The organism is Dethiosulfatarculus sandiegensis, assembly GCF_000931935.2.
Taxonomy (GTDB): Bacteria; Desulfobacterota; Desulfarculia; order Desulfarculales; family Desulfarculaceae; genus Dethiosulfatarculus; species Dethiosulfatarculus sandiegensis.
Genome location: NZ_AZAC01000001.1, coordinates 1 through 115,343 on the forward strand (window position 1 = coordinate 1; position 115,343 = coordinate 115,343).

103 protein-coding genes are annotated in these 115,343 nt (G+C 52.1%); 59 read left to right on the plus strand and 44 right to left on the minus strand.

Annotation, left to right across the window (positions count from 1 at the left end; all coding sequences use genetic code 11):
* Positions 1 to 16: 16 nt before the first annotated feature.
* Positions 17 to 613 carry a DUF2238 domain-containing protein gene (locus X474_RS00005; RefSeq protein WP_044346026.1) on the minus strand — a complete coding sequence of 199 codons (597 nt, stop codon included), beginning with the start codon at positions 611 to 613 and terminating at the stop codon, positions 17 to 19.
* A 184-nt stretch (positions 614 to 797) separates the two neighbouring features.
* Between X474_RS00005 and X474_RS00010 the strand changes: the two genes are divergently transcribed.
* Entirely contained in the window at positions 798 to 971 is a 174-nt protein-coding gene (locus X474_RS00010) for a hypothetical protein (protein WP_156360551.1), read from the plus strand.
* Between the two features lie 31 nt (positions 972 to 1,002).
* Here the strand turns inward: X474_RS00010 and X474_RS00015 are convergent, their stop codons facing one another.
* From X474_RS00015 to X474_RS00045, 6 genes are all read right to left on the minus strand, one after another.
* Positions 1,003 to 1,614 carry a hypothetical protein gene (locus X474_RS00015; protein WP_044346028.1) on the minus strand — a complete coding sequence of 204 codons (612 nt, stop codon included), beginning with the start codon at positions 1,612 to 1,614 and terminating at the stop codon, positions 1,003 to 1,005.
* A 214-nt stretch (positions 1,615 to 1,828) separates the two neighbouring features.
* Complete coding sequence (locus X474_RS00020; protein ID WP_082464044.1) at positions 1,829 to 3,955, minus strand: TonB-dependent receptor; 2,127 nt, start codon at positions 3,953 to 3,955, stop codon at positions 1,829 to 1,831.
* 261 nt (positions 3,956 to 4,216) lie between these two features.
* Entirely contained in the window at positions 4,217 to 5,224 is a 1,008-nt protein-coding gene (locus X474_RS00025; protein WP_052514651.1) for a helix-turn-helix transcriptional regulator, read from the minus strand.
* 440 nt (positions 5,225 to 5,664) lie between these two features.
* Positions 5,665 to 6,204, minus strand: coding sequence for a bacterioferritin (locus tag X474_RS00035; protein WP_044346031.1), 540 nt, complete (start codon positions 6,202 to 6,204; stop codon positions 5,665 to 5,667).
* A gap of 106 nt (positions 6,205 to 6,310) precedes the next feature.
* Positions 6,311 to 7,852, minus strand: coding sequence for a cryptochrome/photolyase family protein (locus X474_RS00040; RefSeq protein ID WP_044346032.1), 1,542 nt, complete (start codon positions 7,850 to 7,852; stop codon positions 6,311 to 6,313).
* A 197-nt stretch (positions 7,853 to 8,049) separates the two neighbouring features.
* Entirely contained in the window at positions 8,050 to 8,718 is a 669-nt protein-coding gene (locus X474_RS00045; protein ID WP_052514652.1) for a GntR family transcriptional regulator, read from the minus strand.
* Positions 8,719 to 9,197: 479 nt separating this feature from the next.
* Between X474_RS00045 and X474_RS00050 the strand changes: the two genes are divergently transcribed.
* The 21 genes from X474_RS00050 to X474_RS00165 all read left to right on the plus strand — a co-directional run bounded on the left by X474_RS00050 (position 9,198) and on the right by X474_RS00165 (position 38,378).
* Positions 9,198 to 10,385: a M20 family metallopeptidase gene (locus tag X474_RS00050; RefSeq protein ID WP_044346033.1), complete on the plus strand. Its 1,188-nt coding sequence runs from the start codon at positions 9,198 to 9,200 to the stop codon at positions 10,383 to 10,385.
* Positions 10,386 to 10,648: 263 nt separating this feature from the next.
* Positions 10,649 to 12,208, plus strand: a complete 1,560-nt coding sequence (locus X474_RS00055; protein ID WP_044346034.1) for an ABC transporter substrate-binding protein — start codon at positions 10,649 to 10,651, stop codon at positions 12,206 to 12,208.
* Between the two features lie 66 nt (positions 12,209 to 12,274).
* On the plus strand, positions 12,275 to 13,240 hold the full coding sequence (locus tag X474_RS00060; protein WP_044346035.1) for an ABC transporter permease: 966 nt from the start codon (positions 12,275 to 12,277) through the stop codon (positions 13,238 to 13,240).
* A gap of 7 nt (positions 13,241 to 13,247) precedes the next feature.
* Entirely contained in the window at positions 13,248 to 14,126 is an 879-nt protein-coding gene (locus X474_RS00065) for an ABC transporter permease (RefSeq protein ID WP_044346036.1), read from the plus strand.
* On the plus strand, positions 14,123 to 15,097 hold the full coding sequence (locus X474_RS00070; RefSeq protein ID WP_044346037.1) for an ABC transporter ATP-binding protein: 975 nt from the start codon (positions 14,123 to 14,125) through the stop codon (positions 15,095 to 15,097). Before X474_RS00065 ends, X474_RS00070 begins: the two co-directional genes overlap by 4 nt.
* Positions 15,094 to 16,122 (plus strand): ABC transporter ATP-binding protein, encoded by a 1,029-nt coding sequence (locus X474_RS00075; RefSeq protein ID WP_044346038.1) that lies wholly within the window; start codon positions 15,094 to 15,096, stop codon positions 16,120 to 16,122. Before X474_RS00070 ends, X474_RS00075 begins: the two co-directional genes overlap by 4 nt.
* Positions 16,123 to 16,124: 2 nt before the next feature.
* Positions 16,125 to 17,348: a Zn-dependent hydrolase gene (locus tag X474_RS00080; RefSeq protein WP_052514653.1), complete on the plus strand. Its 1,224-nt coding sequence runs from the start codon at positions 16,125 to 16,127 to the stop codon at positions 17,346 to 17,348.
* A gap of 572 nt (positions 17,349 to 17,920) precedes the next feature.
* The gene (locus tag X474_RS00085; RefSeq protein WP_052514654.1) at positions 17,921 to 21,946 is read left to right on the plus strand and encodes a PAS domain S-box protein; all 4,026 of its coding nucleotides are present in this window, start codon (positions 17,921 to 17,923) and stop codon (positions 21,944 to 21,946) included.
* A 143-nt stretch (positions 21,947 to 22,089) separates the two neighbouring features.
* On the plus strand, positions 22,090 to 22,539 hold the full coding sequence (locus X474_RS00090) for a PaaI family thioesterase (protein WP_052514655.1): 450 nt from the start codon (positions 22,090 to 22,092) through the stop codon (positions 22,537 to 22,539).
* Positions 22,540 to 22,721: 182 nt separating this feature from the next.
* Positions 22,722 to 23,519, plus strand: coding sequence for a hypothetical protein (locus tag X474_RS00095; protein WP_044346039.1), 798 nt, complete (start codon positions 22,722 to 22,724; stop codon positions 23,517 to 23,519).
* A gap of 381 nt (positions 23,520 to 23,900) precedes the next feature.
* The gene (locus X474_RS00100) at positions 23,901 to 24,305 is read left to right on the plus strand and encodes a PilZ domain-containing protein (protein ID WP_044346040.1); all 405 of its coding nucleotides are present in this window, start codon (positions 23,901 to 23,903) and stop codon (positions 24,303 to 24,305) included.
* A gap of 634 nt (positions 24,306 to 24,939) precedes the next feature.
* Positions 24,940 to 27,021 (plus strand): TonB-dependent receptor plug domain-containing protein, encoded by a 2,082-nt coding sequence (locus tag X474_RS00105; RefSeq protein WP_044346041.1) that lies wholly within the window; start codon positions 24,940 to 24,942, stop codon positions 27,019 to 27,021.
* 230 nt (positions 27,022 to 27,251) lie between these two features.
* A complete protein-coding gene (locus tag X474_RS00115; RefSeq protein ID WP_044346043.1) occupies positions 27,252 to 28,337 on the plus strand; it encodes an ABC transporter substrate-binding protein in 1,086 nt (361 codons plus the stop codon).
* Positions 28,338 to 28,360: 23 nt separating this feature from the next.
* The gene (locus X474_RS00120) at positions 28,361 to 29,413 is read left to right on the plus strand and encodes a FecCD family ABC transporter permease (protein ID WP_044346044.1); all 1,053 of its coding nucleotides are present in this window, start codon (positions 28,361 to 28,363) and stop codon (positions 29,411 to 29,413) included.
* Positions 29,410 to 30,771 carry an ATP-binding cassette domain-containing protein gene (locus X474_RS00125; protein WP_052514656.1) on the plus strand — a complete coding sequence of 454 codons (1,362 nt, stop codon included), beginning with the start codon at positions 29,410 to 29,412 and terminating at the stop codon, positions 30,769 to 30,771. Before X474_RS00120 ends, X474_RS00125 begins: the two co-directional genes overlap by 4 nt.
* Positions 30,772 to 30,825: 54 nt before the next feature.
* Positions 30,826 to 31,569, plus strand: coding sequence for a hypothetical protein (locus X474_RS00130; protein ID WP_044346045.1), 744 nt, complete (start codon positions 30,826 to 30,828; stop codon positions 31,567 to 31,569).
* Positions 31,569 to 32,396, plus strand: a complete 828-nt coding sequence (locus tag X474_RS00135; protein ID WP_044346046.1) for a hypothetical protein — start codon at positions 31,569 to 31,571, stop codon at positions 32,394 to 32,396. The genes X474_RS00130 and X474_RS00135 overlap by 1 nt, the downstream gene beginning before the upstream one ends.
* 1,448 nt (positions 32,397 to 33,844) lie before the next feature.
* Positions 33,845 to 34,183, plus strand: a complete 339-nt coding sequence (locus X474_RS00150; RefSeq protein WP_082464073.1) for an STAS domain-containing protein — start codon at positions 33,845 to 33,847, stop codon at positions 34,181 to 34,183.
* Between the two features lie 362 nt (positions 34,184 to 34,545).
* Positions 34,546 to 35,757, plus strand: a complete 1,212-nt coding sequence (locus X474_RS00155; RefSeq protein ID WP_044346049.1) for a glycosyltransferase family 4 protein — start codon at positions 34,546 to 34,548, stop codon at positions 35,755 to 35,757.
* A 216-nt stretch (positions 35,758 to 35,973) separates the two neighbouring features.
* Entirely contained in the window at positions 35,974 to 37,428 is a 1,455-nt protein-coding gene (locus tag X474_RS00160) for a nucleotidyltransferase family protein (RefSeq protein ID WP_044346050.1), read from the plus strand.
* Between the two features lie 5 nt (positions 37,429 to 37,433).
* A complete protein-coding gene (locus tag X474_RS00165; RefSeq protein ID WP_052514658.1) occupies positions 37,434 to 38,378 on the plus strand; it encodes a metallophosphoesterase in 945 nt (314 codons plus the stop codon).
* A 25-nt stretch (positions 38,379 to 38,403) separates the two neighbouring features.
* Here the strand turns inward: X474_RS00165 and X474_RS00170 are convergent, their stop codons facing one another.
* Positions 38,404 to 41,022: a glycosyltransferase family 39 protein gene (locus X474_RS00170; RefSeq protein WP_197281896.1), complete on the minus strand. Its 2,619-nt coding sequence runs from the start codon at positions 41,020 to 41,022 to the stop codon at positions 38,404 to 38,406.
* 578 nt (positions 41,023 to 41,600) lie between these two features.
* On the opposite strand from X474_RS00170, the gene X474_RS00175 reads away from it, so the two are divergent.
* On the plus strand, positions 41,601 to 42,416 hold the full coding sequence (locus X474_RS00175; RefSeq protein WP_044346052.1) for a TrmB family transcriptional regulator: 816 nt from the start codon (positions 41,601 to 41,603) through the stop codon (positions 42,414 to 42,416).
* Between the two features lie 112 nt (positions 42,417 to 42,528).
* On the opposite strand, the gene X474_RS00180 is transcribed toward X474_RS00175, so the two are convergent.
* The 7 genes from X474_RS00180 to X474_RS00210 all read right to left on the minus strand — a co-directional run bounded on the left by X474_RS00180 (position 42,529) and on the right by X474_RS00210 (position 49,803).
* Positions 42,529 to 42,900 carry a response regulator gene (locus X474_RS00180; protein WP_044346053.1) on the minus strand — a complete coding sequence of 124 codons (372 nt, stop codon included), beginning with the start codon at positions 42,898 to 42,900 and terminating at the stop codon, positions 42,529 to 42,531.
* A 148-nt stretch (positions 42,901 to 43,048) separates the two neighbouring features.
* Entirely contained in the window at positions 43,049 to 43,501 is a 453-nt protein-coding gene (locus X474_RS00185) for a response regulator (protein WP_044346292.1), read from the minus strand.
* Positions 43,502 to 43,650: 149 nt separating this feature from the next.
* Positions 43,651 to 44,091: a response regulator gene (locus X474_RS00190; RefSeq protein WP_044346054.1), complete on the minus strand. Its 441-nt coding sequence runs from the start codon at positions 44,089 to 44,091 to the stop codon at positions 43,651 to 43,653.
* Positions 44,092 to 44,101: 10 nt separating this feature from the next.
* Positions 44,102 to 45,331, minus strand: coding sequence for a hybrid sensor histidine kinase/response regulator (locus X474_RS00195; RefSeq protein ID WP_082464050.1), 1,230 nt, complete (start codon positions 45,329 to 45,331; stop codon positions 44,102 to 44,104).
* A gap of 9 nt (positions 45,332 to 45,340) precedes the next feature.
* Positions 45,341 to 46,921, minus strand: coding sequence for an SLC13 family permease (locus tag X474_RS00200; RefSeq protein ID WP_044346294.1), 1,581 nt, complete (start codon positions 46,919 to 46,921; stop codon positions 45,341 to 45,343).
* Positions 46,922 to 46,989: 68 nt separating this feature from the next.
* Entirely contained in the window at positions 46,990 to 48,141 is a 1,152-nt protein-coding gene (locus X474_RS00205) for a response regulator (protein WP_044346055.1), read from the minus strand.
* A 12-nt stretch (positions 48,142 to 48,153) separates the two neighbouring features.
* Complete coding sequence (locus X474_RS00210) at positions 48,154 to 49,803, minus strand: sensor histidine kinase (RefSeq protein WP_044346056.1); 1,650 nt, start codon at positions 49,801 to 49,803, stop codon at positions 48,154 to 48,156.
* Between the two features lie 729 nt (positions 49,804 to 50,532).
* Between X474_RS00210 and X474_RS00215 the strand changes: the two genes are divergently transcribed.
* From X474_RS00215 to X474_RS00250, 7 genes are all read left to right on the plus strand, one after another.
* Entirely contained in the window at positions 50,533 to 50,973 is a 441-nt protein-coding gene (locus tag X474_RS00215; protein ID WP_044346057.1) for an RrF2 family transcriptional regulator, read from the plus strand.
* 242 nt (positions 50,974 to 51,215) lie between these two features.
* Positions 51,216 to 51,656, plus strand: a complete 441-nt coding sequence (locus X474_RS00220) for a hypothetical protein (protein WP_044346058.1) — start codon at positions 51,216 to 51,218, stop codon at positions 51,654 to 51,656.
* Positions 51,657 to 51,969: 313 nt separating this feature from the next.
* Positions 51,970 to 52,932, plus strand: coding sequence for a helix-turn-helix domain-containing protein (locus X474_RS00225; RefSeq protein WP_492226170.1), 963 nt, complete (start codon positions 51,970 to 51,972; stop codon positions 52,930 to 52,932).
* A gap of 123 nt (positions 52,933 to 53,055) precedes the next feature.
* Complete coding sequence (locus X474_RS00230; protein ID WP_044346060.1) at positions 53,056 to 55,155, plus strand: TonB-dependent receptor; 2,100 nt, start codon at positions 53,056 to 53,058, stop codon at positions 55,153 to 55,155.
* Between the two features lie 57 nt (positions 55,156 to 55,212).
* The gene (locus X474_RS00235; RefSeq protein WP_052514659.1) at positions 55,213 to 55,860 is read left to right on the plus strand and encodes a class I SAM-dependent methyltransferase; all 648 of its coding nucleotides are present in this window, start codon (positions 55,213 to 55,215) and stop codon (positions 55,858 to 55,860) included.
* Positions 55,857 to 57,098: an MFS transporter gene (locus X474_RS00240; protein ID WP_044346061.1), complete on the plus strand. Its 1,242-nt coding sequence runs from the start codon at positions 55,857 to 55,859 to the stop codon at positions 57,096 to 57,098. Before X474_RS00235 ends, X474_RS00240 begins: the two co-directional genes overlap by 4 nt.
* A gap of 269 nt (positions 57,099 to 57,367) precedes the next feature.
* Positions 57,368 to 58,729: a glycosyltransferase family protein gene (locus X474_RS00250; protein WP_044346063.1), complete on the plus strand. Its 1,362-nt coding sequence runs from the start codon at positions 57,368 to 57,370 to the stop codon at positions 58,727 to 58,729.
* A gap of 54 nt (positions 58,730 to 58,783) precedes the next feature.
* Here the strand turns inward: X474_RS00250 and X474_RS00255 are convergent, their stop codons facing one another.
* From X474_RS00255 to X474_RS00280, 6 genes are all read right to left on the minus strand, one after another.
* Positions 58,784 to 60,367, minus strand: a complete 1,584-nt coding sequence (locus X474_RS00255) for a long-chain-fatty-acid--CoA ligase (protein ID WP_052514660.1) — start codon at positions 60,365 to 60,367, stop codon at positions 58,784 to 58,786.
* Between the two features lie 12 nt (positions 60,368 to 60,379).
* The gene (locus X474_RS00260) at positions 60,380 to 62,359 is read right to left on the minus strand and encodes a TRAP transporter permease (RefSeq protein WP_082464051.1); all 1,980 of its coding nucleotides are present in this window, start codon (positions 62,357 to 62,359) and stop codon (positions 60,380 to 60,382) included.
* Positions 62,328 to 62,900 carry a DUF1850 domain-containing protein gene (locus tag X474_RS00265; RefSeq protein WP_044346065.1) on the minus strand — a complete coding sequence of 191 codons (573 nt, stop codon included), beginning with the start codon at positions 62,898 to 62,900 and terminating at the stop codon, positions 62,328 to 62,330. Before X474_RS00265 ends, X474_RS00260 begins: the two co-directional genes overlap by 32 nt.
* A 3-nt stretch (positions 62,901 to 62,903) precedes the next feature.
* Positions 62,904 to 63,881 carry a TAXI family TRAP transporter solute-binding subunit gene (locus tag X474_RS00270; RefSeq protein WP_044346066.1) on the minus strand — a complete coding sequence of 326 codons (978 nt, stop codon included), beginning with the start codon at positions 63,879 to 63,881 and terminating at the stop codon, positions 62,904 to 62,906.
* A gap of 103 nt (positions 63,882 to 63,984) precedes the next feature.
* On the minus strand, positions 63,985 to 64,419 hold the full coding sequence (locus tag X474_RS00275; RefSeq protein ID WP_156360555.1) for a hypothetical protein: 435 nt from the start codon (positions 64,417 to 64,419) through the stop codon (positions 63,985 to 63,987).
* A 252-nt stretch (positions 64,420 to 64,671) separates the two neighbouring features.
* On the minus strand, positions 64,672 to 65,448 hold the full coding sequence (locus tag X474_RS00280; RefSeq protein ID WP_197281898.1) for a FadR/GntR family transcriptional regulator: 777 nt from the start codon (positions 65,446 to 65,448) through the stop codon (positions 64,672 to 64,674).
* A 307-nt stretch (positions 65,449 to 65,755) separates the two neighbouring features.
* On the opposite strand from X474_RS00280, the gene X474_RS00285 reads away from it, so the two are divergent.
* From X474_RS00285 to X474_RS00310, 6 genes are all read left to right on the plus strand, one after another.
* The gene (locus X474_RS00285; protein ID WP_052514662.1) at positions 65,756 to 66,217 is read left to right on the plus strand and encodes a nucleoside recognition domain-containing protein; all 462 of its coding nucleotides are present in this window, start codon (positions 65,756 to 65,758) and stop codon (positions 66,215 to 66,217) included.
* Complete coding sequence (locus X474_RS00290; protein WP_052514663.1) at positions 66,217 to 66,717, plus strand: hypothetical protein; 501 nt, start codon at positions 66,217 to 66,219, stop codon at positions 66,715 to 66,717. The genes X474_RS00285 and X474_RS00290 overlap by 1 nt, the downstream gene beginning before the upstream one ends.
* A 217-nt stretch (positions 66,718 to 66,934) precedes the next feature.
* Entirely contained in the window at positions 66,935 to 67,195 is a 261-nt protein-coding gene (locus X474_RS00295; RefSeq protein ID WP_044346068.1) for a hypothetical protein, read from the plus strand.
* A gap of 2 nt (positions 67,196 to 67,197) precedes the next feature.
* Complete coding sequence (locus tag X474_RS00300; protein WP_044346069.1) at positions 67,198 to 68,343, plus strand: hypothetical protein; 1,146 nt, start codon at positions 67,198 to 67,200, stop codon at positions 68,341 to 68,343.
* A 17-nt stretch (positions 68,344 to 68,360) separates the two neighbouring features.
* Positions 68,361 to 69,611, plus strand: a complete 1,251-nt coding sequence (locus tag X474_RS00305; protein ID WP_044346070.1) for a M24 family metallopeptidase — start codon at positions 68,361 to 68,363, stop codon at positions 69,609 to 69,611.
* Between the two features lie 37 nt (positions 69,612 to 69,648).
* On the plus strand, positions 69,649 to 69,828 hold the full coding sequence (locus tag X474_RS00310; protein WP_044346071.1) for a hypothetical protein: 180 nt from the start codon (positions 69,649 to 69,651) through the stop codon (positions 69,826 to 69,828).
* 87 nt (positions 69,829 to 69,915) lie between these two features.
* On the opposite strand, the gene X474_RS00315 is transcribed toward X474_RS00310, so the two are convergent.
* From X474_RS00315 to X474_RS00340, 6 genes are all read right to left on the minus strand, one after another.
* Positions 69,916 to 70,908, minus strand: coding sequence for an isocitrate/isopropylmalate dehydrogenase family protein (locus tag X474_RS00315; RefSeq protein WP_044346072.1), 993 nt, complete (start codon positions 70,906 to 70,908; stop codon positions 69,916 to 69,918).
* A 12-nt stretch (positions 70,909 to 70,920) separates the two neighbouring features.
* A complete protein-coding gene (gene leuD, locus X474_RS00320; protein ID WP_044346073.1) occupies positions 70,921 to 71,544 on the minus strand; it encodes a 3-isopropylmalate dehydratase small subunit in 624 nt (207 codons plus the stop codon).
* Positions 71,545 to 71,573: 29 nt separating this feature from the next.
* Positions 71,574 to 72,983 carry a 3-isopropylmalate dehydratase large subunit gene (leuC, locus tag X474_RS00325; protein WP_044346074.1) on the minus strand — a complete coding sequence of 470 codons (1,410 nt, stop codon included), beginning with the start codon at positions 72,981 to 72,983 and terminating at the stop codon, positions 71,574 to 71,576.
* A gap of 2 nt (positions 72,984 to 72,985) precedes the next feature.
* Positions 72,986 to 74,533, minus strand: coding sequence for a 2-isopropylmalate synthase (locus tag X474_RS00330; RefSeq protein WP_044346075.1), 1,548 nt, complete (start codon positions 74,531 to 74,533; stop codon positions 72,986 to 72,988).
* Between the two features lie 467 nt (positions 74,534 to 75,000).
* Positions 75,001 to 75,669: a 50S ribosomal protein L11 methyltransferase gene (locus X474_RS00335; protein ID WP_197281899.1), complete on the minus strand. Its 669-nt coding sequence runs from the start codon at positions 75,667 to 75,669 to the stop codon at positions 75,001 to 75,003.
* A 219-nt stretch (positions 75,670 to 75,888) separates the two neighbouring features.
* Positions 75,889 to 76,101 (minus strand): dodecin family protein, encoded by a 213-nt coding sequence (locus X474_RS00340; protein ID WP_044346076.1) that lies wholly within the window; start codon positions 76,099 to 76,101, stop codon positions 75,889 to 75,891.
* 538 nt (positions 76,102 to 76,639) lie between these two features.
* On the opposite strand from X474_RS00340, the gene X474_RS00345 reads away from it, so the two are divergent.
* The 7 genes from X474_RS00345 (at position 76,640) to X474_RS00375 (ending at position 80,610) form a co-directional block, all read left to right on the plus strand.
* A complete protein-coding gene (locus X474_RS00345; protein ID WP_197281900.1) occupies positions 76,640 to 76,867 on the plus strand; it encodes an AtpZ/AtpI family protein in 228 nt (75 codons plus the stop codon).
* Complete coding sequence (locus X474_RS00350; protein WP_044346077.1) at positions 76,864 to 77,262, plus strand: ATP synthase subunit I; 399 nt, start codon at positions 76,864 to 76,866, stop codon at positions 77,260 to 77,262. Before X474_RS00345 ends, X474_RS00350 begins: the two co-directional genes overlap by 4 nt.
* Positions 77,263 to 77,265: 3 nt before the next feature.
* Positions 77,266 to 77,937, plus strand: a complete 672-nt coding sequence (gene atpB / locus X474_RS00355; protein ID WP_044346078.1) for a F0F1 ATP synthase subunit A — start codon at positions 77,266 to 77,268, stop codon at positions 77,935 to 77,937.
* Positions 77,938 to 77,947: 10 nt separating this feature from the next.
* Positions 77,948 to 79,165, plus strand: a complete 1,218-nt coding sequence (gene atpE, locus X474_RS00360; RefSeq protein ID WP_197281901.1) for an ATP synthase F0 subunit C — start codon at positions 77,948 to 77,950, stop codon at positions 79,163 to 79,165.
* Between the two features lie 75 nt (positions 79,166 to 79,240).
* Entirely contained in the window at positions 79,241 to 79,489 is a 249-nt protein-coding gene (gene atpE / locus X474_RS00365; RefSeq protein ID WP_044346079.1) for an ATP synthase F0 subunit C, read from the plus strand.
* A gap of 105 nt (positions 79,490 to 79,594) precedes the next feature.
* A complete protein-coding gene (locus X474_RS00370) occupies positions 79,595 to 80,023 on the plus strand; it encodes a F0F1 ATP synthase subunit B (protein WP_044346080.1) in 429 nt (142 codons plus the stop codon).
* The gene (locus tag X474_RS00375; RefSeq protein WP_044346081.1) at positions 80,020 to 80,610 is read left to right on the plus strand and encodes a F0F1 ATP synthase subunit B; all 591 of its coding nucleotides are present in this window, start codon (positions 80,020 to 80,022) and stop codon (positions 80,608 to 80,610) included. The genes X474_RS00370 and X474_RS00375 overlap by 4 nt, the downstream gene beginning before the upstream one ends.
* 73 nt (positions 80,611 to 80,683) lie before the next feature.
* On the opposite strand, the gene X474_RS00380 is transcribed toward X474_RS00375, so the two are convergent.
* The 13 genes from X474_RS00380 to X474_RS00440 all read right to left on the minus strand — a co-directional run bounded on the left by X474_RS00380 (position 80,684) and on the right by X474_RS00440 (position 95,289).
* Positions 80,684 to 81,361 (minus strand): FmdE family protein, encoded by a 678-nt coding sequence (locus X474_RS00380; protein WP_156360556.1) that lies wholly within the window; start codon positions 81,359 to 81,361, stop codon positions 80,684 to 80,686.
* Between the two features lie 164 nt (positions 81,362 to 81,525).
* Positions 81,526 to 82,227 (minus strand): MotE family protein, encoded by a 702-nt coding sequence (locus tag X474_RS00385; protein WP_044346082.1) that lies wholly within the window; start codon positions 82,225 to 82,227, stop codon positions 81,526 to 81,528.
* Complete coding sequence (gene fliJ, locus X474_RS00390; RefSeq protein ID WP_044346083.1) at positions 82,227 to 82,670, minus strand: flagellar export protein FliJ; 444 nt, start codon at positions 82,668 to 82,670, stop codon at positions 82,227 to 82,229. Before fliJ ends, X474_RS00385 begins: the two co-directional genes overlap by 1 nt.
* Before the next feature lie 10 nt (positions 82,671 to 82,680).
* Complete coding sequence (locus X474_RS00395; protein ID WP_052514666.1) at positions 82,681 to 84,003, minus strand: FliI/YscN family ATPase; 1,323 nt, start codon at positions 84,001 to 84,003, stop codon at positions 82,681 to 82,683.
* Complete coding sequence (locus tag X474_RS00400) at positions 84,004 to 84,861, minus strand: FliH/SctL family protein (RefSeq protein ID WP_044346084.1); 858 nt, start codon at positions 84,859 to 84,861, stop codon at positions 84,004 to 84,006.
* A complete protein-coding gene (gene fliG, locus X474_RS00405) occupies positions 84,848 to 85,867 on the minus strand; it encodes a flagellar motor switch protein FliG (RefSeq protein WP_044346085.1) in 1,020 nt (339 codons plus the stop codon). Before fliG ends, X474_RS00400 begins: the two co-directional genes overlap by 14 nt.
* 19 nt (positions 85,868 to 85,886) lie before the next feature.
* Entirely contained in the window at positions 85,887 to 87,530 is a 1,644-nt protein-coding gene (fliF, locus tag X474_RS00410) for a flagellar basal-body MS-ring/collar protein FliF (RefSeq protein WP_052514667.1), read from the minus strand.
* Between the two features lie 21 nt (positions 87,531 to 87,551).
* Positions 87,552 to 87,863: a flagellar hook-basal body complex protein FliE gene (fliE, locus tag X474_RS00415; protein ID WP_052514668.1), complete on the minus strand. Its 312-nt coding sequence runs from the start codon at positions 87,861 to 87,863 to the stop codon at positions 87,552 to 87,554.
* 15 nt (positions 87,864 to 87,878) lie between these two features.
* A complete protein-coding gene (gene flgC, locus X474_RS00420; RefSeq protein WP_044346086.1) occupies positions 87,879 to 88,328 on the minus strand; it encodes a flagellar basal body rod protein FlgC in 450 nt (149 codons plus the stop codon).
* Positions 88,329 to 88,330: 2 nt separating this feature from the next.
* Entirely contained in the window at positions 88,331 to 88,732 is a 402-nt protein-coding gene (gene flgB, locus X474_RS00425; protein WP_044346087.1) for a flagellar basal body rod protein FlgB, read from the minus strand.
* A gap of 223 nt (positions 88,733 to 88,955) precedes the next feature.
* Positions 88,956 to 90,326 carry a sigma-54-dependent transcriptional regulator gene (locus X474_RS00430; RefSeq protein ID WP_052514669.1) on the minus strand — a complete coding sequence of 457 codons (1,371 nt, stop codon included), beginning with the start codon at positions 90,324 to 90,326 and terminating at the stop codon, positions 88,956 to 88,958.
* Positions 90,327 to 90,397: 71 nt separating this feature from the next.
* On the minus strand, positions 90,398 to 93,727 hold the full coding sequence (locus X474_RS00435) for a tetratricopeptide repeat protein (RefSeq protein WP_044346088.1): 3,330 nt from the start codon (positions 93,725 to 93,727) through the stop codon (positions 90,398 to 90,400).
* A 140-nt stretch (positions 93,728 to 93,867) separates the two neighbouring features.
* Entirely contained in the window at positions 93,868 to 95,289 is a 1,422-nt protein-coding gene (locus X474_RS00440) for a sigma-54-dependent transcriptional regulator (protein WP_044346089.1), read from the minus strand.
* 433 nt (positions 95,290 to 95,722) lie between these two features.
* Between X474_RS00440 and X474_RS25400 the strand changes: the two genes are divergently transcribed.
* Positions 95,723 to 95,815: a 30S ribosomal protein bS22 gene (locus X474_RS25400; RefSeq protein WP_082464055.1), complete on the plus strand. Its 93-nt coding sequence runs from the start codon at positions 95,723 to 95,725 to the stop codon at positions 95,813 to 95,815.
* Positions 95,816 to 96,143: 328 nt separating this feature from the next.
* Here X474_RS25400 and X474_RS00450 read toward each other — a convergent pair whose 3' ends face one another.
* Positions 96,144 to 96,803, minus strand: coding sequence for a lytic transglycosylase domain-containing protein (locus X474_RS00450; RefSeq protein WP_197281902.1), 660 nt, complete (start codon positions 96,801 to 96,803; stop codon positions 96,144 to 96,146).
* A gap of 230 nt (positions 96,804 to 97,033) precedes the next feature.
* Here X474_RS00450 and X474_RS00455 point away from each other — a divergent pair, with 230 nt between their 5' ends.
* A complete protein-coding gene (locus X474_RS00455; RefSeq protein ID WP_156360557.1) occupies positions 97,034 to 97,870 on the plus strand; it encodes a purine-nucleoside phosphorylase in 837 nt (278 codons plus the stop codon).
* Here X474_RS00455 and X474_RS00460 read toward each other — a convergent pair.
* Complete coding sequence (locus tag X474_RS00460; RefSeq protein ID WP_197281903.1) at positions 97,867 to 98,880, minus strand: HD-GYP domain-containing protein; 1,014 nt, start codon at positions 98,878 to 98,880, stop codon at positions 97,867 to 97,869. The two genes, X474_RS00455 and X474_RS00460, sit on opposite strands and share 4 nt — an antisense overlap.
* 343 nt (positions 98,881 to 99,223) lie before the next feature.
* On the opposite strand from X474_RS00460, the gene X474_RS00465 reads away from it, so the two are divergent.
* The 5 genes from X474_RS00465 to X474_RS00485 all read left to right on the plus strand — a co-directional run bounded on the left by X474_RS00465 (position 99,224) and on the right by X474_RS00485 (position 104,949).
* On the plus strand, positions 99,224 to 100,234 hold the full coding sequence (locus X474_RS00465) for a class I SAM-dependent methyltransferase (RefSeq protein WP_044346314.1): 1,011 nt from the start codon (positions 99,224 to 99,226) through the stop codon (positions 100,232 to 100,234).
* 162 nt (positions 100,235 to 100,396) lie between these two features.
* Positions 100,397 to 103,069, plus strand: a complete 2,673-nt coding sequence (polA, locus tag X474_RS00470) for a DNA polymerase I (RefSeq protein WP_044346092.1) — start codon at positions 100,397 to 100,399, stop codon at positions 103,067 to 103,069.
* Positions 103,070 to 103,107: 38 nt separating this feature from the next.
* Positions 103,108 to 103,887: a formate dehydrogenase accessory sulfurtransferase FdhD gene (fdhD, locus tag X474_RS00475; RefSeq protein ID WP_052514677.1), complete on the plus strand. Its 780-nt coding sequence runs from the start codon at positions 103,108 to 103,110 to the stop codon at positions 103,885 to 103,887.
* 31 nt (positions 103,888 to 103,918) lie between these two features.
* On the plus strand, positions 103,919 to 104,383 hold the full coding sequence (locus tag X474_RS00480; RefSeq protein WP_044346093.1) for a PH domain-containing protein: 465 nt from the start codon (positions 103,919 to 103,921) through the stop codon (positions 104,381 to 104,383).
* A 215-nt stretch (positions 104,384 to 104,598) separates the two neighbouring features.
* A complete protein-coding gene (locus tag X474_RS00485) occupies positions 104,599 to 104,949 on the plus strand; it encodes a hypothetical protein (protein WP_044346094.1) in 351 nt (116 codons plus the stop codon).
* Positions 104,950 to 104,986: 37 nt separating this feature from the next.
* Here the strand turns inward: X474_RS00485 and X474_RS25905 are convergent, their stop codons facing one another.
* A complete protein-coding gene (locus X474_RS25905; protein WP_156360558.1) occupies positions 104,987 to 105,277 on the minus strand; it encodes a hypothetical protein in 291 nt (96 codons plus the stop codon).
* Between the two features lie 822 nt (positions 105,278 to 106,099).
* Here X474_RS25905 and kamA point away from each other — a divergent pair.
* The 9 genes from kamA (at position 106,100) to X474_RS00535 (ending at position 114,237) form a co-directional block, all read left to right on the plus strand.
* Positions 106,100 to 107,416 (plus strand): lysine 2,3-aminomutase, encoded by a 1,317-nt coding sequence (gene kamA, locus X474_RS00495; RefSeq protein WP_044346096.1) that lies wholly within the window; start codon positions 106,100 to 106,102, stop codon positions 107,414 to 107,416.
* Positions 107,406 to 108,245, plus strand: coding sequence for a putative beta-lysine N-acetyltransferase (ablB, locus tag X474_RS00500; RefSeq protein ID WP_044346097.1), 840 nt, complete (start codon positions 107,406 to 107,408; stop codon positions 108,243 to 108,245). The genes kamA and ablB overlap by 11 nt, the downstream gene beginning before the upstream one ends.
* A gap of 222 nt (positions 108,246 to 108,467) precedes the next feature.
* Entirely contained in the window at positions 108,468 to 109,394 is a 927-nt protein-coding gene (locus X474_RS00505) for a DUF2156 domain-containing protein (RefSeq protein WP_044346098.1), read from the plus strand.
* Between the two features lie 26 nt (positions 109,395 to 109,420).
* The gene (locus X474_RS00510; RefSeq protein WP_052514679.1) at positions 109,421 to 110,170 is read left to right on the plus strand and encodes an orotate phosphoribosyltransferase; all 750 of its coding nucleotides are present in this window, start codon (positions 109,421 to 109,423) and stop codon (positions 110,168 to 110,170) included.
* A gap of 4 nt (positions 110,171 to 110,174) precedes the next feature.
* On the plus strand, positions 110,175 to 110,549 hold the full coding sequence (locus X474_RS00515) for a DUF6677 family protein (protein WP_044346099.1): 375 nt from the start codon (positions 110,175 to 110,177) through the stop codon (positions 110,547 to 110,549).
* Positions 110,546 to 110,878 carry a hypothetical protein gene (locus X474_RS00520; RefSeq protein ID WP_044346100.1) on the plus strand — a complete coding sequence of 111 codons (333 nt, stop codon included), beginning with the start codon at positions 110,546 to 110,548 and terminating at the stop codon, positions 110,876 to 110,878. The genes X474_RS00515 and X474_RS00520 overlap by 4 nt, the downstream gene beginning before the upstream one ends.
* Before the next feature lie 119 nt (positions 110,879 to 110,997).
* A complete protein-coding gene (locus X474_RS00525) occupies positions 110,998 to 111,192 on the plus strand; it encodes a hypothetical protein (RefSeq protein WP_052514681.1) in 195 nt (64 codons plus the stop codon).
* Positions 111,193 to 111,281: 89 nt separating this feature from the next.
* Positions 111,282 to 112,268, plus strand: a complete 987-nt coding sequence (locus tag X474_RS00530) for a GDP-mannose 4,6-dehydratase (protein WP_044346101.1) — start codon at positions 111,282 to 111,284, stop codon at positions 112,266 to 112,268.
* Positions 112,269 to 112,470: 202 nt separating this feature from the next.
* Positions 112,471 to 114,237 carry a hypothetical protein gene (locus X474_RS00535; RefSeq protein ID WP_044346102.1) on the plus strand — a complete coding sequence of 589 codons (1,767 nt, stop codon included), beginning with the start codon at positions 112,471 to 112,473 and terminating at the stop codon, positions 114,235 to 114,237.
* Positions 114,238 to 114,342: 105 nt separating this feature from the next.
* On the opposite strand, the gene X474_RS00540 is transcribed toward X474_RS00535, so the two are convergent.
* A complete protein-coding gene (locus tag X474_RS00540) occupies positions 114,343 to 115,281 on the minus strand; it encodes a PilZ domain-containing protein (protein ID WP_044346103.1) in 939 nt (312 codons plus the stop codon).
* Positions 115,282 to 115,343 lie beyond the last annotated feature (62 nt).

Here is a 115,343-nt window from a genome sequence, read left to right on the forward strand (position 1 = left end):
TGTTTGACAACAACATCTAGGCTCTAAGCCTTGCCAGTTGCCGGTCGTGCAGTCGCCAGAGCAGGGCCAGGGCCAATATCGCGCCCAAAAAGGCGAGGCCCATGTCGGACTGGGTGTCCCATACATACCCCTGGGTGCCTAAAAAGTCTTCAGCCCCTTCGCCGGTCATCACCGCAACGCCCCATTCCACCAATTCATAGGCCGCACTAATGGCCAGGCAAATACATGTGCAGATGGGAGCCAGCCAGCGCCGGTCGTTCAGTACATTCAACCGCAAAAGCACTTCCCGGGCAATGATCGCCGGTATGAAGCCCTGGGCCAGATGCCCCACCTTGTCGTAGTTGTTGCGTTGCCAGTCCATGACTTCTTTAAGCCAATCAAACAGGGGCACGCGCGCGTAGGTGTAATGCCCGCCGACCATGAGAATGAGGCAATGCGCCCAGATAAGGCCCAGGAGCAGGGGGGTGGGTTTGTGGCGCTTGTAAAGGGCTATCAGCACAACGGCATAGATCAGGGCAGGAACCACCTCCAAAAACCAGGTGAAATAGTCATAGGGCCGGACCAGGGACCAGACCAATACCGCAAGAAAACTAACCAGATAGAAAACCGGCATCCCTAATCGAGCAGGCAAGGCAATCCTCCGGGAGAGGGGTGAAATTTTAAGTTAATAAAGAGCGGGATTATTCTTAACTCAAGACAACGTAAGATATTTTTTTACTTTTAATAGGAGACGGTGGTCTTCGCATGGTGAAATGGAAATTATCAAGTTTCACTCAACAAACAAAAGGACCAGCACCTTGGACAAGAATAGCACCAAAAAGCTTGGACGTGTCATACATATCGACAAAGATAAAACTCGGGTCCACTTAGACGAAATGGTCAGGGAAACAGTGGAGCAGATCTTAAACGACTTACTGGTTGCCGAGGCAGACCGGTTATGTAACGCTTCCAAATACTCCAGATCGGCCTGACAGCCGCTCAGGTCATTACGAAAGAAAGTTTTTATTCCCCACTTTTGTGGTGTCTTGAATTGATTGATGAAATGAAATTTTTTGTATGATTATCTAATATGGATGAATTTTTGACTACCTTTATTTGTTTTGTCTTTTTGTCTCTTAGCATTTTACAATATACAATACAGTCATTAGATATTTTAAGTAATAATTCAATCACGTTATCGATTTTAAAATGGAATAAACTTATTTCTTTTTTTCTGTCAGAGGTAACAAAAAAGCCATCTAACCTTAGGGGGGGATCGATAAAGCTTGGTATAAATACAAAACTATGGATAATTTGGTTGCAAAATTCCATTAAAGATAGGCTACATCCGCTTGGGTTGGAGAGATTGTAAAGTTCCTCAATCTTGTACCTATTCATGATATCTACAGGTCTTTTAGTTGGTTTGAATTCTGATGCTTTGATTGTATGTGTTTTTATCTCGTCAGAAATTTTATGCGCTTCTTGTAACTTTCTAATGAAGTATGCGGCAAAAAATATTTCTTTTTCAAAATTTACATATGACGGCTCATACCATCTTTTTTGGCCTTTACGCTTTTTTAACGAGACTGCTATCCGGGCTATTTCTTCTTTCCATGGTCCCGATTCCCAAATCATAAATATTTCCCGCTTTGTTTTTTAAGGATGAATCAATATTATATGATTATTAAACATTTAAGATCTGGTCGCAAGTACGGTAATGCATCATAACCTTTAAAATCGACCTCGGCGGTCCGCCTCAGGCCTCCAGGGCTATTTTTTATCCGCTACTCTGAATGGTTTAGAGGACAGCCCGGATACCAGCATCCGGGCTGTTTTACCAGACTGGTTTTTAGAATCTATAGGTTACTGTAAGCCCCACGCTGCGGGGTTCGCCGTCTATGCCGATCACCCCGCCGCCGACCCAGCTGTTGAGCCGATTATAATATTCTTGATCAAACAGGTTTTTACTCCACAGAGTGAAGGTGAACAATTCCGTTTCATAGCCAAGCGCCAGGTTCACCAGTTCATAGGCATCGGCCTTGAGGTCACTTGTGTTTTCCGCATCATTATAGATTTCACCAATGCCGTTAAGGTCTACTCTTCCGAAAAATCCTGTGGAGTGGCGATACATTGCCCCGATGTTAAAGGTGTAGGAGGGGACGTTGGGCAGTTTTTTGCCGCTCAGGTCAACGAGTTGCGTCCGGCCCGTGAGTGGGTTGGCCTGCTTTTTCTTCCATTCATCGACTTCGGCCTGGATCAGTCCGAATCCGGCCGAAAATTCCAGACCTTGAGCCGGTTTGGCGCGTAATTCAAACTCAACGCCCTGGCTGTGCGCCTCTCCTGCGTTTTCAACCACTCTCACAATCGCCGCCGCGCCGGGCACCTGCTGATAGATCTGCCGGTCTGTCATGTTAACCCGGAACAGGGCCAGGTTGGCCGTGAGGCGGTTATCAAACCAGTTGGTTTTTATGCCCATTTCATAGTTCATGGAGTATTCGGGATCATAAACAAAGCTTTGCTTGTTCTGAGCCGTGGCATAGGCAAAGCCACCGGAGAGATAGCCCCGGCTGATCGATGCATAGGGCATGATGTTTTCGGTTGCGTCATAGGATACAGCCACCTTGGGCAATAATTCCGTATTGTCAAAATCCTGGCTGAAATTATTGGAGCGGCCCATCAAGGTATAGGTTTTGTTGCCGCTGCCTTTTGTGTAATCCAGCCGCAAGCCGCCGGTAAGATGAAGCTTTTCAAAAAGGGTGTAGGTCAGCTGACCAAACATGGCGGCACCCTCGTTGGTCCAGTCTGCTTTATGCTCCTGCATGTAAGCGGCAAAATTAACATTAGCGTCTGAATCTTCATTGAATAAAAAAACTCCGCCCAGCCACTTGAGCGGGCCGCCGTCCTCCTTGGAGGCAAGACGAAATTCCTGGTTTAGAGAATCGGTGTTGTAATCCATGTCTGAATAGCCAAAGGGAGAAGGCCCAAGATCAAGGTCTTGATAATATTTCGTATCAAAAGAACGGCGCCCGGTTATGGATGTGAAATTAAAAGAGGGGCCGTCATATTTAACCCGCAGCGCTTGACCCGATCCCTCTCGGTCCCAATAGCCGTCGCTGTCGTTATAATTGATGATGTGGCGCGGTGTTTTCAAAGGACCTTTAATGTAGCGGTACTGGCCGTCGCCATTGTCACCTTTTTCACCATCCAAAATAGCGCTTACATCCCAGTTTTCATTGGGCGTCCACCTGAAGATTCCCCTTAGGTTTTTGTTGTCGTATCTGGCAGCGTCATCTGTGTCGCTAAATGTATTTTCCATGAATCCATTGGATGCGTGCCATTGCCCGGCGATTCTAAAGGCGAGCTTGTCCTGGATAATGGGGGCGTTTAAGTTGACTTGGCCGCGATAAAGGGGAATATCACCATGGCCGGTGTCATAAAAACCGATCTCGCCCAGCAAATTGCCGCTCAATTTGTTGCCGGGCTGCCTGGTTACGATGTTTATGACCCCGGATTCAGAGTTGCGCCCATAAAGAGTGCCCTGGGGGCCGCGCAGGATTTCCACCCGCTTTATGTCATATAAATCCGGGTTGTGCTGGTGTTGCAAAGGCATCGGAATATCGTCAACATACACCCCGCAGGCCGGATAGAGCGACATGTTGAAAGGTGCAATGCCCCTGATGACGATTATGTTTTCAATAGCGTTGTTGGATAGGTAGACATTGGGCGACATCCTGGTTACGTCCCAGAGATCCACCGTGCCGCTGTCTGTCAGGTCTTCTCCGGTTAGGGAAGTTATGCTCATGGGAATTTCTTGGATATTTTCCGTACGCTTCTGGGAGGTTACTGTGAGGTCGGAGATGGCGTAATTGGGTTTTTCGTCGTTTTTCTGCGCCGCTTCCGCAGGAGCATACCCTGTTAATCCCGCCAGAAAGGCCAGCATCATCAGTGCGTGTATTGCATCTTTTAGTCGTTTCATTTTTTCCTGCCGTGGAATTTTGTAGTGGCTAGCCCCTTTGAACGGTGGCGTAGCTTTTACGATTGGTTTTAATGCTATTAACTATTTAAGACACAATTAATTTAGGTTCTAGTTAAACCCAACGCTTTGCAATGCGGACTTTTTTATTTGCTTTGCGGAAGCAAATATAAAGAGGGGGCTTAAGGCATAGGTCCAGGCACCTGCCCTTTTGAAAGTGGTTGGGATCTTGGTCAAGGCAGTTGGTTGTGGTGTTGGGGAATTTTAAGGTTTTGTGCGGATATCCACCGGATTGGCCCCAAAATACCGCTTAAAGGCCTTGGAAAAACCACTGGGCTGGGAATAGCCTACCTCAAATGCGATTTCGGTCACGCTCTTATGGCTGTTCACCAGCAGTTGTCTAGCTCTTTCAAGTCGTTGCATACGAAGATATTCAAAGGCGCTAGTGCCGAAAACCTTGCGGAAGCCTTGGTTGAGTTTGTTTTTGTTGACCCCCACCATCCTGGCCAGTTCCGATAGACCCGGTGGATTTTCATAGTTTTGGTAGAGAATACTTTTCGCCATTATTATTGGCTCGTAGTCTTTGGGAAGCGGCGGAGGTTGTTGGGTTGCTTTGCGTTGTTGATTCATCACAAGTTCAATACTGTGAGCAAGGATCTCCAAGGCTTTGGCTTCCAGAAACAATCTTCTCATTGAGCAGGACTCGGGGCAGGAAAGGATTTGATCAACAGGCCTGCCTACCAAAGATGTGTCGATACCGGTCCTGAATAAATAATCACCGGTTAGCTCATTTACTAAATTGTCAAATATTTCAGGCACATAACCATAAGCCTCTTCCAGGATACTTCCCAGGAGATCTGGTTCGATAAAAAGGCCGATCAGCATGATCTGATGGTGGTTTTGCAGCTTAACCAGGTTTTTTCCGTTGGAAACCTTGGTTATCGTGCATTGACCCTGCCTGGTATAGCAAATATCGTTTCTGCTGTTTTTATCTGATATGGAGTGGGTCAGTGTGCCGATCACCCCGTAGGTGAACACAACAGGAGCATAGTTGTTGTCATATTCAACCAGGAATTCCTTGTGAGGTCTATGATTCCCCCTTACCAGGATGAGGCCGGGCCTAAGCTTAATGGCATGCATATAACCCAGGCCCATATCCGCCGGATATTTGAAATAGAGTTCATATCCTTGACCATGGCTGTTGATTTTGGCCAGATCAGATAACTCACCGTATAGGTTTTTACCGTTATAGATATCTACATGCTTGGCCATGTCAGCCTTGATAATGCTCTATTAAAGAAAATAACAAGTCGAATGATGCTAAGGCCTTTTGGGGCGTACGCTCTTTTTGCTCCGGTTGTGGTCATTCTTTGTTTTACTTATTGGGGTGTTGCGAATCGGTGTTAAGGTGAATTTTTTTAAAATTCTGGGTTTTTAGTTCTATATTTTTTTAGCATTGCTTAATTTTATTTGCAAGGAATTATTTTTGTAAGTATTCACTTGTTGGTATGTAGGAAATAGAGCTGTATTTTAAAGCGTTTAAGGCTATTTTAAATTTGCTGGAGGCTTTGGATAGCCTGCTGAAACAGAGTGGTTTTTTGCGATTTAAGGGATGGGCAGTGAGTCGGGTTTGAAAATTCACATTATCAAGAAAAAGATTTTGACCGGCTAAATCCCCGGCGGCCCGGCCAAAAGGCCGGGCCGCCGTTTTTTTACCCGCCTTTTTCCTGAATGGCAAAGCCCTGGTGTTGTAGTCCGGTGGAGGATGGGGTGCCTGCCACCTGGGAGAGGTAGGCAGATCCAAGGTCTTCAATGTGGCCTTTGATGTTGTCAAAATAATTAAAGTGAAGCTGTTCTTCCTCAATAATGTCTTCAAACAGTTTCATGCTGATGCTGTCGCCACAGTCTCGGCAGGTGGTCAAAAACTGGTTGTAGGCGTCAATGGTATTGTCTTCCAGGTTGGAATCAAAGGTATAAACTTCCTTTACCACTTGGCCTTTTTGAACCTTGCCGTCCGGGCTGGCGGTGGGTTCGCCGCCTAATTCTTTAACGCGTTCGGCAAACTGCTCTGCGTGGCGCATTTCATCAATGGCCACAAGTTTCATCTTGGCGGCCAGTTCCCCATAATCCTTATCATCAAGCTGATAGTGCTGGCTCATGTATTGGCTGATAGCCAAAAGTTCCATGGACCTTGCCTTGTTCAAGACCTCAATGACCTGTTGCCTTCTTTCCGATTTGTTAGCAACGGACATATCTTGCCTCCTGTTTGAGCAAAGGTTTAGGGTATTAATCGCATAATTTGCGTAGATCATATAAACCATATCAATTGTCTGAGCATTAGGTCAAAAAATATTCAGGCTAAAGTTGGTCCAGGTTTTGCCCGTAGGCATCGGCCTGAGCCAAGGTTTTCCGTTTTTCCTTTGCATCCATTTTGGCCCAGGTGCGATAAGCCATGCCTATACGCGGATTGTTGGCCAGGCGGTTTTGGTGGCGTTCAAAAAAATGCCAATAAAGGCTGTTAAAAGGGCAGGCGTTTAAACCGTGCCTTTTTTTCCAATCATAGGTGCAAGATTCGCAATAATCGCTCATGCGTTTGATGTAGCGGGCAGAGGATGCATAAGGCTTGGTGGCGATCAGTCCGCCCTCTGCAAACTGGCTCATGCCCCTGGTGTTCGTAAGCTCCACCCATTGAACAGCGTCAATATAAATTCCCAAGTACCATTCATCCACCCGGGCCGGTTCCACCCCGGCCAGCAAGGCGAAATTGCCCGTAATCATCAGGCGCTGGATATGATGGGCATAAGCGTGCCGTAAAGATTGTGAAACCACCTGCTTAAGGCAGTTCATTTTTGTTTCTCCGGTCCAGTAGAACTGGGGCAGTTTGCCCTGATGGCTTAGATAATTCATCTCAAAAAGCTCGGGCATAAGCTCCCAATAAAGTCCTCTCATATATTCCCGCCAACCCAAAATCTGGCGTACAAAACCCTCGATCTGGGGCAGGCTTATTTGAGCTGGGTGTTCTTGCCAGGCTGAAACGGCAGAGTCGATCAGCTCTTTGGGGGAGATCATCTTGGTGTTAAGGCTGAAGGAGAGGCGGGAGTGGAACAAATGCCAATTGGCCTGGGTCATGGCGTCTTGATAGGACCCAAAAAGCGGCAAAAGGTTTTCCACAAAATAATCCAGCAATTTCAACGATTGAGGCCGGCTGATGGGCCAGATCAGATTTTGAGGGTCAATTTGGCCCAGGGTTTTCAGGCTGGTTTTTTGTATCATTTGGTAGATGTCAGAGACATTGTTTGAGAAAACAAGCGGCTTGGGTATGGGGGCCTTGCCGTCATAGGGGTTTTGGTTTTTCCGGTCATAGTTCCATTTGCCGCCAACCGGTTTACCCTGCTCCATTAAAATATCATGTTTTTTGCGCATGAAACGGTAGAACGATTCCATTAAAAATCGTTTTTTCCCTTTAAAAAAATCCCCCACCTCGTGTCTTTCGGTCAGGAAATGCTTGGAATCAAAGGCTTGAGCGGGTATGCCCAGCTCTGCAATCAATTGCAGCAGTTGACGGTCCAGGCGGTATTCGTCGGGCCATTGGTATTCAAAGCGCTGGAAACCATGCTTTCGGACCAATTCCCGTAGGTTGCCCCCCAGATCCTGGCGATTTTCCGGGTCATCCAAGGGGAGGTAAAGCACTTGATGCCCTTTTGAGCGCAAGCGTTCGGCAAAATGCCGCATGGCTGCAAAAAAGGCGGCGATTTTCTGAATGTGGTGGGTCACATAATCGGTCTCCTGGCGGATTTCCATTAATACGTAGGCCGCATTGGGCTCGGGGCGGGCAAACCACTGATGGTTTGAATTGAGTTGGTCTCCCAGAATCAAACGCAGGGTCTTGGCTTCCGGCATTTTAAAAAACCTTAAACGCGAATTTTGTATGCTGATTTGTTTTCAGGTAGCAAGGTCAGTGTAACTTTTCTGGTAGAAAAAAGCAGTATTACGCAGCTTAAAAGATGGGTTAAGGCGGGTATGGCGGAAGGATAGGGATCTCTGCCTGTAAAGAGATACGGCTAAAGTTTACGGTTTGTTTGTTAAAGGTATATTGCCTACAGCCCCCATCCCTCCATATTAACCAGGCGTTCGATATGTTCCCTGACGATTTTTTCCACCTTGTCCGGGCTGGTGTCCGGGGAGCAGAGTTCTTCTTTGATCTGCCAATGAACCCGGACACTGTTAAGGCAATAGTCCTGGGTGTAGGGGAAAAAGTAGCGCAGCCTGTCCCCCCGGAATCTCAGCTCAGTGATCATGTCTATTAAAAGCTGGTTCTTGCAGGCAGTGATAAATGTGGTGTGAAAAACGGCGTGATGCTCCAAAAAGGCCTTGGTGTCTCCAGCCTGGGCGGCCTGTTCCATGGCCTTGAGGCTGTTTTCCATTTTCAGGCAATGGGTTGGGTTAATGTGTCTATGGGCTTCCCTGGCGGCAAGCCCCTCCAATGAAGCCTGGACCGGGTAGTGTGCGAAAATATCTTTCCTGGTGATTTCCTTAACAAAAGTTCCGCGCCTGGGTTTAATCACCACCAGCCCTTTTTTTTCCAGATCCCGTAAGGCTTCGCGCAGAGGTGTGCGGCTGACCTTGAAGTGCTTTTGCAGTTCAGTTTCCACCAACCGGTCGCCGCCTTTTAGTTTTCGATCCAAAATGGCCTCAACCAAGGTTTGGGAAATTCGTTGGGCAAGACCCGTGTCTTTAAGGTTTATGTCTTTTAATTTGCGATTCATTTTCGGCACATTTTGGCAAAATTTGCCCTTTTGGCCCGTTTTTGGTCATCAAAATCAAACATAGATTTTGCGGTAGGCCTAATTAAGATTTTGTTGACAAGGTATCTCGGTTAATGATATCTGTCGATTGTCGACAATAATTGGAAATACACCTTGTTGTCAATAGATATTAGCAGCTCTTATGACTTTGGGGTGTCAGCGGGCAGTTGCCGAAGGGTCGCCTCCAGATCAGATAGAGGAATTGGGAGCACATTCGGCGGTTACAAGAACCGTTTTCCTGATTTGTCAAAGTAAACCGGCCACAACCTGTTCCTGCGACGATTCTTTTGTGTGATCAGCATATTGCTCGTCGTTTTTAGTGGTATCCAATCGGTGATATTGGATAAAGTCTAGTATTCCACCTGGTTCAGGTTGCATTAATTAACGCTCGCTGTCTTTTATCACGGCGGGCGCCCCAACTAATTCCATGGGGAGTTGACATGGAAGATCCCAATCGAGCCCTGGATGATTTCAAGTCCCGGATTAGGGAGCAGGTGGAGAACCTGGCCCCTGAACTAGAGGACATCTCCCGGAAAATGTATGACAATCCGGAATGTGCTTATGAAGAGCGTGAATCCAGCCGTCTGGCCGCTCAATTTCTGGAGGGTCATGGTTTTGATGTTGAACTGGGCGCCGGAAAAGTGGAGACTGCTTTTTTGGCCAAACCAAAAGGCGCAAAACCTACTGAACCGAAGATCGCCTTTTTGGCTGAATATGACGCCTTGCCCAAGATCGGGCACGGCTGCGGCCACAATCTCATAGCCTGCGCCACATTGGGTGCGGCTGCGGCCTTGCTTGAGGTTCGCCCTGATCTGGCCGGGTCATTTATGGTGGTGGGGACCCCTGCCGAGGAGGGCGGCGGCGGCAAGGCCCTTTTAGCTGAAGCCGGGATCTTTGAAGGAGTCAGCGCTTCCTTTATGTTCCACCCCGGTCAGACCTATCATCTCGGTTCAGGCAGCTTGGGGCGTATAAAGGCCAGAGTGGAGTTCTTCGGTCAGTCATCCCATGCCGCCGCCACTCCGGAAAAGGGCGTCAATGCCTTGGATGCCGTGGTCCTGGCCTACAACAACATAAGCGCCCTTCGCCAGCAGCTTCCTTCGGATGTACGCATCCATGGAATCATTGAAAACGGCGGTGAAGCGCCGAACGTAATACCCGACTATACCAGCTCTCTTTATTATATACGTACGATTAATAAAGAATATCTGGACATTTTGTTCAAAAAATTCCAGGATTGCTGCCAGGGCGCCGCCCTTGCCACCGGTTGCCGGGCAGAGGTTAAGGTGCTGGGACCTTCTTTAGACCCCATGAAAAGAAACCGGGCTTTGGAAGAGGCCTGGAAAAACAACATGAAACCCTTGGGGCTTGAGCCTGATTACAGTGAAATCGGTATCGGCTCCACGGACCTGGGCAATGTGAGCCAACTTATGCCGGTGGTTCAGCCTTACCTGCCTATCTGTGGTGCGGAAACTTCATTTCATACTGTGGAATTCGCCGAGGCCACCCAGAGCGATAAGGGCAAGAAGGCGGTGATGGATGCCGCCAAACTTCTGGCCATGACCGCTCTGGACTATCTGGCCTCCGAAGAATTGCAGGAAAAGGCGGCCCGGGAATTCAATGGAGCCTAGCGCCTGACAGGCAAGGGCTTTATTGGCTGATCAGGGTGTTTGGAAGGGGAAGAAGAGAATCCGGACAGCCTTCCCGCAAAAGGGACAAGGTTAACCGGCAAAGATCGGCTTGATCAACCGCCTTGTTCAGACTCGCTTGCCGAGCGGGTTCTGGCAGCCTCTATAACCAGAAAAGTAATAGCTTTTTGGGGGCGCTCGAAGTGATTTGGGGGACGGTTGGCCAGGTAATGCAAAGCCACCTTATATCAGCTGGAGGAGAGGTTATGAAAAAAAACAGATGGGCCCTTTTCAGCCTGGTCATGGCCCTGGGTCTTTTATTGGCGGGGGCGTCTATGGCCCTGGCCAAGCCCCTGGTGCATGGCGCGGCCTCTGAACCGCGATCTCTTGATCCCTATTTCCATAGCGAGACACCTACCAACTCCATGAACAACAATATTTATGACGGGTTGGTGGCTTTTGACGCCGAGTTGAATGTGGTTCCCGCCTTGGCGGAAAAATGGGAAAACCCGGATAACGTGACCTGGGTTTTTCATCTTCGCAAGGATGTTAAGTTCCACGACGGCACCCCCTTTACCGCCGACGACGTGAAATTCTCCATTGAGCGTTGCAAAACCTGGGCTAAATCCGGTTTTAAATCAACGGTCAACAAGGTGAAAAGCGTTGAAGTGCTCGGGCCTCACAAGGTCAAGATCACCACACCCAAACCTTTCGGAATCCTGCACCGCAAACTGGCCCAGGTGAACATCATGTGCAAGGCCTATGTGGAGAAACACGGGGCCGAGTACCAGTCCGAGCACCCCAACGGCACAGGCGCCTACAAGGTCAAGGAATGGATCAAGGGCGACCATATCACTTTGACGGCCAACCCCGATTATTTCCGCGGCGAGGCCAAGATCAAGGAAGTTGTGGTGCGCCCCCTGACCAACGACGCCACCAGGACAGCGGCCCTGCTCTCGGGCGAGGTTGACCTGATCGACGACCTGCCGGTGAGGGACGTGGCCCGCACCAAAGGCAGCAGCGAGGTTGAATCCATCTCCCGCCCGGGCTTGAGGCTCATTTATCTGCAGATGGACCAGGACCGGGAAAAGAGCCCCAAGGCCAAGGGCCCCGACGGCAAGAACCCCTTGCTTAAGGCCAAAGTCAGAAAAGCCCTTTACCTGGGCATCAACGAAGACGCCATCATCAAGCACGTTATGAACGGTTTTGCCTTCCCGGCCGGTCAGTTCTATCCCAAGGCCGTGTTTGGCTATGACGACTCCATCAAACGGCCCGCTTATAATCCTGAAAAAGCCAAGCAACTTTTAAAGGAAGCCGGCTATCCCAATGGATTTGAGATCGAAATCGCATCTCCCAACGACCGTTACATCAACGATGAAAAGATCGCCCAGGCCGTGGCCTCCAGCCTGGCCAAGCTCGGCATCAAAATCAAGGTCAACGCCCTTCCCAAGAAGACCTTCTTCCCCATGACCGACCGCAAGGAAGCCAGCTTCTTCCTGATCGGCTGGGCCTGCGCAGATGGCGACGCCTCCGCATTTTTGGATGGCATTGCCCATACCTATGACAAGGAACGGGGCTTTGGCCGTTACAACCGTGGCCGCTACTCCAATAAGGAAGTCGATAAGCTGATCGAAGACGCCGGCAGTACGGTGGACCAGAAGGAAAGACTGAAATTCATGAAGGCCGCCCAGAAACTGGCTTTGGAACAGGACCAGGCTTTCATTCCCTTGCATTTCCAGGTCGACCTTTACGGCAAGTCCAAAAAACTTAACTGGAAGCCCAGGGCCGATCACTACATGCGTTACTATGATATGGAAATGAAATAATAAACTTTTTCAGTAAGTTCCCCGGCCGTTAAATACGGCCGGGGAAGTTGCATCCGGGCGGACCCCATGCTGGGATATTTGATTAAACGGGTACTGCAGAGCATTCTGGTTCTTCTTTGTGTGAGCATCGTGGTGTTTGCCATCATGTATCTTTCCGGAGACCCCACGGAGATGCTCCTGCCACCCGAAGCCACCCAGAAGCAGGTGGAGGAGCTTAGGCACCATTTGGGCTTGGATCAGCCGTTTTTCGTGCAATACAAGACCTTTATGGCGAGTGCTCTCCAGGGCGATCTGGGCAAGTCTTTTGTATTCAACAAACCGGCCATCGGCCTTATTGTAGAGAGAATTCCGGCCACCATGGAACTCGCCGTATTTGCCATGGTCCTGGCTGTGATCATAGGCCTGCCGGCAGGTATGTATGCCGCGGTTAAACCGGATTCCTGGCTTGCCAAAGCCATAATGTCGGGATCCCTTTTGGGGATCAGTCTACCGGTCTTCTGGCTGGGCATAATTTTAGTACTTATTTTTTCGGTTATTCTGGGCTGGCTGCCCAGTTCCGGTCGCGGGGAGACCGAGGTCATCTTCGGCATAAGGCTGGGTTTTGTAACTTGGAGCGGCTTCAAGCACCTTTTGCTCCCGGCCCTGACGATCGCCGTTTTCCAGCTTGCCCTTATCGTACGTCTGGTGCGGGCCGGCATGCTGGAGGTCTTGCTGCAGGATTTTGTCAAGTTCTTAAGGGCCAAGGGACTCAGCGCGGGCAAGGTGGTGTATATCCACGCCCTGAAAAACATCCTGATTCCCGTCGTTACTATCATAGGCCTGCAATTGGGTAATATCATTGCCTTTGCGGTGGTCACTGAGAGTATTTTCGCCTGGCCTGGAATGGGCAAACTGGTCATTGAGTCCATCCATGCCCTGGATCGGCCGGTGGTTTTGGCCTACCTGCTTATTGTCTCTCTATTATTTGTGTTTCTCAATTTCCTGGTGGACGTGGTCTATACTTTCCTTGACCCGCGCATCAGACTGAAGTGAGGTACAAGTGATCTCGCCGCAATGGATTGAATTTTGGCAGGAGTTCAGGGAGAGCAAGAGCGCCATGTTCGGGCTTTTTCTGACCGTGCTCTTTATAATTGTCGCTGTTTTTGCGTCGGTTTTGAGCCCTCAGAACCCCTACGACCTGACCCAACTCTTTTTGGAAAACTCAAACCTGGCTCCAACCCTTTTCAGTGAATGGTCTTACAGCCATTTCATGCTGGGATCGGACGGCCAGGGCAGGGACCTTTACAGCGCCATATTGTACGGGCTTCGGGTTTCGCTTTACGTGGGCCTGGCCAGCACCATACTTTCGGCCGCCTTCGGCACCTTGATGGGGCTGGTGGCAGGCTATATGGGTGGCAGGACAGACGCCTTCATAATGCGCATCGCCGACATTCAGCTCTCGTTTCCGGCTATTTTGATTGCCCTGGTAATCATGTCCATATGGGGCCAGGGTTTGTTTAAGATCATCATAGCCATCAGTGTGGTGAACTGGGTCTTTTACGCCCGCACAGCCAGGGGATCGACCCTGGCTGAAAGGGAAAAAGACTATGTGGACGCGGCTCGCTCCAGCGGCATCTCAGACACCGCCATCATGCTGCGCGAAGTGCTTCCCAATATTGTCGCTCCCATTATCGTCATAGGCACCGTCAGGGTGGCCAACTCCATTATCCTGGAATCCACCTTGAGCTTCCTGGGCCTGGGCGTGCCCATAACCGAACCTTCCCTGGGCTCTCTGATCTATGAAGGCTATCAGGTCTTGTTCAGCGGTTTCTGGTGGGCCTCGGTCTTGCCTGGCCTGGCCTTGATGGGAGTGGTCTTGGGCATAAACCTGTTGGGAGACCGCTTGCGCGATGTCTTGAATCCGAGGCTTAAACGATGAATACCAACTCCGAGAAACTGCTTAGGGTAAAAGACCTTCACACCCATTTTTTCACCCGTAAGGGCGTGGTAAAGGCTGTGGACGGGGTGAGCTTCGAGCTTGAGCCGGGGCGCATTCTGGGCCTGGTGGGGGAGTCGGGAGCGGGTAAATCCATAACCGGTTTTTCCATTCTGGGCCTCATCGATCCTCCGGGAAGAGTGGTCTCAGGGGAGATCAGCTTCAAGGGCCGGGACCTGGCCAAACTGCCTGAAGAAGAGCTGGTAAAGATACGGGGCAAGCAGATCAGCATGGTCTTTCAGGACCCCCAGACCTCCCTGGACCCGGTTTTTACCATCGGTTATCAGATAACCGAGGCCTTAAAGGCTCATGGTGAAAAGGATATGGATAAGAACTGGGCAAGGGCCGAGGAGCTTTTGCGCATGGTGGGCATTCCTTCGCCCAAGGAAAGGCTGGAAGATTATCCCCACCAGTTCTCCGGAGGAATGCGGCAAAGGGTGGGCATCGCCATTGCCATGGCCTCTAATCCTTCTTTGATTATCGCCGATGAACCCTCGACCGCCCTGGATGTCACCATCCAGGCCCAGGTGCTGACCTTGATGCGGAAGCTGGTCAAAAGCCAGGGCGCATCCATGATCCTCATCACCCATGACATTGCCCTGGTGGGGCAGTTCTGTGATGAAATCTGCGTTATGTACGCCGGATGCCTGGTGGAAAAAGGGCTTAAGGAAACCGTGATCAGAAACCCGGTCCACCCTTACACCCAAGGCCTTATAGCTTCAATCCCGGGCAGTCAAGAGCGCCGCCGCAGGCTGAAACAGATTCCGGGCATCATGCCCAGCCTGCTGGATCTGCCGTCGGGCTGTCCCTTTCTGCCCCGTTGTGAATTAGGGGATGAAACCTGCCGCATAAGGCCGGAACTTGAGGAAACAGCTCCCGGTCACCTGGCGGCTTGCCACAAGGTGGGCTCATGATGGCTCGAAACAACAACTCAGAAGTACTCTTAAAGGTGGAGAACCTGACCAAACACTTTCCGGTCCAGAAAAACATCTTTGAACAGATGTCCTTTAACAAAGGCCGGTTTGAACTAAAAAGTCAGGTGGTGCATGCGGTCAACGGCGTCACCCTGGAGATAAAAAAGGGCGACACCCTGGCCCTGGTGGGAGAGAGCGGTTGCGGAAAATCCACCCTGGCCAAATGCATCATAGGCCTGCACCAGCCCACCTCGGGCAAAATTTTCTATGGTGATCAGGAGATAGGCAACCTCACCGGAAGAAAACGCAGGCCTTTTCAAAAACGCATTCAAATGATTTTTCAGGACCCGTTTTCCTCGCTGAACCCGCGTAAAAAAGTGGAGGATATTGTGGGCAGGCCCATGCTTTTGCACGGCATCGCCCAAAAGGAGAACCTTAAAAAAGCGGTCTTGGATATCATGGATCGGGTGGGCCTGGACTCCACCTACGCCAGCCGTTATCCGCATCAGTTTTCTGGCGGGCAGCGCCAGCGCATAGGTATTGCCCGGGCCCTGGGCTGTAAGCCGGAACTGGTCATAGGCGATGAGCCCATCAGCGCGCTGGATGTTTCCATCCAGGCCCAGATCCTTAATCTGTTGATGGATCTGCAGGAAAGCATGGACCTGACTTATTTGTTTGTATCCCACGACTTAAGTGTGGTGAAACATATAAGCTCCAGGGTTGCGGTGATGTATTTGGGCTACATTGTGGAATTGGCCGATACGGAAGATATCTTTGCCAAGCCCAACCATCCCTATACCCAGTTATTGTTCTCGGCCATCCCCACCTTGGATACATTGGATTTTGTGGAGGCCGCAGGCCTGGCAGAGGGAGAGGTGCCCACACCGATCAATCTTCCGTCCGGTTGTCCATTTCATCCCCGCTGCGTCCACAAGATGCCTATATGCTCGGAAAAACGTCCCGAACTTCGGGAAATAACCCCGGGCAGGTTTTCCGCCTGTCATTTAAACGGAAAAAAACAATAAGGATGACCATAGAATGCCCTTCACCCCCTTTGATTAATCAGGATCGCCTTTGGCGGGATCTTAAGGATTTGGGTGAAATAGGCCGCAGAGCCGGTGAAGGGCTTTTCAGACCGGGTTTGAGCCGGGCGGATCTGGAAGCCAAGGCCTGGTTTAAAGAGCGCCTTTTGGATGCCGGCCTGGAAGTGATTGAGGACGGGGTACTGAATCAAATCGGCAGGTTGCCTGGTAAAAGAGGCAAACAACCTGTGGTGGTTGGGTCTCATTTGGATACTGTGCCCGGAGGCGGCTCCTATGACGGCGCCCTGGGGGTTCTGGCCGGGCTTGAATGCACGAGAACCCTTAAGGAATCTGGCGCGGATCTGGACCATGATCTGGAAGTGATCAATTTCAGCGATGAAGAAGGAGCGCATGGTATTGGCACAGTGGGTTCCAGGGCCATGCTGGGCCTTTTAAGCAAAACTGAGCTTGATTCTTGCGGCTTTAGTCAAAGCCTGGCCCGGGCGGGCGGCAACCCGGATCAGGCCTTCAGCAGGGTGCGCGGTGCAGAGGATTTCAAGGCTTATCTTGAATTACACATCGAGCAGGGCAAGGTGCTTGAATCCCGAGGGGATCAGATAGGCGTGGTGAGCGCCATTGTGGGGATCAAGCGTTATAAGGTGACAGTCACCGGCGAGCCGGGACATGCCGGGACCACACCCATGGGGCTCAGAAAAGACGCACTGGTCAAGGCTGCTCCCTTGTTCACCCTTTTACCTCAATGGGTAAGTGAACAACACCCCGAGATGGTCGGCACCATCGGCAGTCTCGACCTTTTGCCCGGAGCGCCCAATGTCATACCCGCTGAGTGCTCATTTACAGTTGAGCTGCGCTCCGTCAGGCAGGTTGACCTGGATCAGATTCAAAAACGTCTGCTCAAATATGCCAAGGCAAAAAGCGGCTGGTCTGTGCGGATGATCTACAATACCTCGCCTGCGGATTTATCCTCCGAGCTTATGGATTTTACTGGGCAAGCTTGTGAAGATCTGGAACTTTCCTGTCATCGGATGCCCAGCGGAGCAGGGCATGACGCCCGAAGCTTTGCCGTGGCCGGGGTGAAAACCGGTATGATTTTCGTTCCCTGCACTCAAGGTTTGAGTCATTGCCCGGTTGAAGCCATAACCAAAGACCAGGCCGCCCGGGGATGCCAGGTGCTTTTGCACAATATTCTGTCCCTGATGAGAGCCTGAGTCGGACTGAATTTTGAGGTGTTACATTCTAATATAGCATCAGGGCTCATGTGAGGCAGATAAGCGAATTATGCTCAAGCCTTGTCACCGGCGGCCAAAAGATTTTACACACTGCGGAAAAATTACGCTTCATTGGGGAGATCACGAGGGAATGAAGCCGGATTTATTGTTTCGCATCTACACGCCTTTAATGAAAATCCCTTGAACTCAAGGATACTTTATCGGTATTATCCTACTGATTTTGCGGAGTTATCAGTTCTGCCATCATCACAAACTTGAAGTTATTGCTCTGTTTGAGCCCTTGGATATCAGGTTGGCTTATCCTTTTCCTGCTGATTCATTGCATCCTGTGAAAATAAATCTGGCCCAAGATTTTGAACTAAAACCGTGAAGTCATTTTTAGTGGGTCCGATATATTGCTGGTTTTAGTTGTTGTCTATCCGAAATTAAATTTAAAATATATTAATGCCTGCCTTTGACGGCTCAGGTTTGGTTATTTGCGTGACATGGCTTTCAGCCGGGAGAGTGCGCAGATATGTCAAGGTAACTGTCAGTTCATTAAGGGAAGATCCATGTCTCAAAAACCTGGCCATGAACAAGCGGAAAAAAACGTCCCAAGCACCAAGGCGCCCCCGGCAGGGGAAGAAGGTTCGGACAAGAGGCCCAAACGTCTGAATAAAGTCCTTAAGGTAATCCGCAATTTCAATCAGCTGATTACAAGGCAAAGCGACCCTCAGCGCCTTATCCAAAAGGCCTGCGAGATTCTCACCGACAACTTGGAATATAAAAGCGCCTGGATAGGTTTGATGGATGATAACCGAAAATCTTTGCGCTATTTTGCTTCCGCTGGCTTGGGTTCCGAAAAAAAGGAAATTGAAGATGGTCTTGGGGCGGGCGTTTTCCCCGCATGCCTGGAGACAATTACCCATGACAATAATTTCAAGGTGATAGAGACTCCGATTCCTGAATGTTTCGATTGCCCCTTGGCCCAAAAAGAATCCAGAAAAAGTTTTTTTAAGGGGGCCCTTGTCTGGGAGGGCAAGATCTACGGCTATCTATCCTGCTCGTTGCCCGCCTTTCATGCCAAGGACCAGGAAGAACAAGACCTTTTCAGGGAGTTGGCCGAAGACCTGGCCTTTGCTCTGCAAAAGATAGAAAAGGAAGATGCCCTTAAAAACCATAGCCAAAAAATCGCATCCGCCATACGTCTGGGAAATCTGGCCTGGTGGGAGGTGGATCTGATTACGGGAAAGCTTACCTGTGATGACCGCAAAGCAACCATGCTGGGCTATGATCCCGTTTTGTTTTCAAATAGACGCTATGACAAATTTAAAGATCTTATTCATCTTTCAGACCGGGACTCCGTGGAAAAGGCCGTTGCCTCTGTTCTAACGGGTGAAACGAATAGTTATGAAGTTGATTACCGCATGCGAAAGGTTGACGGCAGCTATATCTGGCTGCAGGACAGCGGTGGGGTGGTCAAGTTTGACAGCCGGGGCAGACCGCTGCAGCTGGCCGGGGTGGTGATGGACATAGATGAACGCAAGCGCATAGAGGAGTCCTCGCGGTTTGCCAATGACATTATCCAGCACAGCCCGGCTGTGGCCTTTTTGTGGGAGGCAACGGAAAATTGGCCGGTTGGGTTTGCCACAGCCAACACCGAGCGTATTTTCGGCTATAGCGCCGATGATTTTATCTCCGGACGGGTCAGATATGAGTCAGTGGTGCACCCTGACGATCTTGCCAGGGTGGAGAGGGAGGTGCTGGAAAGTAGCCTTGATCCCACAAAAAATGTTGTGGCTCACACCCCCTACCGCATTGTCAGGCCGGATGGTGAGGTGCGCTGGCTGGAGGATATGACCTATATCCGCCGGAATAAAAAGGGCGAGATTCTTTCCTATGAAGGCATTATTCTGGATGCAACCCAAAAGATCATTGCTGAAAAAAGTATTATTGAAAACGAATCGCGTTTCAGAAGAATTCTGGACAGTGTGCAAAGCATACCTGTGCAGGGTTATGACGATCAAAGGCGGGTGATTTACTGGAACACCGCCAGTGAAAATGTTTATGGCTACACCAAGGAAGAGGCCTTGGGTGAAAAACTCGAGGACCTTATCATTCCCCCGGAGATGCGAAGCCAGGTTAAAGATGATGTTGACCAGTGGCTGAAAGGCGGACCCCCTATCCCCTCTGCCGAGCTGCTTTTGACAGGCAAGGGGGGAGAATCGGTTAGTGTATTTTCCTCCCATTTGATGCATGTCACCGCTTCCGGGAAAAGAGAGATGTTTTGCGTGGATGTGGATCTCACTCCCTTGCGCAAGGCAGAGACGGCCTTGATTGAAAGTGAATCCAGGTATCGTTCGTTGTCTGAGAATTTTCCCAATGGCGCTTTACTGTTAATTGATGAGGATTTTTGCTACCTGGCCGCCGGCGGCCAGGCCTTGACCCGTTTGGGAATTGTCGGCCGTGACCTGATCGGCCTTACAATTGGCGAGGCCTTTCCCGAACTGTGGCAGACTCTGAAGCCCCATTGCCTGACTGCGTTAAAAGGCCGGGAAAGTTGGTGTGAGATCAAACACAAGGGCAGGATTTACTCAAATCACATCCTGCCTGTGCAGGCCCAGTCTCAGGCCAGGGCATTGGTGGTGCTTCAGGATATAACAAGGCGTAGGCAGGCCGAGGAATCCTTGCACATGCAATCCTTGGTTCTGGAACAGATCCAGGATATGGTCACGGTGACCGATCTTAAGGGCAGGATTCAGTATGTAAACCAAGCAACCTGTAACATTTTTGGCAAGAGCAAAGAGGAGCTCTTGGGTCAACACGTCAGGGTTTACGGCGATGATCCCGCAAACAGCGCGGCCCTGGATGAGATTTTGGCTCAAACCAGAGAAAAGGGGCACTGGAGAGGCCAGGTGGTGAATCATGTTGCCCGTGGCATGCCCTTGTTTTTGGACTGCCGCACCCATACAGTGCGGAGCCCGGATGGAAGGCCCATAGCCTTCTGTGGAATAAGCACCGATATCAGCGAACGCATAGAGTCTGAGGAGTTATTAAAGGAAAGCGAACACCGTTTCCGCTCTTTTGTGGAAAATGCCAATGACATTGTATACGAGCTGAGTCCGCAGGGTGTTTTGACATATGTTTCGCCCAATTGGCTGGAGTTTATGGGTGAAGCCCCTGAAGAGGCCTTGCATAGACCTCTGGCTCTTTATGTTCATCCCGAAGACCAGGAAAAGCTTGATTTGTTTCTGGTAAAAGTGCTTGATCCCGATCAGTGCCAAAAGAGTTTGGAATATCGGGCGTTGCATGCCGACGGTTCCATACACTGGCACACCGCCACAGCTTCCTGCTTGTATGATGAACAGGGAGAACTGGTCAGCTTTGTGGGAATAGCTCGGGACATGACAGACGCCAAGCTTTTGGAGCAGGAAAAACAAGTCCTGGAATCCCAGCTCCGCCAGGCACAGAAAATGGAAGCAGTGGGAACTTTGGCCGGCGGGATTGCTCATGATTTTAATAATATTTTAACTACTATAAGTGGTTATTCCGAATTGGCCCTGGATGACGCGACCCGGGGCAAGGCCACGCCTTTGGAATTGAACCAGATATTAAAGGCGGCGGACAGAGCCAAGGAACTGATCCAGCAGATCATGGTTTTCAGCAGAAAAGCCGCCTTTGAACCAAGACCCGTCAACCTGAATCAGTTGATTAGGGATGCCGTATCCATTATTAAGCGCACCATTCCCAAGATGATTTCGGTGGAAGAAAATCTGGCAAAGGACCTTTATCTTACCAATGGCGATGCCACCCGACTGGAGCAGGTGATTCTGAACCTGGCCAGTAATGCCAAGGATGCCATGCCCCAGGGCGGCAGGTTAATAATAGAAACCGAAAATGTTAACCTGGATAATGAGTTTGTTGCCGGTCATTTGGGGGTGAAGCCGGGGGACTACATCCAGTTGACTGTGTCCGACACTGGAATGGGTATGGATAAAGAGACCCTGGATCATATTTTCGAGCCGTTTTACACCACCAAGGAAGTGGGCAAGGGCACGGGGCTGGGTCTGGCCTCGGTTTATGGAATCGTCAAGAGCCATCAGGGCTATACCTCCTGTTACAGCGAACCGAAAAGAGGCGCCAGTTTTAAGATTTTTCTTCCCGCCTTAAGGGAAACTGATCAGGAGGGGGAGAAGGCCGTAGAATCTCCATTGGTTGAGGTTCAAGGATTTGAAACCGTTTTGGTGGTGGATGATGAAAAGCCCTTGCGCAAGTTGGCTTCGCGCATGCTGACCAGTCTGGGCTACAAGGTGCTCACAGCCTCCAATGGGGAAGGTGCGATCGAGATTTACAAGGAAAAATTAGGAGAAGTGGACCTGGTGATTATGGATTTGGGTATGCCGGGCATGGGAGGTAAAAAGGCCCTGGAAACCATTTTGGCTATTGATCCCAAGGCCAAGGTGGTTATAGGCAGCGGTTATTCTGCCAATGGCCAGGTCAAAGACGCCCTTGGATCCGGGGCTTCCGGTTATATTGCTAAACCTTTCCGTAAAACCGAACTTTTAAAGGCGGTCAGAACCGTTTTGGATAAAAAATGAATCACCGACGGAAATTTTAGGCCACGGTCGGGAATCAGGCTGCATGTCAAGATTCCGGACTGTTTTTCCCTTGGTCTGCTATAGTTATTCCCCCCCTTTTAATACTATAATGCCACTCGAAACAGCTCGATGAAAGAGAGCCGATGCAGATGACCAAGCAGCTTGATCCTCAGAGGAAGGAATATCTAAAACGAGACTTTGGGCAAGGATTTCCGAAAGATATTGGGTTAATCGTTTTGGATGCGGCCTGGGGGAAATTTGAGACCGTTCTTGAGATTCAGCCCAGGCATTCCCAGCAGGACGGATTTGTACACGCAGGCGTATTAGCAACCATGGCAGACCACACCATGGGCTATGCCGCCTATACCGTAGCACCGCTGAACGGTCGTATTCTCACTATTGAGTATAAGATTAATTATCTTCGGCCTGCTAAGGGGAAACAACTTTACTGTCTGGGCCAGGTCGTTAAGCCGGGCAAGTCGGTGATACCCTGTCGAGCCGAGATATTTTCCCGGGATCAGGATAGGGAATCGATGCTTTGCGCCGTGGCCCTGGGAACCATGACTTCGGTTCCCGAAGAGAAATTATCCTGATTATGGCCAAGATCCATCCCTTGCTCGTTTAAAATAATAGTTGGAAGAGAAAAAGCTACCCCTTGATCAGAAAAGCATGGGAGAATTCCCGTTAGTAATAATTTGTTTCTGAGCGGCGTTTTTTATGTCATTCAAATTTTTCAGAAGGTTGCGGCTTAATCGTATAACCCGGAGCGGATGATATGGTTTCGCGAAAGGTTTCCGGAATTTTAGGTTTACTGGGATCGCTTGTTCTGGTGGTCCTGATTATAAGCTTTATGATCTGGTCTGAATTCCCCGACGTTCTGGTGCTGGGAGCGGGTGTATTTTTTGGATTGCTTTTTCTGCTGAGAGTTATCGGCGTATACCGTGGAACACGGGCAAGAAAGCAGAATTATTCCACCTTTGAGAGTAATTCATTGGGTCAGCCAGTGACCGAAAAATATGTCACACCATATCAAGCCGATGCACCGGTGACCAAGGAAGAGAAAATTCTGTGTCACGCCGCCCCCATTCGGCCTGTGGCAAGCGGGGTGAAATCGTTTTCTTCCGGTCCGGGCACTACTACGGTTATGGGCAAAGCCAGGGCAAAGGACTCTGAGAATTGCCTGGTTCTTACCAATCGCAGGTTTTTGTTTTTAATGCTGGGGCCAAAAGAATTGAGACAATACAGCCAAGATTCCAAGATTACCAATTTGCTGGAGTCCCTGCCCGGCGATGCCTCGGCTAAAAGAAATTGGCTCTGGCTAAATGCCGCCAACGAGATTAAAGAAGCCCTGGGACAGATGATTGACCAAAAAGATTTGGAAACCATGCGCACCAGCCTTTTCAGCTATTCCATCCCTTTAAAACACATTCGAGGGATTAAAAGGAACAGCCGCAGTCAGAGCCTTATCCTGGCGGTCGGGCGGCATTCATTGCAGTATAGCTTTCGGCTGGTGGAAGATTTTTTATGTGTTACTGAAACGCTGGATAAAATGGGTTTTATGATTAAAGTATGATTTACTTTTACCTCTGAATGATCAATACACCTGGGGAGGCCCTGCTTGGTGATACCAATAAAAATGGTATCATTATAAACCAAAGTCTCTTACAGTAGACCCTTATGAGCCAGGCTTCCCGGGTGGCCGCCTATCCGCTGCTCATCCTGAATTTTCCCTTTGACCTAAGGCGGGAAAAAGAGGCGGATGCAATCTGTAAGAGATATATAATTTTTTACAGGTAACAGATTTTTTCGCGCCTCAGTTTGTTGTAAAATCATAGCTCCTTTTCAGGCGAAATTATGCGCTTGCCTGAAAAGAGATGAAAAAGCGCTTAACCTTGATTTTAATTGCTTACTTTTAGTATAACCTCGCTAATTGTTTGGTAAAAGAGAGGGCAAAATGCCTTTTGAAAGTATGAGCAAAGAGGAGTTGATAGAAGAAGTAAAACAGCTCAGAAAAAAGCTTCTAGAGGCTCAGAACGGCCCTGACCAGGCTAACTATGTGAATCGCCCGGTGCGCAAGGAACTAAGTACAGATATTGAATTCATATTTGACCTTGACCTGTTGAACGCTAAAGGGCTTAATATCTCGGATACCGGGATAGCTTTTACGGTTGAAAAAGCCCTGCCGGTTGAGATGAGGTTTTTCCACCAGGGCGAACCCCATTACTATGCGGCCGAGCTGGTAAGGATAAAAAGATTGGAAAACGGCACTTATCTTATGGGACTTCAGTTTACCGACAAGGTGGTTTTACCGGATCTACCTCCAGAGCCTGGTGAGGAGAGCCCTAAGAAAATTATCTAACCCCTGATACCAGGTTATTTTATAATTTGGCTTTTTCAATACGTGATTGCGAGATATTTTCCCTACCTATTAAATATATTTTTCCTGAAATATTTTAATGACCCAACTAGGTTGATCGATTGGATGTTGTTTCTTTCCATGAGATTTGGAGAAACGGTTAAATCTTAAGATAACAGGCTGAATACCTTTGTTTGTTACACCTTTGACCAACCGGTTACAAAGGGATTTTCTTGTCTCTCCTGCCTTGCGAGGGGCGGGGATAAAAAAGCGTTGATTAAATTTTTGAAGTTAAAACAAATGGTTATATTTAGCAACCAGGTTTTTTTTATTTTTTATAATTCTTTTCTTAACAAGTGGTTTTAAAAGATGTAATTTGGTAGTGAATTTCAAGCAGTGGTTTTGCTCTAAAACCCCGTCGCATTATTACCTGTCTCTATACCCAAAAAAGAATTATCGCAATGTTTAGAGTTGACAAAAGGGCGATTGACGCGTTATGTCATTTTAAACATATGTAAAAATACACATCAGTGTAGGTGCCGGTGGGGTTCATCTTGTAATTGGCCTGCTTTTTCTGCCATGAAATGGAAATCCCTCCATGACCTGTTAGCGAAACATCTAAAGGAGTAGAACAATCATGCGCTGCTTGACACGTTTGACCTGTTTTTGCCTGGTCATGTCACTTTGCTGCCTGGGCGGACCGTCTCTGGCTGCCGAGAAAAAAGTCGATTTTCAACCTTACGGCCTGGGTGACTTGGTGGTGACCGGGAATAAGCCCGATTCCAGGCAGGTGGCCATAGATACCGTGGTGACTGCCCAGGATATAGAGGCCACCAACAGTAAAACAGTTGCCGAGGCTCTTCAGTATGCTCCCGGCGTGGTGGTGACCACGGGACGCAAGGCAGAGCCTGACATACAGATTCACGGTTTCAGTCAGGATAAGATCCTGGTTTTGATCGACGGTGTGCCTTATCACGAGACCAACTACCGCAAACTCAACTTAAACCAGATCCCCGCCGATATCATTTCCCGTATTGAAGTGGTGAAAAACGCTCCTTCGGTTCTTTATGGCGCCAACGCGGCTGTGGCGGTCATCAATGTGATCACTAAAAAGGCCGCGGCAAATGACGGCAAGCCGGTTTTTGCCTTAAGGGGTGAGTTCAGTGAGAATGACACCTACCGGGCCAGCCTGACCAGCGGCATCAAGGCCGACGCCCTTAACTTCTGGTTCAACTACACCCACCGGGAAACCGACGGCTTCCCCATGAGCGACGATTATGATCCCAGAACCGGAACCATAGTCCCCAAACCGGGCAAGCCTTATAACACGGTTCTTCAAGACGGTGATTACCGTAAAAATTCCCAGCACAGTGTGGACAGCATTTGGCTGAGGGTCGGTGTGGAGCCCAGCGAAGACTCTGAGTATTTTGTGAGCCTGCACCGCATCACCGCCTCCCGCGGTGTCCCCCCGAACGTGGATGAAGAGCGGGTTTTCATGTTCCGCCCGGCCTTTAGCGGCCTGTCCAAGTTTGATCATTACGATGACTGGGGCTTCGATGTCTCCGGACGCCAGGGCTTTGGTGATAAGTTTAATTTAAAGGGAAAACTTTTTTATCATAACCACAAGGATAACTACATCTCCTATGCTGATAAGGATTACAGCCGGGAGTTGTCAGACAGTTCCTACAAGGATTACTTCCTGGGCGGTAACCTGATCGGCGAATTTTTACCCGCAGACGGTCACGCCCTGCGCGCTTCCTTGCATTACAAGGGCGATTCCCACAAGGAAAGGGATGACGCCTATCTGCCCTATGCCGAATCTTTCTCTTACACCGGCTCAACCGGCCTGGAATACCAGTTTGACGGGGTGAGCGGTCTTTTGCTTACCGTGGGCATGAGCTATGACTGGTTTGAGGTTGACAAGGCCGAGATCACCGAAACCAATAAAGATGGTGATTTCTTAGAATTCAGCAATCCCGACCTGCCTTCCAGCAAAAACGAGTTCAATCCCATGGTGGGTTTGAGCTATACCTTCAGCGACACCACCAGGCTCTTTGGTTCTGTGGCCAGAAAGACCCGCTTCCCCACCCTGCAGGAGCTTTTCTCCAGCAAGTCCGGCAACATCGAGCTTGATGCCGAGCAGAGCCTCAACTACACCCTGGGCGTGGGTCGTGACTTCGGCGATATGGTGAGCGTTGAGCTGGCCGGTTTCTATCATGACATCAGTGACTGGATCTCCCGGGACGGACCCTGGGTGGACAGTAAATACCGCAACTATTCTGATGTTCAGGTATATGGCGCCGAGTTTGGCGTGACCATAAGGCCCATGGCCGACCTGACCCTTTCGGCCAACTACACCTATGCCCATGGCAAGGATGAAAGTGAAGGGGCTGTGACCGATAAGGTGCTGTCGCTGCCGGAACACAAACTGGACCTGGGCCTGGGCTATATGATTCCCGTTGTCAAGGTCAAACTGGATCTCACCGGCCTTTATGTGAGCGATCGTTACAGCCAACTGCCTTCTCCGCAGAATCCGGACGAAGAAGAAGTCAAAGACGATTCCTACTTTGTGGGCAACCTGCGTCTGGGCAAGAACTTCTGCGATCATTTTGAGGGTTACTTCTCCGTGAAGAACCTTGCCGATGAAAATTACGAGCCTGAGAAGGGCTATCCTGCGGCCGGCCGCAGCTTCTGGGTGGGCTTTATCGCCAGATTCTGATTTGAATGAGAAAAACGGGCCGGGTCATCCCGGTCCGTTTTTTAGTTGAATGTTTTTTGTAAAGGCGTTCTAAAGTCCCGGGTCGCGATCCCGGCGTTGATATTGAGTTGGCCGTTTTGAGCAGGTCCTTTTTTCAAAACGGCCCGGCTAAGCCTGCTTGACAGGCTCTTTAAAAGAAAACTCTGAAGATTTTTTAAGGCCTCGGGCTTTATTTGATACGGGGGCATTTCATGTCTTTTGCCGGTCAGGTTGGTTTCATTAAAAGAAATTTTATAAGCACAAAAACCGCTTTTCTTTTTGGCAAGGCCCTTTGTCTGGTTTTGGCTCTTGGGCTGGGGTGGGTTTTCCCGGCCCAGGCTGGTGAGCAGATTACCTTTTCAGATATGGCTGGCCGCCAGGTGAAATTGGACCGGCCCGCCAAACGCTTGGTCACCACTTATAAACCGGCGACTTTAACCGTCCTGTCTTTGGGACTGGGCGAGAACCTGGTTGGTGTGGACCTGGGATCCAGAAAAGACCTTTTTCAGTTGGCTGTTTGCCCTGGATTGGCCAAGGTCAAGGGGGTGGGGGATAAGACTCTGGGTCTGAATCTGGAGACTATTGTCGAGGCCAAACCGGATCTGGTGATACTCTATGCCCAAAAAGACGGCATGGCCATGGCAGACCGCCTTGAACAATTGGGTATTCCCAGCATGGTCATATTGCCTGAGGGTTTTAACTCGATCAAAAAGGCCATGAGCCTCGTGGCCCGGGCCGTGGGTAAACCCGAGCTGGCCCATAAGGCCGGCCAGGCCATGGACCGTACGGTCAAGCTGGTGGCTGACAATTTGGGAACCTTGGCGCCCAAGGATCGCAAGGTGGTCTATTATGCGGGGCCACTGGGCTTTTTCAGCACTGCCACCGGCAACATGCTGCAAGACGAAATGATTCGCCTGGGCGGCGGGGATAATGCAAGTGGCCTGCTTAAAGGCCATTTCAAGACCATCAGCCCGGAGCAACTGGTTTCCTGGAATCCTTATCTTATTGTCTGTTGCGCCCGGATCGCGCCCGGCCTTAAACCCAACCTTGTTAGGCCTGAGATGCTTAAGCTCGAGGCTGTGCGAAAGAAAAGGGTTTTTATCGTTCCCTGCAACCTGGCTCCCTGGGATTTTCCTTCACCACTCTCAAGTCTGGGGTCATTGTGGCTGGCCAAAAAGCTGTACCCCGAAAAGATGAAATCGGTTGACCTCATGGCTGAGATAAACCGCTTTCATCTGGATGTCTATGGTAAGACATTTGAGGAGATAGGTGGAGAATTGGCGGACAAGGTTAAGTGAACCTGGGAAGATTCAGGCGATAAATGCCCAAAAGATCAGTTGACTTGGCCTCAGACGGACTGGCCCGGAACTACGGTTGCCTGGTTGCGGGGCTCTCAGCCCTGACGCTTGTTTGTTTTATCGGCTCCCTTTTGGTGGGGCGCATGAATATTTCCGTTGTCGAGCTGCTTGGCATGACCTGGTCCTGGTTTAACGGCGAGCCCATGGAAGCCGAAGGGGTCTCCTGGCTGGTTTTCAGCCAGGTTCGTTTTCCCAGATGCATCTTAGCCATTTTGGTGGGGGGCAGCCTGGCCTTATCCGGCGCGGTTTATCAGGGACTGTTTCGCAACCCCTTGGTGTCTCCAAATATTTTAGGGGTCTCCGCCGGTTGCACCTTGGGGGCGGCCCTGGGTTTGATCCTGCCCGGTCTGGGATTTGGCATGGTAAGGGGCCTGGCCTTTGTCTTGGGCCTGGGAGCGGTCTTTGCGGCCCTGGCCCTGGCCAGGTTGGTTGCGGTTCGGTCGGTGATTGTCCTGGTTTTGGCCGGTTTGGTGATCACCTCTGTTTTAAATGCTCTATTGATGATCATTAAGACCCAGGCTGATCCCTACAGCCAGTTGCCCGCCATTGTGTTTTGGATCATGGGCAGTCTACACAGGTCTTCGTGGCAGGATCTGTACTGGGCCCTGCCTCTTATGGGCGGAGGGTATCTCTTTTTCCATGCCTTTCGTTTTCGTTTGAATGTGCTCTCCTTAGGTGATGATCAGGCCCGCTCCCTGGGCACCAACCCACTGCTCTGGCGCGTGTCTTTTATTTGCGTGAGCTCCTTAATGGTGGCCTTTGCGGTCTCCACCTGCGGTCAGATTGCCTGGCTTGGTTTGGTGGCTCCGCATATGGCCCGCACCTTGGTGGGACCAAACCACGAGCGCATGATTCCGGTAACCGCTCTTTTGGGGGCCTTGTTTCTTTTGTTGGCCGATGGCTTGGCCCGCACTTTGACTGCGGCCGAGTTGCCGGTCAGCATCATCACTTCGCTAACCGGCGGTCCTTTTTTTGCCTATCTGCTCTACAAAAATCGCGGGAGCGGTTGGACATGAGCCTTATCTGCAGATCACTCAGCTTTGCCTATGGCTCGCGCCCGGTTTTTCAGGATGTGAGTTTTGAGGTGCAAAAGGGGGAATTTTGCGCGGTCTTGGGGTGCAACGGTTCCGGAAAAAGCACCCTTTTAAACTGCCTGGCCGGACTATTAACACCCCAAAAGGGGGAAATATTTATTGGCAAAATAAGGCCAGGGCAGGATTCCCTGAGCCAAGTTGCGAAGGTTATTGGCCTGGTGCCCCAAGAGCATAACGATATTTTTCCCTTCAAGGTGCTGGATGTGGTGGTGATGGGGATCGCTCCATACCTGGGGCTGGGGGAAAAGCCGGGAAAACAACATTACGCCCAGGCCAGACAGGCCCTGGCTGATTTGGGCTGTCCGGAGCTGGCTCAGCGCAACTTCAACCAGATATCAGGTGGAGAGCGCAGGCTGACTTTACTGGCCAGGGCATTGGTGCAGAGTTCCAGTTTACTTTTATTGGATGAGCCCACCAATCATTTGGATTTTCACAATACATACCGTGTGCTGGGGAGAATCAGGGGGTTGTGCCTGGGGCGTAAGCTGTCTGTGGTGGCGTCTCTGCACGATCCCAATCTGGCGGCCCGCTTTGCGGACCAGGTGGTGATGATAAAAGATGGACGCGTGCTCGCCTGGGGGGAACCTGAAAAGGTCATGACTCCTGAATATTTAAAAGATCTTTATGATGTGGAGATCACGGCTGTAGCCCCATGTGAAGGACACGCCTATTTTGTGCCCCGCCTGCCGGAAATTCTCAAAGGCGGTTTAAAGGAAGAGGATTCAGTGCAAGGCAAGCTGAAGTATTCTCAAAAAGGCGGGGTGGTCCTGCTCACCGGAGATCGGGGCAGCGGTAAAAGTACGCTTTTGTTGGAGCTTTTGGAATACCTGCGGGAAAAGGATCTCATGGCCGCAGGATTTGTGGCCCGGGGACTTTGGAAAGATGGAGTAAGGTCCGGATTTGACCTGCAACTGGCCGCCTCCGGGGAGATTATTCCCTTGGCAAGGAGGGTTCCGGCCAGCAAACGCACCGGATCAATGCCTTTTAAATTTGATGAGAAGGGGCTTAAGGCCGGTGACCGGGCATTGACTGTGGATGCCTGTTCCAAGGCCAAGGTGATCATGGTGGACGAGGTCGGCCCCTTGGAGATGAGTGATCAGGGCTGGGCTCCGAGACTGGGGCCCCTGTTGAGTTTGGACGGAAAAATACAGATTTGGGTGGTCAGGGATTCTCTTTTGGAGGAAGTCCCCAGTAAATGGGGATTTAAGCCTCGCCTTATTGTCAGCTCTCAGGACCCCCGGGCACTAGACCTTTTGAAACAGGAGATTACAGCCTGTTGACGGCAAGGTTCGAAAGGGCTTTGTGGTCAGGCTGAAATAAGGGAGTTTTTTTAAATGAACCAAGCCTTTCTGGGCTATCTGCATTGGGGGGGGCTGTTTTTTTGCCTTTTGTGCTTTGCCCTGGCCCGTTTTAACCAGCCGCGTGTGGCCCGTATAGTAGGTATAGTCCCTCTCTTGCTGGCTTTATGGGGAGTGGGGCTCATCATTTCCACTGCCGGAAGGGTGCCGATGTATGGCCCTTTGGAGACCTTAAGCCAGGTGCTTGCGGTTGTCCTGACTATGATTTTTTTCTTTCCTCCCAGAGCGGACCAAAGAGGCGCCATTGTCTATTTACCCTGGCTGGGAGCAGCTCTGATTCAGTTGTTGCTGATTTTGGCCCCGGCCAAGCTGAACCATAACTTCTATATGTATGAACATCCCATGGTGATCGGATTTTTCCAATTCCGCATATGGGCCTTGGCCTTTTCCCTCTTGTCTTCTCTTAATTATCTGGCGGGCATAAAGGGATTAAAGGCTTCTCACGGACTTTCAAGGGGAAGAAATTATCTTTTTGTCGCGGCGATTTTGTACCTTATGGGAGAATTTTCCGGTTGCACCTGGTGCCTTTTGTGGCTGGGAGATTATTGGCGCTGGAGTTCGGGCTTCTTTGAATCCGCTTTGATTTTCCTCCTGATGATGCTGATTTTTCACTTTCCCCAATCCTGGATCGCCAATCCAAAAGTAAAGGCACTGGCTGGTGGATTGGTCGGCCCGGTGGTCATGATCCTGGTTATGATTCACCAATGGAGTGCGATCTGATGAGACGCCTGGCATCTTTTGTTGTAACTGCATACACCGTTATCGGCCTTGTTGTCTGGTTGTTTTGGGGTCGTTATTTGGGTGATGTCGAGCCTTACCGGAGCGCCGTAAAGGCAATGAACTCGCGGATAATCGTTGACTGGTTCTTTGGCCCGGCCTGGAATCAGCCCCTTGTAGCTATTTGGTTTGCCGGTCTTTGCTTGCTTTGTTTGGTTCTTTTTATCAACTTGGCCTGCTGCCTTTGGGTGAGAATGCCGTTTAACCGGTTGGGCAAGATGACCGGAAAACGCGCCGCGCTATTGGTGGTCCACCTGCTTTTGGCTTTGGTTATGGCGGCCCATGCCGTATCTCTTGTAGTCGGAGATAAGCACGAGGACCTGAAGGTGGTGCAGGGACAAGTGGTAAAATTGCAGGATGGATATGTCTTAAAAGTGAAGGAAATAGAATTTAAAGACGATTTAAAACTATTACGCCTTGAAAAAAGACAAGCCCGACATGCCATGAACAGTGACAATTTTCATCGTGAGTCAAACCTGGTAAAGGTGTCTTTACTGCGAAATAGTGAGATCATGGAGCAGGGTGACCTTTGCATTCTCTCCCCATTGAGCCTGGGGAAATGGGATCTGGTGGTGACCAAATTTAACTTGAAGCAAAAAAACGGCAGAGAAATTCTCAGTGCAAATATCACCATAACCAGTGGCAGCCAGGCTCTAATTTTCTTTTTCCTCTATGTATTTTTCATATTGAGCCTCATATGGCTGCTAGTTGCCTCGTGGCAAAACGGAGCAAATTCAGGCCTTCATAAAGACGCCATCTCTAGTCTATAGGCTGTTTTTGTGTTTCAAAGTAATCTTTGCGGCCACTTCAGCATGATCTGGCATAAATATTTTTTGGCTTGATCGGGGCAATACTTGACTTGTTGGTCAAATATTGCCCTGAAAGCCCTTCGCCAGTCCCTTTTCACTCCCCTGTGAAGCTCAAAAAAGCGTTTTTTTTAAAAAACCGGTTTTTTCAGTCAAAAAGTGACATGCCAAAGGCTTGCTTACCCAAAAACGGCCCTGGATTCCCGGAAAATTATGACAAGAAGCTTTTTCTGCTGGTTTGCAAGAAGGAACCGGAAAGGCAGACGCAGGGCTTTGTGCTTGTGAATTAATGAATCAAACAAGTTTTTACCTGGTTTTTTGTCGTTCATTGAGGGAAATAAAAAATCCTTCATTTTCCCCTTGCAAAAAACCAAAACAGCTATATTTTCCTGATTAAACAGGTTGAGGGAAATGAAAAAAGCACTAGACCGACCTTTTAAACGGGAAGGAATAGTGCTTAGGTGTATAGGGTAACTGTTTTGGATAACAGTACAAATTTTCCCTCATCTGGTGTCAACGGTATGTCTTTGGCCGCTCAAAAAAAGTGAGCAAACGTTGGCGCCAAAAAACATTTTGCTAATGGGTCTTTGCAATGATAAGCCCCATTGGAGGTTGAAATAAACAAAGTGGATTACGTAGAGGCTTACACTCTGGCTAGAAAAGTCAGGCATGAAGCCACGCTTGCCGGCATGCAAGCTCTGAAGCGTTCCTTGGTTAAAGCTTTTAATGATTTTGCCGCCTTTTTGCACCAAAAGGGGAAACAAAGGGTTCACGCTCACTAAAAACAGCCCTTTGATCCGGATATGATATCCTGAGGCTGGCACAATTAAATTATAGAAAACCCCTTGGGAGTGACTCCCAAGGGGTTTTTAATGCACGGTTTTGGTATATGTTCCGGCGAGTCAGAACCCTCAGACTAAATCCCGCGTGTAGTTCCCCCGTCCTTTTCATATCAGAGATCGGCCTCGATCTGATAAGTACAATATAATTAGTATAATCTAGGTCTTTGGGCCTGATTGCATTTTCCTTTTCTGCAAGCGGTTTTGCTTCTTTATTCGAACATGCGGTGCGCTTTTGGAGTCGCCTCATAGCCGGGAGTGAAAAGAATGAGCAGGCAAGTCCCGATTGCTCTTGGTCTATGCTGATTGAATTAGTAGAATAAGTTGGTGTTGGGGTAAGTAAAAAAGACGATTCATTGCGGCATAAGCCAAGTAAAGACCTTGCTGCCTTGCAGTGAGGGATCAAAAAGATCCGAACCACCTTTTAAGATCCGGATTAAGGCAACTTGCAGGATCTTGCCGACGTTTTAAGTTGCGTGGTTTCCAACCTGGGGCATTTTGTTACACCAATGCCGGTTTTTGTTAACCTTTCATGCCTTTGCCGGGGTCTGGTGCAAAAAAGGAGCTGTGCTTTTGGAGTTTAATGTTTCCCAAATAGATGAAGTTAAGATCCTGGCCATGTTGGCTGATCGTCTGGACGCGGGCAACGCTGAGGAGTTCAAAAGCGTTATAGCTCCGCATTTGGGGCAGGGGGGTAAGGTTGTCCTTGATATCAGTAAATTGGTTTTTGTGGATAGTTCGGGTTTGGGGGCGATTCTTTCATGCCTGCGTAAGTTGACTCAGGCAAGGGGAGACTTGAAACTCTGCGGCATGTCCAAACAGGTGCGGCTTTTGTTTGAACTGGTGCGCATGCATCGTATTGTGGATGTTTATAACACATCCGCCGAAGCCGTGGCCGCTTTCGAGGATTAGTCACGGATTTTGGAGCCGGCTTGTCAGTAGTTGGGCTTTGGCAGCAATCCGGTAGAGGTTAACACTCTCTGCCTTGGGCCGGGCCTCTGCAATAAGCATATTGGCTTATCGTGAAGAGTCGGCTGAACCATTCCGTCCATAGTTCTATGAGCGCCTTTCCGCTTATTCCTCTTTAACCCCGGATGAGCTTTGCAGGGCAGTCTGCCATATTTTGGGATTGGCTGTGCTTTTGGTTGTTTAGGCCTCAAGGAGGTCTGTTTTGCCGGAAAAGCTCGCCGGTCCGGTCTGTGACGAGGTTTTGCCAGGCCCTTAAATAGTGAATGCTCTCTTTCCGCTTAACCCGAGGTCTTCAGGGAGAGACCATGAGGCTTCTTTTTGTCACCAAACAGTATCCGCCAGTGGCCTGGGGAGCCACGGACAGGCTGTGTCGGCATATTTGCCACAGCCTGAGGGCTCGCGGCCATGAGGTGACGATTCTGACCAGTGATCAACTTCCGCAAAAGCACCTGAACGAACCGGATGTGAGCCGAGGCCTTAAAATTTCGGATCAGGCCGGGACGCGGCGGACAGCAGGGAGGGCATTAACCTGGTCCATATTGGCGGATCTGCACCGGGTGGGCAAAAAGAACCGCTGCATAACCAAAGATATTTTAAAGGACAACCCTTGCGATTTGGTCTTTGGGTGGAATTTGAAAGGCATGGGCGCCGGAATTCTGCTGGCCGCCCATGATTTGGGGCTCAGGTTTTGCCTCAATTTGGCTGACTCGGAACCAGGCCTGTTCTTCAGGGTGCAAAGAACCTGTCTCCCATCTAAGCTGGTGCAATATGTGGCTGAGCGTTCCGCTTTCAGTCAGGCATGTTTTCCTGGGGGGGAGTCGATACCGATCATTGCCTCCAGCCAGTCATTAAAGGAATATTTACTTAAAAAGGGGTGTCCCCTGGAAAGATGCCGGGTCATTCAACAGGGACTTCCGATTCGCGAATATCCCTTTGAGCCTTATTTGCGTGAAAAAAAACAAGATCTCAAATTGCTTTACCAGACAGACGATCCTGGCGATCGGGGTGTGTTCATTGCCTTGGATGCCCTGGGCAGGCTTATGCGGGAAGGGGCCGGGAAGTTTTGTCTTTCCCTGGTTTTAGGGAAAAACCGCAGGCAACAGGAGGAGGTAAACCGGTTTATTGAGAGTGAAGGACTGCTGGGCAAGGTGGTTATTGAAAACCTGTCCACCCATTTTTTTCTGCCTCACGTGTTGAAAAAACAGCATGTTTTTATATCTGTATCTGAAAAAGAAGAACCATTTGGCCTTGAACATTTGGAGGCCATGGCCAGCGGATGCGCGGTTGTATCGGATAAAGAAGGTATAAGCGATCTGGTAAAACACAAACAAACCGGACTTTCCTTTAAACCCGGAGACCCGGAAGAACTGCGTGAGAAAATAAAAAAACTAATGAATAATGAGGAGCTAAGGCTGGAAATAATCGAAAAAGCCAGAGCCAGGGTGCTGAAATACCACTCCTTTGCATCTTACCTGGACCAGCTGGAGTCCTACCTGACCGAAATCGCGGGAAAGTAATATTAAAAAAAACGTAAAAGGTATTTTCCGTCCCTGGAAATTCGCCAAGGCTGAAACCTAAACGGCCAATCCTTTAGAATAAATAATAGCAGCTTTCTAAATTGCACCGGGCTTGCCAAGGCTGAAACAGGTTTACCTGAAACCGGAAATCGCCGTTTAAATAGCCTGCCCGGGTCTTGTTAAAGCAAAGGCTAGGGGGGAGGCGGAGCTTAAAGCATGAGGGCCGTGATTCTGGTGACCGGACATGCTCCTTGGTTGGAGACTCAAAACCACCTTTTACCCAGTTTCTTGTTCCCCTTGGGGGACAGGCCATTTTTGCATCATGTGGTTGAGTATCTCAGCCAAAAAGGGATCAAGCGTCTGGATTTCATCCTGAGCAGGATGCCGGAAAAAATAGAAGCAAGCCTGGGAACCGGCTCCCGTTGGGGGCTATGTTTTGACTATCATCTGGTTCGTGATCCTGCCAGACCCTATAGGAGAATCCGGACTATCTTGTCCGATGAAGCCTCCGATTTTTGGCTGATTCACGGCGATCGCCTTCCCCGTTTTAACCTGTCCTCAAACACCAGGGCTTGGATAGTTGACCCAAACGGGAAACCTGCGGGATGGGGTTTTTTGCCTGGAGATTCGGCTCGCAATTTTAACTCTGAAACCAAGGAAGAGGATCTGCTGGGCCTGATTGAACTGCCCTTTGTAAAAAGTGCTCTAACCCTGGAGGCCCGTTCCCCTGCCGGCATCTTGGCGGCCAATACCCTTTTGCTTGAGAAAAAATTTCCCGAACTTTTACTAAAGGCCGGAGAAGTGGAACCGGGGGTCTGGTTGGCTCGCAATGTGGTAATGCATCCCACGGCCAATCTTTTACCGCCGGTTTTGATTGGTTCTGATTGCCGTATCAGCCAGGGCGCGCAGGTGGGGCCTTGTGTGGTTGTGGGGCAGGGCTCCTATTTGGGCAAGCGAAGTGAAGTATCCGATACGGTTGTTTTTCCCGGTTCTTTTGTGGGCGATGAGCTGGAAATAAAGCGAACTTTGGTGGACAGAAACCTGCTTATAAGTGTGAGGCTCGGCGTTGCCTTGGAGATTAATGAAGATTTTTTGCTCAGCTCAATGGCCGGGGGGTGGTTCACAAAAAAGCTGGTAAGGGCTCTGGCCAGGGCCTTTGCCTTGGTATTTTTGGTTTGGTCCTTTCCCTTTGGCGCAGTATTTTTGTTTTATTCAATTAGCAAAGGGTTAAGGCCGGTTTTTAAAAAGAGACAGGTTCTGCGCCAACCCTTGCCCAGGGAAGCGTCATTGTGGACCAATTGTTCCCTGTTAAGCTTGTCCGGCAAGTTTAAATGCCGTCCGGAAGACGGGCTGGCAGACTTTTTTCTTCGGTTTTTACCCGGCTTGCTCAGTGTAATCAAAGGGGACCTGGCCATGGTGGGCCTTCCTCCCAGGCAAGATAAAGAGATAGAACAGCTGCCGGTGGTGAGAAAAAACCTTTGCCACCTGGCCAAGGCTGGCCTGGTTGATGAGTCATCGGTTGTTTTTGGCCCTGATCCTGATCCGGATGAGCTCTATTCTTCAGAGGCTTTCTACGCCGCCCGGGCCGGATTAAGATTGGATATACGCATATTGCTGCGTTACCTGGGCCGTATTTGCGGATTGTTGCGTCCCGGTTTTGATAAGAGGTGACACCCATGATCAGATTGCTTGAACCAGGCCCCGGGTCCAAGGATTTGGCCAAGAAGAGAGAGGCCCTGGAGCTTTCACATTGGGAAAGTTTCCATGATCGGGGAAGGTGGCATCTGGAGCATTCCAAGGCTTTGGGTGGCTTTTTAAATTTGGGGCTTAAAATTCTGGGCCTGAAAAAAAGGGGCATCAGGAATGCCCTGGATCTCAGAGTCAATGAACTTGATCTGGCTTTTACCGGACTTCCGGACTCTTTTGACGGTTTTCGGATGGTGTTTGTAAGCGACCTGCATTTGGATGCCTTGGCCGGCCTGACTGAGCGGCTCAGTGCCGTTTTAAGCGGTATAAAGGCGGATATCTGCCTTTTGGGGGGTGATTTCAGAGCCTTGGTGAGCGGACCCACCCATGGTGTTTATCTGCACATGAACAGGCTTTTAAGCAGCCTGGATTTTCCCCTGGGCGTGGTTGGAATAATGGGTAACCATGATTTTTATGAGGAAGCCCTGGAATTAAGGCGCATGGGAATGACGTTTCTGATCAATCAGGCCCTGGAATTGGAAAAAAACGGGCAAAAAATATACATCGTCGGCCTGGATGACACCCACTATTATGACTGCGCAGACCTGAGAGGGGCGCTGGAAAAGGTTCCTTTTGACGCCTTTAAACTGCTTATGGTGCACAGTCCGGAACTTTTGCATGAGGCCGGTGCCGCCAAGATTGATCTTTATCTCTGCGGCCACACCCATGCCGGTCAGTTGCGCCTGCCTTGGCTCGGCGCCTTGATCTTAAACGCCAAATGCCCGCGAAAATACACCTGGGGCTTGTGGCAAAAAGCCGCCATGTGGGGATACACCAGCTCCGGAGCAGGCGTCACCCTGGTTCCCATCCGTTTTAATTGCCCGCCTGAGGTATTGGTCCTTACTCTTAGAAAGGCCTCAAAAAAAGCTGGGTGACTGTTTTCGAGGCCTTTAGGCGATTTTATTTCTCTGCGGAAAGAGTCCTTGAACCATAGGCGTTCATTCTCAGCCCCGGCGGCAGTCCCAGTTGGGAATTCAACACCCGGTCGAGTTTTAAATAGCGGGCATACCCCGGGGAGGTTAGTTCCAGGCGCAGGGGAAAGGCCTTGGCCGGCAGGGGCAAGAGCCCAGTCCAATACAAAAGCCCGGGCCAATTCGCGTGCAGGTTTTTAAGGCCAAAGCTTTTTCCCTGGGGAGAGGTGCGCACCTCCAGGTCATGGGGAGTGATAAAGCGGTCCTTGATCCCGTTCAACGCCACGCTGGTAAGGGGCAGGGGCTCGCCCAAATCCGCGACCAGTCCCTTGCCTGCGGGCAGTAATTTAAGATCCCGGCGAAGAATTCTTTCCGGCTTTTGCTTGTGTAAGCGTTTGGCTGTTATGAGGCATATGCCGAAATTCACCTTGACATCAGTGCCCCAACCCGCTGAAGCCAAGGCCTCAAGGGCCAAGGCCTTATATCTTTCCGGCAAGGCGAAATAAAGTTTTTCCTGATCTGAAATCAGAAGGTGGGGCCTTAGATGGTCTGCCAGCCAGGCCGGTTTGGGCCGGTTTGGTTCAGGCGGGCGCATGCTGAAGGGCAAAAAGGCCCTTAAGCCGGGCTGGCAATAAACCTTGGCCTCAGGGGGGAGTGCGTCCTGCACCCAGGCTGCCGCCTTTTGCAGGTCAGGCAGGTTGGCTTCAGGTGCCGCCCGGCCAATCAGCAATTCGGGCATAGACCACCAATAACGGCTTTTGCCGGTCTGCACCAGCTTGATATAGCGGGCATCCCGCGGCGCAAATCGTATTTCCTGCCATGGTGTGTGATAAAGGGAAAAAGGCTTGCCCGCAGACCAAAAGGCCGGGAAAAGCGTCTCTGAAACCATGGCCGCAGTTTGCCAGGTTATTTTGTCTGCGCTTGTCAGGATCTCAAGTTTATTAGGCTTTTCCTGGATGGGAGAACTTGAAAGCATTATCTGGCAAACGTCTTTTTCCACCTGCCCCAGATCCAGTAAATAGGTTTGTCCCGGTTTTTGGGGTCCTCTGGTGCGCCAGCCCGTGGCGGCGTTAAGGTCCCAGGCCTGGGAGGCGTCTTTAAGATCAGGGTCGGCCCAGGATTCAAAATCAGAGGTAAATATAAATTCAGTTTGCAATTCCGGAGGCTTGATATCCCTAAAGATCACATAACCCGCTACTTTGTCTTCTTGGAAAGTGGCTCCCATGGCCTTGAAAAGGTTGGCCGCATATTTTGCCTTACCCTTGGGGGTTATGAAACCGGTTTGTTGAGATCTCAATAAGATGTCTTGGTTTTGAGGCCTGCGCTCCTTAAAGGGCAGCACCAGGTTCACCTTGGCCTTGGACTGGAAACTCAGGCGATGGCTGTCCCAGTATTCAGTGCAATAGGCGTTATAAACCTTTTTGGCCAGAAGGTGGTCAATGACCTTTTGGGAATGATCGACCTTGGCCAGCCTTTGCTCCCTTAGGCCGGGGTCAAAAAGCGGTGCGGTGGCCAAGGAGCCATAGAGGTTGGAAAAGGCCAGGATGATCACTATGGCCCAGCCGAACGGCGCGGTTTTTTTGCTTTTTTGTAGGAGCCAATCAAAGATCCAGGCCGCAAAAAGAGGCCAGATAACAAAAAAGGACAAAAAATACCGGTGAGAGTTGATATCTCCACCGCCAATACGGCAGAAGATTAAAACCATGAAGATGAGGCAGAGTAATAAAAGACCACCGTTTTCCTGAGATTTGCCTGTTTTGAGGCTTTGCCAAAGCCCTTTTGCGAAAAAGGGCAGGGTGCCGAGAAAAGTAACGGCGCTAAGACCCAGAACCAGTGGGCTGAAAAAGGGAATAACCCACTGATAGGAGTGATCGTATTTTGACCCAACCAAAACGGGCATGCTTTTGAAGAATAAATATGAGAGGTTGGAGGCAAAACCGGTGTGCCGCCTGTGGGAGAGCAGAAAATGCAAAGTGCCCCAGTCGTTTTGCAGATTATAGAACAAAAGCGGAGCGGAGCCGACTATAAACCCCAGGGCCATTAAAAGCCCGGACCAGGATATGATCAGGCGGAGATTGGCCCGCCACATGTACAGAAAACAGGGAATAATAAAATAGGCGATTAAAAAATTGTTCCAAAAGGCCAACCCGCAGACCAGGCCAAAGACCAGGCAAATCCAGGCATAGGTGGAGCCCTTGTCATGGTCCTTGACTGCCTTGAGGCATAAAAGGATGATCAAGGCGCCAAATGCCAGGAGTTCCGCGTGAAGCCCCCTGGCCACAGTTGAGTACCAGATGGAATAAAAAGGTCCCAGGGCAGCCAGAAAAACCGCTGTCAGGCCAACCCGCCGGTTCTTTATCTCTTTCCCCACAAAATAAAGTAAAGCCAAAAAGATGAGAGAATAAAGGGCCGGGGCCGCATTAAGGGCCTGGGAGGATACGCCAAAGAGCTTAAAAAATACGGCTGCGGTCAGGGCCTCCAGGCTGCCTCCATAGTGCTGGCCCCAATACATCAGGCTGAATTTGCCGTTAAGCGCGTCTATGCCCATCAGGCCAACCACCGCTATGTCGGAATCCATGGGCGGGCTGACCAGGAACGCGCCTCGCACCAAGGCAGCCATAATTAAGAGAATAACTACTGTAGTAGGGAGATTTATCCTGAATTTGGTTTTTGATTCCAATGTATTTTATGCCCTGGTGCAGTTAGTTGGACTTTGCTTTTCCATGTTGCGGCAAAATTATTATTTCTGGAATGTTTCATTCCCGGATATGTATCCTGAACAATATAGCACGCGGACCGATTAATCATCTTAAAGTAACTCGCCCTTATTGGAAAAATAAAAATGTTACAAAAGACAGTCGCAACAGCGTGCTGAAGAAACCGTTTCAGGGCGGGCTGAATGCCTTGAGCCTAACGGCCCGATAGCCGGGGATTTATTGTTTTTTAAGTTCTTTGACTGTTAAGGAGAAAGGGGTAACCTTTAAAGGCCCGGCCCTGCGTGGAGGCACCTGGTTACGTAGACCATTGTTTTTCTTCGGTCCCTATAAAACTATCGTCATTAGGGAAAATTGCCTTGGTCGGTTTAAGGAGCCCTTTAAGACCAGTTCATGGCGGAATGTCTAAATGGTTTTATAAATTTCCGGGAAGCGGCAATAAAATAATCCGCTGCAAGTGAAAGGAACCGGTTTGAACTCGGCAAAGTTTGAAATTGCGGGTCTTTTGGAAAAGGTGCATTTTTCCCCTTTGGAATCCAAGACCTATGCGGCGCTCTTTAATGAAAAGGGATTAACCCTTGGACAGTTGAGTCAGAAGATCGGCCTGAACCCGGCCCTGCTTAAGGAGCCGCTCCAAGACATGCTTCACAAAGGCTTTGTGGTGGCCAAGGGTAAAAATCCGGTTACCTATATGGCAGCCAACTCCGACGAGGTCCTGGCGGGGTTAAAGTCTTCCTTTACTGATAATTGGAAGGAACTTAAGAGCGTAATTAATCAAACTCCCAGAATAGACAGGCGAAGAGAGTCTGCCGGTGTGAGCCTGGAGGGCAGGTCCTGGGTGATGAAAAAAGCCAAGGAGATCGTCAAACAGGCCCGAGGCAACATTTATCTTCTGGCCTGGCCCAAGGAATTGCGCTCCTTAAGGCGCTATCTGGAAAAGGTTTGCCGGGAAAAGGTTTGCCGGGAAAAGGTGGAACTTAAGAGTGTACTGTACGGCAACCCTGATTTTGACTTGGGCGTGAGCATCAAGTGCACCCCGGACGATTGGCTAACCAGAAATGGTGGGCGCAGCTTTTTAGTCACCGTGGACAATAAAGAGGCGGTGGTGGCCAATTTTTCCCCGGAGGGCAAGGGAAACGGCCTTTTTACCGATTACCGGCCCATGGTCAACCTCTATACAGGTTTCATTATCCAGAAATTGCATCAGGTAAGCCTGGAAAACACCTTAAACCAGTTTGGTGTGGCTGTAATGGATTCAGGGCAGGCTGTGGAGGGAATTTTGCCCTAGGACATGGGTGGTGTGAATCCTTCTTTGGTTTGCTCAAGTTTTTTATAGCTTAGGTTGCGAGCGATGAGCACCCTTGCACCCAGACCTTTTGGCCCGAGGCCTTAGGGCGTGGTTATTTTTTTTCTTCATAGGCGTGTTTGATTTTTTGGATCAGGTCATTGATCTTGACCGGCTTGATCATGTAGTCAAAAGCACCCAGGGCCATGCCCTGCGCCCCTGATTCCATGCAACCGTGTCCCGTGAGAACCACAACCTGGGTCTTGGGGTATAGCTTTTTGATCTTTTCCAGGGCCGCCATACCGCCCATGCCGGGCATTTTGATATCCAGGACCACCACATCAAATTCCTGGGATTCCATTATCTCCAAAGCCTTTTCCGCATGGGGGGCCCCGGAGACATCCATGCCGCGCAACTTGAAGCGCTGCACCAGTGAACTCAAGAAGTCTTGTTCATCGTCCACAATCAAAACATTGGGTCGACCCATCTGACACTCCGTAAATGACTATAAGACCCCAAGGGATCTTTGTTTTGGGGAATGCTGCCCGCCTCTTGTGGCGGTGGATAGCGTGGGAGCAACAGGTCAAGGGCGGGGCAAGAGACGAGCAGCAGATTATTCGTTTAAAGGTCTCTTTTCAGTTTTGTTTTTCCTTTAAGAGCTCTCTGGGAGAGCGCACGAATTTACGCACCTGGGCGGACCTTATTTTTTCATCCTGGATCAATTTGCGGTTATAGGCGTCACATGCCTTTTCCCATAGCTCTTCCATGTCACAGGGTTTGGTGAGGTAATCGAAAGCGCCGTTTTTTAGTCCCTCCACCGCGGAATCAATGGTCCCGTGGCCGGTGAGCATTATCACCTCTACATTGGGGTAAAGTGATTTGATTTTTTTCAGTGCGGTGAGCCCGTCCATTCCCGGCATTTTGATATCTAAAACCACCACATCCAGGTTGTTCTGGCCCAATGTTTCCAAGGCGCTTTCTCCGTCATAGGCCGCCAGCACCTTGATGCCTTTGCGTTTAAGCAGGTTTTGGGTGGTATCTACAAAACGCTTTTCATCATCAACTAAAAGAAGCCTCATGTTATCCATGGCTTGGGCCCCCTTTCTCCTTTGGGGCTTGCCAGGCTTTTGCCTGGGGTCCTTGGTGATTTGAAAAAGCGGAGGCCATTGAACTTTGTCGCCGGTCAAGTGTGATCGGCCTAAATCTATTTCGTCCCGGTGGCCTTTTTCCGCTTTTTTTACAGTCCGCCTGTTTTTCTGGTCAGGCTTTTGGCTTCCGCTTTGCGGATTCGCTCTTCCTGCTCCATTTTGCGGTTTCTGGCCGCTTCCAGCTTGCTGAGCAGCTCCTGGTAATCAGCGGGTTTCAGGAGATAGTCAAAAGCTCCGGATTTGAGTCCGGTTACAGCCGTATCAATGGCCCCGTGCCCGGTGAGCAGAATAACCTCAACCACGGGGTTGCGGTTTTTGATTTCCTTTAAGGCGGAAATACCGTCCATTCCCGGCATTTTTATATCCAGGATGACCACATCAATGGGCTCTGTTTTCAGGGCGCTTAAGGCCTGTTCTCCGCTGTAGGCGGCCCAAAGGTTGTGGCCATCGTCTTTAAGGCGCAGAGAAAGCATCTCCACAAAGTCCTTTTCGTCATCCACAACCAGGATATTGATTGGAACCTTGACCATTTCCTAACTCCTAAAATGGGTTTTCCCCTGAATTCAGTTTTTTGATTTTCTTTTGACTGTCCAGAGCCATGCGCCCCAGGTCTTCCGGTTCACTGGCCATGGCGGGGCGTCTGGGAAGGGTCACGGTAAAGGTGCTTCCCTGGCCCAGGCGGCTCTCCACTTCCAGGCGCCCTCCTAATTCCTCCAAAATTCCCTTGGAAACGCTTAGCCCCAGGCCCGATCCCTGTCCCGGAGTTCTGGTGCTGAAAAAAGGTTCGAAAATTTTTTCCAGATTTTCCTTGGGGATTCCCTCTCCCTGGTCCTTTACCGCAAAGAGCATCTCATTGTTCAGGTTGTCCAGGGTCACTATGACCCGGCCTCCTGTACGGGAGGCCTGGATAGCGTTTACCACCAGGTTCAAAAGAACCTGCCGCAGTCGATTAGGGTCGCTCCAAATTCTGGTTTTCGGGCTTTTTTGATCAACAGCCACACTTACCCGGGCCTCTTTGCAGGTCTTGCCCACCAGCTCCCCAACCTCGGCGGCCAGCTCCGCCAGGTCGAACTCCCTTATTTCGGTGGGGCTTCTCCTGGCCAGACTCAAGAGCTGATGGGTTATTCTGCCTGCCCGCTCCACGCTGGTTTCTATTTTACTTAAGGCCAGCTCAAGGGTCTTGCGCCACTCTTCGGGCAGGTCGGAACGCCTTTCCATTCGTTGCTTAACCCAGCCGGTTGATTCGTTGATAATGGCCAGCGGGTTGTTTATTTCATGGGCAACCCCAGCGGCCAGGGTGCCCAGGGCGGCAAGGCGTTCGGCCAGGGCCATCCTTTTTTCCATTTTGGTCCTGAAGGCCGCTTCCTGCGCCTGCTCGTGGATGCGTTCTATCTTTTCAAAGGCCTGGCGTATCTTGCCCAGAAGGTGCTCAAAGGCCACCGGCTTGGCCAGATAATCAAAGGCTCCGGCTTTTATTCCCGCTACTCCATCTTCCGTCGAGGCCTGGCCTGTGAGCAATATCACCTCTTTCTCCGGGTGATCCTTTTTGATTGCCCCCAAGGTGGTCAGTCCGTCCATGCCCGGCATTTTTACGTCCATGACAACTAGTTGGGGGGCATGCTCCGCCAGGGTGGCCAGGGCCTCGGAACCTTCTTCGGCTTCCAGAATCTCAAAGCCCCTTTTTTTCAGCCTTTTGGTCAAGGTCTGCCTGAAGGCGCTGTCGTCGTCAACCAAAAGGATAACGTTCTTATTTCTCTCTTTAGATTGCAAAGATTCTCCTCAAACCAGTCCCAGAATGCTCCACCAGATTCCGGCTCCAGCCAAAAGCAGCACCAAAAGAACCGGGGTGGCGACTAAACCCGCCTTGGTAAGGTCAAATGCCTTAAACTGACGGAATGAATAGGCAATTGCATTGGGAGGGCATCCGATCACTAAAAGCATGGCAAAACTGGTGGCTGTTCCCAGGCCAAGGGCCATTATCCTTGGGTCCACTCCTTCGAGCTGAGCCAGGGGCAGGACAATCGGCAGAATCATGGCCGCCGCGGCCACATTGGCCATTACGTTGGTTACCAGGGCGCCGAATACGCAAACTCCGCTTAAAAGGATTATCCAGCCTCCTCCCTGAACCAGGGGGAAGAACAGGTTGGCAAAGTACCTGGCCGCGCCCGAGGAGTCCATGGCCAGGCCCATGGCAATGCCTCCGCCAAAGATGAAAAGCACGGTGCCCCATTCCAGGTCCCTGTGAATATCTTCCCAGTTAAGTACATTGAACAGAACCAGGCCCGCAACGCATAGCATGCCGGTGATGGAATAATGCAGCCCATGGAACCCTTTGGTGAGCCAGAGTAGAAAGCCGATTCCCACAATGATCAACGTCTTTTTTTCAAGCGGAGTTAAGGGGCCGGGATCCTCGTCATATTCGGGCAACTTGAATTTGGGGTCCGGCCGGAAGACCAGGTAAACCACCAAAACCGCCGCCGGTACGCAGATTATGGAAAGGGGCATGGCATAGATAAGCCAGTCAATGAAATCTATTTCAATGCCGGTGAACTCTTTTAAGAATGCCGCCGCCACCATGGTTCTGCCACCGCCCACCAGTGAACCCATGCCTCCGCAGGAGCAGGCAAACGGTACGGAAAGCATCATGAAACGGGCGGTGTTGGTGCCGGGGTTGATCCCGGCCGCCCTCATCAGGGGCAGCATGGTGGCAATTCCTATGGCAGCTGCGGCGGCGTCATGCATAAAGGCAGAGGCCAGGCCCAGCCCCACCGCCAGGATGAAGGTGAACTTGGTTACACTGTTGCCTGCCCGGCGGGCGATACTCGCGCTGAGCCTTTTGGTTATCCCCGCCTTTTCCAGAGCAATGGCAAATATCAGACAGCACATGATAAAGACCACCACCGGGTGCATGTAAGCCGCCCAGGTGCTTTTCAGGTCTCCCACTCCGGTGGCAACCAGAAGAACGCCGATGCAGATGGCGGTGACCTCCAGGGGAATCGGCTCGAAGATGAAAAGGAAAACCAAAAAAACCACAACCGCCAAAAAAGTTTTGCCCTTGGGGGATAGCCCGTTTACATATTCAACCTTTACATCAGTGAGCCCAAGCTCTTCGGCCTTGTCTGCCAGGGCCTGTGCCGTGCAAGCGGGATCATCGGGCTTCAGCGCGTCGACTAAGTATCCTTTTTTGGTTTTGCCGCCATTGGGTGCCAGGTCAAAAAGGCCTTCCATGGAAGCCAGAACCTTGGCCTGGGGATCTCCTATGATTTCAAATCTGGTGCCCTCTGGCCTGGGCAGCAAAAGAACCGTTAACCCTAGAATAAAGGCGATGGCCAACTGTATGGTAGTGTTTTTCCAACTCATTAATTTTACCTCGATTTTCTCAACTGAGCCCAGGTCTCTCCGCATCAGTTGCATCAGGCCGGTTGCTCTTATTTAGGGTCCAAGCTCTCAGGCTGAGGCGTCCTGGGCAGTACCACCCTGAACAGGCTGCCTTTCCCCAATTCACTCTCCACTTGCAGGTCCCCGCCGAGTTTTTCCACAAGGCTGCGTGAGACGCTTAATCCCAGGCCGGTTCCCAACTCAGGCGGTTTTGTGGTGAAAAATGGTTCGAATATCCTTTCCAGGTCACGGGGCTGGATGCCCGAGCCATTGTCTGTTACTTCCAGGGCCACGTTGGGCCCGGAATCTTTGATCGCTATCTGGACTCGGCCGTTAAAGTCAATCGCCTGTAACGCATTGGTCACCAGGTCCAAAAGAACCTGCCGTAAGGGGAATGGATCCACTTTTGCTAAGGGATTTGCGCTGAAAACCTCTACCCGGGTTTCAGCCTGGGCCTTGTCGGCCGCTTTTCTGGTGAGCTCAAACACCTCTTTGCCCAATTCACCAAGATCCACCTCCTGGATTTGAGAGTCGGTCTTTCTGGCGAAATTCAAAAGTCCCAGAGTAATGCGGTTGGCCCGCTCAAGGCTTTTTTCAATTTTTTCCAGCGCCATTTCAAAGGCCTGACGCAGGGAGTCGTCCAAACCCTGCTCCCTTGCCACCTTGCTTTTCAGCCAACCGTTGGCCTCGGAAATTATGGCGAGCGGGTTATTCAGTTCGTGGGCCACACCAGCCGCCAGGGTGCCTAAAGAGGCCAGGCGGTCGGCCAGTATCATACTTTGCTTGAGTTTGTTGCTGAAGACCGAAGGATCTGTCTCTGATTGGGCTGAAGCGTCTGTAAGGGCGTTTTTTATTTTTTTAACCAGGCGCTCTATATCCACCGGCTTGGTGAGGTAGTCGAAGAAACCCAGTTTCACCCCCTCCAGGGAGGCCTCCAGATCCGCATGACCGGTGAGCATGATCACCTCAAGGGCGGGCTCCAGCTTTTTGATCATCTTGAGGGTTGATATGCCGTCCATGCCCGGCATCTTCACATCCAACACCACCAAGTCCACCTGCCTGTCTTTTAAGATCTCGAGCGCCTTTTCCCCGCTGGTGGCGGTGAGCACGGAAAACCCTCGCAGCATAAGCCTTTTCCCCAAGGTTTTCAGAAAATCCAACTCATCGTCGACCAGTAGAATGTTCCTGCGCTCAAGGGACATGGCCTCTCCTCGCTAATACTCGTTTTTGGGTAAAGTCAGGCGGAAAGAGGTTCCCTGACCGGCTGTGGATTCAAAATTTATGGTGCCGCCGAGCTGCTGCATTAAGGAGTGGCTGATGGAAAGCCCCAGGCCGGTTCCCTCGCCTGGTTGTTTGGTGGTGAAAAAGGGATCGAATATCCTGTCTTGGATTTCAGGCGCGATGCCGCAGCCATTGTCTGCTATCTCCACCTCCACCTTTGTGTCTTCTCCCCGAGTGGTGATGGTTATAACTCCCTTGGGCTCCACCGCGTCCAGGGCATTGGTCATGAGGTTCAGAAAGACTTGCTGTAATTGGGCCCTGTCGCTTCTGATCATGGGCGCGTCAAGATCCAGGCTGTGCCTGATCTCCACTTCCTTGAAAGAAGCTTCTTTTTCTACAAATGAATAAGCCTCTTCCAAGACTTCATTGACATTGACCATGTCCCATTGAGGTTCCATGCGCCTGGCAAATCCCAGGAGCCTGTGGGTAACCTCCCTGGCCCTGTCCACGTGGTCCTGAATTTTGCGGGCGTTTTCCTGGAAGAGTTCCCCATGCTCATTGGAATCAATGAATTGTTGGTCCATGAGGTCTTCCATAAGGCCAGCCATTTCCCCTATTGCGGCCAGGGGGTTGTTGATTTCGTGAGCAACTCCCGCAGCCATGCGCCCCAGGGAGACCAGGCGGGCCGAATGGGCCAGCTGGGCGTCAAGCTTGGCTCGCTCCTGGTCCTGTTTTTCCAGCTGCCGGATCATGAGCCTCACCAGGAAAATCACAATTACCGAAATCAATAAAGTGCCCAGGACCAGCCCCCCCAGCTCCAGGGCTCCGGCCAGGCTAAGGCCGCCCAAGGCCTCGTTGGGATCCTGGTCTATAACCAAAAGCCAGCTCACCTGGGGCAGCCAGACAAAGGCGGTGAAGAGCCTTTTACCGTCTTTGGTGGTTCTGGTGATAACGCTGGTCTTTCTTGGCACCTGCTTGATGTCTATGGGTGCGGTGGAGAGGATTTTCCCCCCAAACCGGGGAGGAGTCTGGTATTTGCCTTCTTTGTTTATGATGTAGGCATCACCCCTGGCGCCGAGTTGTGCGCTGCGCACCAGTTTGGTGAAGACGTCCGAGTCTATGGTGGCCCTCAGAATCCAGGCCTTTGGCCCGTTTAAGTGCTTCACCGCAATAACAAAGTGGGGGGCCTCCCTGAAACCCAGAAAGACATCGCTTACATAGACCCCCCTCAGCATAGTTTCCCTGAACCAGTCCGTATCTTTATATTGCCGGTTCTCCAGATGATAAGGACCCACATAGGTCTGGTGTCTGCCGGTTGCGTCAATTACTCCCAGGTCTAGAAAAGACCAGGCTCTTCTATTTAACAGGCTGAATATATTGCTTAAATTATCTGGTGAGGTGAGCTGGTCCAGGCTGGATGTGCTTACCAGCACCTCCAGCATGGCGGTGCGTTCGGCCAAAAATATGTCAATGGCGTTTGCCCGGTTAACGGCCAGGTTCTGCAACTCCGCTTTTAGTTTTTCTTCCTGTAGATTGGTGAAATATAGATATATTCCGGCTCCAAAGAGATAGAGCGGCACCAAGGCGATGACCAGGGCAGTGGTGGTCATCCTGCGAGCAAGTTGGCGGTATGCTTTGCCCATGCTTTACATCTGCCTGGCGGTTAAAAACAAAACCGCGTGATTCGGGGTTTGCATTGGCGACTAAATGCCTTTTGCAAAGACCTTTAACCGATGTCTCGGGTTTGGGGTTTTCCCCTTGAATGCTATTCCTCGGGTATTTGTGCCTATATTCACTAGCTAACAGCTGGGAATCTATTTTTAAGTTTTACTTAAGTTGTCAACAAAAAACCTTGCTGATACCTGTATCTACTGGTAAACCCGAAATAAATCTGATCACCATAGTAAGTGCGAAGGTAAACGCCCGCACTTTTTCAATGCGTCCCCGGTATTTAAGGCCGGTTTGAATACTCTAGTGGTTCAATTAATAACGCAGTGTATTCTGGAATGACGCTTGAGGGAATAAGAAGGAACCTTCATTTATGGGTTGAAGGACCACCTATTTGATTGGGTATTTTACACTAGGTATTATGAGTAATATTATTCATCATGGTTGGGGTATGACTTCAATTGAAAGAATACTCTCCCCTCTTGACTAGTAATTTATCACCTATAGAATACCTAGTACATGTAGGAACCGGTGACAAAATCTATAACAGCACGGGTTCACTTCATACGGTTTATCGATTTATATTAAAGGCGTCTTTCAGGCGGAGGTCCCGTCTCTCTATCCCCGGCTGACGGTCGAGCATTGAGAGCAATTCTTCTGTTTGAGGACAGGTTATTGTATTAGATGTATTTAGGAGAAATTCCGTGAAAATTTCCACAAGAGGTCGTTACGGTGTAAGGGCCTTGCTAGAGTTGGCCATGCAAGAGTCAAATTGGCCTGTGGCCCTGAAAACCTTAGCTGAAAAGCAAGACATTTCCGTTAAATACTTGGAGCAGCTTCTTATCCCGCTCAAGGGTGCGGATCTGGTCAAGAGTGTCAGAGGCGCCAGAGGCGGATACATGCTGGCCAGGCCTGCTTCCCAGATTGTAATGCATGACATCCTGCGGGCCCTGGAAGGCCCTCTGGCCGTGGTAGAGTGCGTTGATAATCCTAACGACTGCGGTCGGGTTTCACAGTGTGTGGTGCATGAGCTTTGGGAGGAAATGAGCCGACTGGTGCGCGATTATTTAAATGGCATCACCCTGGAAGAGCTGGCCCATAGACAGCAGGGTAGGGAATTTAAGAAAGCAGTTAATTCCCAATAAGTGACCCGTAAGATAAGGTTTTGATATAAAATAAAAAACCTGTATCTCTCTGAAGAAACCCGGCTGAAGGCCGTAATTACCGCATATTTATTTTGCGGATTTTAGGTTTCAGCTATACCTTTGAAGTAATAGGTTTCTGATCGGAAATACGAGGGGGAAGTCCGAGAAGGGCTTCCCCCTTTTTTATAAGCCGGAAGATGTCGGCTTGGATTCAAAGACCCCTGTCAAAAGAGCCATAAGAGATGTTAGCCAAGTTTTTAAAACGTGAGAAAAAGCCCTTGAGTACAGACCAAGTCCTTAAGAAAGCAAAAGAAATACTGCCCATGCTTGACGGTTTGGTAAATCGGTTGTTTCAGGAGTTCAGCAGTGAGCTTTTGAGTATGGACCCCGAGGCCATTGTACCGGCCGTGTGGGGAACAGATAAAGAAGGGCAGATGAACCGGTTTCAAAGCAAGGTTCATCAGCAGGTAAGGCCTGTGGTCAATGATGTGTTGGGGTTATTGCATCTCGAAGAGTTGGATGGGTCGGACCGGTTTGCCGTGGAGTGCCTGATAAGGGAGCTTTTAATTGCCAAATTGGCCTTTATGATGGAAGGCACCAAAAATAGGCTCATGCGGGAGCTGGTTTCCGAAGACCCCATGGAACTGTACAGCCAGCAGATTCAAACTGTGGGAAGCGCCTGATGTTCCTTAACGCCCTGCGTTGCTTTTATCACCCGGAAATAAAAGAACAAGTGGCGAAATCCGGGCTTTCGCGCATACCCCACCAGTAATCACTGCAGATTAATACCCTGACATTATTTTTTTCAATAAATCCCACTTTCCTTTTCGACCTGTTGCACCCCGTGTCAGGGTTTTAACACCGTGGGCGCTAAAGCGGCCTTGGCGCGGGCTGCAACATGCCTTACACACGGAGATTTCGACAATCCCTTCTTGACCGTCGGGAAAGATGGTGTTATTTTGTCTATAAGTTTAGTTTACGTTAATTATTTTAATAGTGGCGTATAAATTGAAAGCCTGTCGCCCCCCAAATGGTCTCACTGCCAACCTTGATCTTGCCGTTGACCAATTTCATTGTCTGCCCTGGGTCAAAGAAATTCATTTTCGGCCCGGGTTTACTCTTTTTCTACAAAAAATGAATCTTGACAATGAACTGTGCCTTTCTGTCAGCCGGGAAAAAAGCTCTTTGCATTTTGGTTTTCTTTTAGAAGGCTCCATGCAAAGCAGCCTCCGCCATTGCCGGGGGGCTTTACGCGAATTGGATTGCCCTGCCGGCATGGCCGGAATTTTGTATCTGCCAAATACTGAGATGAAAGCCTGTTACGCTCCCCTGCCCGTCCGGGGGGTGGCCCTGGATATAGACCCTCCTTTACTCAGGGATATGTTGGCCGAGGATTACCGTTTTATGCCCGTTTTCTTGAAAAGGGTCTTATTGGGATCTTGTGAGCAGCCGGTTTTACAGAATTTGAGTCTTTCCCCCAGTTTGTCCTCTGTTTTGGCCCAGATGCTGGTTCCCCTGGAGCAAAATAACCTGTCCAACCTTTTTTTGGAGGGTAAGTCTTTGGAGTTGCTGGGGCTTTTACTTAACGCCCTGAGGGATGGAGGCCGACCCCGGTTTAGCCGAATAAGCCCGGATAAAGCTGAAAGGGAAAAAATTCATCACGCAAAGGAGATTCTTTTCTCGGATTTGGCCAATCCTCCCGGTTTACTGGAGCTGGCCGGCCGGGTGGGGCTCAGCCACACCACATTAAACCGGGGGTTTAAATCTTTATTTGGCATGACTGCCTTTGCCTGTCTTCGTGAAAGGCGCCTGCAAGAGGCCAGGGAACTTTTAGAACAGGGCGGACTTACCATCGCCCAGGTGGCTCTTTTAAGCGGGTTCAGCGATCAAAGCCATCTGACCCGGGCCTTTAGCGCCTATTTCGGCCTTCCTCCCAAAAAATATATCCATTCCTTATAGATATATATCTTTCACAGAATTCAAAAACGCTTTCATGATCTTCAATACTTTTAGTTTATCCATACATTATAAGTAAGTCAAAATTACTTTCCTGGTTTTCATAAGGACAAGTGAGGAGAGAAAATGGCTTCCTTTTGGAGGAAAACCCTGGGATGCTGCGCGCTTTTCTGCCTTGGGGGCATGGTTTTCATACAACCGGCCACAGCTCAGGATAAAAAAGACACCCAGGATAAAAAAACACATCAATTGAATGAGGTTACAGTATCAGCCGGCAAAACCAAAGAGCTGGGCAGAGATCTTCCCTTCAGCATGATGGTTTTCACCGGCAGTGAATTGGAGGATCGGGGGGTGCGCCAGCTCGACCAACTCACGGATTTGGTTCCCAACGTGAGCTACCAGAAGTTCGACACCCATAAAACGGAGCTGAACTACCGCGGTATTGGGGCCATGACCAGCATGACCGTCAATTGGAACACCATTTTGGACGGTGTGTTGGTGCCCTATGCAGGTATGGAATCCCTTTTTGACATGGAGCAGGTCGAGGTGGTCAGGGGAGGAATGGGGTCCCTGTATGGAAGGAACAACCACGCCGGTCTGGTCAACATGGTGAGCCGTGATCCCGGAGAAGTCCTGAATGGAGAGGTGGGGTTGTCCTACGGCGACTTCAACACCTTTATCGGCAATGCCGCTTTAGGCGGACCCATAAACGAAAAATGGGGTTTCCGTCTGGCCGGACGTTTCAACACCAGTGACGGATGGATCGAAAATACCTACCTGGGCAAGGACGACAGCAACAACAGCAGCCAATACTCAGGCAGGGCAAAGCTGGCTTTCAGGCCCAGCCAGGGAGCCAGGGCGGTTCTTTCTCTTAACGCGGACACCTATGACGATGGCAATGATGGTTTTACCACAGTCATAGACGGGGCCTCCCAAAAGACCGATAATGACCTTCCCGGCCATCATAAGGGAAACATGCTGGCCCCCATTCTCAGAATTGAAAAAGAGGTCGGTGATCTGGCCCTTACCTCCATAACCGGTTATTCAAGCACCGACTATGATCTGCTCCTGGATCAGGACGCCACCAGCCGCGATATCATGTTCTTGCATTATCAGGAAAAATACCAGACTTTTTCCCAGGAGCTGCGCCTGGCCGATGAGCGGGGCCAGGGACGATTCGACTGGATGACCGGAATGTTTTTGATGCATGAGACAGCTGATTTTGAAACCCATATGGGCATGGGCAGGGACGGCTGGCTTATGGGGGCTTATCCGGGCATGTATCAAAAGGCCGACTCCCAGATGACCACCATAAACGCCGCTGTTTTCGGCCGGCTGGACTGGCGGGTCACCAGCGCCTTCAAGGTCACGGGCGGACTGAGGCTTGATTATGACCAAAGGGAAGTGGATTGGACCGGAATCAGCGGCATGCCCGGCATGCGCATGCCGGACCAGAAATTTGAAGACTCCCAGGATTGGCTGGAAGTGCTGCCCAGATTGAGCCTCAACTATACATTGGTGGAAAATCAGAATATCTACGCAACCGTTTCCAGGGGCTACAAGGCGGGTGATTTTGCAGCCATCAACCCCGATTATGCGGTGGTGCAAAAGCCGGTTGACCCGGAATACACCATGACCTATGAGGCCGGATACAAGGCGCTTTTGGCCGACGGCAGACTCAGTTTAAATACCGCTTTGTTTTATGTGGACTGGCGGGATATGCAGCTTTCTGCAGTGATAAACGGTAAAGAGATTCGCCAGAACGCGGGCGCGGCCCACAGCTATGGTTTTGAGGCTGATATGAGCTGGAGGGTGTTGTCGGGATGGGATATCTATGGCGCGGCAGGCTGGCTCAGCGCCGAGTTTGACGAGTATGGCTGCCACCCCACAGGCAACGACCTTTCCGGGAAAAAAATACCAAACACCCCGGAATATAAACTGGTTGTCGGCAGCCGCCTGCGCCATGAAACCGGGCTTTTCGCCCAGGCCGACTTGAGCCTGATAGGTAAGCAATACCTGGATGAGCAAAATTTGCTGGAGCAGGACGCCTATCCCCTTATGAACGCAAGAGTAGGGTATGAGTCTTCCAATTGGGCGGTTTACCTCTTTGGCCGCAACTTGGCTGATGAAGATTACCTGGTCAGGGCCTGCAACATGGGCTCCTACTTCTTTGGCCGTTCAGGCGAACCCCGCATGATCGGTGTTGAATTCAAGGGTTATTTCTAAAAACAGACAGGTTCCGGTTCAAAAGGGCCGGGACCAGTTTTTTACGAGGGATTTAAAATGCCTGAATGGCGTGAAAAGTTTATCGATTCAACCGCAAGAAAGCCCGCGGGCAACTGGGCGCGCAAAAATTACAAGGAGCCAAAGTCCCATTACAAGGCCTTTGCCAAAGCCATGGAGCTTTTACAGCCTGGTCCTGCGGATCAATACCTGGAGATCGGTTGCGGGGGTGGGGTGTTTCTCAACATGATGGCTCAAAAGGCGGGCAAGGCCTGCGGCCTGGATCACAGCCCGGAAATGGTGGAACTGGCCAGTCAAACAAATCATTCCGCCATTTCCCAGGGCAGGGTGCAGGTGTGTCAGGGCGATGCCGAAGAACTGCCCTGGCCTGAAGACAGCTTTACCTGCACGGCCAACACCTCCATGTGGTTTTTTTTGAATAATCCCGGAAAAGTGCTGGTCGAACTCAACCGGGTTCTCAAGCCCGGGGGCAGGCTGGTTATAACCACTATAAAAAGGTCCTGGCTCATGCGTTTCATCTGGGGGATCTATTCGCTCAAGCTATACAGTGATGATCAGATGTGGGAGATGCTGAAAAAAGCCGGTTTTGAAAAGATCACGGTTTCCTCCCAAGGGCTGATGGGGCAGATCGCCTATGCGGAGAAACCCAAGGCCGGTATTGGATCCGACTCAGCGGGTCAGGTATGAAAATAAACGGTAAATATACTGTCCTGGCAGGGCTCTACCTGGCCCAGACCCTGCCCGGGCATTTTTTCACCAATGCCTTTCCGGTGATCCTGAGACAGGAAGGCGCGTCCCTGCAAACCATAGGGCTTTTGCAAATCATGGCCCTGCCCTGGGTCCTCAAGTTCCTTTGGGCTCCTTTGGTTGACCGCCTGGCAGCCAAGGGGGGAGGCTATGCTCGGTATATAATCGGCCTGGAGATAGCCTTTGCCTTGGTGAGCGTGGCCTTGGCTTTTTTTGACTTCAGGCAAAATTTTAATCTGGTTCTTTTATTGATGGGGCTTTCTTTTTTTGTGGCCGCCACCCAGGATATAGCCACCGATGCCTATGCCATCCGGCTTTTGGATCCTTCGCAAAGGGGGGTGGGCAATGGGGTGCAGACCGGAGCCAATATGCTGGGCGCTGTTTTGGGTGCAGGCGGGGCCTTAATAATGTACACCCATCTGGGCTGGCAAAAAACCATGCTGGTAATAGGCTTGGTCGTGTTTTTACCCTTGATCCCCCTTTTAGGGGCAAAGCCGGAAAAGCCTTTTGAGCAAAACAGGCCAAAGGCTGGTTTCAGGGATTTACTGACCTTTTTAAAAGACTCCGCCAAAAGAAAATGGCTGCTCCTGATCTTTTTGGCCAACGGCTGCGGTATGGCAGCCATCTTTATGTCCAAGCCCCTGTTGGTTGATTTAGGCTTTTCCCCTGATTTCATAGGCTTTGCCAGCGGAATCTATGGGGTTGGCATTGGTGTGGCAGGCGCGTTTGTAGGCGGCTTAATGGTGAGCCGCTGGGGAAAAAGAAAGGTGTTTTTGGCCGGGCTGTTGTTCAACTGCCTGGGAGTGCTTTTTTTATTCCCTTTGAGCCTTGGGTATAAAAATTTGGTCTATCTCTTTGTAGGTATGGGTGTTTCGCTTAATGCCTTTGCCTTTTTGCTTACCGCCATCAACACCATTGCCATGGATCATGCCCGTATCGGCCGAGAGGGATGTGATTACAGCCTGCAACTCGCGGTCTCCTTTTTAGGCGGTGTGGTGTTAAGCGGAATCAGCGGCGTAGTGGCTCATAATTTTGGTTTTGCTGCGCTTTTTGGCGGCTTGTCCCTTTTGAGTCTCCTGGTATTTGGTCTCACCCAAAGGATCTGGCCTAAAATCCAGTCCCCTTCAGGCGGGCATTCCGACACTCCCCTTGTCAAGGCCGGTTCGGCTACCCCTTAAGTCTTATTTGGTTGCAGGTCGGCTGCTGGCTAAAGAATGCGGGGTGGCCGTGCACTGAAGGTTATTCTTTTTCCGGCCAAGGGATAAAAGTCTGCCGTTGACAGGGAAAATGGTGTGTAATGGGGAATAGGTGATGAGAGTCGGCCAGGGTAACACGGCCGCCCTGGCCACCTGTTGATTGAAAAACATTTCATATGGTGCAACCAGGCTGTGGTCGGTCCGGTGCTGCTCCTTTATCCGGACCGGCCGGGATCAAGGAGGACTTGACCATGCCCAGTTTCGCCCAGACCCATTCCCGGGTAACCAGTTATTTCCTGCTCCAGACCGAGAATGACTTAAGACCCATGCTTATGCATGCCGCCCGCTGGAAAAGGCCGGTGCTGATTGTCCCGGCCCTGGCCGATGAGTTCACCCTTGCCGAGAACCTGCCGGTTTTTCAAAATATAGTAAGGGAGCTGGCTGGAGCCCAATACCTGGCTCATATTATTTTCGGCCTGGACCGGGCAACTTATGACGATGTCAAGTGCTGCCTGGCCATTTTAAAGGAGGCGGGGCTTACCAATTTTGTGATCCAGTGGAACGACGGCCCTGCAGTTTCCTTGGTTTACAAGGAACTTGAGGAAGCCGGCTTTGATCTTTCCCAAAGGGGCAAAGGCAGAAACGTCTTTATGGGATTCGGCGTGGCCCTGGCCTTGGGTGCGACCTGTGTAGGGCTTTTAGACGCGGATATCCGCACCTTTAAACGCCGCCAGCTAGACAGATTGTTTTTCCCGGTTCTGCTCCACAATTATCCATTTTGCAAAGCCTTTTACGCCCGCTGGAATAATGAGCGCATGTTTGGGCGGGTGAAACGCCTGCTTTTGGATCCCCTTCTCCTGGCCCTTAAGCGCAAGTTCAGCGAAAGCAGCGAAGAAAAGATGCTGAGGCTGGTGGATTACCTGCTCAGCTTTAAATATCAGCTCTCCGGAGAGGTGGTGCTGGACAGTTGGCTGCTCAAAAAGATGCGCTATTCCCTGGATTGGGGGGTGGAGATTTTCACCTTGATAGAGGTCTGGCGCAAGGCCTCCCAAGTGGCCCAGGTGGAGTTCACCTCCCGTGGCTTTGATCATAAACACCAGCGGGTCAGTCCCGAGGACCCCACCACCGGCCTGCACCGCATGTCTCTGGATATCATAAATAATCTTTTACACGCCCTGATCGTGGAAGAGGGGCTGGGTGTGGGGGAGGAGTTCTTCCGCGACCTTTCCATGACCTATTCCTCCATTGCCGATGAAACAATCAAAAAATATTCCGACATGGCTGAGTTCAACCTGCTGCAATATGACCGGGATCAGGAGGAAAAGATGGTGCGGGAGGTCTTGAGCAAGGCCATTTTACAGACAGGCGACCGGTTGTCCGCCCCTGAGCACACAGCCGAGAAGATGCTGCGCCTCACCTCCGGTTTTAAAGAATTCGAGCCTTTTGTGAAAAACGGTTTACAGTCCGCCATTTTGGAGGTGGAGAAAAAACTGAAGCGCCAGAACCTGGCCGTGCGCCACCTGCCTTCCTGGGAGCGCATTCTGTGGAAGCTGCCGGAAATGGGCAAGAGGATCGTGGATGCCCTGGAAGAGGATAAAAACCGTTTTCGCTAGCAAACTGCGATTACGCACGGGGCCTTATCATTAAAAAAGGCCCCGTGTGACAATTCATCCTATGCGGCGTTTCTTGCCTTGCCAGTATTTGTCCTTAAGGGCTTTTTTGTAGAGTTTGCCGCTGCCGGTTTTGGGGATTTCCCGGACAAAATCTATTGATTTCGGGGCCTTGAAACGGGCCAGTCGCTGCTTTACAAATTCTATGATTTCATTTTCATCGGGCTTGCCGTCCGGCCGGGTCACAATAACCGCTTTTACCGCCTCGCCCCAGGTTTCATCAGGCACTCCGATAACCGCACACTCCAGCACATCGGGGTGTTCATAAAGCACATATTCCACCTCTGTGGAATATACGTTTTCCCCGCCGGTTACGATCATATCCTTGGCCCTGTCCACAATGTTCACATAGCCCTCCCGGTCGATCACGGCCAGGTCGCCGGTGTAGAGCCAGCCGTCCCTAAGGGCTTCTTCGGTCGCCTGGGGCCGGTTCCAGTAACCAGGGGTGACTATGGGGCCTTTTACTATGATTTCGCCAACTTCCTGGTTGTCTGCCGCTATGGCCGAACCGTCCGGGCGCACCACCTTGAGTTCCACTCCGATAAATGCCCTGCCTGTGCGGCTTACAATTTCCAGTTGTTTTTGGGGCTCCAGGTCTTTTAAGTGGTTTTTTAAAATGCTCACTGTGAGATAGGGGCTGGTTTCGGTCATGCCATAGGTCTGGATGTAGTCGCAGCCAAAGGCCTCTACAATGCGCCGTACGGTTTCCGGTGCAATGGGAGCGCCTCCGCTTAAAATGGCCCTTAAGGATGAGTAGTCATAATCCCCAACCTTGGGATGGTTGACCATGAGATTGAGCATGGTGGGAATGAGGTTGGTTATGGTGATTTTTTCTTTGTCAAAGGCCTCCAGCACCAGGCCGGGTTCAAAATAGGGTGTGAGCACATGGGCTCCGCCGACCCAGGTCAAGGCAAAGGTGGCCCAGGCGTCGGCCAGGTGAAACAAGGGCGCCACGTGAATCCAGGTGTCCCGGTCTGCGAGCTTCAGCTCGGCTATGGCCGCCAGGGCGTGAAAGGTCACGTTTCCCTGGGTCAGCATAACCCCTTTGGGTCTCCCGGTGGTGCCGCTGGTGTAATATAGGTGGGCCAGGTCGTTTGATCTCAAGTCCGGAAGAGGAGGCATCTCAGGGGATTCGGCGGCCAAAAGCCCTTCATAGTCAAAAGCGGGGACCTCTAGTTCCGGCCTTTTGGCTTGGCCCATCCAGACCACCCCCTTTATCAGGGGGGAGTCGTCTAAGGCTCCTGCCACCGTGTCTTTGAAATCGGTGTGCGCCAATAATAAGACGGCCTCGGAATCATTGATTATAAAGGCCGCCTCCCTGGCCGAAAGCCTGAAGTTGATGGGGTTGAGAACAGCGCCTAACGCCGCGCAGGCGTAGTATGCCTCCAGAAACTCATGCACATTGGGGGCGATGATGCTGATCGCCTTTCCCTGAACAACACCCTTGGCCAAAAGGGCCCGGGCCAAGCGGGCCACCCGTTCGCCGAATTCACGGTAGGTGAAGGTTTTTTCCTGTTGTCGGATTGCCTTGCGGTCCGGCCACAAATCAAGGGCCTTGCTCAAAGAGAGCATGAGATCCATGTTTGTCTCCATTTAAGGGGCTTTTGCCTCGTTAACGTTTGGTGCGGTGCCAAACCCCGGGGGGTGACGGAATTTCTGCAAGGCCACAACCAGCAAAAGCAGAATAAAGCCGACGAAATCGGCCCACCAATCAGGCCAGAAAAGGCCTGTGGCAGCCAACAGGAACAACAGGGTTTCAAACCAGGTCGCCTTGCGCAGGAAATATCTTTCCAGAGCCGCTGCAAAGGCCACCAGCCCGCAGGCCGTGGTGAGCATGCTTAAGATGACCTCCCAGTGCATAAGGCTGTATTCCTCGCCTATGCCCAAAAGGGGCTTGTAGGCCATGACAATGGGTATGATGTAAAGGCCCTTGGCCAGCTTCCAGGAAACGAAAGCGGTCTCCATGGGGTTGGCCCCGGCCACGCCTGCTCCGGCAAAACTGGCCAGGCTTACAGGCGGCGTGACGTTGGCGTCCTGGGAGTACCAGAAAACGATCATGTGAGTGACCATGATCGGCACGCCCATATCCAGAAGCGCCGGTCCGGCCAGGGTGGCCAGCACTATGTAGCTGGCCGTGACCGGAAGCCCCATGCCGAGCACCAAAGAGGCCGCCCCGATCAAAAGAATGGCCAGCACCTTGATGCCGAAGGAAAGCTCCAGAACCAGGCTGGAAAATTTAAGCCCCATGCCGGTGAGCCCCACCATGCCCACGATTATGCCAGCAGCAGCGCAGGCCACCGAGACCATGATGGCGTTTCTGGCCCCGGTCTCCAGGGCGTTTAAGAGCTTTTTCAGGCCCATGCGGCTTTTTTTGCGGAAAGCTGCGGCCAGGTAGGTGCTTATAACCGCCACAAAACCCGCCATCATGGGAGAGAAGTTGTTAATCAATACGTAGATCAGAATGGCCACCGGCAGGATAAAATGCAGCCCGTCCTTAACCACGTCCCACACCTTGGGCAGGTCTTCCTTTTTCTGGCCCACCAGACCGTATTTTTTGGCCTCGAAGTGCACGAACATCAGCACGGTGAGGTAATACATTATGGCCGGAACCAGGGCCACCTTGATGATGGTGAGGTAACTCGTATTGGTGAATTCGGCCATGAGAAAGGCGCCCGCACCCATAATGGGCGGCATGAGCTGTCCGCCTGTGCTCGCCGCCGCCTCGATGGCCCCGGCCACATGGGGCCGGTAGCCCACCTTTTTCATCATGGGGATGGTGAAGGAACCCGTTGCCACCACATTGCCCACGGCTGAACCGGAGACCGATCCCATGAATCCGCTGGCAATAACACTGGTCTTGGCCGGTCCGCCGCTGTACCTCCCGGTCAGGGAGTAGGCCAGGTCAATAAAGAAGTTGCCCCCGCCGCTAACCTGTAAAAAGGCTCCAAAGAGCACAAAAACAAAGACAAAGGTGGCCGCCACATAGATAGGCACCCCGAAAATTCCTTCCGTGGTGAGCCACAAGGTGGTGGCTATCCTCTCCAGGCTGTAGCCCTTGTGGGCAAAGATCTCCGGCATGTAAGGGCCGTACATGGCATAGATCATGGCCATCACGCAGATGCCGGTCATGATATAGCCTATGACCCTGCGGCAGGCCTCCAACACCAGGATAATGCCGATGCCGCTTACCAGGAAGTCTGTGAAGAGCCAGTCTCCCTGGCGGTCAAAGATATCCTGGAGGTTGTAGACAATATAAAAGGCGCAATACATGCTCAGCCCGGCCAGGAAGATATCGATCAAAAGCCAGATGGTGAATTTGTCCTTGCGCGCGCCGTCAAAGGGAGGGCGCAGTAAAAAGGTGAGCGCCAGTATGGCCGCCAGGTGAACCGAGCGCTGGATCATGGCTGGAAGGGCCATGAGGCCTGCGGTGTAGAGCTGGTAAAGGCTCAGGCAGACGGCCAGCACACTCACCACCTTGGCCAGGACCGCCACAAGAGTAGGGTTGGAATCCGGTTTCAGCCCGTCCCCTGCGGGCCTGTTTTCAGCTTTTGAGGTTTCTGCTGCTGCGGTCATTTGCGGCTCCTGGAGCAAAAGTTTCTGAATTGGGCAGGAATTTCCGCCAGGTTTTTTCCAAAAAGCTCATGGGCCGGATGCTGAACTGAACTGCCTGGCCCGGGGCCAGAAGGGAGAGGTTTGTTCTTTTGGGGCCCACTATCACGGTGTGTCCCACCTTGGGACTGCCCACCCGGAGTACAAAGTCGCCGGTGGGTTTGTGAATGCCCACCAGGCTTTGAAAACCGTCTTTGTTCACGTGTGTGCCGTGACCTTGCCAGTGCCCCATGCCTGCGTTGAAACTGACAAACCGTTCTTCCTCAATAAAAATGCGGCCTTCTTTGTCCACGCTGTGCACCTCCCAGATCGGCATTCCGTTGACTGAGTGGTGATAGTAAAGGGTGAACCCCATTTCCCCTTTCAAAGGGGCTTCCAAAATCGGGTTTTGGTCTGAAAGCCTTGTCACAACAAGTAGTTGTTCGCTAGGTAAAAGCCAGGCAACCAAAAGGGCCAGCCCGGTGAGACAAAGTGCTTTTATTGTCAACCGGGCCGGCTTTTTCATGGATTAACCCTTGGGCATAAGTTTGGCGGGGACTTCCACGCCTTTTTCCTTGAGGTACTTGATCAGCCCCGGGTGCAAGGGAATGGGAGATTGCTTGACTGCGTTTTCAGGTGTGGTGTAACGGGCAAAGGGGTGGATCTTCTGCATGTAGTCGTTTTGGGCAAACAGCACCTTGACCAGGCTGTAGACCAGATCCTCGGGCAGTTCGTTCTGGCAGATAATCACATTCCACACACTGATGGTGGGTGTGGGTTTGTCAACACCCCGGTAAATGCCGCCGTCTAAGTTCCAGGGAGTGTAGAAGCCGTAGGCGTCGGCCACCTTTTTTTGCTGCTCAGGGGTTAAGGTGATCATTTCAATATCATGGGTCGTGGCCAGGTCCATAATAGAGCTGGTTCCGGGAGCCACCACCCAGATGCCTACGTCAATGGTCCCGTCCCTTAAGGCGTTTGCGTTTTCATTAAAGCTGAGCCGCCGCACATTAAAGGAGTCCAGGGGAATGTCCAGCGCCTTGAGCACCAGGTTGGCCATAAAGGCGGTGCCGCTGCCCGGTGAACCGATGCTCACGGTCTTCCCCTTGAAGTCCTTCACGTTTTTAATGCCGGAGCCCTTGCGGGTGACGATCTGCAGAATATTGGGATACATGGCGGCCATGGCCAGGATGTTCTGGGGTTTGTCCTTGAACTTGCCCTCTCCGTTATAGGCCTGATAGGCGACATCGCCCATGATTTCGCCGATAACCGTCTCTCCCTTGTGGGCCAGCTTGACGTTTTCCACACTGGCTCCGGTCACCTCGGCAACCGCCTTGACCCCGGGTACATATTTGGACCAGATTTCGGCCAGGCCGCCGCCATAGGGGTAATAAACCCCGCCGGTGCCGCCGGTGCCGATGGAAATATAGGTGGTTTTGGCTGCGGCGGGCAGGGCAAGGGCCATGACCAGAGCCGCCAGTATCGCCATTACAAGGCTTGTGCGTTTCATGCGTTTAGCCTCCTTGATTTGCATTTGTTGTAATTCTTCAAGCCTGCTGTTGGAAACGGTGTTTTCACCCGGTTGGGGCCATGCCCCCCCGGACAACCCCGCATCAGTAGCTGGCTGACTTGACCATCAGGGTCACGCTCTTGGGCTTTTGGTCCATGCCCTGGACCGGATACTTCACAGTGACTTCCTGGCCGGGCTTTAACACAGGCGGTTTGCCCTTCCTGGGAACCAGCCCACCCACGGCCTTGCCGTTTTCCAGGAAAATATTCACCCGGAAACGCTGGGGCTCACTGCTGACATTTTTCAGGGAGACTCTGAAATAAAGGGACTTTACGTTTTTGTATTTGGCAAAGTGGCAGTCAAAGCCTGTGAGTTTGGCCTCGGGCACCAATGACCTGACCAGGTTGCCCTTGGCCGCGCAGGCAAAACTCTCCGGCTTCGGTGGCGTGGGCTTGGTGGCCGCGCAGCCTGCCATGAAAAATGCGGCCAGGGCCAACACCATGATCGACCATAGTAGAACCCCTCTCTTTGGCTTCATGCTTTTCCTACCTTTCCAGGCGCAAAATCAGTACGCCCTCGTGTTTATGGTCCCCATGCCCCCCTTGGGCCATGAAAGAACGGGTATCGCATGCACCCCTTTAAACCGCCTTGGGTTGAGAGCCTTTTAAAGGGGGAAGCGGGTTTACCAATGTATCGAAACATCTGTTGTTTTATTTTTCGCGATCAATGAATTTGATTTAAATTCTTGCCGCCTTAAAATTATCTAATTTCATGATTTAATTTAGTTTATCTAGTTGTTATTTACCGTTCCCCGAAGGGCTTTCCCTTCCGAAGTGTGCTTTTCAGCCGCTTGGGGAGTCTTTTCCCGACTAGCTCCCAGCTCCTGATATTTGGCGTGCAGAACACCCAGATCCTCGGTCAGGAGGCTTTGGGCCAGTTCAGGTTTTCCATCCCGCACCGCTTTTAGGACAAGCCAGTGAAATGAAAGCACATTTAAACTGATGCTCAGATCCAGCCTGTCCTGCATGGATTCCACCAGAAGTTTGAGTACGGTTTGGCACAGGGCGGTTAAAAGGGGATTGCCGGCCAGGCTCACCAGCCTGCGGTGAAACTCAAGGTTTCCCTTTCTAAGGCTAAGGGCGTCGTCTCTTAATTTTTCCGTTTGAGTCAGCAGGTCTTCCAGGGCGTCTATCTCGTTTTTTTCAGCCCTTTGAGTGGCCAGGGCCGCAGCCGGAGGCTCCAGCAACAGTCTGATTTCAAAGAGATGATCCAGGGAAATGGAGCCGCCCCAAAGCAGATTTCTTATGGAGGTGACCAGCGGCTTATCATAGTCGTCGTTAACAAAGGTTCCCCCTTTTGATCCTTTTCTCACGCTTAAGATGCCGGCCATTTCAAGGGTGCGGATAGCTTCCCGCACCACAACCCGGGAAACCCCGAAACCATTGGACAGATCCCGTTCAGGGGGTATCTTCTGGCCTTTTTTCAGCTCACCGGCCAAAATTTGGCCTCTAATGGCGTCGGCCACCTTTTCATAGGCCCTGCGGCGCTTTGCTGTAGGGTACTTCAAAAACACCTGTTCTCTCTGGGATGAAAATCTTGGTTTTTGTCTGAGTTTTTGTGTTGCTCAACACTCGGACAATAGCCGGCCCGAATGGTGGACTAAGGTTAGCCCTTAAACATCATGCAGTTAGCTTATTCCTACTGTCAAGCTAAAATATAGCCGTGATGCGGCTAGGAAAAGGCTATGTAAAGGTAATAATACTAACTTAATGGAATAAGAAGGTTTTTGAGTTTTAAAAAAAACGGCATATTAACCGGAAGTGACGCATCGTTGCTCCTTGACGCCCGTCCGGACCGGGCGTACCCTGCCCGGCATGGAGACAATTCACCCTAAAGAAAAGGCCTCCGCGCCTTTATGGAAACAAGCCCTGAAGCAGGGCCTGTTGCGCACCAGGTCTTTGGCCTGTTTTTTGTTAAAGGTGGTGCTGCCTTTTTACGTGGCCTCGGAACTTTTGATGGCCACAGGCGTTTTGACCTGGGCGTCGGCTTTTCTGGAACCGGTGATGAATCTTTTCAAATTGCCTCCCGAAGCTGCCGCTGCCCTGACTATCGGCATGTTCGCCAGCCTTTACGCCGCCGCCGCCGTGGCGGCTCCCCTGGGGATGACCCCTGAACAGGTTACCGTGCTGGGCCTGATATTGGGTATTGCCCATGCCCTTCCCGTGGAAGGGGCTATTGTCAGAGAGCTTGTCCCCCAAAAGCACTACCAGCTTGTCTGCCTGAGGTTGGCGGTGGGCCTGGCCACAGGCTGGGTGGCTGCGGAGATTCTGATCTGATGGAGCTTTGGCAGACTATTTTTCATTCTACCTTTGACGGCCTGGTTCTTTGCGTGGAGCTGGTGTTTCTAATGGCTCCGCTTTTGATCGGCTACGAACTGGCCAAGGCCTATGGTGTTTTTGAGCGTCCTGTTCCCGGAGTGGGTCCGGTTCTGACCAGGCTGGGATTGGGTCCCGGAGCCCTGCTCCCCTTGCTGGCCGGGATTTTTCTGGGCCTTATGTATGGAGCCGGCATCCTGATCGCCATGAGCCGGGAGCAGGGGCTGGATCAAAGGGAAAGGCTGGCGCTCGCGGTTTTTCTGGTGATCTGTCACGGAGTGATTGAGGATACGGCCCTCTTTGTTCTTTTGGGCGGGTCGACCATGGGAATGGTGCTGCCCAGGGTTCTGTTGGCTGTGCTTATTTGCCTCTGGTTGGCCAGGCGCGGAAAAAACAAAACCCCTGGTGCGTTGACCCATCGCCGGTCACAGGCTATAACTGAAAAACAATCAACGGAATAAGATTTTTCCGTTCGTATCCGCCAAGGCCTGAAATGAGTGGCTTTATGTTACTCGGGCAGTAAAACAAAACCAAAGTCCCGCCCCAGACCAAGGTTTTTTTTCGGCGGCCATTAAAATGACCGGATGATCTAATTTCCGCTTCCAAAACGCTTAGACACCATAATTTTCAATATGGGTCCGGGGCCCTTCACGCCCCAACCCCATCAAGGAGCGATCCATGAAAGACCATACCCATGATTTTGTAGAAGACTATACAGGCCTGGTCGGCTATGGCCTGGATCGCGATACCGATGAGGCAACAGTTCAATTTTACTTACAAAAATTTTCCGACGATGTCTGTATGAGAAAGATCCTGCCGAGGATGGAGCAAAAGGATCTTGACACCGTATTTGAGCTGATCAGCGAACTTTTGCGTAAACATTTTTCAGAGCCTGAATACCATGCTGTCTTTTTAAAGGATGAAAGTCACGGGAGTTAATTATGCCTGGGCAAAAAGATGCCTTGCAAATAAAGATGGGGATGGTCAGGGGGATACTGGAAGGGGCTTTTTTCTCGCCTTTGCAGACCAACGACTGGATGGGGTTTCATTTTAATCAGCCCGGATTGTTGGGCCTGGAAGATTCCGAGCTGTTTGACCTGTTTGTACGCGGCGCCATTGCCGCCGAGAATCTCTATCCGGAAGAAGTCCCCGGCCGCATGCCTCTGGCCTGGTTTTGTTCCATGCCCGATCCGGCTCCGGTGCTGGCCCATGTTCTGGCCAGCCTGCGTCATGACCGTCCGTTTCTTTTTCACCGCACCCTGGTCACCCTGCCCGCAGTGGCGGGGGGCAAGATAGACCCCAAAGACTATGACCTGGTGGAAGATTTTTTGGCCAAGGCCCTGGTCGAGCACAGCGAGTTGAAACAGGCTGCCCAGGCCGAGTTGGACGCCATTGAACGCCGCATGCTCATGGCCACGGGATTTTCGGATCAGGGCTTGCCGGAAGAGGTTTTCAAAATAACCGAAGATGTTTTTTCCCAACTTGATCTTTCCGATATTTCAACGGATGTGGAACTCACCCTTCTGCTCTCTAAGTCAGATGCCTTGAAAGACGTTTCGCCTCAACTGGCGCCTGCGGTGATAGGCGAATCCTGGAGCAGGTATGCCGGGGCCATACTCGGTGTAAGGCCGGATCTCAAGATTCTGGGCAGCTCCAATCCCAAACTGAACCTCACCACGGATGAGTTGGCCCTTTATGTGCATCCAGGAGCCAAGGCCGGACATATAATCGAGGCGGTTTGTCCCTATTGCCAGGCCAAGGCCTCTTTGAGCCTGGGCAAGGAGGTGAAGCGGCTGGGCGGTTGCGAACACCTTATCTATGTGGGCACCAACGACGAGGTGCATCTCATGGATGTGCTCGGGCATTTTGACGTGGGCTCGGAATTCCGGACTCTGATGGCTTCTTATTATCAGTCGCCCGCTGATCTGGATCTTTTTGCCACTGTGGTGAACGATATGTTTGAGATGCTGGTGCACCAGGGCAGGCTGGAGATTCTGCCGGTGAGTTGCGCCACGGCCGAGTTTGGCTTTTATAATCTGATGGCGTATTTTGCCGCTGATGAAGAGGAACCTTCCCACACCCACTGAGACTGGAGGCATGCAACTTGGCTGGTTTAAGCCCTGCCCGCAAGGAATCGGATTCGTGGAACTGGTCTTTTCCGGCTGATTACCGCCTGGTTCCGTCCGAATATTTGCTGCCCCGTCTTGCGAATGCGCGCCTTTTATGTGAACAGATGGGCCTGGACGGGCTTTTGTTCACTGGTTGTGTGGATGTTTACTATTTAACCGGCACCATGCAACAGGGTGTCTTGTTCACCGATGTTTCGGGCGCGCCGCACCTATACTTAAGAAGGCATGCGGGCAGGGGAGCCCAGGAGAGCCCCTTTGAGGTGACTGCCGTAAGGGGCCTGACCCAGGTGGCAAAAGATATGGCAGGCCATCTGCCGGCCAAACCCAGGCTGGGGGCCTGTCTGGATATACTGCCGGTGAATGATTACCTGGCCTGGCAAAAACGCCTGCCCGGCCTGGAGCTGGTGGATATCAGTCCGGCCTGGGCTGATATCAAGGGTGTAAAGGATGATTTTGAGCTCAGTGCCATGGCCGAGACCGGGCAATTGGCGGTCGAGGTGTATGAAAAGGCGCCGGAGTTTTTAAAGCCGGGAGTGAGCGAGGTGTGGGCGGCGGGGCAGATCATAGCCCTGGCCATGTCCAAGGGGCATATAAATATCCTGCGCACCAGGGGCCAGTACATGGATAACTACACCTGGCATCTGGTTTCGGGCCCTGAGGGCTCCATGCCGAGCACTGTGGACGCCGCGGCCAGCGGTTACGGACTTTCCCCGGCCTTTCCCCAGGGGGCGAGCTTAAAGATCCTGCGTAAAAACGAACCCATTGTGGTGGATATCGGTTTTTGCCTGCACGGGTATCAGACCGATCAGACCCGCACCTATTGTCTGGGCAAGGCCTCGGCCATGGTGAAGAAAGCCCATGACTGCCTGGTTGAGGTTGAAGAAGCCATAACCGCGGCCCTGGTTCCGGGCGCAGTCAGTGGAGAGATCTTTGACGCGGCCCAAAAAGTGGCCAAGGCGCATCACATGGAAGACGTCTTTCTGGGCCAGCCCGGTCATCGTATACGTTTTGTGGGCCACGGCCTGGGGTTGGAGCTGGGCGCTCCTCCTTATCTGCTGCAAGGCTCCAAGGAAGTGGTCCGGGCCAACCAGGCCTATGCCCTGGAATTGAAAATCACCCTGGATGAGGGACCGGTGGGGCTGGAGAACACCTTTGTGGTGACTGAATCAGGCCCCCCCAGGCTGCTTTCACCAATACCCAACCGGCTTTTTGAGCTGGATGTTTAAACTCCTTTGGCGGCAGCCGGTTTAGGAGGCAACAGTTATGAACCGAAGCCTTGTGGTGCTTTTGTTGAGGCTTATCCTGGGCGCTTTGGGCGGCTGGTTTCTGGCCCATTTCTTTTTTCCCAATTCCAGCCCCTGGCTGGCGGTGATATTGGGCGCCATTGTGGTGGTGGCGGCTTATGCCTCTGAGGCCTGGCGCTTGATGAGGCAGAAAAAGTAAATCATCGCCAGCAACCTGTGTTCAGCAAGCTAAAGGCCGTTCGGATTTTTCCGAACGGCCTTTCAGGTATGGCTATGTATATTTGGTTCAGTCCATGGCCTTGATCACCTCTTGGGCCATCTCCATGGTGGAGAGGCTGCCGCCCAAGTCGCGGGTGGTCTTGCCCTGGGTCAGGCATGTTTCAAGGGCGTTTTGCACCTTTTGGGCAGCCTGTTTTTCTCCCAGATGCTCAAGCATCATGGCCCCGCACATAATCGCCGCAGAAGGGTTAACCACCCCTTGCCCGGCAATATCAGGGGCCGAACCGTGTACAGGTTCGAAGAGTGCGTGTTCATCCCCCAGGTTGGCGCTGGGGCAGAGTCCAAGACCGCCAATCACCCCGGCGGCCAGGTCGCTTAAGATGTCGCCGAACAGGTTGGTGGTGACGATCACATCGAATTCCTCGGGCCGCTGGACTATGCGCATGGCGACCGAATCCACCAGGGCCTCTTCATATTCGATCTCCGGGAATTCAGGGGCCACCTTGCGGCAGCAATCCAAAAACATTCCGTCCGTAATCTTAAGCACATTCACCTTGTGTACGGCAGTAACCTTTTTCCGGCCGTTAGTTTTTGCGTATTCAAAGGCATGCCTGGCGATTCTAAGGCTTGCGGTCTTGGTGATTATGCGGGTGGCAGTGGTCACATCGTCGGTAAGGCGGGTCTCAATACCCGCGTAAAGGCATTCGGTGTTCTCCCTCACCACCATTATGTCGGTCTGGGGATGGATGCAGGGCACTCCCTTAAAGGCCTGGCTGGGGCGCAGGTTGACATAGGTGCCCAGTTCCGCCCTTAGCCTTAAGATAACCTTGGCGGCCGATACTCCAACTGCGCCAAAGAGCACTGCCTGGGCTGCCTGAGCGCCTTTGATCGTCTCATCCGGCATGGCCTGGCCGGTTTTTTCCAGATGATTGTCCCCTGCCGGATACTCGCTGAACTCAAAGGAAAGCCCGGTGGCCTTGAGAACTTCCAACTGGGCCGCCACCACTTCCGGGCCGACTCCGTCTCCGGGAATCACAGCTATATTGTATGTTGTACTCATAATGGAACCTTTCTATGCGTCGGCCCTGGCCACACCGGCCTGCCAGGGGGTGTCGTGTCCTTTTTCATATTCTTCTATGGCTGCTTGGCGGGCCAGGGTCAGCCCTATGTTGTCCAGGCCCTTGAGCAGGCGCTCCTTGCGGGCTTCGGTAATCTCAAAACCGGTTGAAAAGCCGTCTGAACCGGTGAGGGTCTGGTTGGGGAGGTCCACTGTAATTTCATAACCCTCCCGGTCAAGGCAGCGTTCAAACCATTGGTCCATGTCTGCCGTGGACTGCTCCACCAGGAGCATTCCGTTGTTGAAACTGTTGTTTCTGAATATATCGGCAAAGCTGGGGGCGATAATCACCTTGAACCCGTAATCCAACAGGGCCCAGGCGGCATGCTCCCGGCTGGAGCCGCCGCCAAAGTTTTCCCTGCCCAAAAGGATGCTGGCTCCGAGATAGCGCTTTTGATTCAGGGTAAAATCCGGGTTGGGCTGGTTGTTTTCCAGAAAGCGGTGGTGAAAGAACAAAAAGTCCCCATAGCCTTTTCTTTCCACCCTTTTTAGAAACTGTTTGGGAATTATTTGGTCTGTGTCCGCATTGGCCAGATCCAAAGGCGCGGCCAGGCCCTTGTGCACGTCAAATTTATCCATTTTTATCTTCTCCTAACACCCTGGTCGCTTCAGGCTGCGCAGACCCATTTGCGCACATCGGTCAATCTGCCGGTAAGAGCGGATACGGCGGCTGTGGCCGGACTGACCAGATGGGTGCGCGAACCCTGTCCCTGACGGTCCTGGAAGTTTCTGTTGCTGGTGGAGGCTGCCCGCTGGCCCGGTCCCACCTGATCCGGATTCATGGCCAGGCACATGCTGCAACCGGGAGTGCGCCACTCGAAACCGGCGTCTATAAATATACGGTCCAGCCCCATCTCTTCCGCCTGGCTTTTCACCTTGCCGGAGCCGGGTACGGCGAGCGCCCTGACTGTGGGTGCGATTTTGCGCCCTTTTATCAGTTCCGCCGCCTGGATGAGGTCTGTGAGCCTGCCGTTGGTGCAAGAGCCGATAAAGACCGTGTCTATGGGTATCTCGGTCATCAGGGCGCCCGGTTTGAGATCCATGTAGGCCAGGGCCTTTTCAGCGGCCTGACGCTCTTCCGGTGTGGCCAGGGTCTTGGGGTCAGGCACCTGACCGTCTATCTCGACCGATTGGGCGGGGTTGGTGCCCCAGGTAACCCTGGGCCCCATCTCCGAGGCGTTTAAGGTCAGCTCTTTGTCAAAGGCCGCATCAGGGTCGCTCGGCAGGGTGCGCCAGTATTCCACGGCCTTTTCAAAATCCCGGCCCTTCGGCGCAAACAGCCTGTCCTTGAGGTAGGCAAAGGTCACCTCGTCCGGGGCGATAAACCCGGCCTTGGCTCCGCATTCCACGCTCATGTTGCAGACGGTCATGCGTTCTTCCATGTCCAGCCCGGTAATGCCCGTGCCCTGGTACTCGATCATATGTCCTGTGCCGCCGCTGAAGCCAAGGCGGGCTATGACGGCCAGGATAAGGTCTTTGGCCGAGACCGGTTTTTTAAGCTCACCTGTGACCTTCACCACCATACTCTTGGGTTTGGCCTGGGGAAGGCATTGGGTGGCCATGATGTGCTCCACCTCGCTGGTGCCGACCCCAAAGGCCAGGGCTCCGAAGGCGCCGTGGGTGGTGGTGTGGCTGTCTCCACAGAATACGGTCTGCCCCGGCAGGATCACTCCCAACTCCGGCATGACAACATGGATGACTCCCTGGTTGGGATGGTCCATGCCCATACAGTACACCTTGAATTCGCTGGTGTTCCGTTCCAGTGCGGCCAGCTGGGCCTCTGCCACCGGATCCGCCAGGGGACGGCTTCTATCCGGGTCGGTGGGTGTGACATGGTCGGCCACGCCAAAGGTAAGGTCTGGTCTCCTCAGCTTGCGCCCTGCCAGGCGCAGGCCCTCAAAGGCCTGGGGTGAGGTGACTTCGTGCAGAAGGTGCCGGTCCACATAAAGCAGAGAGACATTGCCTTCCAGTTGATCCACCAAATGGGCTTGCCATATTTTCTCTAGCATGGTGGACATGGTCAGCTATTCTCCTTCCTGGTTATGGTTTCGCCCTTGAGGCGAATCAGGTGATTTATACAGGTGACAAGCGCATCCACGCTTGCCATGACGATATCCAAATGAGCGCTGCTTGCACTTATGCGGTTGGTTGTTTCCTGGTCTTCCACGGTTACCTGCACCCGGACCGTGGCGTCCGAGCCGCCGGAGACGGCATTGACATAGTATTCCGTGATCTCCATGCCCGAGTCTTTGCCCAGCATGCGTTTAACCGCGCAAAAGGCTGCGTCCACCGGCCCCACGCCGACTTGGGCCTCTATGCGGGTTTTGCCGTGAACCTTGGCCTGCACACTGGCTGTGGGGGCGATCTGGTCGCCGGTGGTCACCACCAGCTGTTCAAGCAGCACAGCCCGGGCCGGAGGCCGGTTCTTTTGCATCACACTTTCGGCCAGGGCAAAAAGGTCCGAGTTGAGCAGTTGCTTGCCCTTGGATGTAATGGCCCGGGCTTGATTGTATATTTCCATAAGCTCTTGCGGCTCGGGTTCAAGTCCCGCTTCGGAAAGCACCCTTGCCAAACCCTTTTTCCCGGTGTGCTTGCCCACTCCCAATCTGCGGCTGTGCCCCACCATTTCAGGGGTCATGAGCGCCGGTTCAAAGGTGCGGCTGTCTTTGATAACCCCGGTCGCATGGATGCCGCTTTCATGGGTAAAGGCGTTTTGCCCAACCACCGCCTTGTTGCGGGGCACGGCCGCCTGGCTTATGCGCTCCACCAATCGGCAGGCCGGATAAAGCAGCCTGGTGTTTATTTTCGTGTCAATCTCTTCCAGACAGGTAAGGGCCATGACAACTTCTTCCAGGGCCGCATTGCCCGCCCTTTCTCCCAGGCCGTTTAAACACACTTGGGCCATTTCGGCCCCCGCCTCTATTCCGGCCAGGGTGTTGGCAACGGCCAGGCCAAAGTCATTTTTGCAATGTATGGCCAGGGGGACTGTCACCGTTTTTTTAACCATTGCTGCCAGTTGCCTGATAAACGCCGGTCGTGCGATTCCCACCGTGTCGGTAATGGCGATCCAGTCCGCGCCCGCCTTTTCCGCCGTCAGACAGGCTTTCCGTAAAAAATCCGGTTCCGTGCGGGTGGCGTCCATGGGAGTGAACATGGCCGTACGTTTAGCCGCCTTGACCGCTTTTACCGACTTTGCTATGGCCAAAAGGGTCTGTTCGTAATCCACACCCGATTGACGGGCCATCTGGATTTGGCTGGTGGAGGCGATAAGATTCACCATCTGCGCTCCACTTTCCAGGGCCGGGTCAATATCCTTGGGCACAACCCGGGCCATGGCGGATACCTGGCAGGAAACCTCTTGGGCGACTTTGGCCACAGCTTCCTTTTCCTGTTCGGAATTGGCCGGAAAACCCGCTTCGATCACGGCCACGCCCAACTGGTCAAGTTTTTTGGCTATGCTCAGCTTGTCGGTGAGGGAAAAGGCAAGTCCGGGCATTTGTTCACCATCCCTTAAGGTGGTGTCAAAGATGGAAACAGACCTTTTCACCTGCACAGTATCCCTGGACATTGCACGGAACTGTCCTTTGTCTTGTGCAATCCTTGCCTGTAAGAGTTGGGCTTGGCCGAAAGGCCGGGCCTTTGCCTTGGATTGCCGCCCCCATATGGAATCGGGCGTATACATCCATAGCAAAGCGCTTTCAGGCTTACGCAAATATGTGCGCGGTCTTCACCCTGCGATAATCCTCTCACTTACGTGAGTATAAAAACCTGCAGGTAAGGATTTTGGACCGCCTATGGTGATGTGCCGGTAACTCCTCCCATAACCGAGCAAACCGAGGCGGCATGGAGGAGTAACTTAAAATATTATTCTTGTTTTTACAAAGATTTTTTCAAAAAATTCACAAAAAACAGGCCTTCAGGTCATGGTGATGCTTTCTCCGGGCCTTTATATAGGGGGAAGACTGAAATAATTAAAAAAAATGATGTGTTGGCTAAAATGGGCGGTGCGAAGCCAAGGTTGGGGGGAAATGAAGATCAGGTCCGGCACCAGATGGTGAACCAGGTGTCTTCCGCCTGTTTTTCCTGTTCTATTTTATAGCCCCTGGCGGTTATCAGGTCTTTTAAAGGCCCTATCTGACTTCTGGTGACGCCGCTCAGGATAAGATCTTTTTTGCCCTCTAAAAGGGATCGGTCCTGCCAGAGATCCCTTTGAATCTCCCAGTGGATATTAGCCAGAACCACCTCGGCCGGGTTGGCAAGATAGTCTGCGGCAGGGCCTTCCTCCACCTGTGCTTCCACCTGGTTAAGTTCGGCATTGGCCTGGGTGGTTTTTATACATAGCGGATTAAGGTCCACGGCCAGAAGGGATTCCGCCCCCCAGAGGCAGGCGGCTATGCCCAAAATGCCGGTTCCGCAGCCCAGGTCCGTGACCCTGCCCAAGGGAGCGGCTTTTGCCCTTTGTCCTAAAAATTCCAGACAATGCCTGGTGGTCGGGTGCAGCCCGTTGCCAAACACCAGGCCCGGATCAAGCTTTAAGAGTTTGCCTGCGAAGGAGCCGGGAAGGCTGGGTTCCCAGGCGGGAACCACAGCCAGATCCATCACCACCAAGGGCTCAAGCTCCATGCCGCCCTGCCAGTCCTCATAGGTCAGATAGTGGCGATCCAGCAGTTTGAGGCTTTGATCCGAGGCCAACAGAGTATCCATGTAATTTTCCACAGGCCGGGAAAAGAACACAAAACTGCTGTCACCTTCAAGCCACAATCCCAGATACTCGGCCGGCGGTGTTTTAAGCGCTTTTCTAGCGTCCCCTGCAATTTCGTATATGTGCAGGTGTTCGTAGGGAGCCTTTTTCATGAAGGCAATAATAGAGTAAACCCGCAGTATGCGCCAGGGCTAGCCAAAAAGGGCGGACGCGCCAGTGAGTTAGGACTCCAGTATGAAAATGACCTCCAGGCGCACCCGGTATTCGGCTATCTGGTTGCTATCCACTGCTATGCGCTGCTCCAGAACCCTGATGCCGGTGATGCCCCTTAAGGTGCGGCTGGCACGTTCAAAACCCACCTTGATGGCGTCGTCAAAACCAATGGGGCTGGAAGCGATAATGTCTGTAACCCTTGCAACGCGTTTTTCACTCATGATTGCCTCTTTTGTCTCCGGCGGTGTGGAATAATGGCCGCCTTTTTTGAATCAGGTTTAAAAAGACGCGATAATCCGCGATTGTTCCCCCGTTTTTTGGTCCAAAGGGCCTTGGGCGGTTCAGGGTGTAAAATTATACCCATGGGTTATATTTAATAAATTATATTAATTCAAATAACCTGCCCAAATGGCTGTGAGAATTTTTTGCGAGCCTTTATAGGCCCAAATTCAATCCCTGGAATCCATATCAAGTAATTCAAACTAGTTAACCGCATTTGTCTGTTTCCCGGGCGAAAAGCGGGATTTGTGGTATAAAATTTCAATTTATAAATGTATGCGTCAGGCTATCACAGCGGCTTTTCACACGGCAAGAGTTAATCTAATAGGTTTGTGCCTAATTGCACTTTTGCCTTGACACAAATTTTACTAGGAGTTAAAAGTGGCGAAGCAATAGGACAAGAATTTTAAAATTAGCTGATAAATTAAGGAGCTTCTGGGAGCGATGCTTGAAAAGCCCCCCAGAGCTGTTTGGGATCACTTGGCTCTCGTTACACAAGTGGGGCTAACTTTTGCGGGCTCTCTGCTCTTGTGTTTCGCGGTCGGCTACTGGCTTGACGAATGGCTTGGCACCAAGGGACTGTTCATTACGGTTTTTATTCTCCTTGGTGTGGCCGGTGGCGGTTACACCGTTTACCGGCAGATCATGGCGCTGGATGACACCAGCGCCAAAGATGACAGCAACTCGCAAAGCGGACGGGACGAGTGAAAGACAAACCCCAAAAAGCGTTTGTAAAAGACGTTATCCGAAAGACCCTGCTTCTGGCCGTGGCCCTATCCCTGATCTTGGTGGGATTGGGGTATACCACCTGGGCAAAGGGCTTTGCCTTGGGATCCCTGGCTTCAGTACTCAATTTTTTTATGATGGCGTCTTTCTTGCCCCGCCTTTTAGGTGTGAAAAGAGGCAGGGCGGAAGCTTTAAGTCTCTTTTCTATTATCATCCGTTTCGCAGTCATGGGCGCAGCCTTGGCCGTCAGCATCTCCTTTCCCCAAACATTTTCCATATACGCCTGCGTGCCTGGGCTATTTGCTGTTCAAGTCTGCTTGGTGGTTAATCATTTCTTGCCGGATTGGTTGGTGGCGAAAGCCTCCGGGAGTGGGTAAACAGTGCAGGATCTGACCAATATACCCAAATGGGTCCTGGAGATTGGCGGGGTTACCCTGGAGTTGAACTCCGAAACCCTGATCATGTCGTGGATCGTAATGGCGGTGATCATTCTGTTCGGAATTTTGGCCACCAGGAAGATCAGTATATTGCCCGGCCCCTATCAGACCTTGGCCGAGGTCATGGTTGCCGCCTTTGAAGGCCTGGTCAACGATGCCCTTGATGAAAGCAATAGACATTACTTCCCCATGATCATAACCATCTTCCTCTTTGTCTGGCTCAGCAACATGCTGGGGGTGATACCGTTTTTAAGCGAACCCACCAAGGATCTGAATACGCCCTTGGCTTACGGCCTTTTGGGTTTTGTCATATCTCATTACGCCGGGATCAAGGCCAAGGGTATAAAGGCGTATTTAAGCGAATACGTCCAGCCCATGTTCTTCATGGCTCCTTTGAACATAGTCGGCGAACTATCCAAGGTGGTCTCCATATCTTTTCGTCTCTACGGCAACATAATGGGAGGCTCCATCATCATTATGGTGGTGGGCAATCTGGTTTATGATTTGCTTTTACCTCCCTTTTTGAATGCCTTTTTCGGGATATTTGTGGGAACAATACAGGCCTTCGTGTTTACCATGCTGACGTTGGTCTACATTTCAGTTCAGACAAAGTAGGTGCCGGTTCATGGATTTCACAAGTGATATCTGGGTGCAGGCGGCGGCGTTTATAGGTTCGGCCTTTGCCGTGGGGTTCGGTGCCATCGGCGCTGCCCTTGGTGAGGGTTATGCAGCCGGCAGGGCCTCCCAGGCCATCGGCAAGAACCCCGAGATGTCCGGCCAAATACTGAAAACCATGCTCATCGGACAGGCGGTGGCCGAATCAGCAGGCATTTTCGCCCTGGTTATAGCAATGCTCTTGGCCTTTACCAATACTGAAGGCCTGGAATTGATCAAGGCCTTTGCCTTTATAGGCAGCGGCCTGGCCATGGGTCTGGCGGCCATCGGAAGCGGCTTGGGCTCCGGCCTGCCTGCGGCCGAGGCCTGTCAGGGGTTGGCCGACAACCCGAAAACCGGCGGCCAGCTCACCACAAACATGCTTATAGGTTCGGCCATTTGCCAGACCCCCGCCATTTTCGGCATGGTCGTGGCCTTTATGCTGATGTTCGTGGATTTCAGCTATCAGCCGTTCTGGCCCGGCTGGGCAGCCCTTTTGGGCGCGGGCTTAAGCATCGGTCTGGCGGCGATTGGTTCGGGGGCCGGTTCCGGTATACCGGCGGGCTCTTCCACTGCGGGTATTGCCCGGCAGCCTTCCGCCGCCACTCAGGTGCGCACAAACATGCTTATCGGTTCGGCTGTTAGCCAGACCCCTGCCATTTTCGGCATGGTCGTGGCTTTCATGCTTCTTTTCATTGACTGGTCCACTCGCCCGGCCTGGCCCACCTGGGCCGCCTTGCTTGGTGCGGGCCTCTCCACCGGACTTTCGGCCATTGGCCCCGGGGTGGGCAACGGATTGACAGCGGGCGAGGCCTCCGAAGGCGTGGCCAGAATGCCCGAATCGGCGGGCCCTGTGACCACCACTATGCTGATCGGACAGACAGTTGCACAAAGTACTGTTATTTATGGGTTTTTGGTCAGCCTGGTATTATTGTTCATCCCCTTGGAGGAGTCCCACACCATGACAGCCTGGGTGGCTCCTTTGTCCGCCGGTCTTTGTATGGGGTTTGGCGGCATCGGACCCGGAGTGGGCGAGGGCCTGGCTGCGGCCTATACCGTGCGCCGTATTGCCAGGGATGTGAAACAGAATGTTCTTCTGACCAGGGTCATGCTGGTCGGCCAGGCGGTCAGCGAATCAACCGGTATTTACTCTTTGATCGTTTCGCTTTTGCTTTTGTTTGTAATCTAGCGGGTCAAAAAACCTGCGGTTAATGGAATAGTAGAAAAATTTTTTCCAGATAGATGATTTTAAGGAGGCAGTGACATGGCCATAGAAGGCGCGGACTTGGTGCGGGCGGCAGCTTTGTTGGGTGCTGGACTTGCCATGGGCTTGGGAGCCGTGGGCCCCGGTGTGGGTGAAGGTTTTGCAGCCGGTAAGGCCTGTGAGGCCATTGGCAAAAACCCCAAGGAAGCCGGTTTGTTGACCAGGACCATGTTGGTGGGCCAGGCGGTCAGTGAGTCCACCGGCATTTACTCTTTGGTGGTTGCCCTGCTTTTGATCTTTGTGGTTTAAAAAAGTTTAAAGACTGAAAAGAGGTAAACCCCCTGACCGGGGAGGTTGCCTCTGGTTTAGTAAACCGGTCTTTAAGAAATATTACCCGCGTGGAGGCTGTGGCGGATGATTAGCATAAATGCCACTTTGATCGTGCAGATCATTAATCTACTCGTGCTGATCTTCATAATGAACCGGCTTATGTACCGGCCCATAAGGAAGATTACGGCCCAGCGGGAAACTCAGATAAGCCATTCCCAGATCGAAGTCGAGGAGATCGAAGAGGATAACAGATCCCGGGAAGAGGCCTATTGGGATGATCTGAAAAAGGGCCGGGCTCAGGTGCGGGTGCGGCTGGCCGAGATGAAAGACGCTACTGAAGAAGAGGCTTTAGCCTTGATTCAGGACGCCCATCAAAAGGCCAGAGCCCGTGAGGATGAGATTCGGAGTAAGATTCAGGAAGAGGTCAGCCAGGCGCGTCGCGATATCAGCAAGGAAGCGCAGAACGTGGCGCTCAGGATGGCCAGCACAATATTGGGCAGGGAGGTCTCGTGAAAAACACAACAGTCACCCTGTGTATGTTGGTCATGGGTGCGCTTGTGCTGGTCGCAGAGCCCGCCCTGGCTGCCAAGATGGAGCCACCTTCCACCTTTAGAATCTGGTGGGCATACAGCTGGCGGATTCTGAATTTTTTAATACTGGCATTTGCCATCTACAAATTTGGCAAGCAACCCCTGCTTGATTTTTTGAGTGGCCAAAAGGATACGATCCAAAAGGAATTAAAAGAGCTGGAAGAGCAAAAGGCCAAACTGATTGCGGATAAAGAGGCCCTGGAAGCCAAGACCAGCCAGCTTGCTGCGGAGTTGGAAGATTACCAGGTCAAGCTTGAGCATGTGGCCCAAAGGGAACGCACGGAACTGCTGGAAGACGCCAAGCGTGAAACCGGGCTTATTGTGGAGCGGGCCGGTCTCTGGTCCGAGCAGTTGCTCAGGGAGGCCAAATCGGAATTGGCCGATGAAATGCTCAAGGAAGCGGCGGATCTGGCGACTCAAAAGATCAGGGAAAATATAAATTCCAAGGATCAGTCCCTGATGTTGGATCAGTTCAAATCACAGGTGTCAGAGCAGGCCAAGGTGGCTTGAGTTAAAGAAAACCGAAAAAGTCAGAACCAGGGTTTGCCCATTTTGCCGGGGCAAACCCTTTTTTTTGGCAAGATCAGGCGATTTTGAAATTAGGTTTTTGGCGGAGCTGTTTTTGTCTGGAGTTGGCCGAGGCCCTGGAGAGGTCTTCCTGATCCCAGGTCAGGGGACGGGGATTTTTAAAATAGGCCCCTTGGGCGCAGGGTTGGCACAATACACGTCCGTTTACCACGACTTCCTTATGGTCCCGCACCATCTGGCCGCACTCTTCGCAGATAACCTTGCGCCTTGTGTGCCCTGGCATATCAAAGTCGCTCAGGCGCAGATCCACCTTTTGCACGGAAAATAAAATGCTGTCCGGCATGGCCTTATAGGCGGCCAGTTGCTTTTCTCCCTTGGGCAGGTGTTTGGGCGCGTATTCGTCTACCATATCCCTGGCCTCTTCGGTGGAGATGATGCGAAAAGCTTCTTTTGTCTCCATATTGAAGAAGGTTGCGGCCATGATTCCATAATCCCTGTATTTCAAGGATCTTCTGCCGAGCTTGACCCCGGTGGTATGGGCCACTGCGTCTGCTGCGCAACGGTCCATTTCAACATATACGATCAGTTTTTTCAGGTCGCTGAGCTTAAGAGGCAAGTCAAAACCCAAAAGGCTCATGCCCAAAAAAGACATGCGCACCCCTATCACCTGGCCCGCGCACAAATGGCCGTGGGCCCTGGCTGAGGATTCCAACATTTCATCAAAAAAATTCACTTGGCCCCCCTGTCGCAAAAAGATGCCACTTAGTATCGCAGGCATGGTTTTCTATTTTATATGCTTTTTTTAACATGTAACACGAAAAGGGCTGCAAGCCAAGAATTGTTAGCAAACAAAAGTGTTTGATCTGGTCTGAATTGTTTTTTTTATAAGGCGGAAAGTCAGTTTTTTTGGGGACCAATGGCCGCTTCTGCAGCCTCCCTGGCAAGCCTGGCGGCTTCTTTTGATTCTTTGTCTTTGGTTAAAAGGGCGCCTATACGCGCGGCCTGTTGGGGGTTTAAGTTAGCCATGACCTTACCCGCAATACGGCCCTGCATGAGTTTGAAGATCTCCACGGCCATGTGGTCGTCCAGTTTTTCCACAACCTTGGCTGCAGGTCCAGGCCGCATGTTGGAAAGTACTTTTACCAACTGCTGGATGCGCTTTCGCTTTTGCTTTTGCGCTGCGCTTACCAGTTCCTCCAATGCGGACTGAACCTTTTTCAGCTCTTTAATGCGGCGTTCCACCTCTTCCCTGAGGCGTTCCAGATCTTCCCTTTCCCTTTTGATGCGGTTTTCTTCCAACTCCAGTTCCCTGCGTTTGGAATCTAAAAGGGCATTGATTCGGGGATCAACCGGGGCCTGGGGCGTCAGTCCCTGTGTGGCCGGGCCGGGTTTGGCTTCGGCTACATCCTGGCGCAGATCAGCGGCTTTATCAGCCATATCTTCGGTTTTTTTCTCTTGATCCCGGGCCTCCTCCTGGGCGGCGACTTCAGTGGTGCTTGCGGTGATTATCGGCCAGGCCACAAAAATAGCCAAAACAATGGCCACCGCCTTTACCAAAAGCCCCAGGGTCAAAAGAGACTGTGCACCGAATTTTTTCATTACTGTTCTCTCCGGGAATACGCACTAATGGCAACTTCGTCCAATATGCGTTGCTCTGCCAGGAGTTCCTGGCGCAGAAACCTGGCCTTGTGTTTTTCCTTTAAAAGTTCCAAGGCCTTTCTGTCTTTGGTCGCTTCAACCAGTTTCAACCTGGCCTGTTCTACATCGGCTTCAAGCATCGGCATCTTGGCCTTTTGGGCAAGCGCCTGCAACCTTAGCACTGTGGAGTACTCATTAGCCATCACAAATTCGTTGGCTGAAACACCCTTGGTATCTTTTTTCCTCAGCTTGGCTTGGGCCCTTTTCAGCTCCTCTCCCAGCCAGGCCAGTCTATCCTTGCATTCCGTAAGAACCGCTTGGCGGGCGGCCAAGTCATGCTGGGCCAGCTCTTCCAAGTGGGCCCTGTGATCAAGCACGGATTGCAGGTTAAAATGAAACGCCATTTATAATCACCTATTTTACCTGTCTGGCCAGGTCCATGAGCTGGGCTCGGCTGGCCTTGAGGTCCACACCCTGATCCATCTCCTGAGTCAGGAAATCGTTAATCGGCCCCATGAGCTTGATGGCCTGGTCTATGGTGGGGTTGCTGCCCTGGGCATAGGCTCCGATGTTGATCAGGTCTTCGGAGCGCCGATAGGCGGCCATCAGGTGTAAAAGCTTGCGGCCTGCCTTGAGCACCTCCTTGGGGTTAACATCGGGCATGAGCCTGCTTACCGAACCCTGGATTTCAATGGCCGGGTAGTGCCCCTGGTCAGCCAACTGCCTGGTCAGGACCACGTGGCCGTCAAGAATGGAGCGCATGGCGTCGGCCACAGGCTCTGTAACGTCATCGCCCTCCACCAAGACCGTGTAGATGCCGGTTATGGAGCCTTCTCCCTTGGTGGTTCCCGCCCTTTCAAGCAATTTTGGCAACTGGGCAAAAACGCTGGGTGTGTAACCTTTGGTGGTGGGCGGTTCGCCGATACTGAGGCCGACTTCCCTGCCGGCCAGGGCAAAACGGGTCACCGAATCCATCATAAGGACCACATCCTTGCCCTGGTCCCGGAAGTATTCGGCCACCGCAGTGGCCAGGTAGGCGGCCCTGATGCGCACCAGGGCGGGCTGATCACTGGTGGCCACCACCACCACGGACCGTTTCATTCCCTCTTCGCCCATGTCGCGTTCCATGAACTCCCGCACCTCGCGGCCACGCTCACCGACCAGACCGATAACGCTGACATCGGCGGCGGTGTGGCGGGCGATCATGCCCATGAGGGTGGATTTGCCCACGCCCGAGCCAGCGAAAATCCCCATGCGCTGTCCCTTGCCCAGGGTGAGCATGGCGTTTATGGCCCGCACCCCCACATCCACCGGCTCTGAGATGCGTTTTCTGGTGAAGGGGTCCGGGGGATCGGTGTAAAGGGGGTAGAGGGACTCATACTCAATGGGTTCTCCCCCATCGGCAGGAAGCCCCAGGCCGTTTAAGACCCGGCCTAAAAGGCCGGGGCCCACCCTGACCATGCCTTCATTGCCCGCCGATGAAACCGGGCATCCGGGGCTTATGCCCCGGCTGTCGGCATAGGGCATCACCAGCATGCGCTGGCCCTTGAAACCAACAACCTCGCCCAAAATGGGGTCCAGCCCCTCGGGGTGAAGATAAACCGCGTCCCCCACAGGCAGGGTTGCGCCCATCACTTCCGCCACCAGCCCCACCACCTGGGTTACCTTGCCCATCATAACTAAGGGTCTGCAATCTTCCAGGGCTTGGAAATAGGGGGCTAGAAGGTTGGAAGACATTTACCAATCCTCCAGGTCCAGATCGGGCGAATCCAGATTAAAATTATCGGCGGGCAGGCTGGGGGCGGGCCTTTCCCTTTCCAGGGCGGCGGCAAGATCCAGGGCACCGCCCTGCTGAAACGTCTCCTCCAAAAGGCTGATAACCCTTTTTCGCCTGGTGGCCAAGGTGGCGTCCACCTTGGAGATCGGGCTTTCAACCAGGCAATCGCCGGGATGCAGATTTGGATCGGCCACCAGTTTCAGGTGGGTAAGCTCTTCGGTTTGCTGAAGCAGCTCCGGCTGTATCTCCTTGACAAAGGTAATATCAGCCTGGCTGAGTTTTACGGTGAGTTTCTCAGCTTCTGATAATTGATTGACAGCCTCTCTCACCACCTGGTGAATCAGGTGCTTGGGAAAGGCCTCGGGGGTGAGGAAAATGCGGTCCAGCACCGCCAGAATCAGGGCCAGGACCTCACTTTCCATGCCGTGGAGTATGCCGGTCTTGAGTCGGTCCAGGGCGTTTAAGGAGCGATTCAGGTTGTCCAGGGCGGCTTCCAGGCGGGCCTGGCAGGCCGCCATTCCCTCCTTGGTCCCCTGCTGATAGCCCTGTTCATAGGCGTCTTTGCGAATCTGTTCGGCCTGCGACTGGGCTTCGGTAAGGGCGGCTTCAGCCTTTTGGGTGATCCGCTTGGCCTCTTTTTGGGCGACTTCCCTGGGATCCTCTTCCACTGTTTCGGAAAACAGGGGGTGGAACTGGGGCTTGTCCAGATCCTCTTGTCCGTTTGCCTGGGCAGGCTGTTTGGACTGGGAGGACTGAGGCAATTCCATCTCTTCCAGCTGGAAGGGCCTGGCCTGATCCCTGGTATTAGACGAGGGCATCCTCGCCTCCCTTGCCGCCTATGACGATCTTGCCTTCTTTTTCCAGCCTGCGAGCCACCTGGATTATCTTCTGCTGGGATTCCTCCACCTCGCTTAGGCGTACAGGCCCCATGACTTCCAGGTCCTCTTCGATCATGGCCGCGGCGCGTTCACTGACATTGGTGAGGATTTTTTCCTTGAGCCCTTCGCTGGCGGTCTTCAAAGCCACTGTGAGGTCTTCGTTCCTCACCTCCTTGAGCAGGGTGCGGATGCCGCGGTCGTCCACATTGATAAGGTCGTCAAAGACGAACATGAGCTGTCTGATCTGTTCGGCCAGTTCGGGGTCGTCCTCTTCCAGGCGACTGAAGATATGCTCTTCGGTGGCCTTGTCCACGTGGTTCAGCATCTCGGCCACGGTCTCCACACCACCTAAGCGCTTGGCCTCCATGCCTTCTGTGCTGAGCATCTCCCTTTGCAGGACCGAATCGATAACCTCTTCCACAATACCCGGGGGAATCACCTCCAGGTTGCTTAAGCGCAAGGTAATGTCGTATTGCAGGTTTTCGGGCAGTTCCCTGACCACCTCGGCCGCCTTGGACTGGGGCAGGTGGGCCAGGATGACGGCGATGGTCTGCGGGTGCTCACTTTTGATGAAGCCGGCCAAGGTCTTGCTGTCCACATTTTTGACTCTCTCAAAGGGAACCGGCTCTTTGGCCTTGTCCATCTCTTCCAGGAGCCTTGTGGCTTCGTCTTCGCCCAGGGCCATGGCCAGGGCGCGGCGGGCGGTCATGTCGCCGCCGATCATGGGGCCGATCTCGCTCTTGAGTTTTTCCAGGTATTCCTTTAGCAGACTGTCCACCTGCTCGGCGTTTACCTGGTCCAGTTTGCTCATGGCCAGGCCAACCTGGCGAATCTCGGATTCATCCAGTTGTTTGAACATCTCGGCTGCAAACTGGTCCCCCATGGAGGTGAGGACAATGGCGGCTTTTTGAACGCCGGAAAAATTTTTTTCGCTAGACTCTGGCATGCTAAAGCTCCGGGGCTTATCAGGTGGCTTCGTGTATCCAGGCCCTCAGCACCGCAGTCGCCTTTTCCGGGTCCTGCTGGGCCAGGGTGAGGATCATATCCCTGGTAGTGAGTTTGCGCGGACCTTCCATGGCCTCCAGCATCTCCGGCGCCATTTCCTCGGCCTCGCCCGGCGGCAGCGCCTCGCCCGGCCCGACCCGCTGGGCCATTCCCGGGGCTGCTTCGGTCGGTGCAGGCTTGGCAAAGAGGTGCTTCATCACCGGTCTCACCACAAAGAGGAAGAACAAGAGGACCAGAAGGACGTTCATAGCCGGACGGGCGTAATCAAACAGGTAGTCCTGCCAATCCTTGGCCGCGGCAGTGCCCACTCCGTCGGGCAGGGCAAAGGGAACGTTCACCAGGCTCAGTTCATCTCCCCTTTGTTCATTATACCCCACGGCCCGGCGTACAATACCTTCCAGCTGCTGCATGTCACCGGCTGAGCGGGGGGTGAAGGTGCGGGTTACTTCACCGTTTGCACCGGTTGTTTCGCTGTAGGGGCCGTCGACCATGACCGCTAGGCTGAGCCGTTTTATCTCACCCATGGATTTCCTGACCACCCGCCTCGAGTTGCTGATCTCAAAGTTGGTGGTCTCGTTTTCCCGCTCGCTGGTCAGGTTGCCTTCCCCTTCTTCTCCAGGGGTGGCGTTTCTGGTGGCAAGGTTGAAACGCTGATCAGGCGCTCCCTGGGGCAGGGGGCCCGCGTCTTTGTTCTTTTCCGAACTCCTGGTCTCGGAGCGCACCGCCACCTGTTCCGGGTCGAATTTTTGTTCGGTGCTGGAAACCTGGGTGTAGTCCATGTCCGCGGTAACCCTGACCACTGCCCGGCCGGGTCCCAGGACCTCTTCCAACATGGACTGGACCTTGCCCTTTAAGGTGTTTTCCACTGTCCTTTGATGTTCAAGCTGGCTGGCGGTAAGGGCGGCTGGGAAGTTTTCCGTATCCGCTTCTTTTCTGTAAAGCAGGTTGCCCTTGTTGTCGACCACGGTTACGTCTTCCGGCACCAAGTCGGGGACCGCGCTGGAGACCAGGTAGACAATACCTTCTATCTGTTGCTTTTTGAGCCTGTTGCCGCCGCTCAGCCTGAGCACCACACTGGCTGAGGGCTTTTTCTGGTCTTCTATAAACAGGCTTTCCCTGGGGAGAACCAGGTGAACCCTGGCTTCGTCAACTTCAGCGAAGCTGGCGATGGTGCGGGCCAGCTCGCCCTCAAGCGCCCTTTGGTAATTAACCTTTTGCATGAACTCTGTTGTGCCGATTTTGACCTCGTTAAAGATCTCAAAGCCCACGCCCCCGCTTTGGGGAAGACCTGCGCTGGCCATGGCCAGGCGGGTTTCATAAAGGTTTTCGTCGGGAATCTTGACTATGGTGCCGCTGCCTTCCAACTGATAGGGAACCTTAAGTTCCTTTAGTTTTTCCACCACGCCGGAGGCGTCCTTGGCGGAAAGGCCGGAATAAAGGACTTGATAGGTGGGCTTGTTGACCCAAAGCAAAAGGGCGATAAAGCCCCCGACCACCAAAGCGGCCGCGCCCATAAGGGCCAATTTTCTGCCCATGGACATTTCGTTGAAGGCCTGGCCTACGCCACCACCCAGCTTAGCTTGTTTTTCTTCTGCCTCAGCCATGACTTACGGTTCCCCGACACCCTAGAAATGCATGCGCATAACTTCTTGATAAGCGTTTAAAACTTTGGTCCTGACCGCCATCATCATTTTGAAGGCAATCTCCGATTGCTCCATCTTGATCATGGTCTCATGCAATGTGCGGCGATTGCCCACGGCCAGATCCTGTACGGCCCGGTTGGCATCCGCTTCCTTTTTCTCAACTGTTTTAACAGCATCGACCAATGTGTCCACAAAACCCTTGCCTTTATTTTCCTGGGACGCGGCCTGGATGGGCGAAGGGTTCAGACTGTGCAGGGTTTTGGGGTCAATTCCCGATATGGTGGAGTTGGCCATGGTTTATCCTCCTGCTCAGCGGCCTATTTCAAGAGCCTTCAAGGCCATGCTCTTGGTGGAGTTGACAGCCGTTACGTTTGCTTCATAAGAGCGGCTGGCATTAATCAGGTTCACCATTTCCGTGACCACATCCACATTGGGGTAGCTCACATAGCCTTCGGCATCGGCGTCGGGATGGGCAGGATCATAGACCTTTTTAAAGGGGCTTTGATCCTTGGCCACGCCGTCCACTAAAACACCCCGCCTGGGATCCCCTCCCGGGGGATAGGGGGGCACGTCCATGGAACGCCTCAAATGGTTGACAAAGGGTTCGGCCTTGAAAAGGGTAAGGCGTCTGCGATAGGGCCCACCTTCCTGAGTGCGGGTGGTCTCGGCGTTGGCCAGGTTTTGGCTTATGATGTTCAAGCGGGTGCGCTGGGCGCTTAAGCCGCTTGCGGTGATCTCCATGGATGATAAAAGGTCCATGATCAGGCTCCTACCTTCCCGGCGATAGCGGTCTTCAATTTGTTGTATTTTTTGCCTAAAAGTTTGACCATGGCGTTGAACATGATGTTGTTCTCCGCCAGGCGGCTCATTTCAATGTCCAGGTGCACCGGGCCGGTGTCTTTGTAAACCGGCTTGGCATTGCTAAAGGGTTTTTCCTTTTCATAGGGCATGTGCTTGGGGTTCGTACGGGCCAGGCTCGGCGGAAGCACGCCCCCGTTTAAGGCTGTTCTGAGCTGTTTTTCAAACTCGAGCCCAGTGCCCCTGAAGTTAGGAGTGTCCACGTTGGCCAGATTCCTGGTGGTGAGCCTGTGTTTCAAGGCCCTGCGGTCCAGGTTTGCTTCCAACAGGTTGGTGGTTACGTCAAATAATCTGTCAAGGCCCATTCTTTTACTCCGTCAATTGGTCGAGCTAATGCTTGCCTTCTGGCTAATGCAAGCTGCGTGCCATTATTTTTGAAGCCTTGATTGGGATGTCGAAAATTTAAGTTAATAAAATCAATGACTTACAAAAGGTGAACCAAAATGGCAGAAAATGACGGCAGAGCTGTCAAGGGTTTGACAGGTATCGTAGGCAACAAGTTCCCGGGTGAGCCAGGGAATTGACAGGCTAAAGCCCCTTTTGGGCCTTGTACTCGTTCAACTTATTGCGTAGGGTGCGCACGCTTATCCCCAAAATTTTGGCGGCATGGGTTCGGTTGCCCTCTGTGTGGTTCAAGGCCCGGTCTATCAGCACCTTTTCCGCTTCCCGCAAACTGGGGGGGAGATCCATCTGATCCTGCTGGGCCGGTGTGGTGGAAGAGGTTGGCATTGGTTTGGGCTCAACCCCTTCGAACATAAGGGCCTCGGGCAAGATAGTGTCACCGGGGCTTAACAGCACCGCCCTTTCCATGGTGTTCTGCAGTTCACGCACGTTTCCGGGCCAGTCGTGGCTTCTCAAAAGGGCCTTGGCCTCGTCCCCCAGGGTAAGGCCGGGCTTTTGGTTCTGGGCCGCGTAATAGTTAAGAAAATGTTCGGCCAACAACATCACATCACCTGAGCGCTCCCTTAAAGGGGGAATTTGCAGCGGAATGACGTTCAGGCGGTAGTAAAGGTCCTCCCTGAATTCTCCATTGGCGATGTGTTCCTTGAGATCCCGGTTGGTGGTGGCCACCACCCTCACATCCACGGGCACGGGTTTTTTACCGCCTACCCTGTCGACTTCGCTCTCCTGCAAGACCCTTAAAAGCTTGGCCTGTAAAGAGACCGCCATCTCGCTGATCTCGTCCAGAAGTATGGTGCCGCCTTCGGCCAGTTCAAACTTGCCTGGCTTACGGGCCACCGCTCCGGTAAAGGCCCCTTTTTCATGGCCAAACAGCTCGCTCTCCAACAGGCCTTCGGGCAGGCTGGCACAGTTGACCGCCACAAAGGAGGCATTTTTCCGGGAAGAGTTCTCATGAAGATAACGGGCAAACAATTCCTTGCCGGTTCCGCTTTCACCGGAGATCATAACGGTTGCCTTGCTGTCAGCCACTGCCCTGGCCATATCCAGGAGCTTTTTCAAGCGGGAATCGTCTGTGACGATATTCCTCTGTTTGGAACTTTTAAGCTTGGCGCCTTGTTGCCTGGGAGAGAGCATGCGGCTGGCCATCTCTTCCATCATCTCAACGGTGACGGGCTTCAGCAGGAAGTCGGCAGCTCCCTCTTTCATGGCTTCGACCGCGTGTTTCACCGAGCCGTGGCCGGTGAGAATGACCACCGGGATAGACGGGTCACGCCTTTTGACTTCGCGCAATACCTCCATGCCGCTTGTCTGCGGAAGGTTAAGGGCCGTGATGACCAGGTCAAAGGGGTTGCTTTCGGCTAAAGAGGCCAGTGCCTCTTTGCCGCTTATGCTGGCCTTTACCTGATAGCCCGCCCTGTTAAGGCAGCCTCCCAGGCTTTTGGCCAGTTCTTGATCACCATCGGCTATGAGTATGCGCTTCAGCTCGGCTTCTCCCATTTAGTCCATCCGATGCCCCGGGGCAACGCCGCTTGCTCACGGGAAGTGTGTTTAGCCTTTAAACTATACCCTTATCGACCCACCTGGGCCAGACTGGGGGCCAATTCCATATCCTTCAGGTGCCTGGCCGCCATATCCGACCACGGTTTGACCTTGAACTTGACCAGCCTCTGAAAGGCCGGGGCCAGCTTTTCCGGCTTGCCCGCCTGTTTATAGGCCATGGCTGTTTCATATATGGCCTGGGCCCGCTCTCTTATGGTCGGGGCCAGATCCTGGGCCTTTTTAAACTCGTCTATGGCCCGGGTCAGCATCCCGGCCCGCCTGGCCAGTGAACCTGACTGCATGACCGTAATATATCTTTGCAGCCCACTGTTTATATCCGTGCGTGTTTTAAGCAGGGCGGAGGCCTTTTCCAGGGCGGCCAGTCCTTTTTTGTATTGTTTCATTTCAGCCAGGCAGTCTGCCCAGGTCTGATAATCCAGGGGAGCGTTTTTGTGGTTCGGAGCCTTGGCCAGGAGCCCGGCAAACACCCGGTCGGCCTGTTTGCATTTTTTCTGCTTGGCCAAAGCCCTGGCTAAAAGGGAGCGGGCCAGGATCAGGTCGTCGCCTTTCAGTCTGGCAAGATCGTCTTTGGTCAGAAGGCCCTCCACAGCCTTGAATTCCCTTTCCTTCATTCTGTTTCGAGCCAGGGCCAGGTTGATGGCGGGTTCGTCAACCCCCCTCACCATCAGGATTTCATAGAGCTTGGCGGCTCTTTTGCTCAAACCCGCCTGGTCATAGGCCCAGGCCAGGAGCCTCAGCACCTGGTTGGAGTTGGGCCTGGTTAAAAGATCCTGATTTTTCAGATAGTATTCCATGAGCCTTAAAGGCATGTTCTGGTCTTTGAATTCTGCCAAAAGTGCCATGGCCGCCAGGTTTCTGGTGTAATCCACATCAGGCCTGAAGATGGTGCGGGGGTGCCTTTGCACTAGCTTGCTCAGTACATTCAACGACTTGTTATATTGTTGCTTTTTATAATAATAGACCCCTAATTTCAATTGAGCCAACTGCGCCACCTGGCGATCGGGGTATTTTTCGGCGATCTCTTTGTAAGTCTCAAAGGCGTCAGTGGTGGCCTCGATCTGGAAAAGGTCGACCGGGTGCTTTTCGTCTGATTTGGGGGACTCGGCCAGGCGGATGCGGGCCACCAGGGCGCCGTCGGTCTCGGGCCATTTTTCCACCACCCTGCGGTAAATATCCTTTGCGGTTTTATAATCTTTTTCAAATTGATAGGTGTCGCCCACCCTGGTGAGCATGATATCCGCATAGGGTATGTCGGGCATGATGTTCAATGCCCAGAGGAAGTACCTGCGGGCGGATTCGTAGCGTTTGAGCTGGTAATCCGCCTCTCCGATGTAGTAAAGAAGTTCCGGCTCTTTGATCCTGAGTTCCGGATTTCTTCTGTCCATGTCCTTTAAAAGCAGGCTGGCCCTTTCATAGCGGGCAATGCCGAAAAGCGCCCTGGCCTGGCCCCAATCCGCATCCCTGCGAAAGCGGCTGTCCGGATATTTGGAAGAGACTTCCCGGTATTCGTCTATGGCTCTTCTGTATTTGGCCTGAGCCAGAAAGGCCGCGCCTTTTTTGACCTTGGCCAGGGGCACATACTCGCTTTTGGGGTGGTCTTCAGTCACCAGATCGAAATAGCCCACCGCCTTGTAAGGCTCCTGGGCCAAAATGGCGGCCTCGCCCATCATGGCAAAAGCCCAGGGAACCTGTTCTGATTTCGGGTACAGGTCCACGGCCTTTTGGTAGTTCAGCATGACCTCGTCATAGGAGGGTGCAATGTTTCTTTCATTTTTATACAAAAATGCGTCCGCAAGGCGGAAATGCGCCTCCTCGGCCAGGGGATGATCCGGATAAGTTTTCAAAAAAAGCTGAAAACCGTTTATCGCTTCATCAAAGCGCCTGCTGTCCAGGGCTTCCTTGGCCCGGTCGAAAAGGGTTCTGGCTTCTATGTCCTGACGGGCCTTGGGGCCCAGAAGGGCTCCCTGGGGAAACCTGTTTTCCTCGGGTTGGGGAGCCTTGGCCTGCGGGGCCTGGGGTGGCTCTTGTTCGATTGCGGGTTCTTGTTTTTCGGTTTTTTCCGTAGCTTCCTTTTCAAGGGGGCCCCTGGGCCGGGCCAAGGGTTGGGGAGGGGGGACAGGGGGAATTTTGCCCCTGGTCATGGCTTTGTTCCCCTCAACCGGCTCGGCATAAGAGACCAACGGAATATCCCGGCTGGTGTTTTCCGGAGCGGCAACCTTTGTGTTCGTTTGTGAGGCGGACAGGGGGGCTTGCCCTGCCTGGTCTGCCCCGGGGGCCTGAGGTTCGGGCAGTTGCTGAGGAAACTGGTCCGACTCCGGTTCCGGCAGCTCCTTGGTGGTCTTTATTTCTTTTTGTTGATCCGCTGCCGCGGATTTGGCCTGGGGTTGCTTTTTAGGCTCCTGTTCCTGTTTTGTGACCAGATCCAGGATTATTTGGTTGCCTTGTCGTTGCTTGAAAATTCTGTGTTTAAAAAGGGGTCCGTGCAGCTTAAGAGCCAATTTTAGCGGTTTTGGGTTGATTATACTTATGGATTTGATTCTTTTATCACCGGAAGGGACCGGAGCCTCGGGCAAGAGTTCGGCCCTTTTGAAGCTCAGATAAACGATTCCACCCTTTAGATCAAAGCCTGCCTGCAAAGGCGCATCCCCATCCACCACCAGCCTGGTGTATTCCTTATTTGTACCGAGCCTCACACCGGCAACAGCCGCAACAACGGGCTGGGGCTGGGGCGTTTTTGCCCGGGGGGCAGGGGCTTGGACCGCCTTTTTTTCAATTTTGGCGGGGGCTGGTTCGGGTTCCGGTTTCACCGGCGGTTTGGGAGCCGGTTTGGGGGTGGATTTTTTTTGGGGTTCCGGCTTTGTTTTTTTGGGGGGCACCGCCACCGAAAGGCTGGGAGAGCCTCCCAGTTCCAGGGTAAGCTGTCTGGTTCCGGCATCGTAAAACGGCAGGACCGTTACTCCCGGGGCCCTTGTGGTTATGACCAGGGCCAGGCCCGTGTCTGTAATCTTGGCCTGAATATCTTTGATTACCGGATCGTTTTGCAGGTTCGGTTTGGGTGTGTCCATACTGCTGTTGGGCAGGGAGAGCACCACGGTCTGGGGGTCTGTTAAATCAACCTTGAATTCCAGCGGGCCGTCGGCCTGAAGCACCAGGCGGCTCATTTCTTCGCTGCTGACAAGGCGCATACCGGTGATCACATAGGCCTGGGACTCTGTTGCCGGCAGCAGTCCCCAAAATAAGGCGGTAAGAACAACCAGCAGATATTTAAAGACCTTATGAATGTCAAATTCTCCTTGCAGCCGTTTAGCCGTATCTTCCCACCAGGTGTTTGATAGCAAAATTGATGCCAGCAGGTTCTTGCCTGCAAATAATAGACATTTCGGCAGGATAATCAAGGAAAACCAATGTTTCGCTTGTATGGAGAAATGAACTGCGTCAGAAAACCGACGCCCGGTGACCCCCCCGGATGGTTGGTTTTTTAACTGGTGCCTGTGCGGCCCACGGTTACCAACCCTTTTTTCTTAATTTTTTCCACCAAGGTGGTGCGGTTGAGCTTCAAAAGGGCGGCTGCCTGATTTTTTACTCCGCCGGTCCGCTCCAGGGCCTGGATAATAAGTTTTCTTTCAAAGGCGTCCACCGCCGCGTTGAAATCAAGCCCGTCTTCGGGGACTTCAACCGTGTGAAGGCTGGCCTGGGAGACCTGGCTGGGAGTTGGTCTGTGGTTCGCCAGGTGAGCGGGCAGGTCTTCCATGGAGATGCTGGGGCCGTCGGCCAGGATCACCATGCGTTCCAACAGGTTTTCCAGCTCACGCACATTGCCCGGCCAGTCATAGCGCATCAGGCATTCCAGCACTTCCGGCCGCATATCCTTGGGCACAAGCCCCTTTTGTTTTCCCAAACGGGAGAGAAAGTGACCGCATAATAAGGGGATATCGCTTCTGCGCTCCCTGAGTGGCGGCACCTCGATAGGGACCACATTAAGGCGGTAGAAAAGATCTTCCCTGAATTTGCCCTGCTTTACCTGGGTCTCCAGGTCCCGGTGGGTGGCGGCCAGAATGCGGATATTCACGTTGATGGGTTTGCCGCCGCCAATGCGCTCAAACTGATGCTCCTGCAAAACCCTCAGCAGTTTCACCTGCAACATGGAGGACATGTCCCCGATCTCATCTAAAAAGACCGTGCCCCCCTCAGCCAACTCAAAACGTCCGGGCCTGGTTTTTATTGCCCCGGTAAAAGACCCTTTTTCATGGCCAAAGAGTTCACTTTCAAGGAGTTCTTCGGGAATCGCCCCGCAGTTGACCGGGATCATGGTCTCCGGGTTTCTGGGGGAATTGTAGTGAATGGCCCTGGCCACCAGCTCTTTACCGGTGCCGCTTTCTCCCAGAATAAGCACAGTTGCGTCTGTGGCCGCCACTTTGTGGATGAGTTTGAACACCTTTTGCATGGGGCGGCTTTTGCCTACAATGTTTTCCACATCGTACTTTTGGGATATGGCTGAAACCGCCGGTGGGGCCTGATCCTGGATTTCCCGGAACTCGTTTGCCTCAGCCAGGCAAGCTGCGATATCGGCGGCAGGAGCGTCTTTACTAATGACGTTAAAAGCGCCTAGGCGCATGGCCTTGACGACTTCTTCAGAGGAGGGGCGGGTGGTGACGACTATCACCACCGCATCAACAAACATTTCCAGATAGGTGTTTAAAAATTCGTCGGATCGGGAAATATCCCAACAAAGAAAAACAACTTCGAAATAGGTTTGATCAACCAGCTCCAGGGCCTGGGCGGCTCCGGAGGCCTCAACAATGCGGGATTTTTGGTTTTTAAGCGCTTTAAAAAGCCTTTGCCGCGAGGATTTATCCTGATCAACTATAAGTATGGCGGACTGGTTGTTTTGTGAGGACATTTAACCACCTATGGACTTGGTGCTGTGGCAGTGTCATTTTTCCGACACTGTTATATTGATATTGGGTATTAGGCGATTTTGCAAGGGATTTTTAAGGGGTTGCTTCACTTTAGGCAGCCGGGGGAAGGACTTTTGCCAGGGCTGAATGATGAGCCGAAACCTTTTAGGGCGGTGTTGCCGGGTGCCGGCCGGGTTAAGGGGAGCTTGTGGCAACCCATAGTCAATTCAAGAAAATGAAAGATCGTTTCTTTATATCCGGCCTCTTGGCCTATGAACCGGCAGGCCTTTAAGTTGTTTTCAGGGGGGAAAAATGGAGCGTTAACCAATAAGCGGACCCAAGTGGGCGGAAAAACCCGATTTGGCCTTGCCTGAGAGGCCATGATCGGGTATATAAAACGTCTCCCGCCAATCAAGTATAAGAGAGGTTTCTTGAATGGGCAGTGTAATTAAAAAACGCCGTAAGAAGATCCGTAAGCACAAACACCGCAAGCTGCTGAAGTCCACCAGGCATCAGCGCAGGAAATAGCGGAGTGTTATGGGCCGCTTTTATAGGCGGCCCTTTAGCACTATCTGGTCTCAATCCGCAGGGAAAAGCCTTTTTTTGAAGGTATTGACCGTCAGTTGAAAACGGCTGATTATCTTCACCTGCTATGGATGAGAGACAAAAAATAAACCAAGCACATCCCTGAGGGCCTGTGTATATGACAGGCGGCTCGGGTGTTGTAGTTTGGGGCTGTCCAGTTTCGGTCAGAGGACCTGTTGTTCAGCCTTGTATTTGGTCCAGGACCAAAAAAACCTTCCCCAGGCCCAAAGGCCCGGCGGAAGGTTTTTCTTTGTTAAGTCAATCGGGGGCGTTAATTTTTAGCCAGTCCCTGGAAGCGGGTTCTGAACTCGTTCATTTTGCCCAGCACCCTGGTTATGTATTGTCTGGTCTCCCTGTGATCCGGCACTTTGCCCTGGCTGCGCACCTTGGTTGGTCCTGCGTTGTACGCGGCCAAAGTCATTACCACATTATTTTTGAAACGCCTTTTCAGTTCGGCAAGATAGCGAACCCCCGCCTTGATGTTGGCCTTTGGGTCCATGGGCTTTGAAAGCCCCAGATGTTTGGCTGTGGGTCCGGTTATCTGCATAAGTCCCATGGCGCCCTTGGGGCTGATTGCGTTTGGTCTGAAGCAGCTCTCCACCTGGATTACCGCCATCACCAGTGCCGGGTCAAGTTTGTGTTGCCGGGCTGCTTTACGCACCATGGGCCAGAATTGGTTTTGCCTTTGCTCAAGAGGCAGAAGCTTTGCCGGTTTTTTTTCCTGGTTGGCCAGGGTGGACGTCTGCAGGGGGCTTGTGGGGGTCAGGAGCTTGGAATAGGGTAAAAAGCTCGCGCTTTGGTAGATTGGTTTAGGCGTCCATAGATAATAAAGAAATCCGGTCAGCATGGTTGCCAGCAGCAAAAGCGGGATCAAAAGAAAACGGGTTCTCCAGTAGACCAGAGGTGAGAACCGTGGATTCTCAAGAGTCATCGCCTGCGATCTTAGGTCGCTTTGTTTTACTAACTGTATTGTGTCCATGGCGTTGAATATGGGGCTCTGCACAGGCACTGTCAAGGATTTTAGTGTATCGCATTAGGCAGTTATGGAATTGTCAAGTGGTAGGTAGGGCTTAGCTCATCAAAAAAGTTTTGACATTAAAGGGTTCAATTAGTTAATCTAACCATTTTGGGTTAGGTGCATCTCATATTTTTACAGGAGGAATCCAGGTGAAATTTGGTCACAAAGTGAATCGGGCGGCTGAATTCTTGCGCCAAGCCCTTCCGGAGGGTTTTGCACCTGAAACAGGCCTGACCCTTGGGACCGGGCTTTCCGGACTGGCCGATGCCCTGGAAGAGGTTTTTGCCGCTCCCTACCAGGATATACCCGGTTTCCCGGTTTCCACAGTGGAGAGCCATGCCGGTAAGTTGATTATAGGTGCACTTGAAGGCAAAAGGGTGGCTGCCCTGGCCGGACGTTTTCACCTTTATGAAGGATATTCCGCCCTGGAGGTGACTTTTCCCATCAGGGTGTTGGCTGAACTGGGAGTTAAAAACTTTATTTTCAGCAACGCGGCAGGCGGCCTGGACCCGGAAATGGAGCCGGGAAGGGTGATGCTGATCAATGATCATATAAATTTAACCAGTGAAAACCCGCTGATAGGAGATAATATCGAGGTCTGGGGGGAGCGTTTCCCTGATATGAGCCAGGTGTATGACCCCGATTTTCTTGAACTCACACGCAAGGTGGCCCGGGAAAAAGGCCTTTCCATATATGAAGGGGTCTATGTGGGGCTGAAGGGGCCTTCCATGGAGACTCCGGCCGAGACTCGCATGTTGAGGCGTTTCGGAGCGGATGCGGTGGGCATGTCCACTGTTTTGGAGGTGATAGCGGCCCGTCACCACGGCCTCAGGGTGCTGGGTTTTTCGGCCATTGCCAATGTCAACCGGCCTGAAAACATGGAGCCCGCGCCGATTGAACTGGTTATTGAAAACGCAGGCAAGGCCGGAGAAGACCTGACCCGCCTGATAGCCGGAATCCTTGCGGGCATGGAAGGCTAATTTCTGTCCCCGCCTACATAGGGGCTGGCCAGAAAGCGGATAAAATTGGGCACCAGATTCTTGTCAAAGTGCCCTGTCCTGCTTTTCATCAGGTCACTGGCCGCGGCAAAGGCGGGCCTGGGCGGATGGTAGGGCCTGGCGCTGGTAATGGCGTCATAGGCGTCGACAATTTTTACTATCCTGGTCAGGAAGGGAATTTTTCCACCTTTGATTCCCGAGGGATAGCCTGTGCCGTCTATATTTTCATGATGATGTAGAACAATCATCAGGGCGTCATAGGTCACTACACCCACATTTAAGAGCATCTGGTAACCTTTTCTGGGATGGGTGCGGATCTTGCCCCAGTCCGATTCGGTCAGTTCTCCGGTTTTTTTGAGAATCGAGGCAGGCAGGCTGCTCATCCCCACATCATGGAAAAGTCCGCCCATGCCAAGGGTTCTGATTTTTTTTGCCTCCAGCCCCAGGTAATGGCCAAAGGACATGGCCAGCATGCTTACATTAACCGAATGGGCATAGATGGAATAATCCTTTCGCATAACTTCGCCCAGGTTTTGTAGGAGTTCGGGGTCCTTTACAGCCTGGTCCATGAGAAGGCTGGCCCGCTTGGCCGATAACGCCAGTTTTTTCCCTTCCATTTGCGGTTCAAAAAAAAGCCTTAGATTAACCAGGGCCATATCCTGGATTACCTGACGTCTTTTTCGCAAGGAAGGCGCGGCCTGGAGTATGGCTCCGCCGAAGCGGGCATAGTAGTCACTGAAGGCCTCGGCCTGGTCATATTTTACATATAGGCGTCCTTGCTCAGCCTTGTGCAGGTGCTCCCGCCAGATTCCCTGAAATATTTCCCCTTCTGCGCAGGCCAGGCGCATCTCCACCTTTTTTGTGTCCGGGTTAAATACCGCCAGATAGAGATTGCCCGGTGAGGGCTCTCCGGCCATCATCAGTTCCGCGTTAAGGGAAGCCATTTCATAGTCGCTGGGATCGAACTCGGCTTGCAACAGCCCTTTGTCCAAGGGGCGGTCCAAGAATCTTTGGGGGGATTTTGTTTGGGATTTAATTTCCATGGCTTAGTAATTTAAACCCCGTTATCGCATTTGCCAACAGGATGAAAAGTTAACTTTTATATAATGACTATTTACAGGCTACGTCAATCGCTTCGGCTAAGCAACAAGGAGCCTGGTTTAACCCGGGTTTGAGAATGAGCTGCTGTTTGGGCGCCCTCCCTTATTTTCCGGTGGAACAGAAACTGCCGCCAAGTTTTCTCTTAAGCTAAGGAGGCATTATCGTTGCCTGGCCAAGGGTTAAAAAGGTAACCTTTGCTGAAGAGTTGGAATAGCCAAGGAGCATATGCCGGCCATGAGTAAAAAGACAGCTGATTCCAATAGGGTCCTTTCTTTGGCCAACGGTTATTGGGCCTCCTGCGCCTTGCATGCGGCGGTGCGGCTGGGGATCATGCCCCGTCTGGCCGACTCTCCGGCCGACAAAGAAGAACTCTGCCGCGAGCTGGGCCTGGATGACAGGGGAGCCGCCATTTTATTGACAGCTTTGCTTAATTTAAAGCTGATTGTTTTGGAGCAGGACAGTTACAGCCTGCCTGAAGAGCTAAGGGAATTTTTTATTCCGGGCGGCGAAAAGGATCTCAGCCAGGTGGTTTTACATATGGCCGATCTGGTAAGTGTGTGGGCCCGGCTGGACCAGGCGGTGAAAACAGGCTCTCCCCTTTCCAGGCAAAAAAATGCCGCTCACGATAAACCCGGCAGGGAGCATTTTTACAAGGCCATGGCAGCCCTGGCTCAAAGAAACGCTCCCGGCCTGGCTGCCGGGCTGGGCCTGAGGCCAGGGCAAATGCTTCTGGACCTGGCCGGTGGGCCGGGCATCTATGCCCTGACCTTCTGCCGTGAGGTTCCGGGCCTTAAGGCCCGAGTCTATGACCTGCCTCAGGCTGGAATTTTTTTTAAAGAACAGGTCGCCGCTTTGGATGCGCCCTTGCCGGTTGAGTTCGAGCCGGGTGATTTCAAAAAGAATGACTTGGGCGGACCTTATGATGTGGTGTGGCTCAGTCATGCCCTGCACGGGGCTTCTTTTGAGGAATGCCGGGCCTTGGTCACCAAGATCGCCCAGGCCTTGAAACCAGGCGGAGTTTTGTGGGTGCAGGACTTTGCGGCCGATCCTTTAGGAAAAGGGCATCCCCATAATGCGCTTTTCGGTTTGAACATGCTGGTGAACACCAAAGGCGGCAAGGCCTACAGTGCTTCTGAAATTTTGGGTTTTATGGAAAAAGCCGGGTTTGAGCAAAGGGAATATGTCGGCCCTGCCGGAGGGGAAAAGGAAAACCCCAATTTACTATTCAAAGGTGTTAAACCATGACCGGGTCAGGCCTCATCCGGTCATGGCTTTTTTCACAGATGAAAAGGCAACCGCCTGTCATGTCACGACGCTTGCTTTATAAATAACCTCCCAGGCTTGAATTTAGAGGCTCGGGACCGTAAGCTGGATTCTCCTGGCAGCACCCCAAAAAGGAGCCCTTAAGTGAGTAATAAACCGAAAATCTATTTGCTGGACGCCAGTTCCTATATTCATCGCGCCTTTCATGCGGTGCGCGGCTTGAGCACCTCGGACGGGGTGCCCACAGGCGCGGTCTACGGCTTTGTCCAGATGCTTTTAAAGGTCTTGAAAGACGCTGATCCTGAATACCTGGCCGTGGTTTATGATGCCAAGGGCCCCACTTTTCGTCATGAAATGTACCCGGCTTACAAGGCCAACCGGCCTCCCCTGGACCCGACCTTAAAAGCGCAGTTTCCCCTGGTGCGCCAGGTGGTGACCGCCTTTGACCTGCCCGGGGTGGAGATGGAGGGCTATGAGGCAGATGATCTCATGGCAACCCTTTGCCGCCTGGCGGTGGAAAAGGATTTTGAGGTGGTCCTGGTGAGCGGGGACAAGGATTTGTTTCAATTGCTTTCAGACCGGGTGACCATGTGGGACACCATGAAGAATAAGCGCCTGGGGCCTGCCGAGGTAAAGGAAAAATTGGGACTTGGACCTGAGATGATGATTGATTTTCAGGCCCTGACAGGCGACAGCACAGACAATATTCCCGGCATACCGGGGGTGGGTCCCAAGACTGCGGTGAAGTTGCTTTTAGAGCACGGCAGCCTGGAAAAGGTGCTTGAGGGCGCGGCTGATATGAAAAAAAGCAAGATGCGTGAAAACCTCTTGCAGCATAAGGATCTGGCCTGGTTGAGCCGGGATTTGGTGTCCCTTGCCCAAGACGCTCCCCTTGGCTTTGAACCAGAGGACTACAAGGTGCGAAAGCCGGATCCCCAGGTGCTGACCCCTGTCCTGGCCAAGCTGGAATTCAATCGGCTTATCAATGAGTTTGCCACTCCCGCCCAGGAGGTGGAAACAGACTACCGCATGGTTCTGGATCCCTCTGAACTGGATGGCCTTATAGCCAGGGCCGGGGAGATCGGCTGTCTGGCCCTGGATACGGAGACCACCAGTGTGGAGGCTATGCGCGCCCGCCTGGTGGGCATTTCCTTGAGCGCCGAGCCGGGCAAGGCGGTTTACATCCCCCTGGGGCATAACCTGCATCTTGGGGAAAAACAGGCTGATCAAAAGGCGGTTTTTGACTATTTAAAGCCTGTGTTTGCAGATGAGAGCCTGGCCAAGGTGGGGCAGAATATAAAATACGATCTTACGGTTTTGGAAAGGGCCGGGCTGAGTGTTAAGGGGGTTTCCTTTGACACCATGCTGGCTTCTTATCTGCTGGCTCCGGGCAGGACGGCCCATAACCTCACCGCCATTGCGGCGGAAAACCTGGGGCGCTCCATGATCTCCTTTGAAGAGGCGGTGGGCGGTAAAAACAAGTCTTTTGCCGATGCGCCTTTGGAAAAGGCAACCCAATACGCGGCAGAGGATGCGGATGTCACCTTCCAGGCCTTTAAGGTGCTTGAGCCCAAACTGAAACAGTCCTCCATGGAAGAGCTCTTTTATGAGCTGGAGATGCCTCTGGTGGAGGTTCTCACCCGGATGGAGATGAACGGGGTGGGGCTGGATGTCAAGGGGCTGGCTGACCTGGACAAGGAGCTGACCAGTCAGCTCGATGCCATTGAAGAGCGTTGCTACACCCTGGCCGGTCATAAGTTCAATTTGAATTCGCCGAAACAGCTGGGCGTGGTTCTGTTCGAGGAGCTGGGGCTCAGGCAGATTAAAAAGACCAAGAAGAAAACCGGCTACTCCACGGATATGTCTGTTTTGACCCAATTGGCCGAGGATCATGAACTGCCGGCAGAACTTTTAAACTACCGCACCCTGAGCAAGCTCAAATCCACCTATGTGGAGGCCCTGCCCAAACTGGTCCACCCCGAGACTAAACGGCTGCACACCAGCTTCAACCAGGCGGTCACGGCCACGGGCAGGCTTTCCTCCTCCAATCCCAATCTGCAGAATATCCCGGTGCGCACCCAGTTGGGTGAAAGAATAAGGCAGTGCTTTGTGCCGGAGGCGGGCAAGGTTCTGGTGGCTGCGGATTATTCTCAGATCGAGCTGAGGGTCCTGGCCCATCTCAGCAAGGATGAGCTGTTGACCCAGGACCTTAGCCAGGGCCTGGATGTGCATACCCAGACCGCTGCCAGGCTTTTTGAAATTCCGGCCGAAGAGGTGACCGGTGATCAGAGGCGCAGGGCAAAGACCGTGAACTTTGGGGTGCTCTACGGCATGAGCGCCTTCCGCCTGGCCAGGGAGCAGAAGATTTCCCGAGGCGAGGCTCAGGATATCATAGACAGGTATCTGGGCCGTTATGCAGGCATAGCCGCCTTTACCCAGGATAATTTGACCTATGCCCGGGAAAACGGTTATGTAACCACCCTTTTGGGGCGCAGGCGCTACTTGCCCGCCATCAACTCCACAGATCGCCTGGCCCGCCAGTCGGCCGAGCGCATGGCCCTAAACACCCCGATCCAGGGAACCGCGGCGGATATCATAAAAAAGGCCATGATAAAATGCCATGAAATGCTCGTAAATGAGTTCCCTGAAACCATGATGATCCTGCAGGTCCACGATGAGCTGGTCTTTGAGACTCCGGAAAAGGATAGGGAGCGCCTTTCGGAAAGGGTTCAGGATATCATGCAGAATATCATCGAACTTTCCGTGCCCCTGGATGTGGATTTGGGTTGGGGTGATAACTGGGCCCAGGCCCATTGAGACATCCGGAGAGCCGCGGGGGGGTGGGAGATCCTTAGATGAAGAAGGCCTTTTCTGCATTTCGCATATGGCGTTTGGGAGACCACGGGCCGCAACAGGTGACAGACCGCCTGGTGGAAGAGGAGCCGGTTAATTTAATCGCCGACGGCATCAAGGCCGAGGTCCTGATGGCCACTCCGGGCCTGGAAAGGGAGTTGGCCGCCGGTTTCTGTCTCACCATGGGTTGGCTGGACTCCAGTTCACCCGCCTGTGAGGTTAAATGGCGGGCCGATGCCAGAGAGGCCATTGTGCACCGGGCCAAGCCCGGGAAAAGCACCGTTGCGGTCAAGGCGACAGGTGGCGGCCCCTTGGGGCCGCGCCAGGCTGTGAAGGCGGAGTCGGGCCGCCTCATGGAGGTGGAGACCTTTACCCGCCTGACTGAGGCCATGTCCCAAACCCAGCCCCTTTTTGAGGCAACGGGAGCCACCCATGCGGTGGGCTTGTTTGACCTTAAGGGGGAGCTTTTAGTTGTGGCCGAGGATGCGGGCAGGCACAATGCCCTGGACAAGGCAGTGGGGTCGCTTTGGCTGGAAAACAGGCTTTACGCGGCCAAGGCTGCCGCCTTTAGTGGGCGTATGAGTCTTGAGATGGTGCTTAAGTCGGCCAGGGCGGGTTTGGTTTTTCTGGCCGGAGTGAGCGCACCCACCGCCGCCGCGGTAAGGGCTGCCAATGACTTGGGCCTCACCCTCGGCGGGTTTGCCAGAAAAGGCAAGATGAATATTTATACGCATGCCGAGAATCTGTTATACCAGGCCAAGCCTTTTGTAAAATCAGACTGATGCCGTTGCACCATCACGGGAGTTATGAAGCGTGGATAAGGAAATATACGCTGTTTACAGGGAATTTCGTCCTTCCTGGCAGTCTTTCGGGGTCTATTTTCTGGGGGCCGTAATTTTTGCCGTGGGGCCTGTTATCAACCCCGAAGCCCGGATCAGCCCTGCCCTGAGTCAGCTTTTATGCACACTTTTCTTAGGTTTTATCCTGGTTAAGCGCTTTACCACCATCTACAAGCTGGACCATGAAAAGATAAGCGCCCTTCTGACCTTTCCCAGTTCCAGAACCAGCCAGGCCCCCCTGGATAAAATAAGGCGCATTGACCTCAGGAGGGGGCTTACCCAGAGACTTTTGAAAGTGGCTCATGTGCATATTTATATCGAAGGCAAAGAAGAACCGGCAGTGAAGATCTTCGGAGTTCCCCAGCCGGATCAATTTAAGGCGCTTTTGCTTGAAATGGGGGCCAGAGATCAGCCGGTCCACGGGGCCTGGCGGCGTTGATTGCCGAAAAAATGAAAGACCCGCCAAGGAGAGCCTCGGTGGCAGCCCGCAAAAGCTTAATTACACGGTTAATTAGTTGTTTATGCCAATAAGATTGACACTGGCCGCACGGCCATGCTACTGGTAATTTTTAAGGACTGTAATAATTGACAGATTGGCCAGACCCTTTCTGTCTACCCTGAAATAAAAAGAAATTCACCTGGGGAGGTCTTGAGATGGTGGCTTTAGTTGGCGGCCTGATTGCGCTTTTGTTGGGAATAATCGGTCTCATTTCCTGGTGGGATGAATTCCTGTGGCTGCTTAAGGGCTGCATTCCTTTGTTCCTGCTTTTGGGAGGGGCCTTGGCCACCTACCTGGGATCTGAGGAAATGAAGGATAAGCGCCGGGCGGAGATGGAAAAGGCCCGCGAACCCTTCACTCCCGAGCCTAATGACGTGGAAAAATACAAGGCGGAAGTGGCCGAACTCAAGGCTAAGCTGGAAGCCATGGAATCCGATGACGAGGTCCAGGCTGAAGAAGAAAAGCCAGAGGAGCCCAAAGAGGAGAAACCCGTCACCGAAGGTTAGTCCTTTAAAAAACAGGTTCTGAAAAAAGCAGACACCGTTATACGGTTGTCTGCTTTTTTAATAATTTGCTTCCAAGTCCTTTAAGACAACTGCTGTTGCTTAAGGGACTTTTTAGTTGGTCATTTGGCCCCGCAGGGAAAAGGCGGAAACCAGGGGTGGTAAAAAAGAAGACGCCAGGCTTGGGGAGAACCTGGCGTCTTCTAGAAAGAGAAAAAGGAAAATAGGGATCAGGCCTTGCCTGATGCCTATCTTTAAAGCAAAGTACATGCCAAATATTAGAAAAAAGGATTTTTTTAATTAATTTAGCATGTTGACGGAAAAGAACCACCTGTACCTCCGACGCGTAAAGGCCATGCGTACAAAAATTTGAACCGCCTCCTCATTTCAAAAACGGCTGCTCTTGGTTAACTATCTATTATTTCTGCTATTTTTAGGTCTAAAAAACATTACCTGTGAACTCAGACAGTCCGAAAAAACAGGTTAGACGCCTTCTCCGGATTCACAAACCCGCATATTCAAGGGGGCCGTGTGCGGTTTAAAATTTTTTACCCGGCCCCGGCTCTCGAGCTTAACACCACAAAATTCCCCTCTGTAGAGCAGGCGCCCGAAATAATATAAAGTCTAACTGTTTAATATGATATAGTTTTCCAGTCATATAAAAGAAATGATTATCCCTCTTGAGGCAAGGTTGTCGCCTAAGACATCTAACATATTGTTTTTTTAGCCTTTGCACCATCGCCCCGCTTTCGGCGCCTGCTTGCGCATCTTTCCTGTTTTTTTTAACTTTATCTCTAAAAAACGAAAAAATAATTGCATTTTATAGCTAATTATTAAGTAAAAAATTTTCAGAAACCATAAGTTTACTGGCTCTTGTCTATCCGTATAAACAGATAATTATGCCTAACTTGACTTATCTTAATTTTTGCACTATAGTATCTAGCAATTGGCTGGGATGTTTTTTAGTCAAGCATTCTTGAGCTTTGCTCGCCATATAAATCCCACGCATAATCAGTCATAGCTTGGGGCTTAGGTCTTTATGAATCTTTGTGTGCATTATCTGCACAGAAAGAATAAAAGACTTGTGAGTGGTGTAAACTTTTGTAAATATCTACTTGAATATATTGCATTATATTGCAGAATCGGGGAACGGATGAAGATCTTTAATGAGCATCAAAGGCAAGTTGCCAAACGCATAGATAAAGAAGCGGTTAAGTCCAACTGGACAGACTGGCATTGGCAGTTAACCCACTCCATTCAAAATGTAAAAACATTTGCCTCTCTTCTGGGAATTAACTTTTCAGAGAAAGAATTGCGCCTCTTTGAAGCTACGTCCCGAAAGTTTCCTCTTTCTGTAACGCCTTACTATTTGTCTTTAATAGATGCTGAAGATTATACTAACGACCCTGTATTCAGACAGTCGTTTCCCTCACCCAAAGAGTTGGATATAGGGCCCTATGACATGCGTGATCCATTGCATGAAGACGAGGACAGCCCGGCTGTGGGCATCACTCACCGTTATCCCGACCGGGTTTTGTTCCATGTCAGCAATACCTGCTCCATGTACTGCCGCCATTGCACCCGCAAGCGTAAAGTGGGGGACACGGATTATGTGCCCTCGAAAAAAGAGCTGTTAAAGGGTGTGGACTACATCCGCAAAACACCTGCGGTCAGGGATGTGCTGCTCTCGGGCGGCGATGCCCTTATGCTCACAGACGAGCGTCTGGACTGGCTTTTGGGTGAAGTCACCGGCATTGACCATGTTGAGGTGGTGCGGATCGGAACCCGTATGCCGGTGGTGCTTCCCTATCGGGTGACTGACGACCTGGTTCGGGTTTTAAAGGCCCACCATCCCCTGTGGCTCAACACCCATTTCAACCATCCCAGGGAGCTTACCCGTTCTTCCAGGCAGGCCCTGGCCCGGCTGGCTGATGCGGGCATACCGCTGGGAAACCAGAGTGTGCTTTTGGCCGGGGTGAACGACTGCCCGAGGCTGATGCGGGAATTAATGCATAAGCTGGTTCAGGCCAGAGTGAGGCCTTATTATATTTATCAGTGCGACCTCTCCGAAGGCCTGACCCACTTCCGCACTCCGGTTGGCAAGGGTATGGAGATAATGGAGAGTTTAAGGGGGCACACAAGCGGTTTTGCGGTGCCCACCTATGTGATCGACGCCCCGGGTGGAGCCGGAAAAATTCCGGTGATGCCTAACTATTTGCTTTCATTGGGCACTCACAAGGTGGTATTGCGTAATTTCGAGGGGGTTATAACCACCTATACCGAGCCCTCGACCTATGATCCCCCGGCCTGTGACCGCAACTGCGATACCTGTGAGCTTACGCTCAAGACCGAAGACGCGGACGAATGGAGGGCCGTGGGCCTGGAAAAACTGTTCACGGACTGGGACGATACGGAAAGCCTCACCCCCAGCTGTACTGAAAGAATGGAGCGCAGGGCGGATGCCTGCTGACGTAATTGAAAAAATCGGCAACTCTCTGATCCAGCATGGCCCCCTAAACGACCGGGTCTATCTGATGTCCATGGCAAAAGAGGATAAACCGCACATTGCCGAGACCCTGGAGCGTATTTCCCGGGAAAAGGGCTACTCCAAAATCTTTGCCAAGATACCGGCCGGTTCTCTTGATTGCTTTGTTGATCACGGCTACAGGATAGAGGCCAGGGTGCCGGGGCTTTACCTGGGCAGGGAAGAATGCCTCTTTCTGGGACGCTTTTTAACGCCGGCCAGGGCTGAGGAAAAGAACGGCGATCTGAAGCGGGAGGTGCTCGAGCTGGCCCTGGCTGCGCCCCAAAGTGAGCCAGGTGAACTTACTGCGGAGATCCAAATAAAATTATTGGGAAAAGATGACTTGGAAGGCTTGGCGGCCTTGTACACCGAGGTTTTTGCCAGCTATCCTTTTCCCGTATATGACCCCGGCTTCTTAAGCTCCGCGCTTAGCCAGGGCGTAGTGCACCTCGGCGCTTTCAAGGACGGGGAGCTTTTGGGCGCGGCTGCCTGCGAGGTGGATAAAAAATCCATGAGCGCCGAGATGACCGATTTCGCGGTGCATCCCCTGGCCAGGGGCCTGGGACTCAGCAGACATCTGCTGAAAGCCATGGAAAAGGAAATGAAAAGGGCAGGTGTCCTGACGCTCTTCACCATTGCCCGCACCCTTTCCCACGGCATGAACCTGACCTTTGCCAGGGCTGGTTATGAATTCAGCGGCTCACTGGTGAACAACACCAATATCAGTGGCGCTATTGAAAGTATGAATGTCTGGTTCAAAAAGACTGCGGCCTGATAAGTAACCCTGGTTTTTTTAATGTAATAAGGCGTAATTCGGCAGGTTGCCCCTTGAGGGCCGCCTGTCTTTTTTTTGAGGAAAAGGCCGGATTCGGACTCCGGTGTTTTTTGCTTTTTTAGATACTCCTTGGCCATGGCGGGTAAATAGGGTATTTGTGTAATAATTCTACTGAACTTTCAGGGATAGGCAGGGGGAGTAAAGCCCGGTGAGGGGATGGATATGTCAGTAAAAAGCACTTCGGAAAAACCAGGTTTACCGCCGAATTTTAACAAACTGACCCTTTCGGACAAGGATCTGATCAATGGTTTTTTAAAGGCTGAAAAACAGGTCGTCTCTGAATTCACCTTCACCAACCTGTTTATGTGGAGAAACCATTATCAGACCGCCTGGCGGGTTTTAAACGACTGTCTGTTGATTGTTTTACGGTCCTTGGATAATGAAAATTTTTACGGATTCCCCCCCTTTGGCAAGGGGAACAGGCAGCAGGCTGCCCATGATCTTATGACCGAGCTTGAAAAGAGCGGCAACCAGCCCCGGATCTTAAGGGCGGACAGGGAATTTGTGGAAAATTGCCTGGACCTTGAGCGCTATGCTGCGGAGCCTGATCCGGACCAGGCAGACTATGTTTATCTGGCCGAGGAGCTGGCCCAACTTAGGGGACGGCGCTTTCATAAAAAGAAAAACCTGGTAAACAAGTTTTACCGTAGTAATGAGTACGAATATTTGGAGTTGAATCAGGATATTGTCTCCCAGGTTCTGGAAATGCAGGAAAAATGGTGCGACTTAAGGCATTGCGAACTGGATCCCGGGCTTTTGCATGAGGACCAGGGGATAGGTGATCTTCTGGAAAATTACGGAAAACTGGATTGCAAAGGCGGTGTGATCCGCATAAAGGGCAGGGTGCAGGCCTTTTCTCTGGGAGAACTCTTGAATCCCACCACTGCCGTGATACATGTTGAAAAAGCCAATCCGGAGATCACCGGACTATATGCAGCCATGAATCAATTGTTTGTGGCCCGGTCCATGAGCGGAGTAGAGTTTGTAAACCGTGAACAGGACCTGGGCAGGGAAAGCCTGCGCAAGGCTAAAAAATCCTACAATCCCCACCATATGGTGGAAAAGTTTGATATCAGACCCCTTGACTGAAAAGGGGGTCTTAAAAGGAGCCGCTCATGAAGGACTATCAAAAACGACTCACCAAACTTTTGGCGGAAAGCGGTTCTTTGTTTTTTCGCCAGGGACTCAGGCTTAAGGACGGGCGACCCACACCTTATTTTGTGAACCTGGGTGTATTCAGAACCGGACGCCTCTCCTATGAACTGGGACGCTGCTTTGCCGACTGGATGGTGGAGACAGGCCTTGACAAGCAGGTGGATGTGCTGGTCGGCCCCTCTTATAAAGGAAGCGCCATAGCCCAGACCTGTGCGGTTGCCCTGTATGAAAAATACGGGGTGGACCTTTCCTTTGATTATGACCGCAAAGAAGCCAAGACCCATGGCGAAGCCACGGGCAAGGGTTCCATGATGGTCACCGGCGCCTTGGAAAAGGGTTCCAGAATCCTGATAATCGACGATGTGGGAACCTCCATGGCCACCAAGGTGGAACTTTTGGAAAAACTGGAAACATTGGGCCTGGATTTACAGGTGCAGGGTGTTTCCCTGGCTGTTGACCGGGAGCAGACCCAGGCGGTCTACGATGAAAACGGCCGGGTGGTGGAAGGCAGAAAAGGCCCCGACGCCCTGGCGGCCTTTACCGAAAAAACCGGGTTAAGCGTTTGGTCCCTTTTGGGGATCAAGGCTGCTGTCAATTACCTGCATGAGAGCGGGGAGCCGGTTTTGGTTGACAACCAAAGAAAGCCCCTGGGGGACGATCTTCTGGCCCAGGTCAACGAGTACCTTTCCGTTTACGGCCGGGAGGGCTGAAGGCATGCGCAAGCAATTCGTCGCTCCGCTGCTCTCAGGGCTGATCATGCCCGGCCTGGGGCAGTTGCTGAACCGCCAGCCCGGCAAGGGGGCCATGATGGTGGTGGCGGCCAGTATTTTATTCCTTATAGGGCTTTTTATGGCCGCCCTTAAGATCACTCAGGCGCTTGCCAATATGGGCGATATAGCCCCGGGCCAGGATAAATGGGCGGTTTTGCACGCCCAGTTGTCCCAACAGGGCACCACCTGGCTCTGGCTGGTGGGCGGCGCTTTTTTCATCCTCTGGGTTTGGGCGGTTACAGATGCCTGGCGTTCAGGCAAACTTAAAGACCGGGAGGCCGGGCAGGCTGCCTTGTCAGAAGGCGAGGCCGGTGATTGAGGTCATATTTACTGGATGAAATATCCATAACCGATAAGGCCAGGCTCGTTACCTATTTGGAAGAAAATCTCAACCCTTCAGGCCTGCCTGATGTATTTTGGCTCGAGCTGCCCCGTGATATCCTGACCGAGGAGCAAAGGGAGCATAAAAAATGTTCTCCCCACAGGGTGGCGGTTGTGTTGGAAGACGATTCCGTGCGCCTGGAGTTTCTGGTCCGCTCCATGGACAGCCTGCGTTGTTCTTGCACCGGTTATGCCACCCCCGGGCAGCGTGAATTTTTAATGGCATTTTTTGATCGCATGGTAGAAGAGTTGGAGTTGACCACCTAAGGGGGATACTTGAGCTTGTCTTGCTTTCAGCCTGTCCTTTATCTGGTTTTTATGGCGGGTGGATCTCTTTAAATTATTGATTTGCCTTGAAAAATAATTTAAAACAGGGGATGCGGGGCATGGCGGAAAAAAGTCAATCCGGGTTTCAGGGACTTACCGCGCAGAGCCTTTATTGCGCCAAATGTGGACAGGCCCAGCCCGTTAGGAGTAAGCTCTTGTTGGTCTTGCCTCAGGGTGAGAAATACGCCTATTTTTGTTCAGTCTGCGGTGAACGTCTGGGCATCCGCATGGTTGACTCCCAACAGGGAAAATAATTTAATCAGTTTGACTTGGCGGTTTTCAGCCTGCTTTTGGCAAAAGCCAAGTTTTTTGAACTCCGCCTAAGATGATTGGGAATCATTTTATGAATCAATTGGCAGAACAACCAGTGCACGCCCTTATAACCGGTGGAGCCGGTTTCATAGGCTCTCATTTGGCCCATTTTCTTTTGGAAAAAGGCCAGCACGTGCATATCGTGGATGACCTTTCCACCGGCAGCATCACCAATTTGGACGAACTGCGTAAAAACCCCAATTTCGGCCACACCATAGCCGATGTGCAGGATGAACCCCTGATGGCCGAGCTGGTGGACAGGGCTGATGTGGTCTATCATCTGGCCGCGGCGGTTGGGGTCCGTCTTATTGTCGAGAGCCCGGTGCGCACCATTGAGACCAATATAGGCTGCACCGAGGTTATCCTGCGCCTGGCCAATAAAAAGCGCAAAAAGGTGGTGGTCGCCTCCACCAGCGAGGTTTACGGCAAAAACGATTCCGTTCCTTTTTTAGAGGATCATGACCTGGTTATGGGATCCACTTCCAAAGCCCGCTGGTCATATGCCTGCTCCAAGGCCATTGACGAGTTTCTGGCCCTGGCCTATCACCGGGCCAGGGGGCTGCCTGTGGTGGTGGTGCGGCTTTTCAATACAGTTGGACCTCGCCAGACCGGACGCTACGGCATGGTTTTGCCGACCTTTGTGCGCCAGGCCCTGATGGGACAGCCCATTACCGTCTTCGGTGACGGCAAGCAAAGCCGCTGCTTCTCCTATGTGGGCGAGGTGGTTGAGTGCCTGTACAAACTGGCCCATTGCCCGGAAGCCGAAGGCCAGGTGGTTAATGTAGGCAGCCGTCATGAAATCACCATTGAGGATCTTGCTGTTTTGGTCAAGGAGCTTACTGAAAGCACTTCCGAAATAGTCAAGATATCCTATGACGAAGCCTATGCCGAAGGCTTTGAGGATATGCCTAGAAGGATCCCTGATGTGAGCAAGCTTGAAGGCCTGATCGGAAAAAGCCCCCAGATGGATATTGCCGAGATAGCCAAGTCGGTGATTCAGCATTATCGCGAACGGTAGATATTGGAAGGCTTTATAGTCCCTCAGCCTGCTATTTGGTATGATAAGTGTTTGGAATTGCTTGTCTTAGTTAGGTATAGTAATTCAGCGGGTCATAATTCGGGGTCTCCATCGGGGGGCATCCCCGGCCTGCCTGCAGGCTGCGAGTCAACAGCTTGGGGCCTTTTTATGGCCCCTTTATAACTTAAGTGGATATGGGCCCATGCTCCTGCCTTTTGCCATTGCCTTTTTGGTATCAGTATGCCTTACTCCCGTGCTGATTTTCCTGGCCCGAAAAATGGACTGGGTGGTGCAGCCCAGGGATGATCGCTGGCATAAAAAGCCTACTGCGGTTTATGGCGGGGTGGCGATTTTTATTGCCTTTGCAGTGGCCTTTTGGGCTTCGGGTTCTTATACGCGTGAGTTTTGGGTTTTGGCAGGTTCGGCAGGCCTGCTTTTTCTTTTGGGGTTGTGGGATGACACCTGGGAGATGAAGCCCCAGGTCAAGTTTCTGGCTCAGCTTTTCGTGGCCCTTTTTGCCGTGAGTCAAGGGGTTGGCATAGATTCTTCCCTGGTCCCCTGGCCCTGGCTGGAGATCCCCCTGGCCGTTCTCTGGCTGGTGGGCATCACCAATGCGGTCAATATCCTGGATAATATGGACGGCCTTTCCTCCGGGGTTGTCTTTATCGCCTCGTCGGTCCTGGCCCTGGGCGCCTGGCTCAGCGGATCTACAGGAGGGGGATGCTCCCTGGCCGCTATCCTGGCCGGTTCAGCCTTGGGCTTTTTTATTTACAATTTCAACCCTGCCAAGATTTTCATGGGTGACTGCGGCTCCATGTTTTTGGGCTTTACCTTGGGTGGTCTGGCCCTTTTAAGCACCGGCACTACGGCCCATGCCAGTCAGACGGCCTTTGCCGTGCTGGTGCCCTTGGGGGCTTTGGTGGTCCCTATTTTCGACACCACCCTGGTTTCCTTTCAGCGCTCCACCCATGGGCGCTCCATTGCCCAGGGCGGTCGCGACCACTCCAGCCATCGACTGGTCTTTTTAGGGCTCAGTGAGCGCAGGGCCGTGGTTTTGCTCTTGACTATCAGCGCGCTGGGCGGTTTTTCCATTCTTTTGCTTTCCAGATACGCCACGATTCTTACTGCGGTTGTGGTGCTGGTCTTGCTTTTGGTGGGGCTTCTTTTCTTCGGGGTTTATCTGGGTGAGGTCAAGGTCTATGACTCGGGGCGCAAAAAAAGGATCCAGGGATCTGTTTTAAGCGGCCTGGTGATGCATAAAAAGCAGCTTTTGCAGATTGTTGCCGATCTGCTTTTGCTCTCGGCGGCCTATACGGCTTCCTGGCTGTTGAGGTTTGACGGTGTCCTGGTGCCGGGGGAGATGACGCTCCTGGCCAAATCTTTGCCTATTCTCTTGGCTATCAAGATGGCCTGCTTCTGGTTTTTCGGGCTTTACCGGGGAGAGTGGAGGTATCTGTCGGTTTACGACATTATCCAGATAGTCAAGGCCTGCGTGCTGGGATCGTTGATTCATGTCCTGGCCCTGGTTATTCTGTTCAGGTTCGAAGGCTACTCCCGCGCGGTTATGATCATCGACATGCTGCTGGCCCTGGTTTTTGTGGCCGGCGCCAGGAGCCTGATACGGGTTTTCCGGGAAAAAGTGCGGGGCGCAACCGGGATTCCGGTCTTGATCATGGGCGCAGGTGACGGTGGTGAACTTTTGCTGAGAGAGCTGCGCAACAATCCCAACCTGAATTATATCCCGGTGGGTTTTGTGGATGACGACCCAGCCAAGCAAGGCTCGGTGATCCACGGCATTCACGTGATGGGCACCAGGGGAGACATCCCCAAACTGGTCCGGAAACACCAGGTGGGCAGGGTCTTTATCTCGATCCTTTCCACCAAGAATCATAATTTTAGTGATGTCTTCAAAACTTGTGAGCAGATGGATATTCCCTGCTCCCGCATTCAACCTATAATTAAGCTCTAGTTGGGCCTGAAAAAGGCCGTTCCTTTCAAAATTTGAATTTGGTAAAAAATTACGGCTAACCCGTGATCCGGGTTTGTTTGCGAAAGGATTGGCCGGGGGGGGTGGCTATTTTTTACCCAGCCCGGACCTTCGGGCCAAAAGATGGCGGTAAACTTCAGTTAAAAACCTGATGTACTGCTGGCTGGCGGTCTCATCGCTTTGAGTGAAGGTCACACTGGTGGCTCCCTTAAGCTTGCCTTTGATATCGCGTACATCCTCGGACCTCACCACCCTTGCCTCCAGAACAAGTTTCTGAACTCCACTTAAAAGGGCCAGATTTAAAAGCTGATGTTTGGAAAAGCTGAGCATGATGTCGTGGTAGAACTTCAACCCTCCGGCAGAAAGATCCATCAGCCCCAGGGGAGTCTTCTCCGGCCACAGGACCAGACGCATGTCCAGGTCTTCGGGAGGCGTTATGCGATAGGCCAGGCGCAAGGTGACCGGAGTCAGTTCGGATGGGGCCTTGACAGTGACCACGTTTTCGGTTGTGGTTTCGTTCAGGCGGTAACCCAGGATCACATCCAGTATCTGGGTTTTATATCCCACCCTGAGCCAGCGCCCTCCGGGCACGTCCATATAACGGGCCAAAAAGGAAATTTCCGCCTCGCGGCCTATGTCCGAACGCAGGACCGGAGGCGAGGTCTGAGCCAGGTGAAGGATATTTTCATTATCTATATCGTGGATCAGGGAGGGCCTAACTTCAGGGTTTTCTTCCCAACCCTTTCGCAGGAGCACCATTTCCGCCTGGCGCATGGGCCTTATGCAGGTGTGAAGAAGGCTTTCCTGGGTGGGAAGCTCCCTTAGGTGGTCCTCAACAAGGTTGAACTCGTTGGGGGGTAGCGCCACTTCACTGAGGCGTATCTCCTGAGGATCAAGTTTGACCGGTTTTATCGTTTGCGGCCTGGAGAGTTCCTGTGAGCTTGCCAAGCCCCTGGGGGCGGCAGCCTGATTTTCCCTTCTTTTTTGTCTGCGGGAAACTCCTCTGGGAAGTTCAGCTAGTCGCATCAAGGCCTCTGGGTTAAATACGGGAAGGCAGCCGTTGCCCTGACCCGGTTAAGGTTTTGATG

Bases quoted from the DNA above. Each gene is read 5' to 3' on its own strand.
- X474_RS00165 (WP_052514658.1), top strand. From the start codon at position 37,434: ATGATCAGATTGCTTGAACCAGGCCCCGGGTCCAAGGATTTGGCCAAG.
- X474_RS00040 (WP_044346032.1), bottom strand. From the start codon at position 7,852: ATGCCGGAAGCCAAGACCCTGCGTTTGATTCTGGGAGACCAACTCAAT.
- X474_RS00125 (WP_052514656.1), top strand. From the start codon at position 29,410: ATGAGCCTTATCTGCAGATCACTCAGCTTTGCCTATGGCTCGCGCCCG.
- fdhD (WP_052514677.1), top strand. From the start codon at position 103,108: ATGAAGAAGGCCTTTTCTGCATTTCGCATATGGCGTTTGGGAGACCAC.
- X474_RS00100 (WP_044346040.1), top strand. From the start codon at position 23,901: ATGCCTTTTGAAAGTATGAGCAAAGAGGAGTTGATAGAAGAAGTAAAA.
- fliJ (WP_044346083.1), bottom strand. From the start codon at position 82,670: ATGGCGTTTCATTTTAACCTGCAATCCGTGCTTGATCACAGGGCCCAC.
- X474_RS00155 (WP_044346049.1), top strand. From the start codon at position 34,546: ATGAGGCTTCTTTTTGTCACCAAACAGTATCCGCCAGTGGCCTGGGGA.
- X474_RS00515 (WP_044346099.1), top strand. From the start codon at position 110,175: ATGCGCAAGCAATTCGTCGCTCCGCTGCTCTCAGGGCTGATCATGCCC.
- X474_RS00090 (WP_052514655.1), top strand. From the start codon at position 22,090: ATGCAGATGACCAAGCAGCTTGATCCTCAGAGGAAGGAATATCTAAAA.
- X474_RS00055 (WP_044346034.1), top strand. From the start codon at position 10,649: ATGAAAAAAAACAGATGGGCCCTTTTCAGCCTGGTCATGGCCCTGGGT.
- X474_RS00465 (WP_044346314.1), top strand. From the start codon at position 99,224: ATGAGTAAAAAGACAGCTGATTCCAATAGGGTCCTTTCTTTGGCCAAC.
- X474_RS00070 (WP_044346037.1), top strand. From the start codon at position 14,123: ATGAATACCAACTCCGAGAAACTGCTTAGGGTAAAAGACCTTCACACC.
- X474_RS00290 (WP_052514663.1), top strand. From the start codon at position 66,217: ATGGAGCTTTGGCAGACTATTTTTCATTCTACCTTTGACGGCCTGGTT.
- X474_RS00060 (WP_044346035.1), top strand. From the start codon at position 12,275: ATGCTGGGATATTTGATTAAACGGGTACTGCAGAGCATTCTGGTTCTT.
- X474_RS00185 (WP_044346292.1), bottom strand. From the start codon at position 43,501: ATGGATAACATGAGGCTTCTTTTAGTTGATGATGAAAAGCGTTTTGTA.
- X474_RS00035 (WP_044346031.1), bottom strand. From the start codon at position 6,204: ATGTCCGTTGCTAACAAATCGGAAAGAAGGCAACAGGTCATTGAGGTC.
- flgC (WP_044346086.1), bottom strand. From the start codon at position 88,328: ATGGACCTTTTATCATCCATGGAGATCACCGCAAGCGGCTTAAGCGCC.
- X474_RS00160 (WP_044346050.1), top strand. From the start codon at position 35,974: ATGAGGGCCGTGATTCTGGTGACCGGACATGCTCCTTGGTTGGAGACT.
- X474_RS00135 (WP_044346046.1), top strand. From the start codon at position 31,569: ATGAGACGCCTGGCATCTTTTGTTGTAACTGCATACACCGTTATCGGC.
- X474_RS00510 (WP_052514679.1), top strand. From the start codon at position 109,421: ATGAAGGACTATCAAAAACGACTCACCAAACTTTTGGCGGAAAGCGGT.
- X474_RS00080 (WP_052514653.1), top strand. From the start codon at position 16,125: ATGACCATAGAATGCCCTTCACCCCCTTTGATTAATCAGGATCGCCTT.
- X474_RS00105 (WP_044346041.1), top strand. From the start codon at position 24,940: ATGCGCTGCTTGACACGTTTGACCTGTTTTTGCCTGGTCATGTCACTT.
- X474_RS00255 (WP_052514660.1), bottom strand. From the start codon at position 60,367: ATGGATCTCATGCTCTCTTTGAGCAAGGCCCTTGATTTGTGGCCGGAC.
- X474_RS00075 (WP_044346038.1), top strand. From the start codon at position 15,094: ATGATGGCTCGAAACAACAACTCAGAAGTACTCTTAAAGGTGGAGAAC.
- X474_RS00115 (WP_044346043.1), top strand. From the start codon at position 27,252: ATGTCTTTTGCCGGTCAGGTTGGTTTCATTAAAAGAAATTTTATAAGC.
- X474_RS00535 (WP_044346102.1), top strand. From the start codon at position 112,471: ATGCTCCTGCCTTTTGCCATTGCCTTTTTGGTATCAGTATGCCTTACT.
- X474_RS00190 (WP_044346054.1), bottom strand. From the start codon at position 44,091: ATGGTCAAGGTTCCAATCAATATCCTGGTTGTGGATGACGAAAAGGAC.
- X474_RS00335 (WP_197281899.1), bottom strand. From the start codon at position 75,669: ATGGATACTCTGTTGGCCTCGGATCAAAGCCTCAAACTGCTGGATCGC.
- X474_RS00050 (WP_044346033.1), top strand. From the start codon at position 9,198: ATGGAAGATCCCAATCGAGCCCTGGATGATTTCAAGTCCCGGATTAGG.
- X474_RS00235 (WP_052514659.1), top strand. From the start codon at position 55,213: ATGCCTGAATGGCGTGAAAAGTTTATCGATTCAACCGCAAGAAAGCCC.
- X474_RS00045 (WP_052514652.1), bottom strand. From the start codon at position 8,718: ATGAATCGCAAATTAAAAGACATAAACCTTAAAGACACGGGTCTTGCC.
- fliE (WP_052514668.1), bottom strand. From the start codon at position 87,863: ATGGCCAACTCCACCATATCGGGAATTGACCCCAAAACCCTGCACAGT.
- leuC (WP_044346074.1), bottom strand. From the start codon at position 72,983: ATGTCCACCATGCTAGAGAAAATATGGCAAGCCCATTTGGTGGATCAA.
- X474_RS00130 (WP_044346045.1), top strand. From the start codon at position 30,826: ATGAACCAAGCCTTTCTGGGCTATCTGCATTGGGGGGGGCTGTTTTTT.
- X474_RS00205 (WP_044346055.1), bottom strand. From the start codon at position 48,141: ATGTCCCTTGAGCGCAGGAACATTCTACTGGTCGACGATGAGTTGGAT.
- X474_RS00230 (WP_044346060.1), top strand. From the start codon at position 53,056: ATGGCTTCCTTTTGGAGGAAAACCCTGGGATGCTGCGCGCTTTTCTGC.
- ablB (WP_044346097.1), top strand. From the start codon at position 107,406: ATGCCTGCTGACGTAATTGAAAAAATCGGCAACTCTCTGATCCAGCAT.
- atpE (WP_044346079.1), top strand. From the start codon at position 79,241: ATGGCCATAGAAGGCGCGGACTTGGTGCGGGCGGCAGCTTTGTTGGGT.
- flgB (WP_044346087.1), bottom strand. From the start codon at position 88,732: ATGGGCCTTGACAGATTATTTGACGTAACCACCAACCTGTTGGAAGCA.
- X474_RS00005 (WP_044346026.1), bottom strand. From the start codon at position 613: ATGCCGGTTTTCTATCTGGTTAGTTTTCTTGCGGTATTGGTCTGGTCC.
- X474_RS00540 (WP_044346103.1), bottom strand. From the start codon at position 115,281: ATGCGACTAGCTGAACTTCCCAGAGGAGTTTCCCGCAGACAAAAAAGA.
- X474_RS00250 (WP_044346063.1), top strand. From the start codon at position 57,368: ATGCCCAGTTTCGCCCAGACCCATTCCCGGGTAACCAGTTATTTCCTG.
- X474_RS00025 (WP_052514651.1), bottom strand. From the start codon at position 5,224: ATGGCCAAGCATGTAGATATCTATAACGGTAAAAACCTATACGGTGAG.
- X474_RS00310 (WP_044346071.1), top strand. From the start codon at position 69,649: ATGAACCGAAGCCTTGTGGTGCTTTTGTTGAGGCTTATCCTGGGCGCT.
- X474_RS00180 (WP_044346053.1), bottom strand. From the start codon at position 42,900: ATGGGTCGACCCAATGTTTTGATTGTGGACGATGAACAAGACTTCTTG.
- X474_RS00315 (WP_044346072.1), bottom strand. From the start codon at position 70,908: ATGAGTACAACATACAATATAGCTGTGATTCCCGGAGACGGAGTCGGC.
- X474_RS00275 (WP_156360555.1), bottom strand. From the start codon at position 64,419: ATGAAGCCAAAGAGAGGGGTTCTACTATGGTCGATCATGGTGTTGGCC.
- X474_RS25400 (WP_082464055.1), top strand. From the start codon at position 95,723: ATGGGCAGTGTAATTAAAAAACGCCGTAAGAAGATCCGTAAGCACAAA.
- X474_RS00430 (WP_052514669.1), bottom strand. From the start codon at position 90,326: ATGGGAGAAGCCGAGCTGAAGCGCATACTCATAGCCGATGGTGATCAA.
- kamA (WP_044346096.1), top strand. From the start codon at position 106,100: ATGAAGATCTTTAATGAGCATCAAAGGCAAGTTGCCAAACGCATAGAT.
- X474_RS00240 (WP_044346061.1), top strand. From the start codon at position 55,857: ATGAAAATAAACGGTAAATATACTGTCCTGGCAGGGCTCTACCTGGCC.
- X474_RS00120 (WP_044346044.1), top strand. From the start codon at position 28,361: ATGCCCAAAAGATCAGTTGACTTGGCCTCAGACGGACTGGCCCGGAAC.
- fliF (WP_052514667.1), bottom strand. From the start codon at position 87,530: ATGGCTGAGGCAGAAGAAAAACAAGCTAAGCTGGGTGGTGGCGTAGGC.
- X474_RS00450 (WP_197281902.1), bottom strand. From the start codon at position 96,803: ATGACTCTTGAGAATCCACGGTTCTCACCTCTGGTCTACTGGAGAACC.
- X474_RS00530 (WP_044346101.1), top strand. From the start codon at position 111,282: ATGAATCAATTGGCAGAACAACCAGTGCACGCCCTTATAACCGGTGGA.
- X474_RS00440 (WP_044346089.1), bottom strand. From the start codon at position 95,289: ATGTCCTCACAAAACAACCAGTCCGCCATACTTATAGTTGATCAGGAT.
- X474_RS00020 (WP_082464044.1), bottom strand. From the start codon at position 3,955: ATGAAACGACTAAAAGATGCAATACACGCACTGATGATGCTGGCCTTT.
- X474_RS00260 (WP_082464051.1), bottom strand. From the start codon at position 62,359: ATGACCGCAGCAGCAGAAACCTCAAAAGCTGAAAACAGGCCCGCAGGG.
- X474_RS00085 (WP_052514654.1), top strand. From the start codon at position 17,921: ATGTCTCAAAAACCTGGCCATGAACAAGCGGAAAAAAACGTCCCAAGC.
- X474_RS00505 (WP_044346098.1), top strand. From the start codon at position 108,468: ATGTCAGTAAAAAGCACTTCGGAAAAACCAGGTTTACCGCCGAATTTT.
- X474_RS00385 (WP_044346082.1), bottom strand. From the start codon at position 82,227: ATGAAAAAATTCGGTGCACAGTCTCTTTTGACCCTGGGGCTTTTGGTA.
- X474_RS00340 (WP_044346076.1), bottom strand. From the start codon at position 76,101: ATGAGTGAAAAACGCGTTGCAAGGGTTACAGACATTATCGCTTCCAGC.
- atpE (WP_197281901.1), top strand. From the start codon at position 77,948: ATGGATTTCACAAGTGATATCTGGGTGCAGGCGGCGGCGTTTATAGGT.
- leuD (WP_044346073.1), bottom strand. From the start codon at position 71,544: ATGGATAAATTTGACGTGCACAAGGGCCTGGCCGCGCCTTTGGATCTG.
- X474_RS00220 (WP_044346058.1), top strand. From the start codon at position 51,216: ATGTTAGCCAAGTTTTTAAAACGTGAGAAAAAGCCCTTGAGTACAGAC.
- X474_RS00270 (WP_044346066.1), bottom strand. From the start codon at position 63,881: ATGAAACGCACAAGCCTTGTAATGGCGATACTGGCGGCTCTGGTCATG.
- X474_RS00395 (WP_052514666.1), bottom strand. From the start codon at position 84,003: ATGTCTTCCAACCTTCTAGCCCCCTATTTCCAAGCCCTGGAAGATTGC.
- X474_RS00095 (WP_044346039.1), top strand. From the start codon at position 22,722: ATGGTTTCGCGAAAGGTTTCCGGAATTTTAGGTTTACTGGGATCGCTT.
- X474_RS00370 (WP_044346080.1), top strand. From the start codon at position 79,595: ATGATTAGCATAAATGCCACTTTGATCGTGCAGATCATTAATCTACTC.
- X474_RS00265 (WP_044346065.1), bottom strand. From the start codon at position 62,900: ATGAAAAAGCCGGCCCGGTTGACAATAAAAGCACTTTGTCTCACCGGG.
- X474_RS00015 (WP_044346028.1), bottom strand. From the start codon at position 1,614: ATGATTTGGGAATCGGGACCATGGAAAGAAGAAATAGCCCGGATAGCA.
- X474_RS00285 (WP_052514662.1), top strand. From the start codon at position 65,756: ATGGAGACAATTCACCCTAAAGAAAAGGCCTCCGCGCCTTTATGGAAA.
- X474_RS00300 (WP_044346069.1), top strand. From the start codon at position 67,198: ATGCCTGGGCAAAAAGATGCCTTGCAAATAAAGATGGGGATGGTCAGG.
- X474_RS00210 (WP_044346056.1), bottom strand. From the start codon at position 49,803: ATGGGCAAAGCATACCGCCAACTTGCTCGCAGGATGACCACCACTGCC.
- X474_RS00330 (WP_044346075.1), bottom strand. From the start codon at position 74,533: ATGTCCAGGGATACTGTGCAGGTGAAAAGGTCTGTTTCCATCTTTGAC.
- X474_RS00400 (WP_044346084.1), bottom strand. From the start codon at position 84,861: ATGCCCTCGTCTAATACCAGGGATCAGGCCAGGCCCTTCCAGCTGGAA.
- X474_RS00525 (WP_052514681.1), top strand. From the start codon at position 110,998: ATGGCGGAAAAAAGTCAATCCGGGTTTCAGGGACTTACCGCGCAGAGC.
- X474_RS00295 (WP_044346068.1), top strand. From the start codon at position 66,935: ATGAAAGACCATACCCATGATTTTGTAGAAGACTATACAGGCCTGGTC.
- X474_RS00200 (WP_044346294.1), bottom strand. From the start codon at position 46,921: ATGAGTTGGAAAAACACTACCATACAGTTGGCCATCGCCTTTATTCTA.
- X474_RS00485 (WP_044346094.1), top strand. From the start codon at position 104,599: ATGGTGGCTTTAGTTGGCGGCCTGATTGCGCTTTTGTTGGGAATAATC.
- fliG (WP_044346085.1), bottom strand. From the start codon at position 85,867: ATGCCAGAGTCTAGCGAAAAAAATTTTTCCGGCGTTCAAAAAGCCGCC.